Consider the following 115,343-nt stretch of genomic DNA (forward strand, 5'->3'; position numbering starts at 1 on the left):
ACATTATTATAATAATATGTAATAATATTACTAAAATTATAAAGGTGGAATTTATTATGAATGAAAATATCAAAAACACTGGAACACAAGGAGCTATCCAAGATATTGATAAAACAATTGCTGACATGGTAGCTGCAATTCCTTCCGATGGTTTAGCAGTAAATACTTACTGGTGTCGTCCATGTATATCTTGGACAGATGCCATATATTACTCGGGTGTGAACATCGAATCAAGTAATGTCACAAATGTAACACCTTTATTTCTTGGTGAAAATACTTTCAACAATACTACACCTCTAGAACAAACCTACTATACTGCTTCTTTTAGTCAAGAGGTTACGACTTCAAAGTCTACTACCACAGAACATGGTTTCTCATCATCTACAGAAGTTGGAGGAAAGACCGGCATTCCTTTTGTAGCTAGTGGGGAAGTTAAAGAAACTCTTGAATATAATTTTAATCACACAGACACACAAACCACTAGCATTACAACTACCATTGCATCGCCACCACAGCCTGTTACAGTACCAGCGAATAAGATATACAAAGCTCAAGTATATTTTGAAAAAAATACTACGTCAGGAAACGTAGAGTTGTTTGCTGATGTATTAACATGCTTTGGATCGTATGGAGTGATATACCCAATAGGAAAGGCTATAGAAATGACAGATAACACATATGGGTTGATTAAATCTCCTAACGATAGTAAACAAGTTCGAGCAAAGGGTAAAGGGAAATTTAAAGTTGAATACGGTACAAATCTAATAGTTAATATTTATGATGTAACTGCTGAAAAGGCAGACACTGTAGAAGAAAGTAAATTAGTTAAAACAAAGGTTATTCCAATAGATTAACAGAGAATTAAACACAATTTGATTCTAGTCAATAATAAAGCCGCATGAAAACAAGCATACTAATTTTTACTTTATGTGGCTTTATTCCTTTGTTTATTTATTCTAATCACACTTATTACTGCTAGCTATCAATATGCTTACTTAATAGCCCTAGTACCAGAACCAACATAAATATTACGCTTACTTCTTCCTGTTCTAATACGATATTTTGCAATTAAATGATGTTAAGAACCAGTAAAAACCAATATAAATTACTTTAAACAACGAATTGGTCGGCAAAAATGCCACAAAAAAATAGGCTTCTACTCTCGTTAGAGTAAAAGCCTATGATATCAACGTTTATAAGAGAGCTTCCAAGCGGACTTGAACCGCTGACCCCCACCTTACCATGGTGGTGCTCTACCGACTGAGCTATGGAAGCGTTAAATGGCTCCACAGGTAGGATTCGAACCTACGACCGATCGGTTAACAGCCGATTGCTCTACCACTGAGCTACTGTGGAATAATTGAATACATCACGTTTTTATTATACCACATAATGAAAAAGCAAATACAAAAATATGTATAGTAAAAAGCCTGGCGGCGTCCTACTCTTGCAGGGACAAAGTCCCAACTACCATCGGCGCTGGAGAGCTTAACTACTGTGTTCGGCATGGGAACAGGTGTGACCTCTCCGCCATTACTACCAGGCAAAGTTGCTATCTGTTATGTTGTGCTTCAAAGAGGCACAAATCTTATTATAATCGTTTTNCTTCCGTTTCGCTCGCCGCTACTCGGGAAATCGCGTTTGCTTTCTCTTCCTCCGGGTACTGAGATGTTTCAGTTCCCCGGGTATGCCTCTTCTACCCTATGAATTCAGATAGAAGTACTGCTCCATTACGAGCAGCGGGTTCCCCCATTCGGAAATTCCTGGATCGATGTCTACTTACGACTCCCCAGGACATATCGGTGTTAGTCCCGTCCTTCTTCGGCTCCTAGTGCCAAGGCATCCACCGTGCGCCCTTATTCACTTAACTAATCTTACATTTTTATCTATGAATAAGCATATTGCTTTTCAGCTTTTGGTTTTCTAGCTTCAGCTCATAGCGATTAGCATGACTTCCTTCCTCTTCGTACGATAAGTCAACATCAATTCACTTACGTTCATCGTGTTTCCTTTATCTCCTTCGAGTCAGTCCAGTCTGTACATCGCTAAACATTCGCTTCCGCTTTTGGTTTGATGTCGTTGTTACTCTTATTTAGTTTTCAAGGTACAAAAATGGAGCCTAGCGGGATCGAACCGCTGACCTCCTGCGTGCAAGGCAGGCGCTCTCCCAGCTGAGCTAAGGCCCCGTATACTTAATTATTCAGATGGTGGGCCTGAGTGGACTTGAACCACCGACCTCACGCTTATCAGGCGTGCGCTCTAACCAGCTGAGCTACAGGCCCATCCTATAACTATAAAATAGAATGATACAATACTATTCCATCACTCTCTCAAAACTGAACCAAACAACCAAGTATGTTGGGCCTGCATGATGCAGGTCATGCCGACGTCGCCACAGGACGTGGCGAATTTAGTCGGTTTCCGTATAATTCCTTAGAAAGGAGGTGATCCAGCCGCACCTTCCGATACGGCTACCTTGTTACGACTTCACCCCAATCATTGGTCCCACCTTCGGCGGCTGGCTCCAAAAGGTTACCTCACCGACTTCGGGTGTTACCAACTCTCGTGGTGTGACGGGCGGTGTGTACAAGACCCGGGAACGTATTCACCGCGGCATGCTGATCCGCGATTACTAGCGATTCCGGCTTCATGCAGGCGAGTTGCAGCCTGCAATCCGAACTGAGAATGGTTTTATGGGATTTGCTTGGCCTCGCGGCTTCGCTGCCCTTTGTTCCATCCATTGTAGCACGTGTGTAGCCCAGGTCATAAGGGGCATGATGATTTGACGTCATCCCCACCTTCCTCCGGTTTGTCACCGGCAGTCACCTTAGAGTGCCCAACTAAATGCTGGCAACTAAGATCAAGGGTTGCGCTCGTTGCGGGACTTAACCCAACATCTCACGACACGAGCTGACGACAACCATGCACCACCTGTCACTCTGTCCCCGAAGGGAATGCCCTATCTCTAGGGGTGTCAGAGGATGTCAAGACCTGGTAAGGTTCTTCGCGTTGCTTCGAATTAAACCACATGCTCCACCGCTTGTGCGGGTCCCCGTCAATTCTTTTGAGTTTCAGCCTTGCGGCCGTACTCCCCAGGCGGAGTGCTTAATGCGTTAACTTCAGCACTAAGGGGCGGAAACCCCCTAACACCTAGCACTCATCGTTTACGGCGTGGACTACCAGGGTATCTAATCCTGTTCGCTACCCACGCTTTCGCACCTCAGCGTCAGTTACAGACCAGAGAGTCGCCTTCGCCACTGGTGTTCCTCCACATCTCTACGCATTTCACCGCTACACGTGGAATTCCACTCTCCTCTTCTGTACTCAAGTCCTCCAGTTTCCAATGGCCCTCCACGGTTAAGCCGTGGGCTTTCACATCAGACTTAAAGGACCGCCTGCGCGCGCTTTACGCCCAATAATTCCGGACAACGCTTGCCCCCTACGTATTACCGCGGCTGCTGGCACGTAGTTAGCCGGGGCTTTCTGGTTAGGTACCGTCAAGGTGCCAACCTATTCGAATGGCACTTGTTCTTCCCTAACAACAGAGTTTTACGATCCGAAAACCTTCATCACTCACGCGGCGTTGCTCCGTCAGACTTTCGTCCATTGCGGAAGATTCCCTACTGCTGCCTCCCGTAGGAGTCTGGGCCGTGTCTCAGTCCCAGTGTGGCCGATCACCCTCTCAGGTCGGCTACGCATCGTTGCCTTGGTGAGCCTTTACCTCACCAACTAGCTAATGCGCCGCGGGCCCATCTGTAAGTGACAGCATATGCCGCCTTTTAACATTGCGTCATGCGACGCTTTGTTTCATCCGGTATTAGCCCCGGTTTCCCGGAGTTATCCCAGTCTTACAGGTAGGTTGCCCACGTGTTACTCACCCGTCCGCCGCTCGTTCCACAAGCGTCACTCCCGAAGGAGATCTGCTTGCTTCCCGCGCTCGACTTGCATGTATTAGGCACGCCGCCAGCGTTCGTCCTGAGCCAAGATCAAACTCTCCATAAAAGTTTGTGATGATGAACACCGTTCTTCATCATTCTTAGCTTCTTCTGAGATTTCTCTCAGTTTATTTCTTAAGAAAAACAGGGTTTGTTTTTCCTTGACATACTGGTTGTTTTGTTCAGTTTTCAAAGAGCAATTTTTTATCTGTCGTTTTTTGCGACAAGATATAATTTATCATGTTTTCAAGTAGTTGTCAACATTTTTTTCGAAAATATTTTTCTCGTTTTTCTCTGTTGATTTGTCGTTTAATGACAACAGAATTTACTATAGCATATATATTTTAAAATAGCAATAGGAAAAACTAATTTTTTGTTTTTACATATACAAACTCCCCCTAATTCTTACACAGAGTACCATTCTCATACCTCATACAGTGCCTTACTCGTCCATACATTTATAATATAATGAGAATCTCTTCTCTTCATTTACTGCCGATTAGAGACCCTCTATTGATTTAGAAGTGCCTATTTAAATCATACATGCTCTAGCAGAAAAGGAAGCTACTCTATTTAGCGCTTATTAATTATTTAAAGTTTTTTTTGGCATGTATTTCAAACACTCTTTTTCATTAGCTACTCTGCGAAATAACTGAAACAACATTTGGTATCTTTCACGCATAGAATCTTTTACTATTTTATCTATTCGAGAATCCTCTAAATCCATTAATAGCTCTTCCAACTCTCGTCTGATTAAATATTCCAGTTCCCTTTGCTCTATGTTATTAATTAGTAATCCTAACATGTTTGCACCGCCTTCATCGTTATTATAATTCTAGTTGTTTTCTGTTTTTCAGTCTTTCCTACTCCTTTAAAATCATACAAACAGGTATATAAAATTATTCGCAGATCATCCCGAATTATGTCGGTTTTTAATCATTATTTTACTAATTTTTATTAACAGAGATGCTGATTTGAAAGATACATGTTGGATAATCCTGATGGCTAGAAGCTTTAAATGCCCTATTTCATAAGAGACTTAAGTGAATGAAAAGCCTCCCACTTGTTAAAGACTCACTTATTAACTAGGTTAATTCAACAATAAAGCTGATTGGCTACACAAGTTTTGATTCTCAATTATTGTAAACCTTATTACAACTTTATGATGTACTTAGAACTAACTAGTCTCTATCAAGGAATGTTATAGCGTTCCTTTAACAAAAGTTTTCACGCAAGTATCTATTTATTCTATTTTATAAATAAAAATCATGCCTAAAATTAGTTAGCATATCTTACGAATCTACAACCAAGTTAAAATAAATCTCATTTAGTGGAGCTGCTTCTACAACAAACGCATTGAGGTATTTTTTATTAAAGGACGTGGCTAATCGCCAAGTCTTTATGAATTTTTCTCTCGTAATATTATAGGCTCTTTCATTTCTATACTATTGCATAGTTGAAATAAATTAGTTCTTAAATCTCGTATGACTACATACCTTTTAGTAATGTTCTTTTATAACATATAACCTGCATCGTTCTTTTCATTTTACGCGGACAAGCCATGATACAGATTCGTTCACCTGTTTACTTACTTGTAATGCCAAATGGCTTATCGTCGATTTTCATCATAGCCAAGCACGGATATACACCACATGTATGAGGAATTGGAACATTCCTTATTTATGGGAAGCAAAAGTGGAAATAAACAATAAATGGACTAGGCGTGTTATTTCACGCTTCTGAAAAACAAAATGTTAAGAGGGAGGAAAGATTGTGGAACATTTTTATGTATGGCGTTTCAATAAGTGGAAACGGTGGTTAACTGTAGCTGTTGTTGCTCTATTTACAGCAACATTTTTATGGTTAGAGTGGAACGGGGAATTTACGGTTTTCTCCAACAAGGAACCATCAGCTATGTCAAAAGGAAACGCAAACGAAAATAATATTGCCCTAACTTTTAATATTAGCTGGGGAGAAGAACGCGTTCATGACATTCTAAAAGAACTAAAAGAAGAAGGTGTACAAGCAACTTTTTTTATAAGTGGAGAGTGGGCAGAAAGACATCCGGCTATTGTTGAAAAAATCACGGAAAACAAACATGAATTAGGAATGCTTGGTTATCGCTATAAAAGTTATTTGGATAGAGAATTGGACACGGTAAAAAAAGATTTGCGAAAAGCCCAAGAAGTTTTTGGTAAATTAGGGTATGAAGATTTGCGTTTATTACGACCCCCTAACGGTCATTTTAATAAAGAAATTATTGAAACAGCTGAGAATATGGGATATAACGTCATTCACTGGAACGTGAATCCAAACGATTGGAAAAATCCTGGCTCAGATACAATTGTAGATAATGTCATGAAGCAAACCACGAATGGAGATATTGTTTTACTACATGCTTCTGATTCGGTCAAACATACAGCGAAAGCGCTGGAAACGATTCTACCTGGCTTGAAAAACAAAGGGTTTTCGTTTGTTTCTATGACTGAACTAATAAATCAAGCACACGCTAGCACTGAATTCGTTGACTAATTACTAATTCGAGAATTTGGACTAGCATTCTAGCTATTTTTATTAGAAATAACTTGCTATCGCCAAAGTCTTTATGACGATAGAGCGCCGTCGTTTTTCTTATACTATACTATGAAACCCTAAAAATTTAATATCTTCCTAATAGTGTAAACAAAATAAAAATGCGTCGACAAAATGATCGACGCATTTTTATTTTGTTTCACTGTTTTTTTCACAAGTAGACACCTACAACACGAATATTACGAAATTACATTCTGGCTTTTATCTCCACCAAAGTGCATTTATGCCTTCTTTTTTTTCGTAGTTGTTTTAGATACATCCTGCTTTTGAGACTTACTCGGATTAATGCGATGAAGTACCAGCAATTGATATGTGTTACAAGCTAACAACGGAATGATCATTAACCAAGCATAATCCGTACCTTCCGTCCGCAATCCTGGCACCCATTCGACCGTTGTTATCACTACCATTAGAAATAAAGCAGGAATAAATGCTTGCTTATTCGTTTCCTTTGCTTTAATCGTCGCAACAATCCACCCATAGGCTAATATAGCTAAAGCCATAAGAATATACCAATAGATAGCCACCTCACCTTTTGTAGCTTGATATGGAAAATAAATCAGATCAAACAATACAAATGCAATGAGAAGTACTTGTACGGTTGGCCAAAAAGAACGAAATAGTCCTAGCCCAAAGCGATTAATAAACAAGTATGCAAAAAAACCAGTCTGACTGACTACACTAAACACAAGACCTAACCCTATAAAAAAGATAAGTAGCCCTAATAACTCCATCCAATTCATTGGATTAAGAATAGCTGCGTAGTCCTCTGCTTTTACAAAAAAGCTTGTAATAAGCCCTGCTAAACCGCCTATTAGCAATGTTTTAAAAAAGAAATTGACTAATTTTCTCGTGTTCAACGTTCCATCCCCCTATATATGTAACGTTTCTGTCTATATTTTTCACCGTCACGGAAAGTTTTTATAAATAAACATCCTCTCTCCTTATGAAGAACGAAGCACTTTATCTACAACAAAACCTTCCTCCCGTATTCTACCATGAAGTAACCGTTTTTTCCTTACGAAACGAATATTTTTCATGTTATTCACACACATTAAAACAGAGAAGAAAGGAGGGTTTCCAATTGAAGACGAATCGATTCAAAATCCTTGGCATCGTTGCCATTGTTTCTTTCATAGTTATTAGTGGCTGTACCGATGGAAATACCTCGGACAAAGAAGGAGATTATGATACAACAAAGAAAATGGTTGTTGATATATTACAAACGGAAGAGGGTAAAAAGGCAATTCGTGAATTAATGACCGATGAAAAGTTGAAACAGGAACTAGTTCTGGACTCTGACGTTGTTAAAAAATCAATTAACGAGGCACTCGTATCAGAAAAAGGAAAACAGATGTGGACGATCTTATTTCAAGATACCGACTTTGTAAAAGAATATACAAAATCAATGCAAGAAGAACATATGAAGCTTATGAAGCGGCTAATGAATGATGCAGATTACCAAAAACAGATGCTTGAATTATTACAAAACCCAGAAATGACAGATCAAATGCTTCAAGTAGTAAAAAGCCAACAATTTCGAGAGCATCTTGAAGAAACGATTCAACAAACGCTAGAAACACCACTTTTCCAAGAAAAAATGCAAGAGACATTATTAAAAGCAGCTGAGAAGCAAGGAAAGCAACCAAAGGAAGAGGGTAAAGACAAAGAAAGTGAAGGCGGTAGCGATGGAGGTACAGAAGAATCAGGTGGTGGTGGCTAACACTATCCTGCTTCTACCACGAACACTGACATACGGTCATAACAGGTATAAGCGTAAACTTTAAAGCCACGTTTTGATGTCTTATTGTTGATTTTGCGACTTTTCTATTACGTATCCCACTTTTATGACCCAATACAACTCGAATAGCAAACCGTATTAGAAAAACTTGGCTTATTGCGAAATTTTTCTAACAGAAAGACGCTGTCGTTTTTCTTATACTATCAACCTTTAAACTTTTATTAGCGCAAAAAGACGTCTCAGGGACACTCACGCTATTCCCGAGACGTCATTTAACTTTCACGCTTCTAATTGCGCCACTATTTTGGCAGCGATCTTATGATAAGCTTGTCCAATTGGATGGTCTTGCTGATAAATGGATGGAGCAAATACATCCTCTTCTTCATAAGGTTGCTGCAACGGCAACTGGCCAAGTACTTTTGTTTTTAACACTTCTGCCAGCTTCTTGCCACCGCCTTGTCCAAACACGTACTCCTTCTCACCTGTAAGCTGACTTTCGAAATAAGCCATATTCTCAATGACACCTAGAATTTCATGCTCCGTTTTTAACGCCATTTGACCAGCACGAGCGGCAACAAACGCCGCTGTAGGATGAGGTGTTGTAACGACGACTTCCTTACAGGATGGAAGTAATTCATGGACGTCCATCGCGATATCGCCTGTTCCGGGTGGTAAATCAAGCAATAAATAATCAAGATCGCCCCATTCTACTTCCTTAAAGAAGCTGTTTAACATCTTTCCAAGCATCGGCCCACGCCAAATAATTGGTGAATTATCTTCTACAAAAAATCCCATAGAAATAACTTTTACACCAAAACGTTCCACTGGAATAATTTTTTCACCACGAACCTTTGGACGTTCCTCCACGCCCATCATATCGGGAACACTAAATCCATAAATATCGGCATCAATAATGCCTACTTTTTTCCCTAAACGCATGAGCGACATCGCTAAATTAACCGTTACCGTCGATTTACCAACACCGCCTTTTCCACTGGAAACAGCGATAAATTTCGTGCCGCTGTTACCACCCATCAATGTAGCTTCTTGCTCCTTTTCAGCGGCAGGTTGGTATTTCTTAATCACATCATCTGGTAATTGTTCAAATCGTAGACCAACCGTTGTCGCTCCGTTTTTCTTCAAAATCCCAACAATTTCTTGTTGCAGTTGCATCTGTTCAGCAGTGTTTGTTTTTGCGATAGCGACTTTTACACTTACATGTTTCTTTTCTTCTTTAATATTTACTTCCTTTACGCCTTCCGTTTCTTCTAGCGATATATGTAAAAAAGGATCTTTTACAGAGTTAAGCAGTTGAATTACTTCTTCTTTTGTTAGCATTGAATCACCATCCCTTTGTAAATGCATACATCGACAGTATAACATAAAACAGACGATCCTTCAGTTCATGGGCTTGTTCAATTATAACAAGTCCGTATGTACGAAAAAGTGGTGACTCTTATTCGTAATAAAAGTTAATCCTCCCCTTCCTCTGCCTTTATTTCCTCCGTAGCATACCGTAAAATTCCTTTATAAATACTCGCAGCTACTTTCTGTTGGTAATCCGTATCTTTTAATAATTCTCGCTCTTCAACGTTAGATAAAAAACCTATTTCTACAAGTGCACCAGGCGTCTCTGCGTACTTCAGTAAATAGACATTGTTAATGGCTAGAGCTGCACGATTGGTGTTTTCTAAATTACGAATAAACTCTGCCTGAATCATTTCTGCCAAATGCTTATTTTCATCCTTTTGGGGGTTATAAAATGTCTGCGCCCCTCTCCATTTAGTTGAAGGTAGTGCATTTAAGTGCAATGAAATAAATAAATCTGCTTCTTGTTCATTGATGAACGACAATCGATTTCGAATATCCTCTGATTTTCGTTTCGATAACCCTTTTACATTCTCAGAAGCAAGATCCCTATCTGTTTCTCGCGTTAAATACACGATTGCTCCCACTTGCTGTAAATACTTTTGCAACTTCTTAGAAACTTCTAGCGAAATATCCTTTTCCTGTGTATCATCCTTACCAACAGCTCCGCCATCAGGCCCTCCATGTCCCGGATCAATCACAATCGTCTTTCCAGATAAGGGTAAGGAAAAAGAAGATCCTACGTCAAGTGAAAGTTGATTTTTAATTGGTAGTTGAATAAGGTAACCTAATATAAAAACACCCACCAGCCATAATACGATTTTATACCATCGCTTCAAATACTCCCCCCCTTTTTTTCATTCCATTATGTAGCGTCTCCAACTCCCATTCAAAAGAAGAATAGACTCTACTAAGCCTCCCTATAGCTCTATAAGAAAACCAAGCAAAAAGAAAAAGATACTATGCCCATGCTTTTCAACCTTTATTAGTAAATAATTTATGTTATTCTAATCTATGAGACATGCCTTGCATTTATGCCTATGACTAGAAATATTATCTAGGGCTCGTTTACAATTCGATCTTTCGTGGTATATTAAAGAAATACATAAAGCGAAATATCAATGAGTGGCGATTTTCTTTCTACTGATTGTTAGGGGAAAGAAATACCGATTGACACGCTGTGATCTCCCACTTACTTAAACTTGTCCAACTCGGGATTCCAATTCTCGGCAAGAGCCCACAACAGCTTTTATATGAGAGAAATAGAAGAAAGGAGAGAATCATATGGATTGGTTAGGACTTGGAGTTACTATCTTGGGGGTTGCTTTCTTAATCCTTGCTATTCTATTAATGAAACCTTTATTCCACTTAGCAGGAGTGCTTCGTAGCCTACAGACAACAACAGATAAATTACCAGAACAAGTAGAAGAAATTACAAACCAAGCTACCGACACGATAAGCACTGGACATGAGACACTTCATGAACTGAATAAACAAGTGAAGGAGCTAACACCTATTTTCCATCTAGTTGGAGATGCTTCAAAAGCTGCTAAGGCTACTTCATCAACAGTAGTCGATGCTATCATGAAAGTACAAGGTTCATCAACAGAAGGAAACGGCTTTACCAAGAAGCATCATTTAGAAGGTATTTACGGCCTTGCTACGTTAACTTATTATGCGATAAAGCAAAGTAAACCACAACAAGCTAGCAACAATTCGAAATAGCATTACCCTTTCTTAGAGAAACTTAGCTATACCGCCAAATCTTTAAAGACAATCATTTACTTAGAACAAATTGATTGTCTTTTTTTGGGTCCTCTAAAACTTGACTTATTGACAAATTTTTTTGGCGAAAAACACCGTCGTTTCGCTTATACTATACATCAAAAAAGACAACTGCCATGAGGTTTTGTTGTACACTCATTCGTTGCCTTTCTTCTCTGTTTATTTGCTTATATATTTCCATATCGCATCAACTGCTGTTCTTGGGTTTTATTATTGTTTTTGTTGCTTACGATTTTTCATCCAAGAATACACCTTCCCAAACGAACTGGATAACCCTTTAGATTGCATTTCATCTGCGGTATTCTTAGACTTTTCATTGACAGATTCTGTAACTTTGACGAGAGAAGCGGAAAATTTGCGCGTCACGTTCCCCACATCTCCCACTACATAAAATAATGGGCTAAGCTGCTTCATCTTATCATTAATATCCTCTAAGGTATGATTACTTTCTTTAATTAATCCGGTTGTTTCTGTTACCATGGCATTCATCTGCTCAGGTACTTGTTCAACTGTTTTTTCCACGCCACGAAGAACACCTGCTAAATTATTTAGTGCATAAGATACAAATATAGCTGCGATAAAAAACGCAATACCGATTAATAAGACACCTATCTCTAATAACATTATTATCCCTCTTTTCTAGTTTGATCGTCAGACTCTCTCGTCATATATTCTTCTTTCCATTGCTTATATAAATAAGCAGCTACAGCTGTCCAACGTATCCCTTCCACATAAGGTTCAATATCTTCTTCTAACCGGTCTTTCTTCCATATTGGTTTTGTTTTTTGCACGGTTTGGTTCATATTTTGGACGGAACGCCCGACATTATCAGCCGTCGCAAATAATGAATCTGTCGCTTGCAATTTTTCCCCTATGTCATCCACCGTTACATGTGTTTGCTTTAATGTATGATGTAGCTCTGGAATAGTTTGTTGCATATCTGTTTCAACTTGTCCCAATGTACTCCCGGTCGTCTTTAATAACTTCGTAAAACGATGTAACACAATAACAATAAAAACGACTGTCAATGCAAATGCCACAGCTATCATTAATAATGTAAAATATAACACGTCTAACACGCACGAATCCCCCTTTCTTATAATGGATTATACCACTAGCAATATAGATTGAAACACAATATGTTTTTATGCTGTCAACAATCGAAGAACCTGGCTTGTCCCTATTTGTTCATGTCGTAGTTTCCCTTTATTAAAGAATTACTTTCTTATCCTGTTAAAAAGCTAGATTAGTTAGCGCTGATAAAGGGTATTGACAAATAAAGGAGAGCTTGTACCAGAAATACTTGGCTGATCGCTAAGTTTAGCGAAAGTTAACAGTTTTTCTTATACTATAAAGTAAAAAATCATATACTTTCCTATAGTGCAATAAACAACAACCTGGAGGAAAAGTAAATGTCTACGATTAAAAAATATAGTCAATTATTTCTAGAAAAATTTCAAACGGATCAAGTCCCATTATTAGCAGCAGCATTAGCCTATTATTTTCTTTTATCCATTGTTCCCCTTTTTTTAATAGGTTTTACGTTGATTCCCTACTTTCCAATTAGTGCCGAAGAAGCTGTTTCATTTACAAACCAATTGCTACCGAATGAACTTGCCATACTATTAGAAGAAAACATTGTAAGTATTGTCGAAGTACCAAGGGGCGGCCTGCTAACACTAGGGATCATCGGTGCCTTATGGTCCTCATCTGCTGCGATGAATGCTTTTATTAAAGCGACCAATGCAGCTTACGAAGTTGAAGAAACACGGAATATGCTCATTGTTCGCCTTACCGCTCTAATTTTGACGCTAAATATGATTTTCGCTTTTATTATCGCCATTACGCTGCCATTATTTGGTGATCTTATTCTACAATTTATTACCTCTTTTGTCGGACTAACTTCTGCCATGAGTTTATTATTTCAAGTTTTACGGTGGCTATTGAGCATAACTGTTTTAACAGGTTTTTTGCTTCTTTTATACCGTTTTGCTCCGAATAAGCGCCTCCCTTTGAAACATATTCTACCTGGAGCAATAACAGCTAGTGTTCTTTGGCAACTGATATCATTCGGATTCTCTTTCTATATTAGCAATTTTAGTAACTACTCTGCAACTTATGGTAGTCTTGGTGGTATTATTATTTTACTCATCTGGTTTTACTTAACAGGCATGATCTTTTTGAGTGGTGCCATTATTAACGTTCTATATAACGACAAACGATCTAAAGGGGTGGAAAACGAACAGCAAGTATCCTAAGACAAGACTTTCCATAACCATATGAAAACTTTAAATAGCAAGAGCTAGTCTTTTGTTCATGCTAACTAGCTCTATCTATTTATAATCCCCGATATGAAAAATTCCAACCAATTCGTACCTTTGGGCGAAACGGTAGGCTTAAGACCAGCCCCCCATTTTAAAGGCGTTATAAACGATGCATTTGAACGAAATGGTTTTCCTGGTTGCAGAGCGACTTTATCTCCTACCTGTAAATCAGAGATTATTTCCACACGGGAGTCTTCTTTTAATCCAGTACTTATTTTTTGACGTAATAGAGTGCCCATTTCTGTCATTTTCCACACGTGTTGTTGAAAAATGGCATCTTCCATCAATACAGTGGCTCCTTCTGAAGTCTCCGTTATAATATCTATATCCACATGGTACCCTGGTAATAAATTTTGTTCTGTATGACGTTGAAGGGATAAATTGCCTTCTGATTGCCCATCTTCCCGCTCGTCATCATTTTCTACCGCTTCCCCTTGTTCCTCATTGAATTCGTTTAGTTTAATGATAATCGGATAAAGGCTGGATGTTGTTGCAGTAGCTTTTTCCTTGGGCATCTCTCCCACCTTAGTGACGGTTCCCGTTAGAGATTCTTTTAACTCTGTTACCTCTAGGTTTGCAAAAAGATCTGTTTTCACATCTACTCTTTCTGATTCCGTCAATTCGCCTTCTACATGAAGCTCTGTACTAGAAACTGTAATAATGGGATCTGTTAGTTGTTTTGAAAGTTGCGTTATGGTCCCTTCATACGGACTATCGACGGTAATAGTGTCCCCAGTTTCTTGCAGTTCTGTTATTTGACTATCCACACTTTTTAAAGCGATTTGCTTCTCGGCTACTTCTGTTTCTTTTTCCAATAAAAATTGTTGCTTCATTAATCTAGCTTGAACAGGGTCTTGCGGAATGGTAATTGTCAACTCTTCTTCCGTCCATTCTAATCCCGCACTCTCAGTATTTATATCCGGTATTTGCAACGAGGACATTTGCGAGATGACTTTTTCAATAGATGCTATTTCTTCTTCTAACTGCATTTTTTTCTCGAGCAACTCCGCCATCACCGCTTGATAATGGCCAACTTTATAAGTGAATAGCGCATCACCAGCCTTCACCACATCTCCTTCTTTTACTTTAAAAGCCTCGAAACTTCCTGTCGTCGAATCAAAATAAATGGGCTTTTCCTCGGCAGATGTTAATACTCCTGTAGTATGTAGCTTTTTTTCCAAATCAGCTTGAGAAGCATCTGCCCACTCTGAAACATACGCTATACGATCTACCTTCTCCTCATCATCTGTATAAACTAATAAAACATTCGCACCGATGAACAAAGTTGCACCAATTAATTGTAATCGCTTTCTTAACGTTGACATTAATGAAACCACCTATTTAGTAAGTATTGGTCAGCAAATACGAGCACAGAAGCCATCGACCAGAAAAACACATGCAAGCCAATCACCATAAACCATAACCAAAGCTTTCTCATGTCAGTGAAAAACCGTAAATATTTTACTTGAAAGCCGATTATCCAAACTTGGAATAACGAAATCATTCCAAAAAAATAAATCAAATACTCCTGTTCGGTAATATAAGAAGCAATAATACCTAACGACAATGGGGAAAGATACCAATCTAATCCATTCCAAACAGCAAGTGGAATCCATGTTAATCGTTCTATTAGCATGGCAACTAAAACGACTTGCTGCATAATCACTATTTTACGATAAGGTATTCCTGTAACTGCATAATAAAGTAAGGATGGTACAAATAAAATAAATCCAGCAAGTAAAGCAGCATATCCCATTCTTCCAACCATAAACCAAAACTTCTGTTGCTCATATTCCAACGGCGTCACTTTTAGCATATTTGCTGAAAGGATATCCGTTCCCAAGCCTAAATATGCCATGAATCCATATATAAGAACGCTACAAAAAAATAATAGGAAAAGACCACGCCAGAAGTTTCGAATTCTTTCCGCATGTTTAATATGCTCGAAGTGATCTTCCATCGAAAAGAAAAATTTAAACACATTGTTCTGATAAGACATTTTCCACAACCCTTCTTTTAGAAAAACGTGGCTTTTCGCCAAATTTATTAAGTGATAGTTTTCTTATACTATAAACCAAAAATTTTTTATACTTTCTTTTCTATAGTGTTAGGAAAATTTAGCTTATCCTTTGTTGAAAGCTTCTTTTTAAGCTATAAAGCTACATATTATGCTTATTTTTTTAACAAAATTCGCGCATTAAATGTAGAAATATTGCTTCAATTTTAACGCACAATGTGATAAAAATCTATTACTTTTGTTAATTTTTGGCTATGTGCCTATAGAAAATTAGTTTATTTTTTAAAATTACTTGATTGATTGACAATTCTTCTGACAATAAACTGGTCTAAAAAACAAGAGTTGCCTCAAAACTTACTAGAGAACAACTCCCATTTTAAAGAGGAAGTTATCAATTTGGACTACATGAAGCCTCTCTATAGTAAGGCTTGGTGAAACGATCTAGTGAAATTTTGGCGATAGAGCACATTTCATTCCATACTTTTAAAGTGCTTTTAACAACAGCTTCTTCATAAGTGGCGCAAAATGTTCTGGAAGCTCAGCTACATTGGGAACAAGGATCCTTTCTCTCCCATAAATATTTTGCATAAAGTGATCCTCTAGTTCACCGATTTCTCCATTAGCAAGAAATGTTCCAATTACTTCAATTCCTTGCTTCCTAGCCTCCATGACCGCTAAATTTGTATCAACAATGCCATTTTGATTATAGTTCGCAGCAGCTGGCTCCCCATCTGAAAAGACAAGTAAAAACTTATTCTTTTCCCGTCTTACTGCGAGTTCCTCTGTCGCTACACGAATGCTAAAACCATCACGATTATCCTCTTGCGGTTCAAGCTGCATAATTTTAGGACCATTACGTTCATAAAATGAATCAGTAAAAGCATGAATAACATGGAAATAGTTTGGCTGATAATGCTCTTTAACTTCCATTGCATCTTCCCAGAAGCCAATAATAGAATGAGGAATTTGAAAAGCTTTTAATACCTCATGAAACAGCGTAACTCCTCGCTTCGTTTCCTCCATTTTCCCTTGCATCGATGCTGAACAATCAATTAGCAACGTAAAAGCAGCATCAAATTCCTTCGATTTCTCATTCTTTTTGTAGAAAATGAGTGGCCTTTCATCAAGCACAATTGGTAACAGCTTTCTCGATAAGCGGCCAGCCATTATATTCGTCCTCGGTGCATTTTGTTTATGTTCGATGGTCTTTTTTAATATATTCTCTAATTTTCGCTTATACGGCTCCACATCTTTTACATACGCTTCATAAAGCGCCACTTCCGATTTAGTTGGAGCACCCGCTTGTTTTAAAAGCTTAACCGCATCCTTATTCTCTTCCCCATAGACATTTTCTGCACGTTGGCCTTGTTTATTTTCTTGTTTATCTAGTGATTCTAGGTCGGAATAATCCTTATTTTTTGTTTGCCCAGCAGCACCTTGTATTGTCCCCATTGCTTGATCGCCATCTTCGGTCTCACGCGCACCATTCCCTTTCATATTCGTTTTTGTCCCGACTTCTAACTCAAACTGCAGAAAGGTTTGTTTACGATCGCTGTTTTCATTTTCCCTATGCCATGTCGAAAAAGTTTCGTCAATATATTCATTTTTGTCTTCGTCCAATTCCTCCTTATCGTCATTTTCCAGTGGGTCCGTTCGCGTTAATTCATCAAATAACGTATTTTTTGCAAATGTATGAACATGGCGAATGGGGAGGACAAAATAATCATGAATCATGTCGTAATGACTGGTTTCTGATATTACATGTAGCATTTGCTCACATATGCGAGCAATATCAGACGTGCTTTTTGCTTCAAACACTTCGTATAAATTGGCGGCTAGCCTTTTAAGTTGATCCAGTTGCTCTTCGCTTGCCATTGGGAAACTCGGCTCAGCAACGTCTGATTGCAGGCGTAAGTAGATTAGACAAAATAATTCATCAAGCGCAAGCCCTCTCGTTACATGGGCTGCTCGATCTTTGTCAAATTGATGTTTTAAATACACTTTTCTTTGTAAAAATACATTTTTCGTACCAGGGCGTTCCTGTTTAATCTGCTCCTCCAGCCGAATATCTTCTAATAAAGCAAATAAGTTCCTGCCGAATTTAGGTAACGAAAAGCGATTTAAAGCTTCCACGTATTGTTGCACAGCACGTACATCCGTGTAGGATAGCGTTCCAATTGTTCGTAAATATACGTCTGTTTTCAAACCAGCTACTCGGTATTCAAATTTTGCTTTATCCCACATTCTGCTTGCTGTTACTTCCCGATCAACGATATCAATATAAGAACCAAAACGATACGTGAATGTAAGGTCAGAAACTCCAGATAGAACCGTAGACAAATCCTGTAACTGTCGAAATAATTGGGTGTCTACGATGTTATGATGAAATCGATACATCCTCCATACTCCTAACTAAATAATGTTTCTGCGAGGCTCATAATAAATTCTCGTTCGCGATCTTCCTCTAATTTATCAGCAATTGCCCGTTGAATCGCACGTTTAGCAGGTATATGCTTACTTAAATCACATGCATCTAATAAAGCTCGAATAGAAGCTGCATCCTCACTAATTTTACCTTGAGCTACTGCTTCAATCAGATCGCTCGATAGTTTTACAAATAAATCCACCAGCTTTTCATCTTCCAACTTGGTATTTTGCGCTATTAACTGTTTTAATTGTCCACCTTGAATATAAGGAATTTCAATCACGATAAATCTATTTTTTAGCGCCTCGTTTAAAGGCACCGTTCCTACATAGCCTTCATTTATTGCAGCAATGACATTAAACCCTTTACTCGCAGTTACAATTTCATTTGTAAAAGGGTTTGTAATCGAACGTCGATAATCTAATACGCCATTTATAATAGGAAGTGTCTCTGGCTTGGCCATATTAATTTCATCTATATACAAAAAGGTTCCGTGCTCCATCGCATTTATCACAGGACCTGGGATAAATTCAATCACTTGCTTTTCATCCTCATAAGTAAGTGTTTTAAACCCTAGTAAGCTCTCAGCATCTATATCTACAGAAGAGTTAATGCTAAACATCGGCTGCTGAAATAAAAAAGATAGCGTTTCAGCAAACTTTGTTTTCCCAGCCCCTGTAGGACCTTTTAATAAAATGTTTTTCCCTAGTAAAAGTGCTGTAACGGCATCAATAATGATCTCCTTATTAGGAGCCATATAGCCACCTTCACGAATTAATTCTGTATAAGCAGTCGTATTCCTTGCAAAATTTTGCAATTGCTCTTTTATATTTGCTGGTAATTCCTCTTTCATTTCCATAAAGTATACATGCCCCTTTCAAAATCATTGTACCCTGTTTGAACCTTTGACAAAAGTTAGCTGTTTCACATCGCCTGTTTCAACCCTACTTCTTATTATTAAAAAGAGAATACACGGTGTTTTTCACGTGAAACATTTAACATACTCAACTAAGAAGTTTGAAAGGTGCTTTTACCCATTCAAAGCGCACAACTTCAATGCGAATCTGCCGTGAATAACTTAGATAACACAGACGATTTTATATCGACGAAAAAACCCCTAGCAATGCACATCTTTGGCTTAGCAGAATAGGATAAAGTATAACCATCACACCTAAAAAGCTTTCGTATAAAGTTAAATCTTCAAACAGTGGGGGCTTTCTTTTATCTCACACAGATTCTAAAGTACCACAAGTTGTGCCTAAAAGCCTCTGAACAAATCGAGGATTTAAGTACTATTATCTCCCACACGTAGACTTGTTCAGCTCACATCATCCAATTCTTAAATTTGGAGGCTTACAGCACATTATATCCGAGATAAAAGTTGGCTTGTCACAAGTTTTTATGCGAAAGCTACCGTTTTTCTATAAAGCCTAAAATTTTATACTTTCTTATCTTTTAAAATAGAGCAAAGCACAATCAAAATGATTGTGCTCCTCACCCTTAATTATTCTTGTTCTGCGACTTTCACCAATTGCTTGCCAATGTTCTCACCTGTAAACAAGCCGATGAAAGCATCAGGGATCGACTCGAATCCTTCGCGAATTGTCTCCTGGTATTTTAATTCTCCACTCGCTATCGCTTTGCCTAATTCCTCATATGCTTCCTTAAAATGTTCTGTATAGTCACCGACTAAAAAGCCTTGCATTTTTGCTCTAGCTTTGATTAAATACGTCTGTACTCGTACACCAATGTCCCTTTCGCCCTCTTTCAAGTTATACGACGAAATAGCACCACAAACAGGTATACGAGCAAATGCATTCAGTAACGGCCATACCGCATCGCCTATTTCTCCACCTACATTTTCAAAATAAACATCGATACCATTTGGACAAGCTTGCTTCAATTGTTCATGCACATCGCCAAGCTTGTATTGGATTGCAAGGTCATAGCCCAGTGTTTCCGTAATATACGCTGCTTTTTCCTCAGAACCAACAATTCCTATTACACGTGCACCAGCTTTTTTAGCAAGTTGACCTGCTATTTGTCCAACAGCTCCTGCCGCTCCAGAAATAACTACCGTTTCTCCTTGTTTTGGCTCACCAATATGCATCATCCCGAAATACGCCGTCAATCCTGGCATTCCTAAAGGGCCAAGAGCAACACTAGGACGTAAACCAAATGTATTTACCTTACGTACTTGATCCGCATTCACTATATGATATTCTTGAAAATCTAGCATTCCCGTAACAATATCTCCTTGCTGGAATTGATCACTTTCTGAAGTAATCACTTGCCCGACAACTCCACCATTAAGAGGCTCGCCAATTTGAAATGGGGCAATATAGGATGGACCATCTGCCATTCTGCCACGCATATACGGGTCAACAGAAATATAAAGCGTTTTTAATAGTAATTGATCCTGCTTTGGACTCCCCACCTCCACTTCTTTCATGGCAAACGTGCTTGCATTTGGTAGCCCATTAGGTCGTTCATTAAAAATGAGTTGTTGTTGTTTCATTATTCTCCTCCTCAAAATAAAAGATTTATAGTAAACTCTTTTCATATCTAAGCAATAAAGATAATGGTATTAACTTAAAATCACCCTGTTAAAACATTACCCATTTTGATCTATGCTAACACGACGATTTCATTTCTACTACTAATATGAATGGATATTCATCATGCTATTTAATTTTAAGCTTCATATAATACCGCAAATACTTCCGATCGAAAGCGATCGTTCATATAGCTCATTCTTGAAACCGCGCGTTTGGACACTGCTCTTTTTGGTCTCTCAGGGATACTTTCACACTCACAAAAATCGTATATGAAATTTCAATAGCATCTCTTGATGACAATAAGCGATAACCAGAAAAAATAGTTGAAGTAGCGGAGACCTTCGTAATGCTTTCATATGCAATTCGACTTCTAAACGGTCCACCTTTGACAGATAGATAGTCTTGATAAAAGACGTATTTGATGGAAAGTACACACCAAAGAAAAAAACTTGTCACAACAAGGAATACGGATGTCAATAGCATAACTACTGGCAGCTCGGTTCCTCCTTCGAGAAATAGCGGAAAAAAGATACTATAGCAAAAATAATGACCACAATAAAAATGAATTTTAGAAAAACTTGGCTTGCCCGCCAAATCCCTTAGCGGAAGCCTTAGTTTTTCTTATACTATAATCCTTAAAATTTTATACTTTCCTATAGTGTAAAAAAAGAATGCATCTAATTTGGAACGAAAAACCATGTACACTTCACCTCCCTTATATTGCGTTTTTATCAACTTGTTTTAAACCCACGCGACATTTTCACACCAGCTTTGGAACATGATTCAAAGTTGTCTTGGCTGATTTCTTACAGTTAAATAATACGCTTTTAATTTATAAAAAAATTAAAACAATACCTTTGCATAGATTACGTTTCCAGTAGGTAAAAAGTTTCTTTTTCCTCTTTTCTAAAATTTTAAAATAGATGAGTAGTCGAATACTACTATTATCTTTTTCAACACATTTCACCCGCTAATAGCTAGCGATTCAACTTCTTTGTAAATTAGCATGCTAAATAATTCATTCTTTAAAGTTTTGATGTGGAACCGATGAAAGGTGCTATATACATTTAAAACAATTAGTGTATTAAAAATTAGTATCTATGTACAAAATATAGCGTGCAGAAAAGTAAAGAAATATCGTAAAAGGTAATTAAAAGGGAATGTTTGAAGAAAAGGTGATTTCCTCCAAACATTCCCTTGATCGTTTGTACTATAAGTAGCTTAATCTTGGCCGTATGTTCTTAATTGTCCATACGTACCAAATTTATCAACAACTTCAGCTAACTGTTCATGATTTAACAGAACTGGTTTCCCAATACTCCGCGCCCGATAGTACAGTTTCGCAATAAACTCGATGTCCTTCGCAACGGAAAAAGACGCTGGTAAATCCTCGCCAACTGCAATCACACCATGGTTACCAAGCAACAGTCCTTTATCATTGCCAATCGTTTGAAAAACTTCTTCCGCTAGCTCATACGTACCGAACGTTTTATATTCACAGCAGCGAACTTTATTGCCAACCGAACCAATAATATAATGGAGAGGCAAGATTTCTTCATGCAAGCATGCAAAAACAGTTGCATATTCCGAATGTGTATGCACAACGGAATTCACATGCTCTGTACGTTGATAAAAAATACGGTGCATATCATACTCGCTGGAAGGCTTACGATCTCCCTCCAGTACATCTCCATCGAGATTCAATAATACAATATCTTCTTCCTTTATATCTGGATAAGGAATACCACTTGGTGAAATAAGCATCACTTGATCTTCTCTTATAAAGATACTTATATTACCGCCAGTACCTGTCGTTAAGTTCTCTTCTAATAATTTCTTGCCATAATCTACAATCTGTTTCCGTTCTTCAGCATATTTCATGTCTATTATCCTCACTCTTTAAATTTTTCTCACGTGACCACAAACAATTAGATTTTAGAAAGTAAAAAGCTTGTGATCTCGGTCACCAATCCTTTCCAAAAATAATCATGGTAAAAGATATGACACATTACATCCATAAGAATTAATAAAACCGGACTTGCTCCTCTTTGAAGTATGCATCCAAATCATTAGGAGCGTAAACGCCTTTATCTGTCACAATTCCGCTGATACGAGATGGGCTTGTGATATCAAAAGATGGGTAGATAGCTTGAACTCCAGCTAAGGTATTAGGAATTCCTCGATATTCTAATACTTGCTTCGGATCACGTTCTTCAATTACAATATCCGCTTTTGTTTGCTTATCGGTATCTGGAATCCCTGTCACATAATAAGGAACTTCATAATGCTGTCCGACGATAGCGATTTGATTGGTACCAATTTTATTCGCTATATGTCCATCCCTAGCAATGGAATCCGCAGCAGACGTAAACACATCAATCTGTTTGTATTCCATAGCATAAGCTACCATATTATCCGTAATTACTGTTGTTGGAAAGCCCAAATCAATGGCACAGCTAGACGTTAAACGAGCACCTTGCAAATATGGTCGAGTCTCCGCGCAAAAAATTTCTAAATCTTTATTTTCTGCTTTAGCAGCACGTAGGAAAGTTCCCACTATTGTCTCCCCAAAACACTGCGTCAGAATCTTTCCATTATGTGGCATTAATTTAATTAAGTGCTTGCCTACTTTATCCATAATGGAATAACGACGATTTAAAGAATCTACCGTGGAGAGAAAAATCGCTTCAACAGGATCTTCCCCCTTTGCTAGCGCAGCTTTCCCTACTTCTAAACAACTGCTCGTAATTTTCCCCATCCGATTTGCCGTAGTTGGGCGAGCATAAGCAATCGTATGAGCGGCTTTTTCCAAGTACGCTACTTGCTCCGCTTCTTTTTTACCGCGTATTTCATACGCAGCTAATGCCATACCCATTCCAGCCGCTGTATAGGGACCAGCACTTTGTGTGACCATATCTGTAATAGCTTGGGCAACCTCTTGATGTGTCGTACATTCAACAAATCGAACCTCTGTCGGATAAATTCTCCGATCCAATATGCGCACTTTGCCATTCTCATACCAAGCTACATTTTCATAAGTTAATAAAAACGGTAAATCATAATCCGCTCGTTGCATCTTTAACATCCTCCTTATGCAGTCGTTAAGCCATTATTTGGTGACATCGACGAACTAGCTCTTCCCCTGTTGTGATCTCATTTCGTTGCATAATTAACTCCATTCCCATTTTAAGTAACGCACGTTCCATAGCAATACGTTCTTCACCTAGTGGCGCCTCGGATACTTCTTTTACTTTGGAATCACCGATAACACGACGTATGATTTCCGTTCCTGCATACCCTAAAGAATCAGCCATTACTTCACTTAGATAAGTCGTTTTAAAAGATGTATTCTTATAAAGCGGAAGCGTCACGCTTTCGTCATAAACAGTTGCCATTTTTTCCTTCACTTTATCATACACATCACAAATTGTGTTTGCTAACCATACTTGAAATTTTCCGTCTCCATTGTAATAGTGAGCTCTTGCCAATGGAAAGAATAAATTACCGATAACATTTCCAATATCGTAGCCCATCGGACCATAGAAAGCGAACTCTGGATCAATGACTTTAACCCCTGCTTGATTAATAAAAATGGAGCCTGAATGCAAATCTCCATGCACTAATGCTTGGGCTTGATTCATATACTTATTACGTAATGCGGCAACATGACCAATTAGCACATCATTTTGATAAATATGATCTTTTACGAACTGTTCATTCGCTTCAATAATAATATTTTGGTCTTTATAGTTATAATAAGGCTCCGTAAAGACAAGGTCTTCACTAATATCACACATATCTATATTGGTGAAGTTTTTAACAAGCTCTTTTTTCTCATGACGATCCCAACATAAATCCGTAGTAGGTAAAAGTACATTTGCTAAAAATGTACTGATGTCTTCGGCAAAGTTTGGGAAAATTTGTTCATTCATTAATTCATAGCGCAGATTTTTATAAGCAGAAATATCTTCCATTGTTAATGTGCTCATCGCTTCATTATAATTGTAAATTTCCGGAATAAATGCTGGTACAAGCTCATATTGTATTTTTAATATATCAGCTTCAATCTTATTCCTTGAAATATCAAGCGGACGACCAGATGATCGAAGTAGCACATCCGCCTGCTTCACAACGACACTCTTCCCTGATTTATTATCGACAACCTTAAACACATAATTGATATTACCATCACCAATTTCACTTACCTTCAGCTCTGCATCCATTGGAAATAGCTTTAATTCATCCGTCACAAACTGTTTCACGTCTTCATGCGCCATTAAAAAATGCTGTGTGAATTTGGACATCATACTTTCCTCCTGTAATTTAATTAAATCTGTAAGGACTTAACGTTTTCTTAAAAGATATTTATATTCAAGCTCTTTGCATGTTATTTTTTCTAACAAATGTTACTATTAGTATATAAGTTGTTCTTTTATAACTGAATATAAAAGGTTTCACGGAGAATACCGATCTTACCTTCCGCGTGTAAAATATTCAAGGTACAAAAGAATATTCATTTTTTGCTATCGTTCACGAGGAACTTCCCAAAACTGATGATAGACAAGTTGGGCAACTGTCTTCTAGAAGAAGCTCCTACGTATATCGATTGTTATATAATTCACATGATTAGTTAACCTTTACATCTTTCCCTTTTGGAAAGCCAATAGCAATAGATAGTAAACCGATCACTATCATTAGAATGGAGTACCAGTTATAAGGCATGATACTAACAGGTGATACTCCTGCCATGCCGCCAATTACTAATAATTGTCCTGCATATGGTAATAAACCATTGAATGCGGCAGAAAATATATCTAGTAAACTTGCCGTACGCGAACGAGAAATACCGAATTCATCGGAAATATCTTTCGCTAGCGGTCCTGCAGCGATGATGGAAATCGTATTATTGGTAGTTGAAATATCCATTAAACTAACAAGGGCTGCAATGGAAAGTTCCCCACCTCGTGCTGTTTTCGTCTTTCTAGTAAGCGTATGAAGTAGCCAATCAATTCCTCCAAGATATTTCATTAATGCAACAAGCCCACCGACTAAAATAGCAATAATAGCCATATCTTCCATGCCTCTCATACCATCATGGGCAATCTTCATAAACTCAATAATTGTAAAATCTCCATGGAATAAACCAATAAACATACCTGCAAATATCCCTGTAACCATTACTGTAATAACTTGAACACCAACTAATGACAAAACGATAACTAACACATATGGAATGATATTTATTATGTTGTAGTCATAAGATCCAGAGATAGAAACCGTATTAATCGGAACAAAAGCCAATAAGATCATATTAATAACTACTGCTGGTAAAACCATTAAAATATTTGCTCTAAATTTATCTTTCATAGATATTTCTTGTGTACGCGTTGCTGCAATGGTTGTGTCAGATATAAACGATAAATTATCACCAAACATAGCCGCACCAACAACAACACCACATACTAATGCTACATTACATCCTGTTTTATCAGCAATATCAATAGCTAATGGTGCCAAAGCCGCAACCGTCCCCATAGACGTTCCCATAGAGAAACTAAGTACACAACCAATAATAAACAAGCCTGGCAAAATTAAATTGGATGGTAGAACACTAAGACCTAAATTTGTTACGGAATCAACAGCATGCATTCCACTAGCTACACCATGAAATGCTCCTGCTAAAATAAAGATAACAACCATTAAGATCAATGTGTGGTCGCCACCACCTTTACAAAACATCGTCACTCGCTCTTCAAACTTTGTCGGATTGTCTTTATTCGACATCATTAATGCAACGCCTGAAGCAATTAATATACCAATCATCAATGGCATGTTTTCAAAGCTACCTGACACTAAACCTGTTAACATATATAAAGCCAAAAAGATAATTAACGGGACAAGCCCCATAAATCTCCCTTTATTGGAAGTTTTGTTTTTTTCTTCTGTTTTCTGCATTAGGATTTTTCTCCTTTTCTCTATGATAGTTAGAAAACAAAAACCCCCCCAAATCCTTACTCCTTTCTACTATATTCTTTATATGAAACTTTATGTATACGCTCCCAACGACTTAATAGTAATTGAGTTAAAACAGAATGTCAATACATTTCAAAGAAAATCACAATTATTTTGTTTTGATATTTTGGCTTTTGTTTGCAAAAAGTTTGCAATTACGTTCTGAAACATTTACTTTTCGGTTTTTTTATGATAAAGTGCAAGTAGCAAATCGTAAAGGAAAGATTGTTTTGATGAAATATGATCGATTACAAGAAATTTTAAAACAACTCAATAATACCGGCAGTGTAAAAGTGACGGATTTGAGCAAAATGTTAAATGTAACAGAAGAAACAATCCGCAAAGATTTAGCAACCTTAGAGAAGGAAAAGAAGTTAAAACGCGTGCGTGGTGGTGCTTATCAGCCCAAAACACTTGATAAAGAAGTGCCTGTTTTATTAAGAGAAACGATGTTAAAAGAAGAAAAGCAAAATATGGCTGGTAAATGCTTGCAATTCATTGAAGACGGAGAGTCTGTCGCTTTAGACAGCTCCACAACATCATTATCTATAGCAACACTTTTAAGTATGACAACATTAAAAATTACTGTTATATCTAATTCATTAGATATTGCCAACGTCTTAAAGGATCACAAGTCTATTAAACTAATTATTATTGGTGGTAACTTTAGGAATGTAACACATTCCTTTATTGGTGTAAATGCCCAAAATGTAATATCCCGATACTTAATTGATAAAGCGTTTATTAGTAGCTCTGGCATAAGCTTGCATATTGGTCCAACCGATTACAGCGAAGAAGAATCGCTGATTAGAAAACAATTCTTACAACAATCAGAGAAAAATTATTTGGTAGTGGACCATACAAAATTTGATTTTCGCACAATCCATTTAATTGATGACTTTTCGCACATCTCTACCATTATTACAGACCAAAAGCCATCGCCAGAGTGGATGCATTTCTTTCAAAATAATAATATACAGTTGATTTATTAATTTGATTGATTCCTTTATGAATATACGTTTCCCAACAAAACATATATTTTAAAAGGAGTTTAAGATAAATCATGCAAAATTTTAACTACTATAACCCAGCAAACATTTACTTCGGGAAAGGCGAAGAACGTCGTATTGGTGAGCTTATTGACACAGAAAGTCATTCTAAACGTGTTCTTGTACTCTATAGTGGCGACTATATTTTTGATTTAGGTATTTATGATACCATTGAAACAAAGCTTCATGCCAAAAATATAAAGATTTTCAAAAATGGAGATGTGGTTCCTAATCCTGAAATTAGCTTAATCCGCAAGTTGGTGACAATTGTAAAAGAGCAGGAAATTGATTTCATTTTAGCTGTCGGTGGCGGTAGCGTGATTGACACAGCAAAAGCTGTAGCCTTTGGTGCATTATACGACGGGGATGCCTGGGATTTCTTTATTGGTAAGGCTGAAGTAAAGCAAGCACTACCAATTGGCGTGATTTCTACTGTTGCCTCTTCTGGTTCAGAAATGTCGAATGCTACCATTGTTTCTAACGCAGAACACAAATTAGGTGTGGAAACAAACCTGATTATTCCCGCATTTTCGATTCTCAACCCAGAATTCACAGTAAAACTGCCAAGCTATCACACTGGCGTAGGTGTATCCGATATTTTAACACATCTTTTAGAACGTTACTTTACTAAAATAGAGCATGTACAATTAACTGATTTTCTTCTTGAAGGTGCAGTACAATCACTTTTAATTAGCGGGCAACAATTGATGGAACAACTAGAAGATTATGACTTAAGAGCAGAAGTCATGTGGACTGCCGTCATGGCGCATAACAATAGCTTAGAATTAGGACGTGAACCAGACTGGGCCTCACATCGTATGGAGCATGAGCTTAGCGGGCAATATGGCATCGTTCATGGAGAAGGAATGGCCATCGTATTTCCTGCTTGGATGGAATATGTAAGTCAGTTCCACCCAGATATTTTTGTTAAGTACGGCGTTCGCGTATTTAACATTGATCCGTTTGCTCACTCGAAGGAAGAAATCATTCAATTAAGTATCGAAAAGACACGTGATTTCTTCACCCGTATGGGCATGAAGTCACGCTTGAGTGAATTGGAAATTGACGATACACATTTTGAAGAAATGGCAAATCGTGCAACGAAAAATAACACCCAAGCCATTGGACACCTTAAGAAATTAAATGCTACAGATATGGTGGAAATATTGAAATTAGCTTTGTAATAATTACTTGTATAGAACCAATAAAAATCCCCAGAAGTTAGAATTGCTTCATCTAACTCCTGGGGGAACACTCTCCTCTAGTCTATCAAAAACAGCTGTCTTAATAAATCTATATTGACATCCCATTCGAACTTACGTAAATAATCCATCCAATGTGTGCCTGTTATTTCTCCACTAATTACAATGGTTCCTAAGAAAATGCTTAAAATAATAAGAATAACTACATAACATATGATTGTTTCTTTCCACCCTGCTTTTTCTTGTGATGACTTCATTTTCTATTCTCCTTTCATGCTGTCATAATAATTATGAAACATGAAGAGAGAGATAATTGGAGTGGTACTTCATCCATTCCACCATTCGATGCGTATCTGTAGCATATAAACCCTTATCTGGAAAAAAATCCTCTAGGAAATATAATATGACATCTTCCTTAACAAAAGGAGCTTTTGTTAGAAACAGTGCATCCTTTGGCATCGGAACAGTAGGTGAAGTAACTTGTATCGCGTCGTCCTGAGACGCTTGTACAACAGACGTAATCGTTGTATCTTCTGCTATCAAATTAGGCATTTGATTGATTTTCTGTACAGCCTGACTCGATAGTAAACATGCGAATAACAGCAATAAGATGAACGATCGAAATAATCTGTGATGCAACTCACCCACCTCCTCTATTTAACTATACCTAAGTGAAAATAAAGTGCAAGCACTAGATGATCTTATTAATTATGAGTCAACAAATTTTGAAACTATTGTAATAGATTTTGAGTTTGTGTCAGATAATTCAACAGATGCAAATTAAATTAGTTCATTTTTTAAGCAAATGCAATGTTAGAAAAATGAACAACAATGTGAAATAGAGGTGTATCATCAAAAAAGGTGTCCATGTTACCATTATGTCGGATAATAAAAAAATTGGACTTAGTATTTATGAAAATCGTTTAATCCATTATAATAGTGGTTATTACGATGTAATAAATAAACCTATTGATATTGAATGGATTAAGCCCTTTTAATTAGCTACCAAAACCGCATGCTAGCTATTACCGCTTCTTCTAGTTTTATTCCTGCATAAACCTATTTAAGTTCTGTTTTAATTTTTAATAATATTTCTTTCTAAACCATAAGCAAATGAGCTTTATTTTAACAAGCAGAAATCCGTAATGAAAGGAAAAAGCACCCACAGATAGCAGGGCTACTTCTCCATTATTTCTTCGCTTTTTGCGCCCAATATGTTGCCAGTATGGGCCCGGATATGTTATGCCAAAAGCTAAAGATGGCGCTAGGAACTGCTGCAAGCGGACTAAAATGAGCAGCAGCTAATGCCGCACCCAAACCTGAATTTTGCATGCCAACTTCAATAGAAACAGCTTTTTGATCCGTGTTTGTTAGTCTAAATAACTTCGCAATAAAGAAGCCAACTAAATAACCAAACCCATTATGTAATATTACAACTGCAAATATGAGCAAGCCTGATTCGATGATCTTGTCTTTACTACCTGCAACAACAGCAGCAACAATTAAAACAATAGCAACTACAGAGACAAGGGGCATAATATCAACGGTTTTCTTTGCTTGTTCTTTTAAGAAAAGTTGGACAATTAATCCTAAAACAATAGGTAACAAGACAATCTTTACAACCGACATAAACATGCTTGATGCGGATACCTGTAACCACTCTTGCGCTAGAAAATAGATAATGGCAGGTGTTAACAAAGGCGCAAGCAATGTGGATACAGATGTGATAGCAACAGAAAGAGCTGTATTCCCTTTTGCTAAAAATGTCATGACATTAGAGGCTGTACCTCCAGGACAAGCTCCAACTAAAATAACTCCAATGGAAATTTCTGGTGGTAAGTTTAACCCTTTTGCTAAACCATAAGCAATAAGCGGCATGAACAAAAATTGTAAAACAACACCAATAGCTACACTTTTCGGTTGGCGAGCGACTTCCCGAAAATCATGCACCGATAATGTCATCCCCATCCCAAACATGATAATTCCCAACAAAATTGATATGTAATTACCAATCCATAAAAATTGCTCTGGCAACAAGAAAGCTATTACCGCCACCAACAATACCCAAATAGCAAATGTTTTTCCGATAAAGTGACTGAATTTGATAAATGCTTGCATCTTCCTACCTCCTATTCCAAATATTCTACCACAAAGTGAATATTTAATTTAGTAGGAATTTTACGTCGTCATCACTAAAGCGGTAATTTCTAATTCCAGCTAAACCATTTGCCATGTCCATCTATCTGGCCAATAATATGTATATGTTTCTCCCCTTTTATCACATAATCTAGATGAAGATTTGCATCACATATATTGTTATATAAATGGAAAATGTCTCTATTTTCACCCACTTTTTGTATGCTTGTTAGCAATTGTTGCTTTACCTCTTGCAGCATTTGATTTGCTACATGCGTATGAAAAATGCATAAGGACGCATTATGAGATGCTTGCTTAGCAATTTCAGAAAGTAACACCACCCCATCTCCCTCAATTAACTTTACAGGACAGGCTTGCATCTGTTGCACAGCCTTTCTGAACAAACCTAATCTATGCTTATGTCCTGGCCCAATCAAAGCTTCTAACCAATTTACATTCTCAGGATTATTAACTTCACTCACATACAAATCAACGCCAACTCGCCATGCAACTAGTGGACTTTCTTTATACAGAACAGGCATTCCAGTCCTTTCATCTCTGATGTTATATGCACATAAGAATGAGGGGCACCAAAACGATCTGCTTTCTTGTTATATAAATTATAGTAACGCTCCCTTACCTTTTTCTTGTTGCATTCATTTTTTATCATACAATTTAATAAACGGAAGCCAAATTAGAAATGCTAATGAAATAGCCCCCTGTTCGGCAAACGCGTATGACTATTCTGCCTTTTCAGATCGATAACACAATCTCTTAATTAAAAGATGGCGTATTTAATGACCACAGTTGGAACTGTGGTCGTTTTTTTATTAAAGGAGTTTCACGGCATTTTCATTATATCTTTAGTAAATGTGTTGTATTTATAGCGCCCCTACACTAACACAAAGTCATAAACGTGTTTCTTTGCTGGTCAAGACGCAACCATTGTCGGCTTCTACTCCTGTGACACGAACTCATTTTCATATCATTGGTCCCGAGATGAAACGTATGCCGATGAAAAAGTCGGTACTCCATTGAAAAGAATATCTGTAAATAGAATATCACCAAACGCATCTGACAGAACCTCTTAATATGTATAAAAAAGATTCCCCTCCGCATACATACCAATTGTTCGTTTGTAAATATAGCGTTAAATGATTGTAAAATATTCCGATTTCTATTGCAATGCAGACATGCACAATATATTATTTTCAGTGAACTAACAGTTAGTTTATCTTTTATTTCACTAAAACAAAATGGAGGAGTAACTATGAGAAAATTATTGCTCATGCTTGGAATAGTTTCAACCCTTATATTCATTACCGCTTGCAGTGAGGAAGGAAAAGAAGCAACTGAAGCAAAATCAGATAAGAAGTCGGAATTAGTCGTGTATACCAACCAAATTTCTGGTGATCGCGAGGAAGTAGCTAAAAGTTTAGTAGAAGAGCAAAATTTCGATTTTGAAGTTGTATTTGTGCAAGCTGGTGGAGGAGAAATGAAAGACAGACTTATCGCTGAAAAAAATAATCCACTCGCGGATGTTGTTTTGGGAGGCTCTCCATTAGAGCATTTAGCTTTAGCAGAAAATAATATATTAGCACCATTTACTCCTATTTGGGCAGAAGATATCGATTCCAGTTTAGTTGGACCAGAAAACAACTACTGGCCATGGGCCATCGATACCGTTCACTATACGTACAATAAAGATTTAGTTGGTGGGAATAATCAACCACCAGTACCGCAAGATTGGCCTGATTTAACAAAACCCGAATATAAAGATCAATACTATATTTTCGAACCCTCTGGAACGACAGGTGCTGTTCTGTTCGCTTCCATGCTTGTAAGATATCTGGACGATAATGGTGAGCATGGCGTATCAGAAGAAGGATGGAAATTAGTAAAAGATATTTATGCAAATGCCGTAAATCCAACTCCGCAAGATTGGCAAGAAGCACTGAAGGAAGACGTAACGGGAGGATTCATTTGGGGAGGCGGCGTGATTTCCGTTGCTCGTGACAAGAATATCGAACTAGATATTATGGAACCTTCTGTAGGTACACCGTTTTTACCTGCTCTTGTAGGAAAGATTCATACTGGTAACGAGGAGAAAATGGAAAACGCAGAAGAATTTATTAACTGGTGGGGTTCTGCCGACGTCCAAGCAACTTGGGGAGAAAAAACTGGACAAGCCCCAGCAAATAAAGAAGCACTAGAGAAAATTGGTGGAGAGATACAAGCATTGCTTGATCGTTTAGAAGCACAAGAACTTGACTGGAATTATATCTATGAGCATATGGATGCATGGCGTGAAAAAATGGCACTTGAATATGCACAGTAAACTAACATGAAAGTAATGAAGGGGGATATTCTTCCATCCCCCACTATTGGTTAGCATGACAGAATTATGATCTAAAAGCCTTTAACCAAAATTAAGTTACCTTCTATGTTCCAGCAATTTTGCAATCTGCATATACGACAACTTATATTCGCAATAATGAATGACAGGTTGTCTGATAATAAACACCTGTCATTCCACCAATGGGGGATTATGAATGATTGAATTACAAGATATTGAAATTGCCTATGATGATTTTATTGCCATGAATGAACTTAACATCACGATCAATGAAGGCGAATTTTTTACGCTGTTAGGTCCTTCTGGATGTGGAAAAACAAGTTTACTTCGAACCATTACAGGGTTTGTTTCTCCGTCTAAAGGACGAATTATTATTGATGGAAAAGATGTGACGGAGGAATCCGTAGAAAAAAGAGGCGTTGGCATCGTTTTTCAATCATACGCGATTTTTCCAACGATGAATGTATTTGAAAATATTGCCTTCGGGTTACGAGTGAAACGATTATCAAAAAAAGCAATAAAAGAGAAAGTATTGGAAATTGCTCGGATGGTTGATTTAAACGAGGAGCATTTACAGCGAAACGCCTCCGAACTATCTGGCGGACAGCAACAGCGGGTTGCCATTGCCCGTGCATTAGTGCTTCAACCAAAAATCTTATGCTTAGATGAACCCCTCTCCAATTTGGATGCAAAACTACGAAACCAATTGAGAGTAGAGTTAAAAAGACTGCAAAAGCAATTTGGGATTACAACCGTCTATGTCACACATGACCAGGAAGAAGCATTAACAATGTCTGATAAAATTGCTGTCTTCAACAATGGAAAACTGGAACAACTGGGCACGCCAAACGATGTATTTAACAACCCAACATCGGAATTTGTAGCAACATTTATAGGTGATAGCAACGTCTTAGAAACAAAAGAACTGGCTACTTTTTTAAACGCTAAGAACCTTTCTCGTCCAAGCGGGAAAAGCTACCTTCGTCTAAATCATGTACACACAAAGCCTATCAAAGAAGCGATAGAACTGGATGCTGTCGTAACAAACGTGGAATATTTTGGGCTTTATAGCAAATATACATTCAAAACCGTTTTTGGACTGACACTTCGCAATGTCGAGGTAGACCTTTCTAACCATATGAATATTGGCGATAACGTAACATTGTATCTAAAGCAAAGTGATTTCATCCATTTGTAGGGAGGCGATGAAAGACATGAAACAACTTATAAACGTAAAACAATGGAAGAAAAATAGTATGCGTCTACTAATCGGCGCCTTTCTACTATGGTTTGTCATTGCCTTTCTCATATATCCAAACTTCAACATCATTCTAGCAAGTTTTCGAACAGAATCAGGATTTTCCTTTGCTATTGTTCGTAAGCTATTCGAGTCGCCCATTGCCATGGATGGGTTAAAAAACAGCTTCATCTTAGCTATATCCTTAGCAATTACCACGAATATTGTTGGGGTCTTTATTGTACTTGTTTCCGAGTACTTTGAAATAAGAGGAGCTAAACTATTAAAAATTGGATATATGACAACATTTATTTATGGCGGAATCATATTGGTTTCAGGCTACTCGATGATTTACGGCGAAAACGGGATTGTGACAAAGACACTTGCTTCGTTTTTCCCTAATTTTAATGTGCAATGGTTTGGAGGGTTTTGGGCTGTTCTGTTTGTAATGACAGTATCTACGACAACCTCACATATGATGTTCTTAGGAAATGCGATTAAATCCATTGACAACTACACGATTGAAGCTGCTAAAAACATGGGTGCTTCGTCATTTTACATTATAAGAAGAATTGTTTTACCTGTCGTGTTGCCTACCATTTTTGCCATTACTATTTTGCAATTCTTGGGCGGGCTAAGTGCATTTGCTGCTCCCTTAATTATTGGCGGAAAAGACTTTCAAACCATTGCCCCATTAATTTTAGAATTAAATAAAATCCCTGGGTCACAAGGGTTGGCACTTATGCTTTCGTTAGTACTCGGACTGACAACGATTTTGCTATTAATCTTATTCACGAAACTCGAAAAAGGTGGAACTTTTTTCTCTATATCAAAAACAAAAGCAGTATATGTCAAACAGAAGATTAATCATAAAACACTTCATATCTTTGTTCATGCTATAGCTTACCTACTGTTTATCATTTATGTCATGCCAGTGGTTTTAATCATTGCATTCTCTTTTACCAATTCTGCTGCCATTCATGAAGTAAAATTAAGCTTTTCCGCATTTACTCTAGATAACTATCAAACAGTATTTCATGATATAGAAAAGATTACCCCGTTTTTTAATAGTGCTAATTTTTCTATCCAAGCAGCAATTGCAGTTACAATAATTGTTTTGTTAGGTGTAGGCATAAGAAGAAAGCATGACAATTTTTTTACCCAGTTTATTGAATATGCATTTTTAATACCATGGATGCTACCATCTACGTTAATCGCAATTGGATTTTTAACCACTTATGATGAGCCGAAATTAATTATTGGAAACAAGGTGTTAATCGGTACAACCGAAATATTAGTGCTAGCGTATATCATTATTCTCATTCCGATTACTTCCAGACTATTACGAGCTTCCTATCAATCTGTGGATCAGGATTATGAGCGGGCTGCAAAATCGCTCGGCGCGAGTTCATTTTACACGTTTCGTCGAATCGTCTTACCTATGCTCCTGCCAACGGTTCTCGCATTAATTGTCTTAAATTTCAACTCACTACTATCGGACTATAACATCGCAGCATTTTTATCGCATCCTTTAAAGGAGCCGCTCGGTTTATTGATTCGCAGATATACATCTGTGGAAGCGACTGGCGATACACAAGCATTAATCTATGTCTTCTCGACAATTTTGATGGCGATTGCCGCCATCACCGTTTCGATCGTTTATGGCTGGTTATTAAAAGAAAAGAAGAAATAAGGGAGGATGTACAAAATGAAATACACCACTATCTTAAACAATCTATTGGAAAAAAATGATTGCTTAATTGCTTGTCACCAAGGGTCGGCAGGAGGGAATATTTCCTACAACACATATCGGTCCATGCTGAATGCCATTCGTCAAGGTGCTCATATTGTAGAATTTGATATTAGTCGATCAAAAGACGGTATCTTTTATATTTTTCACGAGCATGAAGAGCCCATTCGCTTGAATCAACAAGAAAAATTTCGCGAATTTACCTCTGATGCATTAAGTCGTATGCCTTTACTGAATATGAATATGCAAGCTGTCGATTCCCCACCAACAGTGAAACAATTTATGGCAGCTATGAAAAAGCATCCCCATACATTATTACATGTTGATCATGCCAAGAAATGGGGAAAAGAGCTTTTGGAACATTTCGATCAATTTGAAGATCAACGAGAATCTATTATAATTAAAACAGATGTTGAAGCAACCGATTATTTGGAAGTATTAGCACAGCATGAGGTGAAATATATGACGTTGCCAAAGGTCTGGAGTGAAACTGACTTTAAAACCATTATGTCGTATCGTGATCACATTAATATCATTGGATTTGAAATGATCTTTGATGATCCGCAAGCAACTTATGTATCAAAGGAAACTTTACATACACTTCGAGAAATGGGCTACCACACCATGATTAACGCCATTGTTCTTTGGAATGATCGCCTATCACTTTGCGGTGGATTTGACGACGATATCTCCTTATTGGAAGACCCAGATTTGGGGTGGGGAAAGCTGCTAGAGATGGGTTTTGATATTATTCAAACAGATTGGCCACTACCATTAAAAGTATATCTTGAACAAAAAGGAGTTAATCTCGTCTATGAGCCTTGAACCTACATCGCCACGATATGAATTTGCAATCAACTTAATCGACTCTTGCAAACTTCTATTAGAGCAACATTCCATTGAAAATATAGAAGAAAAAGATCACGATAAAGATTTAGTTACCAATCTAGATAAAGTACTTAATACGCATATTATTCGTGAAATTAGCAACAGATTTAATGATAGCATTGTCGGTGAGGAAGAATCAAAATCAGGAAACAAACAAAATAGCTGGTACATTGATCCTATTGATGGAACGACAAACTTCATTTATCGTCATCGTGAATTTGCTATATCCATCGCCTTCGAAGGAAATGAAGAAAAATTTGGACTCGTTTTTGATGTAAAGGAAGACACACTATATCACGCTCATACCAACTTGGGAGCTTTTATTAATGGTCAACCTTTTACCCGACCAAAAACAGCAGCATATGGAATTATCCATATTAACCCCAGCTACCTAAAGGAAGCAAAATATGAAGCATTTGCCAATCGCTTTAAAGGTGTTCGTTACCTAGAAGTTTGTGCTATCGAAATCATTCGAGTAGCAATTGGAGAAGCGAGCTGCTTTTATAGAAGAGATCAACAAGCATGGGATTATAAAGCCGCGGTTATCTTCGCAGAAATGGTCGGCTTACTTGTAGAGGTGACAGAAAATCAAACCGTTCTAGTAGGTACAAAATGGAACGAGTTTCTTGAAGAAATCAACAAACACGAAAGGAAAAGTGTTTTGGGGGATTTATAAAAAATAACGAGCATAAACCTTGCTCACTAAGACTATTACAGCGCTTCTTATCAACACGAAATGAATAAAGAGCTTAGAAAAACTTGGCTGCTCGTCAAGCTCTCATGGAGAACCTTTCAGGGATATTTAATAAAACCTATTGGAACGAAATGATCATGTAAGGTGCTGGAATCGCCAGCTGATGTGGCATAGCACCTTACATTTTGATTCACAATAAGCCAAAAATTGGAGGTGCTTTTATGGTGAAGTTGGAGGACGTCGCCAAAAAAGCTGGTATTTCTAAAACAACTGTCTCACGCGTATTAAATAACGACAAAACCATTACAGTGACGGATGAAACGAGAGAGAAAATACTGGCGGCCGTTGAAGAATTAGGATATAAGCCCTTACGTAAAAAAAGGACAAAACCAAAGCAATACCATGTGGCAATGATTCATAACAATGAAGCATTTAAAAGCACTGTAGATAGAGCCTTCTACTTTTCCATTCGTAATGGATTAGAGCATATGGCGCTGAAGAAGAATGTGACCATTGTAAGTTTACCACTGGATCATTTAACAACGATCTCTACTACGAATACGACTTTTGATGGCGCCATTATTCTCGGAAATCTTTCCAAAGATGAACATGATTTTATTCGTGAGTATATTCATTCGCAACATGTAGTTGTTATTGGTCTTGCAAATCCTTATGCCGATCAATATGACCATATTTCATTTAATACAAGACAGGCTGTGTATAAGGTACTGGACTATTTAAGAGAACTTGGTCATGAACAAATTGGCTGCTTAGGTGCCGAAGAATCATCTGATCTATTAAACACTGATTCACGCAAATGGCATTTCACCAATTATATGAAAGCACTAGATCTATATCATGAAGATTGGATTATTTTTGGAGACAAGGGAATAGAAGCGGGGCAAGAAATCGCTAAAAAATTACTAGAACTTGAAGAGATACCAACGGCTTTGTTTGTTGCTAACGACCCAACAGCAATTGGTGTAGTGCAAGCATTGCAAGATGCAGGGCTAAAGGTTCCAGAAGACATGTCGGTCATTGGATTTAATGGTGACTATACAACGGAATATATTTACCCCCCATTGTCTACATTAAAAGTAAATACAAATGAAATGGGGCAAGAAGCGATTATTACCGTTCTAGAACGGATCAAAGGATACAGGAAACTAGCTAAAAAAGTAGAAATAGCAACACATATTATTGAACGGAAAAGCTGTGCTTCAATAACAAAATGATATGTAACATCCGTTTTACTGTCATATAAATAGATATAAGCAAAAACGGGCAGAGGTAATTTTGCTTGTTTGTACTATTACAATAGTTAATGTGGCTCTATCGTATAAAAAGGCAAAATGACAAAACATAATTCATTGTGTTCCATAAATTTTTATCCAGCTTGTAAATTTTCATTTCAAAAATTAAAGCCTTCAGAAAACATTTTCTAAAGGCTGCTTTACGTCTCAAAAGGAAGGCTAAGACAACCTAGCCATCTTAGAAAGTTCAGCCAAAATCACCTATGGCATAAGCTTTAGTGTTGCTTATGCCATCAGTCTCGCCTTCCTTTCATAAACCTTATCTGACCTGTCCTTTATACTTCCTCTTTAGACCAGCATTTTTCTATTCCCTCAATAAATCCGCTACGATTTTTTCATTCCGTCTATATAGTTTTTCATTGTGAGAGGATACCATTGCTGTTTTCGTTGCTTCGGGTTCAAGGTAAAGTTTGGCTTGATTGACTGCGTTTGCTGCATCTTGAAAAGCACCAGCAATAAGATGAAGCTTACCGTCATGATGTAAAATATCTCCTGCAGCGAATAAGCCAGGGATAGAGCTTTCACTACTGCTTGATCCAGCTATAAAATAATTATCAAAGATTTGAATATCAAGTGGGCTGTCCTCTAATAATGATTTGTCTCTCTCATAGCCATGGTTCACAATAACCTCGTCAATCGGAATATATTGCTTTACACCTGACTCTCGATTTTTCAGTGCTACTTTTTCTATCCGATCGCCAGAGGCATTTGCCATTAATTCCGATATTTCAGTTTGCGTGAAGCAAACAACAGAATGATTTTGTAAATATGTAATCTGGGATTCATGGCAAGAAAAATCGCTTCTACATGCAATATATACTTCTTTCGCAATACCTGATAATTCTTTAGCCCAATCCGTGGCAGAATTTCCCCCACCAGAAATTAATACACGCTTATTCTTAAAATCTTTCAAATTCTTTATCGTATAATGCAGATTTTTATTTTCAAAGTCGCTCGCATTAGCAAGTGGTAAACGTTTTGGATTTAATATCCCCCCACCAACTGCTACGATTACGGTCTTAGAATAATGCACATTTCCTGAGGACGCTTTCACAACAAAGAAACCAGCTTCATTTTTGTCAATGGATACAACTTCCTCATTGAACACTACCTCAGGGTCAAAGGTAAGCCCTTGCTGCACCATATTTTCGACAACTTGTTGTCCTGGAAGTGGTGGCATCGCTCCTATATCCCAGACAATTTTTTCAGGATATACATTCACTTTTCCACCAAGAAAAGGATGATATTCAATAATTTTCGTCTTCAATTCACGTAGACCACTGTAAAATGCTGAAAAAAGCCCAGCTGGCCCTCCTCCAACAATCGTTACATCATACACGTCTGCCTCAGATATATGAATCATTTGGATGCTCCTCACAATTGAAAATGATTATCAGTTGCATCCATCTTATAATATTTTACAACGTGTTGCAACCCTTTTTGTAGAGTTACTAATAAAGCTTGCTTTTCACCATATTAATTTTAATACTAGCAATTGACAAACAAAAAGATACGGTATATTATTCTGGTATTGATAATCATTTTCAATTAAAGGGTAAATCAATTTTTTGTTATTCAGGGAGTAAACGTTCTCAAAAAATTCCACTGTATGATCAATAAACTTTACCCTTTCGCTATATACATAAAGAAAGGAGGATAAGAAAATGTTTCGTTTAACCGCAAATGACTTAACTGTTGGCTATGACAAAGTGCCCATTATACAAAATTTATCCGTTACTATTCCTGATAAGCAGATCACATCCATCATCGGTAGTAATGGTTGTGGAAAATCCACTTTGTTAAAAGCAATGACAAGAATCATCCCTTATGAAGGTGGTTCAGTCCTGTTAGATGGTTCCCAAATTGCCATGATGAAAACAAAGGACGTTGCTAAGAAAATGGCCATCCTCCCCCAATCACCAGATAGCGCAAGCGGATTAACAGTTGGTGAATTGGTATCTTACGGACGCTTTCCACATCAAAGTGGATTAGGTAAATTAAAACAAGCAGATATCGATGTAATTCATTGGGCAATGGAGGTAACTGCTATAATAGATTTTAAACACCGCACTGTAGATGAATTGTCTGGCGGTCAAAGACAGCGCGTGTGGATTGCCATGGCTTTAGCGCAAGAAACGGACATCATTCTACTTGATGAACCAACAACCTATCTCGATATGGCTCATCAACTAGACATTCTTCAACTGCTAGAGCAACTGAATAAGCAAGAAGGTCGAACCATTATAATGGTTTTACACGATATCAACCAAGCGGCTAGGTTCAGTGATCACTTGCTTGCCATGCGTTCGGGACAAATTATTCAAACTGGGAGTCCCAGAGATGTCCTTACCAAAGAAATGTTACGAAATGTATACGAAATAGACGGAGAAATAGGGAAAGACCCACGTACAGGTAAACCAATCTGCATCACTTACGATCTAATTAAACAAAAGGAGCAACATAACGATGAAAAAACAATTCATTCTGCTATTTAGCATCCTCATTCTTGTACTTAGTGCTTGTAATACGAACGATGAAAAGAAAGAAGATAACGATAAAGCAGCTTCAGAAAATGAAAAAGATATCATTACCTATGAATCTGAAGACGGTCCTGTAGAAGTTCCTGCCGACCCGCAACGTGTCGTTGTGCTTAGCCAATTTGCTGGAGATTTAATCAAACTTGGCGTCCATGTTGTTGGTGCTGACTCATGGGCGAAAGATAACCCGCGTTTTGAAGAATTAAAAGACGCTGCCACCGTTTCTGAAGATAATTTGGAACAAATCATCGAGCTAGAACCAGATCTAATCATCGGCTTATCTTCCACTAAAAATATAGACAAGTTAAAAGAAATTGCACCGACCGTTACATTTACTTACGGAAAAGCTGGTTACCTAGATCAACATATTGAAATTGGCAAGCTCGTAAACAAGGAAGAAGAAGCCCGCAAGTGGGTAGAAAATTTTGAGAAAGAAGCAAAAGATGTCGGTAAACAAATTAAAGATAAAATTGGCAAAGATGCTACGGTATCTGTCATCGAAAAGTTCGATAAACAATGGTATGTGTTTGGCGATAATTGGGGGCGTGGTACCGAAATTCTCTATCAAGCCATGGGACTAAAAATGCCTGAATCAGTGAAAGAACAGGCGTTAAAAGATGGTTATTACGCTCTTTCAGAAGAAGTTATCCCTGATTTTGCAGGTGATTATTTAATTGTTAGTGATCAATCTGGTGCAGAAGATACTTCTTACTTAGAGTCGGATACGTTCCGAAGCATTCCTGCTGTACAAAATGATCAAATATTTGTTGTTAATGGAAAAGAATTTTACTTTAATGATGCGTCAACACTTGAATATCAATTGGAGTTTTTCAAAGAAAAATTTTTAGGGGAATAAACGGTGAAGAAAGTAAAAAGAGAAATCCAACATACGGCTTTTCCAATCAAATTAATCATCGCTATTATAGTATGCTTCTTCACATTCCTTATAGCAACAAAAATGGGTGCAAAAGAAACGAGTTTTGCTGACGTTTTTGTTGCGTTTTTCCAAAAAGGTAGTTCTGAAGGCTATTCCGTTATTCGGGATATTCGTTTACCAAGAGAAGTTGCCGTGATGTTTGTTGGGGCAGCTCTTGCTGTCTCCGGTGCCATTATGCAAGGGATGACACGTAACCCCTTAGCTGATCCTGGGTTACTTGGTTTAACTTCCGGTGCCAATGCTGCATTAGCATTCGCACTGGCCATGTTACCGAGCGTAAGTACTTTTGGAATTATGGTGGCATGTTTTATTGGGGCTGCAGCAGGTGCAGGGCTCGTCTTTGGTATTGGCTCCATGCAAAAAGGTGGCTTTACCCCTGTTAAATTAGTATTAGCAGGCGCTGCCATTTCTATCTTTTTACAAGCAGTTGCGGATGCTATCGGTTTATATTTTAAAATCTCCAAAAACATCTCCCTTTGGACAGCAGGAGGTGCTATTGGTACGACATGGCAACAGCTGTCCATTGTTGTTCCATTTATTTTAATCGGGTTACTATTTGCATTGCTTCTATCTCGTCAAGTAACGATTCTCAGCTTAAATGAAGATGTTGCCACTGGTTTAGGTCAAAATACAAGGCGAATTCGTTGGCTGTTATTTATTGTGATTGTTATATTAGCTGGAGCCGCCGTCTCGTTAGTCGGGAATATGGCATTTATCGGCTTAATGATCCCTCATATTGTACGAGCGATTGTTGGTGTTGATTATCGTCATATCATTCCGATGTCTATCTTTACTGGAGCCATCTTTATGTTGCTTGCAGATTTAGTCGGACGTATGATTAATGCACCAATGGAGACACCAGTTGTATCCATTGTTGCTGTTCTTGGACTCCCGTTCTTTCTATTTGTTGTGCGAAAAGGAGGAAGCGCATTTCAATGATTCCATCCCAACTAATACGCAAACAACGTATCATTATATTCATTTTACTACTACTTATTATCATGACGTCCATCATAGCAATTGGCGTAGGCCCATCTTCTGTGTCTATGGATCGTTTAATTCCGACTATTTTAGGAAACGGAACATTTAAAGAAGACTTCGTGTTTTTCTCTATTCGCTTACCACGACTTATTATTATCGTGTTAGCCGGCATGGCACTCTCACTTTCTGGGGCTATTTTACAGGCATTAACTAGAAACGACTTAGCTGATCCTGGAATCATCGGGATAAACTCGGGAGCTGGTGTAGCTATTGCCGTATTCTTTTTATTTATGCCAATAGAAGTAGGAAATTTTGTATATATGCTACCTGTTGTCGCTTTTATCGGTGCTATGGCTACTGCCATATTGATATATATATTTTCCTACCAAAGAAAAACCGGTCTAAATCCTATCCATCTTGTTCTTGTTGGGGTTGGATTTTCCATGGCATTATCTGGTCTTATGGTCATCCTCACATCCGGTGCTAAAAATGAGAAAGTCGACTTCATCGCTAACTGGTTGGCAGGAAATATATGGGGAACAGACTGGCCATTTATCTTAGCTCTGCTCCCATGGATTTTGATTTTATTTCCATATACATACATAAAATCACACCAGTTAAACATATTTGGGATGAGTGAACCAGTAGGTATTGGGCTTGGTATGCATATAGAAAAAGAAAGAATCGTATTATTAATGGTAGCCGTTGCCTTAGCAGCTGCAACCGTATCTGTGACAGGTGGAATTGCCTTTATTGGATTAATGGCACCACATATCGCAAAAGGGCTCGTCGGGCCAAGACATCAGCTATTCCTGCCAATCACTATTCTGATTGGTGCTTGGTTATTACTAGTAGCCGATACGATTGGCAGGAATATATTGCAGCCAGAAGGCATTGCCACAGGTATTGTCGTGGCAATTATCGGAGCACCGTATTTTATTTATCTACTATTAAGAAGCAAATAACATGAGCGAGTGGGTAGTGCCCACTCGATACCACCAATTTCTTTACCGTTTGTACGAAATTAAGCCCCCCTTCTAACATCAGTAGGCCATTTTCCACATACGCAGCTTTATTTTTTTGTACGAGTTTAATTAATGACTGGTTATCAAAACCGCCAATATAGGCATCATTAATTGTGATGAGGTCGTTTAGCTTATAAACTTTATTTTTCAAGCAATAGTTCTTTATTTCCATAATTTCACTCCGTATTATAGAAAATATTCTCCAGGCATTCACCTATAAGCATTAATTATAACGGCTAATAATGGATAGCTATACAAGATAAAAACAACACTAAATTCAGTAAATTCTTTTATTTTCAAAAGCTGATGATGTGTTGATTCTCAAGAAAACCATCACGCTTATGATACGCCACAACTTAAGCCTCCACATATACTTACTCCTGATCAGATATTTTTGCGTGGACAACAAAGCGCCCCTCATCCGGGTCGAGTGTATAATCACAAGTGGATAGTGTAATAATCGTATCCTTTTCATTCACGTGTACATCAGATTGGAATACTGATTTATCTTTAATTTCATTAACTAATTGTCTGTACTCATCTTGGGTAGAGAAATGTGTTTGAATATAATCAAAGTCTGTTGTCGTGTGATAGACAGAGAATACTTCTGCTTGATAGCTCTCATATTTCGTATCAAAATAAACGCTACGATGGTTTGAAAAAAATTCTTCATCCGTATATTTTCTTAAATTATGAAACATAGACCCATCCTTCATGTTATGCCCATATAAAACAATATTTGAATTGTATGCATTCACATTATTACGATAGTCCATAAAAATACTACCGGCTCTTGATTGTTCTTCTTTGTAATTCCGATATAAATAATGCTCATTATTCTCTGCTTGTAAAATTGGATAATTTATATTTGTCTTATCAATAGCAAGCCAACCAATAATGTCCGGGTTTATTTTGTGTAGCTCTTTAAATTGCTTTCTTATTTCACCTTTTTCAACTTCTGATGAATCTGAAGCCTTTGTTTGTGCTGCATATATATCCTGTACATCAGCCAGTACTTGTCTATTTTGATAGTAATCCAATCCTAATGAAACTAATTCATATGCTGAATAGACAAACACTCCAAGACATATAGTGATCAACAGATTAGAAAGCGATTTTCTGATTTTCTTACCACTCATTTTATCACTCCACATTTGAATCTTAAATTCCAATGGGTATTGTATAAATCCCTGTATCTTTGTTTTCTTTGATTAAAACATTTATTCCGTAAACTTCCTTCATAAGCTCATTAGTAATTACATCTTTGGGCACACCTTTTTTAACTATTTGTCCATGTTTCATAGCAATAATAATGTCACTATATCGGATTGCCTGATTAATATCATGAAGTACCATAACGATCGTTATACCTAAATCTCTATTTAGTTTTTTAATAAATTCTAATAGCTCATATTGATAATAAATATCCAAATAAGTCGTCGGTTCATCTAAAAACAGAAAAGGAGTACGTTGAGCTAAAGTTAGCGCAATCCAAACACGTTGTTGTTCTCCACCGGATAAAGTATATAGGGCATGGTTTCTTTTCTTAGATAAATTTGTTTTTTGGAGTGCCCATTCAATTACTTTAGCATCCTCTTGCTTATTATTAGCTAAAAATGACTTATATGGCAATCTGCCATAACTAATTAATTTTTCTACTGTCATATCAGCTGGTGCGCTGTTTCTTTGATGTACAACGGCTACCTTTCGGGCAAATTCTTTTGATCGAAATTCAACTAATTGTTTTCCGTCTAACCGAACATACCCTTTATGAGGAGTGATTTGATTGGACATTATTCCAAGTAATGTTGATTTTCCACTCCCATTTGGCCCAATAATTGTAGTAATTTTCCCGCGATTAATCTCTCCGTTTACATCAACCAAATGATTGTTTTTAAGGTCATACGAAAAAGTTATATCTTTAAGTTCCATAAACTCGATCACTCTTTCTAAGCAAAAATATTAGAAACGGTCCTCCTATTAACGCCATAATAATAGAAGCAGGAATTTCATTTGGTGCAATAATAATTCTCCCTAATGTATCGGATAATAATATTAACAAAGAACCTAAGAGTGCTGAAAAAGGAATAAGAACTTTATGATCAGTACCGACTAAGATTCGACCAATATGTGGGACAAGCAAACCCACAAATAAAAATAAACCTGCTGTTGCAGTAGCAATACCAGCTAACAAAACAGCAATTGATGAAATAACAAATCGAGCAATATTTACATTTAATCCTAAGCTTTTCACAGTTTTATCTTCTAAGGCTAAATAATTACACCAAGCAAAAACCAAACAGGCAAAAATCAACCCTATTGTACCGTAAACAACGATAATCTCAACATCCGCCCATTTTTTCATAGATAGCGTAGAAGTAGTTACTTCTTGTACCATGGAAGAGGTATAACTACCTCGATAATTAAAGGTTTGACTTAAGCTTGTAAAAATGGCATTAATCGCAACCCCAATTAAAATCATTCTTAAAGGATCTAAACCCGACTTCCAAGAAAATGAATAAACCAAGAAAAATGCAATTGCACCGCCTAAAAAAGCAAATAATGGTGTATAGAAGAATAACGTTGGAAAAATACTTATCATCAACATACTCATAAATCCCGCACCGGAAGATACACCAATAATTCCAGGTTCAGCTAATGGATTTCTCATTACTGCTTGAATAAGTACACCCGAAACAGATAATGCCGCTCCAGCAAAAATAGCGATTATAATCCTTGGTAATCGTAAATCTTTAACTACTTCGACGTCATTATTCGTTCCCGAAATTAAACCTTGAATAAGTTCCATAAAGGTTACACGAATACTTCCTGACATTGCCGAAAACAGGATTACGGAGACGAGTAATATAATAATTGTTACAAAACTAATGATTCGCTTATTCACTGTGGTCACTCTTTTCTATCTCCTTACCTTTATTTTCCTCAGGATACAACATGTTATATAATTCATCTAATGCTTCCGGGGCTGCTAGATTAGCTGTTGTCCCGAAAAGAAGTTCTTCTAAGTCGTATACTCGACCATTTTTCACGGCGTCAAAATGCTTCCAAATATCATTTTCTTTAAATTCCTTATCAAACATCTTAACGACTTCATCAGGCATACCATGTGCTGCTCGTAAAATAATATCTGGATTGGCCTGTTGTAAATGTTCCGTATTAGAAGCTAGGTATTCAACCTTCTCCCCTGAAAACACATTGACACCACCAGCTATTTCAACTAAATCTCCAATGTAGGAGCGGTCCGTTGCTACTAAATAACTACCTGGTACTCCCATTAAAATAAGAACACGTGGTGGTTTCTTACCATGCGTCTTTTTATTAATGTCTGCTACCTTTTCGTCAAAAGTTTGTACGATTTTTTTTGCCTCTGCTTCACGGTCGAATTCTTTGCCAAGATTTATTATTGCTTTATGCATATTTTCTACACTTTGGAGGTTAATATATCTCGTATCTATGCCCGCATCATCAAATACAGATTCTAGATCGTACTTTAGTGTTGTCACAGACAGTATTTTTTTTGGTTTTAGTGACATAATTAGTTCCATATCAGGACTCATTGGATTACCAACTTCTGTTACATCATCATACCTTTCTGGTAAATCTTTATAACTTGTCGGAATTCCGATTAAGTCTAGTTTTAGTGCATTCATTATTTCTGTAACGGCAACTGTAGTTGAAACAATACGATTATTATCAGGGTCACTTACCTCCCCCACAGTAGCTTTTCCTCCATCTGAGCAACCTACTAGCCCAACGACTACTACTACAATCAAAAGAAACATGTAGGCTTTTTTCATAAGTTTGCCCCACCCCTACACTGAAAAAATTGAATAATATTTACTTGCCTGAGAACATTGTTGTTTTCCTTATATACATACTTCAATTATTTTAAATCTGGAAAATAGCATTCTGGAGTCTTGTCAATTGTGACAAGACTCCAATATCAATCTTTTATTAAATAGAACGGAATTTTTTACGTAATTTAAATGCTATAGGAATAAACGAACCAAATAATAAACTAGCAAACAAAATAATTTTAGCTGGATCATTAGTGGTTGGATTATTGGTTTTATTTACATCTTTCTTTGCAGCTAATTCCTGTTTATCGCCTTGGTCTGCATTACGATCAAATTTTGGGCCCTGACCATTATTATTTAGCTTTTTTATTGGTAACTGTATTTCGTCTTCTACTTTTATTTTTGGATACGTTTCTCCACCCTTAAGAAGCTCAATAGAACTAGGATCAAAATGAAATTGCACGTCATATTCATGATGATAACCTATTTCTGGAATATCTACTTTTACCCACGCATTCAATTTCTTATCTAAATTTTCCACAGCAAATTCAATCACACGAGTATCTGCTTTAGGATCATGACTTAAAACTTTGGGTTTTATTAGCTTTCCATTGTGGTATACTTTGAAATCGGTAATCCACGAACTGTTTTTAAAGGTAATGGCAACTCTTTTTTTTCCGTCCTTTACTTTTAAACTAGCAGGACTAATGACATAATCATTCATTACAGATTTCTGATCTGTATCCTGTTTTAACACTCTATAAGCAATAGAATATTCTCCATTCTTCAAGTTCTTTGGATCAATTTTTTGTCTGTCTGAAGAATTTTGATTAAGTTCCTTATTTTTATTTTTATGTTTATTTTTATGTTTATCCTCTGGATCGTTATTTGATTCGTTTTTGTCTTTATTTGCATCTTCTTTCGGACCCACATTTGAATCTGTAGGTTTTTCTTTTTCTACCTTTTTTATACTAGATTCATTAAAAGATAACCTTAATGGTTGATCACCCGTGTGAACGCCTGCTTTGTACTGAACCCGTGCTTTCATTGGAGTAATAAGTTCTCTTAGTGCATATGTGACAATTCTGGAATTACGCTGTTCATTTATTTCCTCTTGTATTGGTTCTTGTCCATCAATTTGAAATCCAGTTACTGTTTGATGATCCTTTAAGGTAAGTTTCACATATGTTTTTCCATCTTTTACATATATAAAAGCCGATTCATCGATATAACGTGCCATTCCTGATGGTTTATTTTCCTTGGCATGTAACGTAGCAACATTAATTGTATAATTCCCATTCTCTAATTCGATAACAGATGGCTTTTCTAACTCTGAATCAGGTTCTTCTGGCTTTGGCGTTTCTGGATTAGTTGGCTCTTCTGCCAATGGGATATTTGACGTATCAAATTTAAAGCGAATATTATATTTGTTATCATATTCAAATCCGGGGATCCCCGTAACAATAATATGCACTTTGGCATTTACAACTTCTTCAATATTGTTAACTTCAAATTGTACTAGACGTGTATTATCTGTTTTATTTTCACTAATGACTGTAACATCAACAAATTCTTGCCCATTGTTAACTTTAAAGTACTGCCACCATGAACTGTTTTTTAAAGTAGCTTGTATTTTGTATTTTCCTTCTTCAATAAACAGTTTGGCTGGCTTCTCCATATAACCATCAGCTACTGATACTTTGTCCTCATTTTCTTTCCAAATTTCAAATGGTAATTCATATTCTCCATTAGCAAATACTTTATCAACTTCCTCAGCTGATAATGGAGATAATGATGAAGTAATGCCCATAACGATTAAGATGGCAACTAAAAACAAAGCCCCTAATTTTTTCATCTTTCTCCTCTTTTCTGTTTATTTTTATTTAACTGATATTTTCCTTAAGATCACGAACCCTGAAGCAAATAACGTTGCTGTCAATAAGAAAACAGGGGTGTTATCTGAAGTTTTTGGATTTTTTTCAGGTTCTGATTTGTTCCCAGTATGTTTCGTTCCATCGGTGGATTGTTTTTCAGCTTCTACGTTATTCTTAGATTCATTATTTGCAGGTGAAGACGTCTTATCTCCCATCTTTAAACTTGAGGTATCAAATTGAAACCGAATATTATATTTGTTGTCATAATCTATATCTGGCACAACCACATGTATATTTGCATCCAGTATCTGATTCAAATCTGCAACATCAAACTGAACAACCCTTGTATCATTACTCTCACTGACAACAGTGACTGGCTTTGATTGAATATGAAAAGACTTCCACCATGAACTATTCTTCAAAGTAAGTTGCACGATATTCTTTCCATTTTTAACAATTAATTTACCTGGGGATTTTAAATAATCATTCGTCATTGATCTCTCATTTGAATCCCCTTTCAATACTGTGAAAGGTAAATTATATTCCCCTTCATCATAATTCGACGCAGCTTCTATAGATGTACTTTCGACAGAGAAGACTGCTATTAACATTAATAAAAATAAAATTATTTTCTTTTTCACTTTGTTCATTCCTCCTTCGAGCTCCTCTTTTTTCTAATTTTATAAAACACTACAGAAAAAACTATTAAAGCAATCAATAAAAGAGTACCGTAGAGCAATGTATTTGATTCCTTTGGTTCCGTTGATTTATTGGAGACCTTTGAATCCTTTTCTTCCATCGCTAAAAAATCTTCATCACTTATATCCATTTTTTCTATCGTTTGTTGATCTAATTTCTTTAAAGTATCTAAGTCAAAATCAAATCGTACTGTATATCGATGATCATAAACAGGATCCATTGTTTCAATAAACACATGCATTTTAAACGCAATGGGTTCAGTTAAATCTCGATCTACCTGAAATTGAACTATTCTTGTATTTTCCTTTTTATTCTCTTGAATTACTTTCACATCAACAAAAGAGTCCCCTAAAGGTGACTGTAACTCCTTGGTCCACTCACTATGATTTAACATAAACCGTATATAATGCTTACCATTATGTACAATGTATGTTGCTGGTTTCTCAAAATAGTCATTGGCAATAGATACTGAATCTGTTTGTGCGTGTAGTATAACGTAATCCAATGAGTATACTCCTTCTTCTACATTTGGTAACTTAGACTTTGCATAACTAGTTTCTACAGGAAACCAAATATGGGAGACAGAGTACAGGAGTACTAAAATAAGTATTAAAATTTCAGACCAACGTTTTTGCATTTATTCCCCCCCTGCTTCCAAAGATATTGATTCTCATTCTCAAATAGAATTAAAATAAAAGAAGTTTTCATAACTTCTAAGTCTTAAAATCTATTTGTAATTAATTACGATCCCCCTTTTATTAATAATGAGAATCATTTTCAATTACCTATCAACTAATACCTTAGCAAAATAAAATGTAATGTCAACCACTATTTCTGTTTTTTTCTTTATTTATGCAATTATCTGCAATTATATTGACAATGATAATCATTATCAATATAATTGCAGATAATTGCGAATGAAAATCAATAATAGGGGTGTATATAGATGCGTAATTATTTATTTATTACTTTACTCTTTTTACTTATATTCCTTGTTGGATGTAATAATCAGGATGACCAATCAGAACAACATGAAACGCAATCAAAAGGGGATACAATTTCCGTTACAGACTCCTCCAAGCGAACAATTGATTTGGAAAAATCACCAGAAAAAATTGTTGCTTTAAGCAATGGCGACGTAGATATTATCTATGCATTAGGACATAAAGTAGTTGGTCGCCCATCAGGAAAAACAATAGTTAGCGAGGCTAAAGACGCTCTGGAAATAGGTTCTAATCATAGCTTAGATTTGGAAAAAATAACTTCCTTAGAACCTGACCTCGTATTAGGGAACCATCCAATGAATATGAAGGACATACAAGCAGTAGAAGATATTGGAGCTGAGATGGTATTAACAAGTGCCAATTCGGTGCAAGACATTCAGAAACAAATTTCTCTATTTGGAGATTTATTAAACAAACAAGATAAAGCAAAACAAATCGTACATAAAATAGATAACAAACGAAAAGAAGTAAAAGAAAACACAGTAGAAAAAAAGCCTAGAACACTATTGATCTATGGTGCACCTGGAACCAACATGGCAGCATTACCTAATTCTCTCAGTGGAAATATTTTAGAATTAGCTGGAGGAATAAATATTGCTAGTGATTATCCAAGTTTAGAAATGTATCCACAGTATGCACAATTAAACACAGAGAGAATTATAGAATCCAATCCAGAAATCATTCTTTTAATGACACATGGCAATCCAGAAAAAGTAAAAGAGAGTTTAATAAAGGAAATGTCGCAAACAGCCGGCTGGGATGAACTGGATGCTGTGAAAAATAATCGCCTGGTTATTCTTCCTTCTAATCTGTTTGGAACAAATCCTGGAACAAAAGTAATTGAATCCATTGATTATCTATATGATGTACTAAAAAACACGAGGGAATAGTGGGATGTCAGTGCAAAAAAGAAGTATGCGTAGGAAATATATAACGATTATTACTCCTCTTCTCTTAATACTTGTCACTCTGTATGGTATTTCTTATGGCCCAATTTCCATTTCTCTCACAGAAATATGGACTGCATTGTTTACAGAGGAAAACACCATGCAGAAAAAAATAATTATGGATATACGCCTACCACGAGTATTAATTGGATTACTCACAGGAGCGTGTTTAGCAGCTTCAGGTGCTATATTACAGGGTGTTATGAAAAATCCATTAGCTGATCCTGGAATCATTGGCGTCTCATCTGGTGCTGGACTTGCAGCAATAATTACGATGGTTTTGTTACCACAGTTCATCAACTTATTACCTATAGCTGCATTTATCGGCGCACTTTTTACATCACTCTTAATTTATTTATTAGCGTGGGATCGTGGCGCTTCTCCTGTAAAAATTATACTTGCCGGTGTCGCTATAAATGCTTTATTGGGAGCAATCATGAGCGGGATCATGGTTTTATATAGTGACCGTGTTCAAGCTGTCTTACCTTGGCTCTCTGGTGGCTTAACTGGCAAAGGGTGGTATCAACTGGAATTTATGGCTCCATATGCTCTTTTTGCGCTTCTTCTATCCGTATTGGCTATTAAACCTGCAAATGTTCTACTGCTTGGTGATGACTCAGCTAAACTTTTAGGAGAACATGTAGAAGTACAACGTTTTTTACTCATCACACTAGCTTCTTTATTAGCAGGTGTAGCTGTTAGTGTAGCTGGACTAGTGGGATTTGTCGGATTAGTTATTCCACATGTGATTCGACTTTTAATTGGTGATGATTATATCTTTTTATTACCTTTAAGTATTATCAGTGGTGCTATACTCGTTGTGTTGGCAGACACTATTGCGCGATCTTGGTTTGATCCGATTGAAATACCCGTTGGCATATTACTTGCTTGCCTCGGAGCACCGTTCTTTTTATATTTACTCAAGAAACGGAGGATATTGTGATGAATGCTATCCAAACCAATTGTATTTCATTAAATGTCCATCATTTTAAATTGGATAACATCTCTTTGACTATTCCGAACCAAAAAATTAGTTCTATCGTAGGGCCAAATGGTTCAGGTAAATCAACGCTTTTAAAAATTATTAGTAATCTACTTAAGGCAGATCAAGGTTCTGTTTATATATATGAAAAAGAAGCCCAGTGTTATAAAAATAAAGAGTTCGCGCAAAAAATTACTATGTTACAGCAGTCAAAAAATCAACTACCTAATTTAACAGTTAAAGAACTCATTTCTTTTGGTAGATCACCATATAAACATTTTTTTAGCAATCAATTATCTATGGAAGATGAACAAATAATTTCTGAGGCGATGCAGATTACAAATATAACAAATTATAAAAATCGTCTGTTTTATAGTTTGTCTGGTGGAGAACAACAGAAAGTACGGATTGCAATGGCTTTAGCCCAAAAAACTAGTATCTTATTGTTGGATGAGCCAACAACTTATTTAGATATTTCACACCAATTTGAAGTTATGGAACTCCTGCAATATATTAACAAGCATTTTAATATAACTATTATTATGGTTTTGCATGATTTACAACAAGCAGCAACATACAGTAATTATATGATTGCATTAAAACAAGGTAAAATAGTACAACGCGGTATCCCCAACGAAGTGTTAACGAAAGAATTTTTACAAAGTGTCTATAATCTACAAGCACGAATTAAATTTGAAGATGGTTATCCACTAATCATACCTAATATAAGGAGGTAACATCGTGTACATTGTTACAAATACGACGAAAATCAAAAAAAATCAAGGACATAAGCTGATAGAGCGTTTTAATAAAGTAGGTCATATTGAATCAATGCAAGGATTTTTGGGACTTGAAGTACTAATAACAGATAAATTAAATGATTACGATGAGGTAAATATCGTAACTCGATGGGACTCAGAAAGTTCTTTTAAAAAATGGATAAAGAGCGATGATTTTAAAAAAGCACATACGCATGATGGCGGAAAACCTGAATACATTATTACCAATACCATCTCTTATTACGAAGTCAAAATCATTCGTAAACCAATCGCTTCTGCGTAAATTAGTATATGAACCTGTATTTATATAACTAAAAGAAATAGGTGTTTGAAAATATTTTCACACCCCGATATGAAATATCAACTGTAGTGAACTTCACCCCTATTTGTTAGAACACAAATAGGGATGATTTTACTACCTTTACCTTTGCATATAAATGCTGTGAGGCTCTCAGAGAAGAGTGCTACGGAACAAGTTATAACACAGGTTATATAGATTGAATATATCATGGCTTGTTTTTCATTGTCTCGCTTTATTCTTAAATTTTGATATCATAAAGTAATTGCTTTTATTTAGTTTAGGTACTATACTAAATAACATGAAGAATAAAAAATACATTACAAATAACGATTTAATCCCTAACAGCCAGCATATCGGTAGATTAATCTTGCAACTTCAACGACTCGAACGAAACCCTCGTACCTTTGGTAAAGCAGGTACGTTGACTCCAAGTGAGATTCATGCAGTAGATGCAATTGGAGAAGACGGAAATGTACTTATGAGCCAGATTGCAGAACGACTCGGAATTACCAAAGGAGCAATCACACAGATTATTAGTCGGTTGGAAAAGAAAGAAATTGTTTTTCGGACTTCACATCCCGAAGATTCAAGAGCAGTGTTAATTTCATTAACTGAAAAGGGAGTAGTAGCTTTTCGAGCACATATGGAACTTCATCAGAACTTTTACCAAAAACTTAGTAAACAGCTAAATGCTGACGAAATTGCTATTTTTGAAAAATGTATAAAGATTTTTTCATCATTACTAGACGAAGTAGATGATTGAAATGCCCCATCTGCAAGTAGTAGATCAGTTTTAATTGCAGATGGGGCATTTTTAAAATTAAATAGTTTAGCACCTAAACTATTTAACGAACAAGATTCCTATTTCGAAAAACATATTTTTATTGAGGAGAGATAATATGGGGATTACTTTTGCAATTTTATCAGCCTGCACGTTTGCTATAAACAACGTGGTTGTAAAGAAAGGTATCATGCGAGATACTCATAACGATAATGGCTTATTTATTACTGTTATCATAAATATAATTCTTTTGGGTTTATTATGCTTCATTGTTATTGGAATAAGAGGATGGAATTTTGAGTTTTCATGGACAGCTATCTTCTTCTTTTCACTTGCTGGATTATGTACAACAGGGATAGGTAGATTTACATTATTTTCAAGCATTTCATATATAGGACCATCAAAAGCATCGGCAATTCGTAACTCAACGCCCATTTTTACAACTTTGTTTGCCCTTATTATTATTAAAGAAAATATTGCGTTTTTACCAGGCGTTGGAATGGTACTCCTACTTGGAGGAATAATTAATGAAGGAATAAGAATTTCCACGTCTAAGACATCGAAACAAGAACATATCCCTAATTCCTTTACAGTTCATTCTAAGAAACATCAGTATCTAGGCGTAGGGTTGGCTTTATTATCAGCTTTAACTTTCGGAGTTGGTCAAGGATTTCGTAAACAAGGCTTAATAGAAACGAATGACGCATTTTTAGGTGCATGGATAGGAGCTTTGGCTTCTTTTATTTTCTTAATTCTTTATAAAACCGTTCGCAAAGAATTTACAGCAGCAAAATTAAAGAAGAGCTTCACTACGATGAACCCTTTCTATTTAACTGCTGGCGTTCTAACAAGTCTTGGTCCACTATTCTTTTTCCTGGCTGCGCAAACGATGGAAGTTTCCTATGTAAGTGTAATTGCAGCTACAGAACCATTAATTACTATTTTAATTAGTGCAGCCATTTTTAAAGGGATTGAATCAATTACTATAGGTACTTGGCTAACCATTTTTATAATGCTCTTTGGAACAATATTGATCGCAATTAATATGTGAGCTAACTAACGATAAATTTTTACTTCTGACTGGTTCCAAAAATACATGTTGACAAATCTATGATCAACTTAAATTTCATCTTCAAAAGTGGGGGATTCTTCCCCCCACTGATTAGCCGTACCCATAACCTAAAAGTACTTTTACGATAGGAAGATCTATTGCTTTTATCTGCATTAGATTTGTCCACATACATTTGCAATTCTTGCAATGAGAGTTTTACAGCTTCTTACATTGGTAAAAATTCAGACATCTGTCGTTCATGCTTGTCGAGCATAATCTGTCCCACCTTAATGCCCTGCTCACGCAACACCTCCATATTCTGCACAATGAATTCGTCGCTACCTACAACATAGAATAGTCCATCCTTGTCTGCAGCAAGATTTTTCACTTCTTCATAATATTCTTTACGATTATCGACAAATTGTGATGTGAACTTCTTGTCCAATGAAGATTCAAAAATATTAGTGAATAAAAAACCTTGCGATGAATCGATGTTCAGAGAATGAATGTGTTTGACGTTGTCCGCACGTTCGAAATACTCAAGCACCAATGGTCTGAAAGTTGCCAAACCGACACCTGATGACAGCAGATAAACATTTTTGTCTTCTCTTTTAAGGGGTACATTTGAATGCGTTTTAAATATTGCAACTTGATTGCCCACTTCAAGATTCCTTAAAATCGTTTTAAACTCCGAACACTGCTCTCTGATGCGTGTCGTAATCCCAATTGAATTTTCGTTCGGTAAAGTTGAGATTGACATGTGGCGAATCAGGGAGCGGTTTGGTTTATCTCCTGCATTAAAACCTTCCAGCGCAAAATGAGTGTGGGAACCTTCTTCCCATGTAAAGCCTTTCGGACAGTCTAGCAGGTACGTTTTAACTTCAGGGGCTTCTTCAATAATCTTATTTATTTTAGTCCAGTATATTTGCATGATATATTCTCCTTATTCCATTATATAGATTTGTTACTATCAAATATACAGCAATTGATAACTATTCTCAATTAATTATATGATTATATCATAAAATCTAGCGACTTAACAAAGCAAAAGCCGCAAACTAAATGATGTATTTACTTTCCTATAGTGAAAAAAGACACCTTGTCAAGATGCCTTTTCGTAATATATATTTTATTGTTCTAGTTTTCCTTTTAAAAATCTTGTATTTAGTTTGCTTCTGAATCAAACTGATCAATTATTTTATCCATTGGAAAATAAACAAAATCATTTTCATCGGTTTCTTGTTCATTTCGATGCATCGATACTTCAGCAAGATCAACAAAATCTATGGTTAGTACTTCCCAGCCTTCATGTTGCAAAAATTCATCACCGGCACTACTATAAGCAATTTGAGCTAACAAAGTTTTATCATTTATCGTGTCGTTATCGCCAATTATAATGGAAGCTTTTATTTCTCCATCGTTCATCGTTAATTTTTGTATTTCATCATTTTCTTCTAATACATGATCCTCTAATAATTGTGTTGCTTTATCCACATTCATACCTTTGTTTTGTTCTTGTTTCTCTTCCGTCTTTTGACTATCTGCCTCTTCTTGTTCCTTATTTTCTTGCTCCGTCTCTTTTTCATTTTCTGCCTTTGCTTCGCTCTCAGTTTCTCCAGAACAAGCAGCCAATGAAAGGCTCAAAATACTAATAACAATTAAAAACAATACTTTTTTCAAATCTGTATCCTCCAAGCAGTAGTATAAAAATATTATGCTGTATGGAGGAAGATTTTGCAAGATAAAAATGGTTTCTAAGCAAGCAAAATATCATGTACGTGCAGTGAAAAAACACACGACATTCATTAGGAATATATTTGCCAATGAACATTTCTACTTTCATATAGTGCATGCCGATGTAAAGCATAAAGCTGTCATAGAAATGCTCCAAATATCTTAGCTTTTGCTTTCAATTATCTCCAAGAACGCAAGAGAACCAAATTTAAATCTTCTCGACTTCTATGTATTTAAAAATCCTTAAAAGAATTTTATCCATAAAAATCGCAGAAAACCCCCTTTGAAAATAAAATTTAAGACTTGAAAACTACTACTATCCTTCTATCAATTAATAATAATTTTATGAAAGTTTATTTTTTTAACCGTTCATTTTATAATAGAATCATCACCCTATACATAGTTTTATTGCTGTGATTAATTGATCAATACGGATTTAATCTATGATAAAAGAAAGGGCTTGTTACTATGGAGCTTCGACAAATTAGATACTTTGTAGCCATTGCAAACTCTAAAAGTTATTCAGAAGCAGCAAATAATTTATTTGTGACGCAACCAACCTTAAGTTGGAACATACAAAAGCTAGAAGAAGAATTAAACGTTCGTTTATTTTATCAAACAAATCAAGGGTTAAAACTAACCGAGGCAGGAAACATATTCTATGAAAAAGGAAAAGACATTCTTATTCATGTAGATGAATTAACAGAAACCATTCAGCAACTCAATCAAAAGGAAAACAAAACACTAAAAGTTGGCCTAACTGTTCTTTTTGCTATTCAATATATGAAAGAAATTGTTCATTTTACTTCTACCCATCCTGAAGTTGAAGTATCCCTTATTCAAACCGGATCTATTAAATTGCAAAAAATGCTCGCCAACAAGGAACTAGATATTGGATTATTATCTTTCCCTATTTATGAGCCTTCCATTACTATTGAAAACTTGAACACTTCTAATCCAGATTACTCAGTCGCTGTTGTCATGCCTTTTAACCATCCATTAGCTGAGAAAAAATCCATACAATTCTCCGATTTAAAGGGTGCTTCCATTTGTTCATTTTCTTCTAATTACGTATTGGGAAAAATACTTCATAAATCCTGTCAGGAAAATGGATTTCAACCAAATATTATTTTTATGAATGACAACTGGGAAGTTTTATTACAGAATACGCTTATTACAGGTGGTGTCACCTTAATGCCAAAAGCACTTGAACGCCTGAGTAACTATAACAATTTAAAATGGATACCGCTTAATGATAAAGCAAATTATTTTAAAATAGGAATTGCAAAAAGAAAAAATGAACACTTAAAAGATATTGCTATACGTTTCATTGATACGATAAAAAAGAATTAACTAAAATTATTTGAAATCCAACTAAATTTTTCGTTTTTTAAAAAATTATGCGAATAACAGATAAAGGTAGGTTATTTTAAAATGATTGTCATAGAACACCTCAAAATTGGGTTTTATGAATTGCTATAATTCCTCGCTACTTATGTTAGGAATCTACAAGATACATTCGCAATCGATTTGACAACGAGCGGGCATCATTCATGACTAAGGAGACAGCATCAAAGAGATATTGGCTCATACTTGTCATGATCATGACCGCTCTTCTATACCCTAAATTACCTTGTTATCTCGTACCCTATAACGAAGAACAAACACTATTCATCCATTATGATTTGTTCCTTAGCGTGTATTAATTGCGTAATGAATGTATTATATGGAGTCTCAAAGCTAAATTCTTTCGACATTCGGGCTACAGCACCATTTAAAAAATCCACTTCTGTTAAACGATGGTTTTGAATGAGATCTTGGTGCATGGAGGGATAGTGACTTCCAACTTTTCTAGAAGACTGTAAAATATATTCAACTATATCATCCTCATCTAGTATTGTTCCCTTTTCCTTGGCTACTTTAACAAACTCCTTCGCGATATGACGAATAATCATTTCGGCTTGATTCGTTGATACGAACTCTGCCAAGTTACAATCAAGTAGTGCACAAATTGCATTCATCGCTCCATTAACACATGCTTTTCTCCAAATAGAATATTTAACATCCTCACTATAGTATGCTTTAAAACCAGCTTGATTGAGCATACCTACAAGTTGTAAGGCCTTTTTCTCTTCACGATCTCCTGGTGTAAAGTTCTGAATTTCAATGGTGCCAGATCCCTCAAAGGTAACGTGGCCAGAACCTTTCAATCCTGAAGTATAAATGGTCACACCCATAAAAATGTTTTTAACAGGAAGGTATTCTTTTAATATATCTTCATGGCCAATTCCATTTAGTAAACTAATCACACTTGTATTTTCCCCTAAAATTGGTTTTATGTCCTCTAGCATATCCTGCAAACCCATTGATTTTGTGAAAACGAAGACAAGATCAACTTCCTCAGCCACTTCATGGGGATAAAAGATAGGAATGTTAACTATTTTTCTGTTATTTCCATCTTGAACGATGAGACCATTTTCCCGAATGGAATCAATATGTTCTTTCCATTTATCAATTAAGATAACATCATTTCCTGCTTCGTAAAGCATGTAGCCAAACCGACTACCCAACGCTCCAGATCCTGCGATTGCTATTTTCATTATCTCACCTACTACTTTTTTTACACAACAATTGCCTTTCTGTCGTGTTCTTTAAAAACTTGCGCTTTTTCTTGACCAACTAAAACACGCCTCGCTCCTTTAGCAAGTGCTACCATTTCTGCTTCCCCTGGAACAAAGAAAACAGGGGCAATAAAAGAGGTTCTATCTTTCACCAGACTGGTAATAAACTCCGAATAAGCAAGTCCACCAGTCATAATAATTCCATCCACTTTTCCGTAAAGAACCGTAGCGAGTTCACCAATTGTCTTTGCTATTTGGTAAGCCATCGCCTCTAAAACAAGTTTTGCTTTTTCATCCCCATTTTTAGCTTTTTCCTCAACAATACGAGCGTCATTTGTACCAAAATAAGAGACAAGTCCACCTTTTTTCCGTGTCAAATCCGTCATTTCTTTTTTCGTACGTTCAAAACACAATGGAATAACTTCTTTTAATGGGAGACCGCCAGAACGTTCTGTTGAAAATAAACCTTCATCATCAGATACAAGATCAATCATACGGCCGTTTTTATGAACACTAGCTGAACTTCCTCCGCCAACATGTGCTACAATAAGATTGCTTTCTTCATAAGGCTTCTGTAACTTTTCTTCTGCAATTTTCATACAGACAGCTCGCATATTTAACACATGACCAATACTTTTACGCTCTATGTCTGCAACCCCTGAAATTCGTGCAACATCATCCATTTGATCAACCGTTACAGGATCATATATATAGGCCTTACAATCCAATGTGCCAAACGCTTGAGCAACCCCTTTTGCCAGCGTAGCTCCCAAATTTGAAGCGTGTTGTAAGACAGGACGATGTTTTAAACAATCTATCATTGCGTCATCAACAATATATGCACCTGCATTAACTGGAGGTAACAATCCTCCACGACCTACAACCGCATCGAAAGAACCATTCGTCATGTTTTGTTCTGTTAACCACATGGTAATCTCTCTAAATCGAAAATCATATTGATCCATGATAGAATCGTATTTAGCAATATCATCATAGGAATAGGTTAATTCTTTACTTAAAATCATTTCATCATTTTCAAAATATGCAAGTTTCGTTGATGTTGCTCCAGGATTTATAGATAGAATACGATCCGCCATCTTCATTTACTCCTTCCTCTTTTTGTGCATGGCTAATTTGTAATGCCAACAGAAGAGAATATCGTTTTTCCAGTGTACTTGAACTTCTAGATGTTAAAACAATTGGAACTTGAGCCCCAAGAATAATGCCAGCCATTGTGCCGTTAGCAAGTAGGAGCATACTTTTGGATAGTGTATTACCGGCTACAACATCAGAAGCAACTAATACATCTGCATCCCCGTTAATTTCTCCTTGGTATCCTTTTTCAGTCGCTATGGAAGGTCTGAGAGCAACATCTAATGAAATAGGTCCTTCTACAACACAATCTTCACTTTCCTTAAATCGTTTCGTTAATTCATCTGCATCTGTTGAAGCTGGAAGCTTAGGCTGAACAACTTCAGCTGCAGATAATACCGCAAATTTTGGATGATGATAGTTTAATGCCCGCATGACTTCTAGCGCATTTTCTATCATCGCCTGTTTTTGATCGACATTTGGCGTTAACAGCATACCGCCATCTGTAACTCCAATCAGTTTTGGATAAGCAGGGACATCGATTAACGCTAGATGAGAAAGGACATCTTTCTCTCGTATTCCTGTTTCCCGATGAACGACTTCTTTTAATAATGTCCCCGTTTGAATATTTCCTTTCATAATAAAATGAACCTTATTTTCCCTTACTAATTCAACACCTTTATACGCTGCCTCTTGATCAGATGACACATCAACGATATGATAAGTAGTGTTTTTCATATCCATTTTTGATATTAAATCTTCTATTTCTGACTGACTATCAATTAGAAATGGTATAACTACTCCTTCATTAGCTAGTTCAAAAATGCTTTCTAACGCATGTTCATTAGCCGCTTTAACGACAGCTACTTTTTTAGGTTCTTTTATGTTGCCTATCTTTTGTTCCAATTCTTGAAAATCATGTAACATGCTATAAGCCTCCCGTTATTCTACGTCGAGTTTGTAATCTTCTGGTGAAATAATTGGCCAGATTTTTGTAAACAGGTAATTAAAAAATATCCCTAAACCTATTGGAGCGACAACAAATACTAATATCGTAATGAATATGTTTCCAACGGACCATCCACCTGCTGCCAAGTTGAGATGGTTAACCGGGCCAACCAGTCCACTAAATCCAAACCCCGCACTCATAGGCGTTCCTTGTATTTTAAATATCGCCGCTAGTATTCCTAATACAGCAGCATTACAAATAACTGGTAGCAATATTTTCGGTTTAGCAAAGACGTTCGGCATTGACATTTTTGGGGAACCAATAAAGTGAGCCAGTGATGTCCCTACTGAGTTTACTCTCCAACCTGCAATCGCAAGCCCAAAGCCTGCAGCAACGACCCCTAAATTTCCAGCGCCAGACCCAATACCCGCTAGGGAAACAGCAAGGGCAATTCCGACTGTAGTAATTGGCGTTGTGATAAGAATAGAGAATAAAATCGCAAGTAAAACACTCATGATAATAGGTTGTAGCGTAAGTAACTGAGATACAAAATGGCCGATAAGTGTTGTAATGTGCCCAACATATGGTAAAAGCGCATAACCTAACCCTCCACCAACAATTAATAGAATTGGCGGTATTAAAATAATACTGTAACTTTTTAAACGTGAACCTAACAATTGAATAATCCCAGCACCAATAGCACCGGTAAACATCATATTAATGACATCGCCCGTTCCTGCCATAGTTAGCGCGTCACCTGAAAAATCAACTGCTCCTCCACCTACCATGACTGCAAGACCGAGGGAAGCTGATTGAATAGGAGTGAATTTAAATTGATAACCAATCAAAACACCAACAATTAATCCTAATATCGAGTTGGACATGGATGTAACATCTAAAACAAACTGACCTTGAGGAAAAATAGGTAATAATGCTTTAAATAATTCTCCTAGTAATGCACCTGGTATTAATGCTAAAACAGTACCTATTGCTAATCCATTTAGTACATTCATTGAAAACTTCTTGGCTGTCATTGTTTCTGTCCCCATGAATATTCTCCTCTGCTGTAAAATTTTTAGTTATCTTAGCCTTCTCTTGTTAAAAAATTCACAAGAAACTAAATCATTGTGTTAGAAATACGTAGCTTATCTCCAATGAGGAAAGCTTCTGTTTTTCCCTCCCTATTATAAAATCTAAAAACTTATAATAGAACCACTTTTAGTTAGAAGGTTTTCTTATTTTTATACGAAGGGCTCTATCAAAGGAGAATTTCTGAATGAACATGTGATAAAGCCCCGCTCTCTTACTCATACATTTAAATATGGATTGGTTGTCCTAATGCTAACTCGGCAGCATCCATCACACTTTCTGCCATGGATGGGTGACTATGAATCGTTAATGTAACATCTTCCGCAGTTAATCCGTTTTCGATAGCTAACCCTATTTCAGCAATCATATCACTTGCGCTAACTCCAGCTAGTTGCGCACCTAATAGCGTACCACTTTCCTTCTCTGTAATGAGACGGACAAATCCTTCTGTTTGATTGAGGGATAATGCACGCCCATTACCTGCAAGTGGGAATTTGCTCTCTTTGACGTCATATCCATGTTCTTTCGCTTCTTTTTTCGTATAACCAACTGTTGCTAGTTCTGGATCTGTGAAACATATAGCAGGCATTGCCAAGTAATCTACTGCTGCACCTTTGCTTCCACTAATTACTTCAGCAGCTACTTTTGCCTCATAGCTTGCTTTATGGGCAAGTGCAGCTCCGGGGACAACGTCACCAATGGCAAAAATATTCTTTTTATTCGTGCGACCTTGTTCATCGACTTCAATAAGACCTTTATCATTTGTTTTAATGCCAGCTAGTTCTAAACCAATATCATCTGTGTTTGGTTTACGTCCTACAGATACTAACACATAGTCAGCATCGATGGCCTCTTCTTGCCCACCTGCATCATATGTGACCGTTGCTTTTTTGTCTGTTTGCTTCACAAATTTAGCCATCGCATTTGTTACAATGGAAACATTTTTAGCTTTGAATGCATCAACAACAAGTTTAACCATATCTTTTTCAAAACTAGGTAAAATCTGTTCTGATCCTTCTAAAATAGTCACTTCTGTACCGAAATTAGCGTAAACACCAGCAAGTTCAACACCAATATATCCTCCGCCTATGACAATCAGTTTCTTAGGTATTTCAGCTAAGTTTAATGCGCCAGTGGAATCTATAACACGTTTACCAAATTTAAATGATTCGATTTCAATAGGACGACTTCCCGTAGCGATAATCGCATGCTTAAAGTTATACGTCTGTCCAGAATCTTCATCATACATAACACGAAGCGTTTCATTATCAATAAAGTGTGCTTCTCCCTTCATTATTTCGACTTTATTTTTCTTGAGAAGCATTTCAACACCCTTTGTTAACGTAGCAACGACTTCTTTATTTTTCCAAGCTTGTGTTTCTTTAAAATTCACGGTCGTTTCTTTCGTATGAATGCCTAAAATTTTGGAATCCAAGGAAGTTTGATATTTATGACTAGCATGAATTAACGCTTTAGATGGAATACAACCAACGTTTAAACAAGCACCACCAATTTCTCCACGCTCTATAATAGCTACCTTTTGACCAAGTTGTGCAGCACGAATGGCAGCAACATACCCTCCTGGTCCTGAACCAATGACTACTGTTTCTAATTCTTCAGCAAAATCCCCTACTACCATGATCATTCATCACCCTTCTACAAAAAGTAATTCTGGATCAGCTAAATAATCTTTTAAATCATTAATTGCTCTTTGTGCCGTTCCACCATCAATTATTCTATGATCAAAACCAAATGATATTTTTAACATCGGTGCAACCATTGGTTGTTTATTTTCATCAGGGATGACTTCATCTTCTATCCTACCTACCCCAAGAATAGCAACTTCTGGCTGATTGATAATTGGAGTTGACCATACACCACTAGTTGCAAGAGCTCCAACATTCGTAATTGTCATTGAGCTATTTTTCATGTCTGCACTTGTTAATGTTCCATTCATTGCTTTTTCTGTATTTTCGGCAAGGTCTTCAGCAATCTTAAATAAACTTTTACGATCTGCCTCATGGATTACCGGAACAAAGAGACCTTTATCTGTATCTGTTGCAATTCCTACGTTCATGTAATTTTTATAAATAATTTCTCCTGCTTTCTCATCTATGGATGCATTTAAGTCAGGGTAACGAGCTAATATAGCCGTCAGTGCTTTTACAAAGTAAGCAGTATACGTTAATTTAATGCCTCGTTTTTTGGCAATAACCTTAAAACGATCCCGATGTTCTACGAGTTTAGAGACATTCACACGATCCAACACCGTTACATGAGGTGAAGTCGCTTTACTATTTACCATGGCATTTGCAATCGCTTTACGAGTAGGAGTCATTTTAACTCTACGCTCTAGTTCAGTGACTGTTGTTTCGGGTGCTGCTTGTTCCTGAACCATTTCTTTTTGAACCACTTCTTCTTGTGCAGCTTGTCCACCTGAAGCTAAGAAATGATCAATATCTTCTTTTGTGACCCGACTATTTTTTCCAGTAGCTGGAACTTGCGTAATATCAACATCTTTTTCACGTGCATATTTTCTAACGGCTGGAATAGCTAACATTCTAATGTCCACGTCTGAAGCTGGCTTTTTAGCGACTGATTTTTGATCTAGTGTTTCCTCAGGCAGTTCATCTGATGGAGTCAAATGACGAACAGCTTCATGTTCAATGGCTACCGTATCCGTACCACGCTCTTTCGTAACATTGCCTTCCTCTTCCTTTGCTACTTTTTCAGCACCTTCATCAGACATCTCAATTTCCATAATTGCGTCTCCAACCTTTGGAACATCACCTTCCTTAAATAATAATTTTTTTACAACACCAGAAACAGGAGAAGGAAGTTCTACAACAGCCTTATCACTTTGAATTTCTACTAGCGTATCGTCTTCTTTTACTTTATCCCCAGGTTGTACAACCCACGAGACAATTTCACTTTCGTGTATCCCTTCACCGCTATCAGGTAATATAAATGAATAAATCATTCAGCATCCTCCTTCATTTATTCTAAAAATCATATACTTCCTTCACTTTTTTAATAATATCTTTCGCATTAGGGAGCCAGTCTGCTTCAGCTGCACCAAACGGGTAAACGGAATCTGGTGCGGTAACTCTTGAAATAGGTGCTTCTAAATACATAAAGGCACGCTCCCCAATTTCTGACATTAATTGTCCCGTGACACCTGCTTGACGTTGTGCTTCTTGTGTAACCACAACACGACCTGTTTTCTTAACGGATGCAAGCACTGTGTCCATATCAATTGGTGCAATCGTTCTTAAATCAATAACTTCTACAGAAATTTCATCTTCTAATTCTTTAGCTGCTTTAAGTGCTTCACTAATCATAAGACCATACCCTATAACGGTTACATCAGATCCTTCACGTGTAACTGCTGCTTTATCTAAAGGTACACGATAATCTTCATCTGGAATGTCCTGTTTAATGGAGCGGTAAAGCTTCAAATGTTCTAAGAAAATAACCGGATCATTACTTTCGATCGCAGAAATAAGTAGCCCTTTGGCATCATATGGGTTACTTGGAATAACAATACGCATCCCCGGCACCTGTGCTAATATACCTTCTAAACTATCGGAGTGAAGTTCTGGTGTATGCACTCCACCGCCATATGGTGCTCTAACTGTAATTGGCATACTTCTTGTGTTTGCCATCCGGTAGCGCATTCGAGAAAATTGGGCTACAACTGGAGACATTGCTTCTAGAATAAATCCTAGAAACTGTATTTCAGGGACAGGTCTAAATCCTTCTGTAGCTAATCCTACAGACATACCTAGAATCCCGGATTCTGCTAATGGTGTATCAAATACACGATCCTCTCCATGTTTAGCTTGAAGCCCATCTGTAACCCTGAAAACACCACCGTTAGGTCCAATATCTTCACCAAACAATAAAACGTTTTCATCTTTATTTAATTTATAGTCCAGTGCATCATTAATAGCCTGTACAATTGTTTTTTTACCCATTTTCCTTCATCTCCCTTGCTTCGTATTCAGCAATTTGTTCTTGAATATTTTGAGGAGAAACTTCATACATGTTCTTCAAGAAATCAGACACTTTTTGTTTGTCAACTTGACCAATTGCTGCAACGGCGTCTTTAATCTCTTGCTTACAAGATTCTTCAACTTCTTTTTCTTGTTCTTCCGTCCATAAGCCTTTATTGCTTAAATACGTTCTCATTCTAACTAGGGGATCTTTTTGCTCCCATTCTCCTAACTCCTCAGCTAAACGATAACGAGTTGGATCGTCAGACATCGTATGTGGTCCAAAACGGTAGGTTAACGCTTCTATAACGACAGGTCCTTTCCCTGCCAAGGCATGTTCACGAGCTGTAGAGACTGCTGCGTACATAGCAAGTGGGTCCATTCCATCTACTCGAATACCCGGAATTCCTGCCGCTACAGCTTTCTGTGCCAATGTTTCAGCGGCCGTTTGTTGTTCGACTGGTACCGAGATACCATATCCATTATTTTGAACAACGGCAACATAAGGAACCTGATAAGCACCAGCAAAGTTAATGCCCTCATAAAAGTCTCCTTGTGACGTTGCCCCATCACCACTTAATGACAATACGATTGATTTTTTATTTCGCTTTTTCATTCCAAATGCAACACCCATTGCGTGTGTAATGTGCCCACCAACAATCACTTGCGGTGCATAAGCTTGGAGATCTTCTGGATACTCATTTCCTTTCATATGCCCTTTATACCAAAGGAAAGCTTTTTCTAAAGGTAAGCCATGTAAAATAAGCGGTGCTAAATCTCGGTAGGTTCCTGCAAAAAAATCCTTCTCACCTAAGGCATATTGTGTAGCAATTTGACTAGCTTCTTGTCCCCCACCTGGAGCATAATTTCCTAAAGCTCCTTGACGGTTTAGTAATGTAACTCTTTTATCATACTTCCGGGCCCATACAAGTCTTTTCATTAATGTACTCAGTTCTTCATCACTTAGCTTAGGTTCTAGGTCAGAATGCACTATTTCTCCTGATGGAGCTAGTACTTGGTAAAAAGGAAACGAATCTTTATATCCTTTTACAAGGCTAACTAAATCTAACTTTGTTGTACTTTTTTTAGACATGCGTTAACATTCCTTTCTGTTTTTACTGGTGAACCTCTTCACAATTCAACCTTAGCATTGATTGAAAGACTTGGATAATTGATAAATTTTATAGCCATATAGAAAACATTTAAGCGCTTACAATACAAGGCTTTGAAGACTTCTGTTCATTATTATTGTCTAAATTATGAATGGTATTATTTGCTAATAAAAAGCAGGGATCAATACTAGAGAAAAAACATCTTCCATTCGAGGAAGTTTTCTATGATTGCTCTCCGATTGTTTAAGTGTTGTTCTTTCCAAAGGAGATGACAAGAACAGAGACGCAAGCGCCCATTTAGCAACGTAGCGAGTGGAACGAATTAACTAAAGTTTTAGCAATCATGCCACTAAAACGGGAGTATGACGACGTTTTGGGCAAGCCAGTTTTAATCGACCTTCCTCTTAGGCACGAACCGATGATGACTTAGCTTAGGGCGATTGTAAAGTACCTAGTTGCTGGGCGATGGAGTCGGACGGGGCTGATTTGGTTATTTGGTTATCTTATAGCATCATAATTTTATACTTTCTTATCTTGCTAAAAAGGCGCACATCGCCCTGTAACGCCATTACTCCATTGCTTTCAGCAGATGCACATTTTTACTGCATTTACTTCATTATATTTTTTACTTTCGTTAGGTATAACCTATCTTCTAAATCAAAACAAACCTTTTTTCGAAATGCTTGGTTATTGCCAAGCTATCTAGCTATAAAATATCATCGTTTTGCTTATTCTCTATAAAAATATTATATTTGCCTATCCTAAAAACTATGTTTCCTTCTTTATTGGGCACCAGTTTTATCATAGGCTAGATTCTTATCCTAGCCACTCTTTCATAATTCCCTTTAACTTTCATTTACGATCAGCCTTTTGCTATACCAAGGGATATGCTCCAACCATTGGCAAAGCGCATTTATTATTTCCTGCTTATTAGATCTAGACTTGCCTTAGGCACTATCACAGGTCTATTATTTGGCTATATAGCTTATGAACTTATAGTGGAAAATGGTAGAATAAGGGGAAATGTTGTCACTTATTCTATGGGGGGATGTAAGTTCGAATGTACACATGTTAAATTTGAAGTATTAATGCTGGAAGATTATATTAATTTTCAAACGAACCTGCTAATATTGCGTCATTACAATGCTATGTTTGAACAAAGGCGCAAGCGTCCGATTAGCAACGTAGCAAGTGGAGCGAATCAATTAAAGTTTTAGGAATCATGCTCCCTGCAACAGGAGTATGCCGGCGCCCTCCGGCAAGCCCGTCTTTAGCCGGCCTTCCTATTTAGTACGAATTGATGATGACTTAGCTTAGTATATTTCGTGAAGTCGCCTAGTTGCTGAGCGCTGAAGCCGGCGGAGCCCGTTCGGTTGTTTGGTTACGTCATAGCATCAAATTTCTTTTTAGAAAAACTTGGTTTTCCGCCAAGTCTCATAGCGGAAGCCTTCGTTTTTCTTAACTATAATCAATAATAATTTTTATACTCCCTATAGTGTAAAGAAAGGAATGTCGGTTACATGAAGAATCAAACAAAGAAGATTTATGGAAGCATTGTACTTACCCTACTTATTTTCTTACTCGCAGGATGTGCAAATAGGATGGAGGAAGAATCAGAAGCGGAGAATTCAGAGAAAGATGTCACTACAGTATCGGAAACAGATAATAAGGAAGATCCTAAAAACAACGACTTAGAAAAAACGCCATCTAGCAACACATCTAATAAAGGGAAAACAGGTGAATCCAAAGATGCTTCTTCAGAAGACAACGCGGAAAAAGATACCTTATCCAATTATTCTACAGAGGAAATTGAATATGCACGTATTTGGCTACAGCTTGGGGCAATCAAAGATGTAGAGGAATTGAATATCCGCCATATTTCCGCTGGAACACCACTTAACCCCGATGATGAAACGAGTGCGAGCTATCCCGAAGACGTCATTCAGTTGTCGGGTAGCCGTTTAGTAGCGGGTTCCGTAACATATAGTAGCAATGGAGATGGAACAATAAATGTATATAACATTCCCTTACGTTGGGACGGCAACTACCCAGCAGGAGAAGATTTTTACAAAGATTTAATTGAAAATACGAAGTTAGAGCGTGTAGATAAAGGAGAAGATACTAAAATTATTGCACTCATTAAAAAAATGAATACTCTGTAAAGACAGTTCTCTAGTTTTGTAGAACCTAACATCATTTGGAATATGGAAGATACAGAAGAAAAACAGGAAGACATTAGTGAATGAAGGAGTTACTTATGAAACTATATAAGGAATTAAACATTCTAGAAGATAAAAAATTATACAATAAAATAAACCTATTTAGTATAGCGATCCTAATAATTACAACGGTTGCTGTGTTGGTAGCTCACACCATTATAATCGGAGAAGTTCGTTTATTCTTTTCTCTATCTACATTGGTGTGGGTACTAGGAGTAACGTTAGTCTCCTTACCAATTCATGAGTTTATTCATGGAATATTTTTCAAAGCCTTTTCTACATCTGGAAAAGTGAAGTATGGGTTTACAAAAGGGATGCTTTATGCGACGAACCCTGGACAAGTTTATACAAAGCGACAGTTTATGATCATTATTTTAGCCCCGTTTGTTATAAATAGTATACTATTTTGTCTTCTATTTATTTTTGGAATGGATAGCACTGCTTTTTGGATTGTATTCATTCTCCATACAGCAGGATGTGCTGGTGACTTTTGGTATATTTATGAAATCATTAAAAATCCAAACATCACCCATTGTGAAGATACGCCAGTTGGCGCTAAATTTTTTGTAGCGTAATGGAAGAAAAACGTTTGGTGTGGGGAAAGGATAGAGGGCTTTTCCTGTATAAAAAATAATATAGCCCTGCTTTATCCTAATAGACGTGCAATTTGTAATCCGAGATTTTCTAAGGCTACAAACAATCAGTGGGCGATGAAAGGAATCTCCCACTGATTTTGCATTCTACTATTCCATCAAATCCCAAAAATCTCGTCCATAACTGTTGTTTTTTAAATCAATATCAAAGCTTTTGTTTGGCATATTATCACCGACTTTAATTTGATATATTTCATTGCGCATGGGAGAACCAAATGAAAACTCCATTGTTTTATCACTAATACAAAATAGTGCTGCATGAACGGTTCCAAAACCTTCTTCATAATTTAGAGACGACACACCTTTTGGATACTCTGCTTTTAATATTGCCTTCATATCACCTTTGGTTACCAATTGTTTATTTGAAAAATATTGATCCATTGCTTCATAACGAACCACAGATTGTTTTAATATGGACATTTCTTGAATTTTTAATTTTTCTAGCAATGCATGGTTTGTAGCTAAACTGTATCTACTTTCTTCTATTGTATGCCCCTTACTTCCATTATACGCTTCTAGAATTGCAACTTTCTGAAATCTATCAGCTATCAACAAATTCATATTAGATGCTATGGGTAGTTCATAAAACAAATCAATAGCTTGTTCAATGGTTTGACAATTTTCCAATATAATTCGGACAACCACCATAAAATTTAAACCATCTACTTTAGCTTTTAACATTTGAAGTGACCCCATAAAGTTAGACAGATAATTTTACTAAGCAGCTATTAAAGTCTGAATTCGGTATTGTACCGGGCTCAGGCCTTTTAGTTTTGCCTTGATTCGTTTGTTGTTATAGTATTCTATATATTTTTCTAGCTCTTGCTTAAAATGCTCTATACTTTCGAATTCATTTAAATAAAGAAATTCTGATTTCATAATGCCAAAGAAGTTTTCAATAACGGCATTATCATAACAGTTGCCTTTACGTGACATACTTTGCGTAATCAATCTTTCTCTCAAGGCGTGCTGATATTGTTTCATTTGATAATGCCAGCCCTGATCCGAATGAATAAGCAGTGCATCTTCCTCTGATAACCGTTTAAATGACTTCTCCAACATTTCCGATACAAGTGAATAAGTAGGTCTAGAGTCGATTGTATAGGCAATGATTTCCCCATTATATAAATCCAGTATAGGTGAAAGATAGAGTTTCTCCCCAAATAATTTAAACTCTGTAATATCCGTTACCCATTTTTGATTTGGCTTTTCGGCATTAAAGTTCCGATCTAAAATATTTGGTGCGATATTGCCAACCTTTCCTTTGTAAGAGCGATATTTTTTCATTCGAACTAGGCTTTTTAAACCTAATTCTTTCATGATGCGTTGGACTTTTTTATGGTTTACCTTATGCCCTCGATTCCATAGCTCGTCCCGGATACGGCGGTATCCATAACGTCCTTGATGCTCATCGTAGATAGCTTGAATCAGCTTTTTCAACTCCACATCTTTATCCGGAAGTCCGAATTTACTTACTATATAGTAGTACGTGCTACGTGGAATCTCTGCCAGCTGCAGAAGTGCCTTCACAGGGAATTCATGCCTTAGTTCATAGACTACTTGCGCTTTGTCCTGTTTGGTAATTTCTCCTTGTTTTGAACTAAGGCATTCAACTTTTTTAAATAGGCATTCTCCATGCGTAAACGATCTATTTCTGCTTGTAATGCTTCCGGAGTCCCTTCATCCGGCTTTTGCTTTTTAGATGTATGATCAGAACTTTTTTTCATGGATGGACGCCCCTTTTTCTTTGGTTCTAGGGCATCTATTCCTTCTGCTTCCAATTGCTTTTTCCATTGTAAAAGCGTGGAATGTGTAGAAATATTAAAGATCGCTGCTGTTTCCCGGATAGATGTCCCTTGTTCGTTCATATAATTAAGTACATCTAGTTTATACTGCAATGTGTAAGATGTATAGCATTTTTCAAAAGCTTTTTCTCCGTGATATTCATATTGTTTAATCCAATTTAAGAGGACTGAATGGTCAACTCCTATGGATTTAGCCATTGACTTTACGCCTTCTGCACCACTTTGATAGCGAATGACTGCTTGTATTTTTTCAACATTGGTGAATTTAGCCATAAAAAACTGCACCTCCATTTATTAGAGTTGTGTCTAAAAATTGGGGTGCAGTTCAATTCCTGGGTGGTTTCCAACTGGTACACCACACGAAGCAAAGGTTACACATAGACCATACTCATTTAAACCATCACTTCTACCGAATGTTGAAACAGAAAAACCTGTATGAGAGTACTTATTATCTGCATTCGTAGAACATAGCCTCATATCAGATATATTCGGGCTTAAATCATACGTTCTAAAAACATACATTTTTTCATCAACTGTCATTTTCGGTGTAATAGCCGCCAAGCTACAACCACCACCCATTAAATAACTATCTTGTATAAATCTTAATTCTTCTACATCCCTATTGAAATAATCAGAAACCCCTTGTAATTCGTCTATCAATTCTGGACAATACATATTAAAATTTTCTAAAGTATCTTCCGCACGAGCTTTACTTTTCTTATGATCTTCAAACAACATTTTTTGTATGTTTGGTATAACACTTAGATCTTTTCCTTGATTGTATCCTATTTCATATGAAGTTCCTTCTAGATAAACAAAGCTTCCTTTTCCCTTCATTGCCATTTCCTCCTTCGCTTTTCTATAAAAATAATAAACCCTCCAGTAACTGGAGGGTAAATACGTAAATTTTTATAATTTCAACATAACTTTGGTCTTAAAATTATTAGGATCTGCATCTTTTAATGGTTTTACACATAACATATCATCCATTTCTTGAGGAACCAAACCCTCCATATATTCTTCAATAAAAAAAGAATCTGTTACAATTAAATCTTTCAATTGGTCATAAGCTACCGTTAAATCAGAATACAAACCAACAAAATCAACACATGCATATTCTCCATTAGGGATAATTTTTACTTCATTCTCTAAAGTATTATTTAATATATCTCCATCTATTTCAAACATGACTTCTGTCTCTTGTGATAATGGATTGTCCCATTCGTGCCATATAGTCATCAAATTCCCTTTTATTTTACAATTGTATGCGTACACTTTTTGAAATAAGCGCTCGACTAACTGATCCATTTGATGTATTTCAATCTTCTCTTTTATACTAATAACTGTTATAGACGAACGATATTCAAAATAAACTGAACTGATATGATATTTTTTTTCAAAATAAGGCTTAGAATAATTTAATATATCATCTATTTCACTAATAATGCTTTCTAATTGACTTTTTCTAACAATGACATCGTTTCGTTTCTCTATCAATTTTTGATTTAAATCCTTTTTTATGCTTCCATTTATTATTTCCTTTATTTCATTTAAAGAAAAACCGAGACTCTTTAAAGCTTTTATGCGCTCCACCTGAGAAAACTTTTGGTAGTCATAATACCTATACCCTGTTGTTTTATCAACAACAGAAGGCTTTAACAAGTCGATGCTATCATAATATTGGAGTGTTTTGATCGGCACATTGCTAATATTAGAAAACTTCCCAATAGAATAAATAACTATCACCACAATTTTCAATTAATATATCCATTATAACAAAATTTAATTTAGTGTAGATATTATATTTGCTGAAGTACCTTTCAGAAGAATTTTTGCTGCACAAAATTATAGGGAAGTTTTAAATAGTTTTCGTCCCGCTTTTACTAATTTTAAAGCGTACGGCGGACAACTTTAATCATTTGTACAACCTTTTATACCACCTTTATCGGAAAAGTGTATCAATCATTGTGACGTGCTTACCACGTATGGGAAGAATGTGTTTATGTGTTGACCCAAAAAAAAGGAAGTTATTTTTATTAATTTACATACTTTACAACATCCATTGGCGAGCCATACATGTTTATTTTGTAAAGAAAATGAGGTATAACTATATATAGAAGATTATACGATAATAAAAGACCGCCCATGCTAGTACACGGAACAGTCTGATGTGTAACAGTCCTTCAAAAGGGTAGCTTACATTGTAGAATTAAAAAGTAACCACCCAAATGCTTGTTAGGCGTTCAATGGGGGTTACTTTTTTTGTTGTGAAAGTATGGTAACAATTGAGGTTGAGAAAGAGATCATCACTGTTTTATCAATACCTTTTCATAAAAAAAGCATGAATTTAAAATTGTTGTATTTCCCTATATACATGTATTCAAAGCATAAATGTATCCTCCCCGTTCCATCAAATTATTAAAGGGCAATTGTATGGGTTAAATAATAGTTATTAGAAGCGCTGCTCCACATGCAATCATTAAAGCTATTGAACGTCCTATTTGGCTCTTACTTGTATTTCGTTTTTGTTTCATTGCCACAAAAAGCATAATAAGACCATGCAATATTCCAACTACAAAAATAAATTGTAATATTGGTGAGTACATTATAAATATCTCCTTCTGTGTAAGTGAAATGTTCAACAAAATGCTCCGATGGTTGACCATCTTTAACTTTATATTTTTCTAACGCTATTTAATGAAAAAATATATATTTCATCATATATCTTTCCAAGTTGAACCTTTAATTTATCTTTAAGATCTTTATTTTCCTGCATTCTACACTCTTCAATATCCCAATGAGACCAGCCTTCTTGTTGTTTTGAAGTATTTCTATTGTTAAGCTTAGCTTGTGATTAGACTAGAAAGATTGATTCAGAAATAAATATTTATTACAAAAATTGTATTAATTTAAACATGCTTAAATAGTTAACTCAACTTTTGCCTACCAAATTAGGCATGTAACCCTTGATATATCTAGGTAAACCTGCTCTCCATTGCCGTACTTGACCTTTAATTAATTTCTGAAGGCTCTTGTTGGTATGTTTGATGGCATCATCAAGAATCTCGATTAATTGCTGTAAAGCCTCAGCCCAATCCAGTGAATTTAATAAAGAAAAGTCAACAAGGCATAAAAGTTGCGCCATCTGACAATCCCAAGGCCAACATACGAAACCAATTCTTATGTTCAAAGATGAGACGAAAGATTAATTGGAAAATAAAAGCACTGGAAAAGCCAAAAGACTTAGTAATACCAGCATGGCGCAAGTGTTTTAGTACACCTAATTCTTTAAATAACGAATTCACTTCAGTTGGTAGTTGCTTATTTGGGTCATTATTTACTATCATAGTAGGAGACACACTTCTTGGTAGTGTAGTTTTGATTAATTCCACTATACCATATGTTGCGGTGTTTTTTCTTGCCTAAAATATCTTGTCAAGGGATGTATTACAGTAACTCCAAGCACCTGAGCTCATTAAATGTAGTGATTTTTTTAGGTGCGAAAGTTGAGTAATTAATGTTTTGTTCTATAATATTCAGCTTGTATCTCAGACATTAGATACAAGTTTCTAATCCTTTATAGTAAATAATAATGTGCCAGAAATTCACGGTCATTTAAAACCAAATCATAAGGCGCTTTTATGTTTGACCATGTTGCGGACTTTTCATCCCAACCGCCTCTTTCTTCTGTTCCATTTATACATGTGCAAAACTCTATTAACACCACTTCCCATAATAGCTTCTCTTATCTATTCGTATAATAACGTTAAGCATTTTTCTTCATCCCTAGTGTCGCGTTCTTCATATTAGAGGTAGTAAGTTATGACTAACAGCGACTTGATACTTAAATGACAACACAGGAGCATAATTAACTCGCTTCCTTATTTCTGCATCATAGTTTGCTTCAAAAAATAAATCAGTTGCATCTATTTCATCTTTGAAAATATTTGGCTGTGCAGGGGATATTAGTTTGGAACCAACAACTCCTGTTTTTAACTTTTTTTGGAGAAGCAATATAAAAGTATTGCGTCATTCTTTTCCTCCTAATATTTATTCATTTTAGATGATATTTTCTGTATATAAAAGGAATAATGTTCAAAAATGATGTACAAAGTGATAAAATATGGAAAAGAGGTGTTGCAATTGAAGATGCTAAGATTACCTTTTGTTCGTACACTTATATTTTGTATTTTAGTTCTCTTTTTACTAGTTACAAATAAATTAACCGTTTTGAATTTTTTCGTTTTAGGGGGTTTATACTCTCTTATTGAATCACTTATGGCAAAAAAGGAACTTGATGTAGAGACAGGAAATAAATGGATGGATATTGGATGGGTATTTATTTTACTAACGACCATGATTTTAGTTATCATTCATACCTTTTAAGCAAAGCCGATCCATGTACAATACAGACTTTCACTAAAAGCAAGCTTTAAAATAATATAAACACCACTATTTAACTAAATGGTTAAAATATACTTTCTTGTAAGGATATTGTTACCCAGATCATTTTTAAGTTAATTAAACAGTCAAATAAATATTGCATTATAAACATCCATTGGTGCGTCATACATGTTTATTTTGTAACGAAAATGAGGTATACTATATATAGAAGATCATATGATAATAAAAGACCGCCCATGCTGGTACATGGAACGGTCTAATGTGTAATAGCCCTTCAAGGGGGTAGCTCACATGTTTTGTGGTTAAAAAGTAACCAACCAAAATGCGGCTAGGCATTCATCGGGTGGTTACTTTTTTTGTTGTGACAGTATAGCTACAACTAAGGTTGAGAAAGAGATCATCAACACCAATGTTTCAAATACTGTCATACTATCTCACCCCCTTTCTTCAAAAAGGGGTGAACTACCACCCATGAAAGCCCTATTACACTTACAGCAAGTATAACAAACTATTCAATCTTTTCACATCATTTTTAAATCATCTGCTTTTATCGTATTCTTTTGTTGTTTTACTTTTAACTCATCATGTATATCTGTTTAGGTTAAAGTTACACATAGCTTATAAAGCATCATTTGGTGCTTTTCCTAAACTGAAAATAACTACTTTTCCACTAGTTCTTTCCTCATTTAGTTTTAGCACTTGTTCTTTTATGAATATTATCTCTTTACAGCATGAACGAAATGAATGGTCTCAAAAGCTGATAAATAATCCGTTCTATTTTTAAAATAAAGCTCATTTATCGAATCTGATGTCAAATGCTCATAAATTAGCAAGCCCGATTTTTCCAACATACTCTCTATTTCATTATAAGTGAATGCTGATTTCATTGGCTCTCCGCTTGCCGAAGCCATTTTCACCATGTTTTCAACTCGATTAGACACGCCCTTTTCTTGAAAAAGTGTTTCATCAGCAAAATCAAAAACAATAGAACTACCTTCCGGGATGCCCGCAAATAAGTCTTTTATCAAATTTTCGTTACTCTCTTTAGTGAGATAATAGGAAACCCCCAAAAAGCTAAAGAAAGTTTTTTTATGATCAAACCCTTTTTCTGTTAAGCCTTGCTTCGAAAAATGATTCGTAAAGTCCATAGAAACAAAATGAAGATTTCTTGGTATATTAATTTTAACATTCTGCAACTTTTTCTTTTTTAACTCTTGAGTAGCTGGATGATCTATTTCAAATATCTTTAATCTATTGTTCAGCTCTGGATATCGGAGACTAAAAGTATCTAATCCTGCTCCCAGTATGACATATTGCTCAATCCCTAAATCAACTTCATTCAGTAATACTTTTTCACAATAAGCAGAACGTGATAATGAAATCGGGGAAAGTTGAACTTGTGTAATCCATTTCAAGATTTCCTCTAGATTATCTTTATATTTCTGTCCAATATCTGTGTTAAAAAACTGGATTCCATCAACCATATTCTTGCTAATAGCGTGAAATTCTTCTTCAGAAATTAATTCTTTCGCCATAAAATCATCAAATATTTTTGGTGTGTCATATTTACTGTGATATGCTCGACCGAAAGCGGATACTAAGGAAGTCATGCTGGACTGATTTTTTTTCATACCATTTTCCTCCCATATTAAAAAACTAGACTGGCTTATCCCAAATCTTTATGGTGAAAAACCCCCTGTTTCACTTGTGTTATAAATCTGAAACTTCATACTTCTGGTAGCATAAAAGTAAGATCCTCCTGGCCAGGAGAACCTCATTATACACAATAAATATGTAAAAGTAAATTTTAGCACAAAAAGTTCTTTTTGTCAATAAATAACCCCTCATTAAATAAGTGTTCCTTTTTTGAAATCTATGCAAAGATAACCTCTTGACTCTAACGTCACGTTAAACTTTATGCTTAAAATAAGGAGGTATTTCAAGTGAGCATCGATTATAAAATAGTTAACTCATTAGAACAATATGAAAGATTACTTCAAATTACCATTCGGAAGAGAGGAAAGATTTCTTTCGCTATACGATGATGCAGCCATTTAAAAAAATGTGGAAATTAATTAATGTCCCTATAAAAGCGAAGAAAGAAAATGGTTATGACGTTTTAATGGCTACGAAAATGCTTGGTTATGCAGACATTTCTGATGATAAAACCATTAAAGAAGCACTCACTATTTTAAAAGGTAGCAATGCTTATGCAGTAGCAGAAAATACGATTAAAACATGTATAGATAAAGCGGTTCATGCAGGTTTGAAAATAAATGCTAAGGAAATAAAATTAGGACTGTATATTTCTGATCCTGAAAAATTAAAACTATCAAATGGCTATACAGGGTTTGGAGGAATACCTGGATTTATTACGGTAAATATATATCCAAATCATTATAATTTGCCGAGAATCCCAGCGGTAATAGCTCATGAATTTCATCATAATATACGTTTTTCTTATTTTGATTGGGATTACGGAAATGTTACAGTAGCTGATTATCTCGTTATAGAGGGGTTAGCTGAATCATTTGCAAGAGAGTTATATGGAGCAGAGCAATTAGGCCCTTGGGTTACAAGTATGAATAAAGAAGAAGTAGAGTATTCCACCAATGTTATTAGAGAAGCGCTTGAGTTAAAGGGGTTTGCAGAGGTAAGCAGCTATATGTTTGGCGATGAAATTGCTGCGCAAGAAGGGTATCAACCTGTTGGTCTTCCTTTCTGCGCTGGTTATGCAGTAGGATATAAAGCTGTTCAAGCTTATATGAAAAAGTATAACAAAACCATATACGAAGCAACCTTAGCTTCAACAGATGACATAATTAATGGTTGTGAATTGTTTGCCACATAAATTTCTTTGTAAAATAGCTTATCACATAAAAGCACAGATATCGTTCTGTGCTTTTTATCCTTGGATATTTATAGCTGAAAATTTTATAGGTAATGGTCTGCCTAACGCGTATAGAGCAAATTCTACAAGCTAGGTCAGGGATTATAGTTATTCCAAAAAGCCGCTCAACCTCTGCAATTGGGTCAAAATTGGTTCGCATAAATTTTTAAGGTCCTCTCCAAAAGATAAAAAAAGATTGGGACGTTTTTGGAGCTTCGTAGTGGTTAAACAGGAATTACAGCTGTTTTAAAGGGCAATTATAACTTTGTTATGTCACAATCGCGCCCGTTAGCAAAGCGAAAAAAATTAGTCATTTGCCGATGAGGAAGTGATCCTTAAATAATATCCATCTGGATCCATTATTCTGAAACCCTCCAATCCCAAGGTCTTTTGGTTATTTCATTCTGTATTGGATATTCTTTAGAGACTACGTTGTTATGTGCTTCCTGTAAATCTTCAACTTCCAAAACTATTTCTATTCCTAAACCAACTTGTTGACCATGAAGGTCACTAAGTGAATGATTTTGAGACAAATTTCCCATTTTCTCCAAACCTAAAACTACATCATCATTCCTAACAGATATGTAGCCTTTATTAGCATCCATATCTTTAGGAAGCTGAAAGCCTAACACATCATATAAAACTTGATGGACTTTTCTATATCTGCCACGAACAATTCTAGTCTTAATTTCATTTTATCTCCGTTTCCCCATATTTTGTTACGTTTAAAATTACCGGTATGTTTGAATCAACTCAAGTATTTGATAATAGTAGATTCGTCATCCTAATTTATATTTTTTATAAACAACTCATTATAGTATTACCGAAAGACCTGATATCAGATAAATAATCATATCCTTCTGGTGAACCAAAACTATTAAACATGCGAACAGCAACCAAGTTTTCACGGGGAATTACTAATAAATTAACACCTGTATAACCCAGTATTTGATATGAATCTTTTGGAACTTTTTCACCTATTTCTGATTTCTTTGTAGGTAAATCTTTTACAAACCATAAGAAACCATTTTGCGGTAGACTTTTATCTATACTTCTTAGGCTTTGTACAGATGTAGCCAATTGTATAATTTCTTTTGGTACAGTTTGGCTTCCGTCTATATTTCCTTGTTTAAGGTGCAAATAACCCCAAAAAGCCAATTCACGTGCCGACACATACATATTCATCTTGTCGCCTTCTGTGCTTTCAGGAGTTTTCCAATTTGCATCTTTCTTATCACGAAGTATTACATCAACAAGTTTTTCGTGTTTGTGCGCATACCAATTTGATTCAGAGAATGCTAACGGCGTAAACACATTTTCGTTAACTATTTCGGACACCGTTTTCCCTGTAGTCCTCTTAACAATTTGAGTTAAAGCATGAACTCCAACCTGTCTATATGCCCAGTTTCGCCCAACAGGATACTCGCGAAAAACAGTTTCTTCCTTTTGATTCAAACCGTGAGTATGTGTTAATAAATGTCTGATTTTAGTATTTTTCCAAATGGCATCTTCCAATTCTGGCAGGTATGTTAATACCGGATCATCTATACTTTGTATGTAACCGTAATAATTGGCATATGCAACAGCAAAACCAATATAGCTTTTTCGTACAGAGGCTACGTGAAATTGAGTATCTTCTTGAACATCACTTGCATTTGGTTTGTTTGATTTTTTCCCAATATATTCTTCTAAAACAATGGCATCATTATGAATAACAAATACAGCAGCTCCAGAACAAATCAATTGGTTAAATGTATTAATAACGTGGTCTAATATGAAAGAAAAATTATTATTACCTTTATACTTAGGAAATAATTAAAGCACCTCCAATCCCTTGCAAATACTCGTAAAGACTTGTTAGCTGATATCTTCATTAATGAAAGTAAGTCTTACAGCACTTTAGTAGATCTGTTTTTTAATTGTTATTTAAACTTCCTGTACCTCTAATAAATTCTACAAAAAAGAGTCCTTATCCTTCTTTAAGAATAATACTCACTAATAAATATGGAATTATTACAACTTATTATGCTAATTGTTTGCATGTACATAAACACCCCCCCTCTATATTAGGATAGATGTCGTTCACAGTTTAATTTACATATTATAACAGATTTAAGATCCTTTTTTCAATTGCCCTTTATCATCACAATAATATTGATTTTTATAAAAAACTTCAATTTTATTAAAATAAACTTTAGTTTTGTTTATTTTTATGTTAAAGTTTTCTTAAACATTATAAAGGGGTGTGTAAATGGGTATAAAAGATGTTCCTGGTTGGATATTGTCATTGGATGAAGAAGATCTGGAATTCATTAAGAAATTTGTTATGCAATCAGGTTCCTTAAAAAAAATTGCGAAAATTTATGATGTATCTTATCCAACAGTGAGGATTAAGTTGGATAGGTTAATTGAGAAAATAAAATTAAATGATAATACGGATAATGAGGAATTTATTCAGTTTATTAAAAAACTATCAATAGATGACCGGATTAACTTAGAAGAAGCAAAACTAATTATTGAAAAATATAAACAGGAAAAAGGTGACAGATAATGTTTGGTTTTGGTTTTTTTGATGCTTTTATTGCTGCTGGAGTATTTGGTTTGCAATACTTTTTATCAAGCAGAAATAGTGTTTACTTGGGAGGAATAATTCCATTATTATTCGTGGTTTGGCGTACTTGGACATTCGTTAATGAAAATGAAAAGTTGCTCCATTATGTCTTAATTCTTTCAGTTGGTCTAGCCTTTCTTATTGGGGGATGGTATGAGGGAAGAAATGTTGTTCGTGAAAAGAGGAAACAGGAATTGAATAAAATGAAATCCTATGACATGAAGTAAATAACTAAAAAAAGTGTGGATAAGGTTCTGCATAAACTGCAACAATTACGTTGTTATGCCAGTTTTTTACTTTCTAATTCGATTATGAGTTGCTCAACAAGGACAATGGATTACTCGTCATTAAGAGAGCAAAATACATGTAAATTTTCTACATTTTAGACCAACGTATAAAATAAGAAATCCCTCAACCGCAGACGATTGAGGGATTCCAAAAACTTGTATAATTCGTTTTGAGAACTGTGGTTGATTGTAAAATAAGGGATTTAACGTGATTTTGCTGTATATTACGTGTGTTTATCCACAGAATTTCAGACAAATGTGTATAACTATTTTAAATACGGTTTTAAGTTTTCTTGTATTTAAATATATCTTTTAATATCCACCCAAGGGGTTGAAATACAATAGGAGCTTTTTAGAACTAACAATTAAAATAATCCTTTAAGAACTCAAAAAATGTGCCTTTCGCTGATTAAAATGAAATAAGGTTGGACATACTGAAAACTATCAAAATAAAGTGTTAGGTAGTTTTCATATGTTAATAGTTAATTTATTATTTGTAATCCCCTTAAAACTTCTGTCCGCAAATCACCCTCAATATTCCTATTCTTATACTCATCCAATAAAAGAACTATTCTCTGAATATAAGTATCTGAATCCTCTATACATTTCGCAAAGCAATCCATAAAATGATCTACTAATGTATCATCAACTAAAGCAATTGGTTCTGGATAATATTTGACGCCTTCTCTTTCAAATGCTTTTCTACTAGTATAAGCAACAGCATCAATAACACAGTTCCAAGCTAAGACATCTGTTTCATTATCAGATATCTCTTGGATTATTGTTATACCATTTTCCTCATTAACTAATAATTCATAAAGAATATCCCCTATATTTTCTTTACCTTTTAGCCATCCCCAACATTTATATATAACTTCCTGTGCTAAAATTTGATCTTCCTTTTGAGAAAATACCGACAAAACTTTTTCTGAAAGTCCAAGAAAAAATATTACTTTACCATCTTCTGTTAAACTACTAAAGTTAGTATTAACCATAATTAACCTCCAACTAATCAATGTAATTTCCATTTTTAATCATTAGATTAAGCCTACCAGTTACTTTAATGCTTTCATCAATTTCCGATGTTACTATAATTTTTAGATTAGGGTATTTTAAACTTAATTGCTTTAACACACCAGGCGGAACTTTATCGTTTGCTAATCCTTGATAACACTTTCTACATACACCTGAAGGATTCGATTGATGAAGTTTTAATGTTCCTGTTACATCTTCTGGTTTTATACCTGCATTTATTACTGCTGAATCAAATTCATTCAGAACCCCTTCCTCTGCATGCCTAGTGAACAAAGGGTTAGACCCTGGGGCTTTAATATTTCTGTCAGGCATTACTTCATCTAAATCGGGTAATCCAGCTTCTTTTCGTACTTTCGGCGATCCTCCTTCAAAATTCGAATCTTCTAATCCTTTTACATCAGTTTTTCCAACTGCCACTGTTTCAGTTTCTGGAACGTTCCATTTTTTCCTTAGAGCATTTATTTCAGCTTTACCAATATCAATCTTACTTTCTTTACCCGTACCCTTACTCTCTATCCTTTCCCCTCCGCCATTATTCATATTAACCATCTGCGGATTGACGTGACTTTCAAGATCTTTATCTCTAAGTATAAAGTTTGCGCCACCAGTTGAAAGGGCATAGTCTTTACCAAAAGTGAACTTCTCTCTCACTTTAGCCATTCCAGCTTTAGCTGCATCTACCTTTTTCCGATAATAATTACCACTAAAAGGCTTACTATCCAATAACTTCGGAGCTCTTCTTGCTGCGCCTGCGCCTAGTTTTGCAACGCCTGATGCTCCTTTGACAGCCAAACTACTTGGTATCAAGGCAGGCAGTGCAGCACCAGTAACGTACATAACTCCTTCACTTTCCACAGTATCTGTGAAGGCTTGGGCAGTTGATTCTACTGCACGCATAGGGTCTTGTAAAAATTGTATCGCAGCTCGTGTGTAGGCATCAACTGTTTCATCTGCACTTTCTTTTAACCAAGATGGCTCCACAGGATCAGGTACAACGCCAGATACGGCAACAACACCTGCATCTTTAACAACGGTTAGCAGTCCCGTAACCATGCCCGCAATGCTGTTTACTATCCCTTTTTCAAAATCATCGACAGCTTTGTTTACACTACTGACAACATCCATGACACCTTCAAAGAAATTCGTATATTTCCTTTTTACGTTTCCGGCCAAGTTATTGTATTCATCATCCGCATTTTCAAATTTTTTTACCTTAGAATTATATAAATCCCATAACTCGTCCATATTACGTTCCAGCTTTTTTCTCGTTGCTTCAATACTCGTTTGGATACGCTCCATATGGCGTCGGTTGATCTCACTTGCTTCTTTTTCCGCATCCGTTGGGTCATCAAACATACCGAAAAATGAAGCAGGTTGCTGATAGCTTTTGTTTAATGCCTTAAACAGATTATTCGTTATACCGCCCTCTATTTGCTTTAAATTCGCCCAAATATCATTACGATCCACACGCATCATCGTATTCCTTGAAATCGGTGAGATATATCTCGTCGTGTCTGTTACATAATTTTCAAACAGGGATAAAAGGTCATTGATCTGTGTTTCATAATTAGCAATTTTTTCTTTCGAGCTGCTAATGTTCTGATCCCATGCTTCAACACTTTTTCCCTCATTTGTTTGCACAAAGGTACTCACTTTATCAAGTGAATCGTCCATTTTTCCTAAAGCACTTTTATATTTCCGAAGTTCGCCAATAATATCATCTAAAACCCCATAATTAATTTGTAAGTCACGCTTCACAAACTGTCCCCCTTCTCCCTCTCCTTTTAAATCCCCTTGTTATTAAGACATTTCAGTTTTCTTCCTCTATATAAATTCTAATGGCAAAATAATCCATACACCATGCGTCTTTTTTCCTTGTTTTTATATAGGTTGTTTTTACTACTTAAACATTTTTGGTCTATATTTGAGTAAATAAAAGCACCATCTCTTGTAACTAATTTCATTTTTAGTTACAGAAGATGGTAAAGTTAATGAGAAAACGTAAGGGATGTGCTCGTTCATTTTATCCGTACATTAATCATGCACTCAATAGGCAAACGTTGCCCAACAATGTTTATGTATTTATTTTGCTTATTGATACTGGTTATCTTACCTTTTACTTTATAAAAATCATGTTTATCAAAATACTTTAATTCGACAGTTAAATCATTTGCTACAGCCATCAGTAATTTTGTGTTTATTTCCTCTTGCTGCTGTTCATCCAAAATCGGCTTCTCTTTATAGTCCTGTTCCTTCCACATTTCTTGAAGCATTTCAATATGTTCAGGCATCATGATAGATGTCCATTTTATTGTACCTCGATTATTAACCATTATGAAACAACCTTCTTTCTTACTTTTCCAGCGGATAAAATATTTTCAATGTTAAATGTTCGCACTTGTTTACGATAAAAGCAATAGGCTAAAATACTATTTTCTTTTATCTCCAATACACGTACGTAGCGTTCAGTTACTTGATTATTGCTATCCATATAAAAGATGATGATCTTTTGCTTGTTATCTAATGAATTTTTAAATAAGCCTAACATGATTACACCACCTTAGAACGTTTGTTCTTAGCATACCATAAAAACGAACAAATGTACGTGTTATTTTATGGAAAACAAAAAATACCACCTCCCCGTAACTTATTTCGATAATAGTTACTGGAGGTGGTTTAAAACATAACATTAATATACTGTTTTCAACTAATGCTTCCTAGATTTATTTTTATCAAATAAGTGCACAATGAATAATACGCCAAAAACTACAATAAGCCCCACAGTTAATAAATAAAGCCAATCTTTTTCAATTTCAAATATATTAACTAAGTATAATACCAAAAACACATAAATAATTGTAGTCAATAATTTCATGATAGCAACTCCCAAAACGCAATATCTATCCATCCATTATTAGGATATTTATCCCTTTTGTCAATTTGTTTAGCAATCGCTAACGCCGCTCCTGCTGCCCAAGCTAATTTATGAGCTCCCAAAGCTTTTAATCGGCTTACGACTGTTTTCGTGAAAACTCTTTGAGCTTCTTTTTTACCTTTACTTAGACGAATGAAAAAATAAATGCGTGGTTACGAACTAACAACTCCCAAAACAGATGGATCCATCCGCTTAATAAGCATGGAACAATCCGTTATGGACATGCTACGAAAAGTCGTTCAAGAAAACGATAAACATAAAATGCAATATAGAACTTTAATTGAAGACTATCACGCCAAAGATTTTGCATCCGCAAGAGCAAACGGATTTCCTTTTGTTACAAAGACAATTTTCACCAGAATGAATCGTCTCATGCGAAAAACAAGTATAAAAAAGTATGCTACACCTCACATTTTAGACATACTCATATTAGTATGCTAGCCGAAGCTGGTGTTGATATTACTACAATCATGAAGCGCGTTGGCCATGAAGATATTGATACTACTAAGCGGATTTACACACATGTTACGGATAAAATGAAAAGGGATGGAACCGAAAAGATATCTAATCTTTACGGAAACATCCTTGAAAAAACAACTTTTTAAAAAATGTGAGGTTTTTGTGAGATTTTCTCCAAATATCACCTAACCAACACTTATAACCCTTGATGCATCAGAGGTTACGGGCGATGATTTGATTTACATCATGCCGCCATAATTGACACCATTTCTTCAAATTACTTCTCACTTCTTTTCACCTAAAAAATGCAGCTTATAAAATAAAAACAAGATTATTTTTTCCTCGGATTTCACTCTGTTATTTTTTTCAGTTATTTTTATGTTATTTTTTAAAAAATAACATCTTTAAATACTAAGAGTTATTTTGTTCAACTTCTCCATATAAACTATTCAGGAATTCGTCAATGTTATTAGCTAAAAAATACATATTACTCATATCATCAGGATTTTCTGGTTCCTGCTCATGATCCCAGAAATAAATTTTTTCATAATACGGTTGCTTAGTGCCTAAGCATATAGCATTACCTGCTGGGTCATCTCCAATTGGAATAAATCCTGCCGGTAACCTTCCGTCCATTATATCTATAAAATCAGCCAGATTATCATACATATTACCGATTCCGTAAAATACATTTAATACACTTCTGCCTTGTTCGTCCGATATAGTAAATAAGTTAGGAGCTACTTTTCCACCATTCCATTTTAATAAAAACTTCTTATATAATTTGGTAAGTTTAATTATATTCAATTTCAAATCTCTCTATTTGTTCTAACGAAAGATTTTTATGTGAACCAAAAATTTCCACCATATATACCCTCCTAATTATTTTCTATTAACGACGCTAATTCCACCGGCATGAGTAAATTCCCTATGAATTTTTTTGTCAACAAGAATCATTGTTCTTCCGTCTTGATGGTGATGCCAAGTATAACCTTCAGGCGTTTCGTATAAAGAAGCGACCGGTGGATCAGAATCTTTGCTTAATCCCGCTTTTATATTAGAGTTTTTATAATCTTCTTCATCTATTTTTACAGTTCCACCCTAATCAATAATTACGCTTTGTTGCTGAAAAGTGGAAAATAAGGTAGAGCTATAAAAACGGACCAAAAATTTAGTATTTATATCCTTATGTACTGCTGTCATTTTTAATATAATTTGGCGTAGTTAGCAAGTTTTTTGTCGTCATTTACTAGTTACAAAGCATCGTTGGAGAGCTACTATTAAACTGTACTGTTAGAAAAGCAGAACACACTTAAACTTATAATGTAAATAGGTAAAGGAGGACCATATGTATGACGTTACATACCTTTGACCGTATAAAAATTCCTGCAGGATTTTGGATAGGATTACGTCAATTGGGAATAGCCGCGCATGACGTAGTTCAAAAAGCACAATTGCCAATCTCCATTGTTTCTGATCCAGTTGTCACCACAGCCCAATATTTTGCGATCTGGCAAGCTTATTCCGACCTCATTGATAACACTGCTACAGGAATCATCAAGCTTGCAACATCCTTTGAAACAAATCATTTCCCTCCGACTGTCTTAGCAACTTACCACGCTCATGACTACCGTGATGCTTTAAAGCGAATGGCCAGGTACAAGCAACTTTGTCCGCCTGAAAGCTTACATATCAACGAGGAAGGTGAACACTGTACAATAGAAATAAAAACATTGCATAGTGAACAACCCGGTCTTCCCCTACTAATTGGTATTACGTTGGCATTTCTTCTCGAACTTGGGCGTCGTGGCACAGGTCAACCTTTGACAGCAAAGTGCGTAGAATTTTCTACCCATTCCATTGGCGACCTACAGATACTTGAAGATTACTTCGGCTGCCAAATTAAGATGGGCGCCAATTGTAACAGGTTGACTATACATCGAACAGATCTAGATCGTCCCTTTGTCTCTTACAATGCAGAATTGTTAGAGATACTGACTCCCGTACTGGAACAGTCGTTGAATGAGCACCCACGCAGCTCTTCAATTACCGAGACGGTCAAGTGGATCATGAAACGTAGCCTAACAGGTGGTCGCCCTGAAATTCAAACTATAGCGAGGGAGTTAGGGATAAGTGATCGTACCTTGCAGCGTCGGCTTACTGAAGAAGGCACAAGCTTCAAGCATTTGTTAGTAAAAGTTCGACATGAACAGGCAAGAGAGTATCTGGCAGACCCGTCGCTTAATATTAAAGAGGTCGCATTTTTGATTGGATATGAAGACCAAAGCTCATTCTACCGCGCCTTTCACCTATGGGAAGGTGCTACGCCTTTAAAGTGGCGTACGGAACATCTCTGTGCAAACTTAATAAATTGACTAGTTTGCTTTTCGACACTGCTGTATCAGTAGCATAACTTAATAAGAACTGTAAAAGAAAAGGAATATTTTTCAAACCAAAAGGAGCAATATATTATGGATATGGAATTAAAAAATAAAACAGCTTTAGTCACTGGTTCAACAAGAGGGATTGGTAAAGCAATTGCCATTGAACTTGCAAAAGAAGGTGTTCATGTACTAATTAATGGACGAAATTACGAAGAGGTAGAACGAACCGTAAGTGAAATGAAGTTAGAGTTCCCTGATAGCTTCCCTCAAAATGCTACTGCCGATATTGGAGATAATCAACAAAGGGAAGCATTATTTAAAAAATATCCCCAAATTGATATTTTAGTCAACAATGTGGGTATTTATGAAATTATGAAATATGAAGACGTTGACGATAAAGTATGGGAAAAGTATATCCGTACTAATGTGCTTGCCGCAAATGGATTATCTAAATTTTACTTACCTAAAATGATAAAAAATAATTTTGGCCGAATTATCTTTATTGCGAGTGAAGAAGCAATTATGCCATCAGGACAAATGCCTCAATATTGTATGACAAAATCAATGCTATTATCATTGTCAAAAAGCCTATCTAAATTAACAATAGAAAAAGAAGTTACAGTCAATACGATCTTGCCGGGACCATCGCTCTCTGAAAATGTGCATCAAATAATTGAGGAGATGTACCCAAATGAAGAAATGACTTTTTCAGCAAAAGAGAAAGAATTTATGACTACAAATCTACCTCAATCAGAAATTCAACGATTTATCAAGCCAACTGAGATAGGTAGATTAACTACCTTTATATGTAGCCCTTATGCTTCCGCTTTTAAAGGTTCTCCGATTCGTATGGATGGAGGCATGGTACCTACTATTTTCTAGCACTTTTTCTTTCAATAAACAAATCTTCATTTAAGAGCGGGCGCTTTCTTTTTACAAAATGCTGATTGCTGAGAATCACTTTTTCCTATTTAAGCGAACTGCACACTATTAATTATTATAAAACTACTATTTTTACTCATGGTTTTGTATGTTCTATTTATAAAAAGAGTTGAAACTAATGAAAGTGTCCAAGTTGAATTAAAAATACCAAACCTAGCTAAAATGTCTTATGTTGCTTTCTCATAAGCCCCCAAATGAAGTTGGACAATAAGAGTACAAGTTATTATAATAAAAAATGTCAGCGAGGCAACCAACATGAAGGTCAAAAAAGTGGAGAAGAGTATATTTATGATTCAACAGAATTAAATGCTTCGGTTTTGCCAGTGGTTCCTGTAGTGGTAGCTTTTATTGCAAGATTAGGTGTTAAGCAGGCTATTAAATATTTTGGGAAAAGGACCTTAAGAAATGTTGCACTTAATATGGCTAAATACTAGAGTCCTATATGGAAGAAATTGAGACCATACAAAGATAAAACTAAAACTTCCGAATCTGAAAAAAAGAAACGGTATTATTAGTGGGATCATCATAATGATATTAAATGATATTGAAATATACGATAGAATTATAAACACTTAGGAAGCAAGGCCCCTTTGACTGGTGAAATGTATAACGGTCCAGTAAAGGGGAGAAGGCTCAAGTTTTAAAATAGGAGATAGTAACGATGCAGATAAAAAAAATTAGAGGTTGGAAAAGAAGGGTAAAACAGCTTGGGGAATGGAAAAAAGATAGTATTACTCTTGATATTAACTTTTTAAACAAGTATGGCGTTGAATATAGAAAAATATTTAACTTTGACGAACGATATTTTACCCCGAATTGGTTTAAACACAAAATTGTTTCAAGTTTTATTGATGTTTTTAAACATTGGGAAGCCCAAGCAAAAGATGAGTTTGAAAGCTTCTACATACGCTTAGATATAAATCAAACTGATATTTTTGACTCTGAAATTATGATTGTTATTGGAGACGCAATTAAAGAATATAAAAGCAAATGGGAAAAAGTTGAAAAACACATTCCAAAGCCAGATTGGGTAATTGAATTTTGTAAAAAAGAGTGGATCCCTTGCTACCAATGCTCAGTCTGGTTAGAAGATGAAATAAACTCACTATCTGACACAGATAAAAGCAAATTAATGGAGCAATTAGTAAAAGTAAATAAAATTAATGATATTTCTGAGGAAGAAATACAAGAGTATACTATTATAGATTCTATAGTATGGTGTATAGAGTACGAAAACAAACCATCTATAATGCTTTGAACTCAAAGTAATTTTCAAATCGATACATTACCTTATAAGAAACCACCTTTCCGTAACTCATTTCAATTATAGTTACAGGAGGTGGTTTTGTTGTGAAAAGAATAATACCAGGACATTTGGTTGGGGTTAAATCATGAGGAGAGGCTATTATGTTATATAACGTCTTTTTACTTCTAAATATTTGTTGTAATTTTCCAATTAAAATGATAGATTGTTGATAATAGAATTAATTGGAAGAAAAAATATTTTTTTGTCCTTTTTTTTTTATTGCTGAGTATTTTTAACGTAACCGTCTATGCTGATGAAATTGGTAGTGAAGAAGAAAAAGATTTCCTTTACGAGGGTTTAAAACCCGGTGAAACAGTTGTGGATTTTTATTCTGAACCAGTATCAGAAGATGAATTAATTTACGAAAATGAAGTACTTCCAAAAGAAGCGCTTACTGAGAATGAATCTATTGAAGGTGAATCTGTGTCACCAATGAGCAGGAGAAAAAAATGGTACCTTAAAGGTGGTAAGAAATATGTTGGTCTGAGTTACGGATCATGGAGATACGCAGGAGCTTCAACAATCAGTGGTGGGGTGTTACATGCATCTCACTCATCAACTGTTGCTAATTCATATTCTGGATCATTAAATGTTACGAAGAGGGATTTAAATGCTTATATAGGATTCAACACTACTAAGTCTTGGTCGAAAACAGTTAGTTATTCAAGCCCCTCATATCCATCTGGTAGGTACAGATTACAATACAGACACGTTTACAAAAAGTATAAAGTAAAACAAGTTCAAGCTTATCATCCTAGAGGTAGGGTGTATGCAACTAAGTATGTATATCCTAAAAGATGGATTGAACGAAATTATAGAGTAGTGAAATTTTAATGCTAGGAGAATTTTATGAACAAAAAAATTATAGGGTCCATTTTCATTCTAATTTCTACAATTCTATATTGTACTCGATACATTAGCGCAGCAATTTCAGGAGCAAACGCTAAAAGTTGGTCTAAAGAAGAATTTATGGCGCATTTATCATATGTACCAAGTAGTTTAATGATACTAAGTATTATTGCTATGATTATAGGGTTAATTTACTTTATTACGGGGCTAATAGATTTAAAGAAACAGTATAATGCAACTAATAGGAATGTAGAAAACTAGATAAATTTATATTCATAATCGAGTAGGAGGGGGCGGCTAACCCCCGACCTCTCACACCACCGTACGTACGGTTCCGTATACGGCGGTTTCATTTAAGTCCAACGCATAGTTTGATATCGTTTATGTAGACTCTTTAAGCCTAGGTTTGACCAGTATCGATCACCTAATGCTCTATATAAGATCGGACTTTTAGCTATACGCCAGTAAGCCTTTCTCGCGTTTGCCCACTCCCATGCTTTTCCTTTACTAATTCCAAATTTTATTAAATTCTTGTATTTTGTTTTGACTTTCTTCCATTCTTTCCAGCGTATCATTCGCATCCTTCTTCGAATCCAGCTATCCAGAACTTCAAATATAGAGGGCGTCTCTGCTAGCTGATAGTAGCCTAGCCAACCTACTAAATATCGATTTAGCTTTGCGATTCTATCCTGCATATTCATAGACTTCTTTCTTGAAGTTAGTTATCTGACACGCTGTTTAAAGCGTTTGATACTTTCTTTAGAAACCCGAATCTTTGGGTTTTCTTTATGGAATGTGAAAGAAAATCCTAGGAATTTACGCTTCCATGGGCCAACAATTAAAGACTGCCTTATGACAGCCTTTATAACTATTTATGGTATTCTTACAGTTTATGATAAACTTACACGGGCAATATTTATTCCTACGTTAACCTTTTTTAACTTATTTTTGACTACCCATCCAACTACCCCGGCTGTTGAAGCGGTGATGACTGCAGCAAATGCGCCAGCTACTATAGCATTCATTGCTCTAACTTTTGGCCCTAACTTCAAGTAAAAGCCTACAAAGCCTTGAATTTGTTGCTCTTGTTTTTCTTCGTTAAAAGATAAATCATCTGAATTAATTGAAGCCATTAATTCAGCATCATTTTCTGAAATTCCAATATCCATAAGAGTTTCTTTAACGGCATTAAAATCAACAGTGCCATCTGTATTTTCTTCAAAATAAGTAGACAATTGTTCTGCCATTTGGACCTGATTCTTATCTACAATAACATCTGTGCCATATTTCCAATCAATTGGTTTTTCATTTTCACCATAATTAACTTCGCTAGCATGACTACTTATTGGAAAAGAAAGACCTAAAACAACAGCAACAACGCATAATACAGGAAAGAATTTTTTAAGCACATGAACCCTCCTAATTAATTTTTAACACAGAAGTATGTACATGGTGTTATAATTATGATATTATTAAGAATTTTAAAAAAGGAGAATGGTAAAAATGTTTTTACTTTTATTTACCATAATTTATTGTGTTATAACACAGACTTTGAATATTTCTTATGAATATGCTATGGGAATTTATATAATAGGTTTAAGCCTTGTAAAAGGATTTTTTAGCGAGGAAATAAGGGATATTTTTAATTTCCAAAAAGCAAAGAAATTATACGAAAAGAACGGATTTAATAATTCTTTAATGGAACTTTTATCTTTAATATTAATATTTGTTAATTCTTATTTAATTGATTATAAGCCCTTCCATCTTTTCGAATTTGTTTATATATTTTTTCTTATTGCAATTTTATATCGTTTTTTATTTTGGGGTACAACACAAACACTTAAGAAGTTAACTTATGTGAGCTTAAAATGAGAAAGTATAAATGCTACTCTAAGAATGGCTCTTACGCATATTTGGTGAGAGTATTTTTTTGATAAACGGGAATATAACCAATAAAAGGGGTGATTCATATGCGTGAAACTCTAAAACAATTGGATTCTCGTCTGAATGTTGTTTATATTATTCATCACTCCCAATTATTGGAACTTGTTGTCTTTCTTGAGTCAAAATCGTCTAAATGTCCAGAATGTAATGATTATACAAGTAAACGACATAGCGCATATATGCGGAAAATATTTGATCTACCTTTTCAAAATAAAGCAGTAATTCTTCATGTGAAATCCTATAAATGGTTTTGTGAAAACGATACTTGTAAAAGAAAAATATTCACCGAACGTTTACCATGGATAGACTGTCATCGTCGCACGAAAAGGTTGGAAGAAGCTCTTCGTACCATTGTTTTTTCTACAAGCGCGGTGCAGGCAGAACATGTTTGCCGCTCTTTAAAAATGCCTGTAAGTCATGATACACTATTACGCTTAGTTTATAGAACTTCTCTTTTACGAAGGGAAAGCCCCTTTCATAGGTATCGATGATTTTGCTTTCAAACGAAGACAGACATACGGTGTCATTATTTGCGATGCTAAAACATCTAAACCAATTGACTTATTACCAGATCGTAATGTTGAGACATTGAAATCTTGGTTAGAAAATTATATTCCTATTAAAAGAGTTACTAGAGGCCGATTTCCACGATTCAAACAAGTTCTTAATGAAACCTGTCCCGATGCTATTCAGATTAATGATCGTTTCCACTTGATACAAAATTTATGGAACCTTCATGATCAAGTGATTAAAAAAACCCTACCTTCAAAAATCCCTAAAGAAAGTGATGGAACAAATAGAAAATCACAACCAATTCCCCTTACAAAACAGGAAAAATGTAAACAGGAGAATGTAAATAAAAAATGGGAAAGGGCTCTTCGTGTTAAACAACTAAAGAGTAAAGGATTCTCAAATCAAGATATTGCATCAATGCTAAATATCGATCGGCGAACAGTTGCAGCTGACTTATTAAAAAAAGAACCCGGAACAGGATGTCGACGTAAGCGGCCAAAACCAATTAATAAGTGGAAAAATAAAGTTATAGAATTAGAAAAGAAAGGCTTTACTGTTCAAAACATCTACAACGCCATTTCAAAAGAAGGGTATGACGGTCCATACAGTTCAGTTAGAGTTTTAGTGGCTGATATTCGTAAACAACGAAAAAAAGGATTAAATCCAGAAACAACTATATATTATTCTAGAAGAGAAATACGAAGAGTTTTATGGCAATGGTCACTTTTTAAGGACAATAATAAGGATGATGAAAAATTGGTTAACAAAATATTAAGGGATTAACCACAAATGGGTCCTTATTTTGCCTTTATCAATGGGTTTCGCGAAGCCATTTCTAATCAAGACAAAGAGGAATTACGACAGTTGATTTTGTATGAGAAAAAACGCAATGATCCGATAACAAAAGGATTCGTTACTAAATTACTATCTGATTTCACCTCTAATCTTCATGCTTGTATTTATAAGGAAAGTAATGGATTCGTAGAAGGTAACGTGAATCGATTGAAAACAATCAAAAGAATGATGTATGGACGTGCAAGTTTCGAGTTATTAAGAATTCGAGTACTCTATCCATATCAATAATTTTTTAAGACTAATCATTATTAATTGGTAAATGGTGATTTATACACCAAATATGCGTAAGAGCCATTTTATCATTGACATTTATAAGAAAGGGAAGTTTCCACATACTCTTGCCAAAAAAGGGATCTCTGGTTGCTAGATGCCACTCTACAATTACGAATTCAGACCTTAATAGCTGCTTAGTAGAATTATCTGTCTAACTTTATGGGGTCACTTCAAAGCAGGTGGATTTAGACATAAATGTCGACGACTAAAGTCGTTTCTCAGGCTAAAGTCCTGCTCAAAGGCCTTAGCTAAAGCATCCTCAAAGCTAGGCTAAACTCATTCTTCTATCCTAAATATTTCGTCCTTACCTTCATTGAATTGATTTTCTATATAATTTCTTATTATTTCTTCCGTTACCGTTCCTACGGTGGCACAAAAATATCCTCATGCCCACAAGTGCTGCCCCCAATATCTTTTTTTGAGTTCTGGAAACTCATCCTGCAATAATTTCGATGATCTTCCTTTTAGATACTGCAATATTTTACTTGGAGCAATACTTGGAGGACAAGATAATAATAAAATGAATGTGGACTTTCCCAACACTTCCTTGCACTATGTTAATTCCTCTGGCTTCACAACCTTGGCTTATCAAATCACGTACTCTCACCGCTATATGCCCGCCCAAAACCTTATATCTATACTTTGCCACCCATATGACATGATATTTGATATCATAACAGCACGACTATTTTGACTATCTCCATATTATGTTAAGCCCCCTTTTTACAAATTATTGTTTCTCTCTGCCCATCGTAGAAGAATATCATCATCTGTTTTATTTCTAGTGGGATCCTCAGAAAAACAAAAACTTATTGTAGTGTCATCCATCAGTTTCTTAAATAATTCTGGTCTCTGTAGTGCTGCTTTTTGGTTATTTTCAGGACTCCTTTGTCCTAGTGTACCATCCTTTTTGATTCCATTTCTCTTCACGCCAATACAGTAGATACCTCTAGAAGATTCAGAATCTGTCTTATTTAAGTACTCTATTATAAAATTCTTTAAAGGTGCCTGTTTATTTGTCATTAATTGATCTGGAATAAAAGTAGAAAAATATTGTGTAAATTGTTGAATAACATCTCCTAGATTTTCTTTATACTCAATCTCGAAAAATTCTCTAAATGATTTCATATCAGGAATATGTATTTTAAACAAATCTGCATAGGTACGAAAGGTTTCGTTTCTTTGCCCCTTTTTAATAAACTCAAGCTTAACAATCGCATACTTACTATCTTTCTTTTCTCTATCTGAGTAAACCTTTACTAGGACAATATATTCTTGCTTTTTATGCTGGAATAGAAAAGCGTCTACAGCCCAATTTCTTTCCTTTAATTCATCTCTGATAACTTTTAAGTTTTCTAAAGGCGCTTTTTGTTTAATCATAATATAACTCTCCCTACATAATTTTCGAAAATTATTTTCCTTGTGATTAATATGTAACATAATAAAAAAATCTGTGCCTTAAATGTTCTTCCATTAACCTGTCCTGTTAATTGAACAAGCTTTGAGAATTTTGTTGAATAAAAAGCACCTTAATATGCAATGATTCTATATTTTAGTAATACATAAACTTTAATAACCACACTACCAAAACCTACAATTATTAAATGACAAATACAATATATGTCTTGAAGAAAAAGGGAGCTATTTCTCCCATTTAAATATAACCTCTTGTTTTCAAGCTAGTAAAACTGTTGTCACTATTTATTACTAAGTAATCGAGCACATCGTTGCCTAGTGATCTTCCAGCCCCGACTAATCAATCTTCTTGTAACGTTAATAACTTCCATAGATGGTGTTATCCGACATTTATTAAATGCTATAACATTATTCTTCTTTTTTAAATACCTAAAGATATTTCAAAGCCAACCCGACAAAATCGTTTATTTTTCTGAATATAAAACTTGGAAAAATGGCAGCGGTAAGATTTAGGAGCAAAAATCCAAAAGAATCCTGTACATCAATAATAAAGCAATTCGAAACAAAACTTGATTTGATGAAAGTAAAATACAATAGTTTAATAATTGTACTTTATATTATTTCAGCATAATATTGATTATTTATAACACCAAACTTTACTTTTGAAGGAAATATATTCATACTCATATTTGCAAGACTTACACAATAAATAGTCCAATTTAATAATTCTAAAGGCAATAGATAGCACTCTATTTGATCATTATTTTCTACTGTTATATTAGGTTGCTCCATATTACCAAAAAAACCCACAGATAGAACATTATACACTTTTCCGGATTCCGTACTAGGTATTTCCAAATAATCATGTTTAGTCCAATCCAGATAGCATATTGCCCCTCTTTGATTATAATAAATTCCATCATCTTCAGTTATTGGATTTATTGGCAGCTTAGAACTCATATTAAAAAAGTAATGTTCTAAATTAGTACATACTAATGTATTGTATCGCTCGGGATGCATTTCTAAACCAATCTCTCTATAATCTTGAAAGTTCTCGTAGCTGTCGAAATAATTCAACAAGGATACAAATTGTATAAAGTTGTCTGCATATATCCCTGAGTAAGACTTAAACCAAGAATTATTCAATTGGGTTATTATTTTATGCATTTTTTTATATAGAACCAATTGATCTTTATTTATACAAAACCACTCTGTTGGCAATAAATTCTTAGATGTAGCTTCTTTTATATTTTTATACACTAAACCATCGTCTAGCTTCTTAATAAACTTGGAGATAATACCAACTAGCATATCAGCTATTTGTATACCAACGTGATTTTTTGAATCATCCTCACAGACATTCTTAATATTCATTTTCCGTGCGGAAACTAAGGTTTTGCTATCTTCATTTTCATTTCCTTCTTTATCTAAAATAAGTTGATATTTTATAATTCCGTTCTCATCTAGATATTTCTTAAAACCATCAAAAGAAATTCTATATTCCCAATCAACCTTAAAATCTTTATTGCAATCGTCTAATATAACTATCAAATCATTGAACATGCTATTTTCTTTTTCTTTAAGAATAATATTTGAGTTATTTGCTTTTATTCGCTCTTTATAAAACTTTTTTAGCTCTCCTACAATATCTCCATCATTATAAATTGCTTCAATTACATTTTGGGGTTTATAAAGGGAAACTGATTTAGAAATCGAATATCTCAAGTTGTCCATATCTATCAATAAATTACTCTCATAATCCTTAAAAATTTGATTAGTTACATATTCAATCTTATTAAGTACAGAAAAATAAAGTAAAATATCTTCATCTATCAAATCTAAGAAATCATTTAAAAACGAAATGTTGTGCTTGTTAATTGAAGCAAAGCCATTTTTCATTTTCATAGATGTACTTTTAAATTCATTATTAACTAACCTTGATTGGAATTTATCCTTGAAATTGTTAAACCCTTGCTCAATATCGTTTTTTCGCTCATTCGCATAACCAATAATTACAGATATAAAATTATTTGAGTAGTTACCAGCTTGGATCGTTTTTTGATTTATTTTCCTACTATGTTCAGATTCATCATAATAAAATATGTAAACTTTCTGATTTGCATTTCCAGTAATGTTCATTCACTTCTCCCCTTTATACCTGTAACTGATAAAACGTACTAGATTGTGACTCAATACTGTTATTAGTAAAAACCCACTAGAAAAATAAGTGGTCTTTAGACTCAGTATAGCATATTAAAGATTGATTTTTTTTACTACAATCACTAATACCTTCTCTTCTGTAATGATATCTTCATCGTTTTATTTAGAAAGTACTGGTCCTTGAATATCCTGTCTTCAATAATTATAAACGCGTCTCGTTTTCTCCTTACAAAATGGGCATTTTTGTTGTTTTTGTTTTGTGTATAGTTTCACAATAAAGCTACTAGACACTTCAGTTACATCCCACGCATCTACATGCTTGTCTTTAATCCCCAATAATTTTATGATAAAATGACGTTGCACTTCTATCCCCTCTCTTTTTCTATTGTCTTAACAACTTTAGGGTAACAAAAAGAGGGGGAATGGTGCCGCACCCCAAAAGTTAGAGTGAAAATCTGACTTTTGGGGTGTTTTTATATGGCTAAATATAGTTATGAATTTAAATTGATGATTGTAAAAGAATATCTTGAAAATTCCTTGGGCTATGGATTGCTAGCGAAAAAACATGGTATTCCAAGCCAATCACCAATTGAGAGGTGGGTTCGTGCTTATAAAGAATTTGGTGAGGACGGGCTACGCAGGAAGCATTCTAAACAAGTTTATCCTGTTCAATTTAAGTTAGATGTATTAAACTTTATGAAAAGGACAGGCGCTTCTTATCAAGATACCGCGATTGTTTTTAAGATGAACAATCCCACATTAATTGCGAACTGGTACAGAATTTTCTGGAATGAAGGTATAGAGGGCCTGCAAGATAAATCGAAAGGACGGCCTCCTATGTCTAAAAATCATAAAGCTAAACCAGCGAAACAAGAAAAAGAGTTATCTCGTGAAGAACTGTTAGAACGCGAAAATGAACTTCTGCGCTTAGAGAATGCCTATTTAAAAAAGTTAAAAGCTTTTCAGGAGAATCCGAACGCCTTCCTCGAAAAGCACAAGCAGCGTTGGCGTTCGAACTCAAAGAAGAAGGATTCAAATTAAAAGATGTGTTAGAAATTGTGGGTATTCCAGAGGCGACTTATCATTACCATATGAAGCAATTACAGAAAGAAGATCCAGATAAAGAGTGGAAAGAAATCATCCTTGAGCTTTTTCAAAAGCACGAGGGTAAATACGGATATCGTCGTATTTATTTAGAGTTAAAAAGCCAAGGTTATGTAATAAATCATAAAAAAGTCCAGCGAATTATGAATGAAATGGGTTTAAGGTGCGTGAAATTCACACGTAAATCTCGCTATAAATCGTATAAAGGTAAGGTTGGAAAAGTGGCTAAAAATCGCTTGAACCGTAGATTTAATACATCCATTCGCCTTCAAAAACTAGTGACAGACGTGACTGAGTTTAAATGTACCGAAGATCAAAAACTGTATTTAAGTCCAATAATGGATTTATATAATGGTGAAATTATATCCTATGGTATTTCTAACAGTCCAACATTAGATTTCGTTATAGCACCGTTAAATCAAGCACTAAAAATTATTAAAAATGAAGCTGAATATCGAACAACGATTCATTCTGATCAAGGTTGGCACTATCAACATAACAAGTGGATGAAAACATTAAAGAAAAACAAAATCTTTCAAAGTATGTCTAGAAAAGCAACATGTGCGGATAATGCGGCAATGGAAAATTTTTTTGGCGTTCTAAAGCAAGAAATGTATTATGGGGAAAAAATAGTGTCTTATGAAGAGCTAAAGCGAAAAATTGAGGATTACATTGATTACTACAATAATGAACGTATAAAGTTAAAATTGGCTGGTTTAAGTCCAGTACAATACCGAACTCAAACCAGCCAAACAGCTGCATAATAAAAACTCTAACTTTGTGGGGTCACCACCAATGAGTGTGTTTTTTTGCACACTGAAAAATCCCATTGCGATAGAGGACACCACCACAATCAGTATAGAGCCTTATTATCTGGAATTAATGCCAGAAAAAAAGCACCAGCAAGATGCCGATGCTTTAAATCTGTTAAGTGCTTTATAAGCTTAACGTTAATTTGAACCAACTTGAACCAAAAAACCTTGGTAAGCGTTGGTATATCAACAATCCTATTAACGTTTTGAGAACTGAGGGAGGTAGTAAAATCAAGGCTTGCAGGCACTTTTGTATGCTACTTGTATGTTACATGAACTTATCCACAGGTTTATAAAGCAAGCAAAATGAAATTGGACATACTTTTTATCTTTCGGTTCGCACTTGAAGTTCGAGTTGTTATAGTAAACTCGCTCATTCAATAATCATTTCCATAAATCAGTTAATAAAACAGTATCACTCTGGGGTCTTAAGTTAATGTTATCAATAAAATCTACAGAAACAGTTACAGGCATTGTTAAAGCTGTGCCGGATATGATACATACTCCTTGTGCAAGGACAGGTAACATAGATTTAGAAACCTTGTCTAATGTTGATATGGAATTATCTATGATCTGTAGGTCCCTCTCATTCACCAATTTATGTAGAAAGAAATTATGCACTTGTGAAAGGATTGTAGGTGATATATCGGCAGGACGTTGACTCGCCAAGGTTAAGAAAAAACCGAATTTCCTGCCCTCTTTTATTATTTCTTCAAACAATTCTAATCTGTAATCCATCCAACCATCCTGCTCACGTAAAGATTGATTTGATAAAATATTGTGGGCTTCATCAATGATAAGATGGAAACTTTCTTTCGCTTGTTTCATTTTATGACTATCAAAATACATCTTTGATATAATGAGGGACAGGAACTTTTTAGACTCTGTATTTAAATCTCTAAGCGAAATAATTTGTAAGAATGGCTGTTCTGGTAATTCCTCTACTATCTCGATATAATTATAAATTTTACTAAGTCGTGTTTCTATCCTTCTCAGTAATGGAAGAATATGTTCCTGTGCAACATTTCCATATAACAAATCATGTACAAGCTGTAGATGGCACCTAATTTCAAATTCTTGTAATACATCCAAAGGTGTATTAATTATATGGTTTCTAATTTCCTCTAATAATAATACCTCGTGTGATTCCTGACTAAAATCACCTTCGAATCTAAACCATCTTCTATCTCCATACCAATCTTTATGAAAAAAATATTGGCTTTCCCCGTTATAAACTTTAGTGTTCTTGATATTAATTAAGTATTGGTCTATACCTTGTATATGTTTTTCAAGAACTTCTACCATTATATCTCTAATGTTCTGATTAGGAATCCCAGTATAAATATACCTAATTAGCGCTAATACCCAATTAGAAAGTGAATCACTCCCAAAATTATATTTTTTTGATCTTTTTAATAATCTAGTAATAAAAGGTTTTTGTGTTTGTTGGGTAGCCGAGAACAATACTGAAAGCATTTCATCATCAAAGAAAACATCAAATTCAATTGGAAATTTATCTCCAAAGGTATTTCCAGATGTTAAATTATAAATTTTTTTCTTTTCCTCATCGTTAATGCCAAAAGACTTTTCATGTACATATTCACCATTAAAGTCTAATACTATAAAAGAACTCTTGGTTGTGAGGTTTGGTAACTCATTTCTGGTAAACAATTCATAATATAATTTATGTAATGTATTCGACTTACCGCTTCCTGTATTTCCAAAAACACCAATATGTGAAGCAAAAAATGAATTTATCGGCAACGAAATGCCATTGTTTTCATTTAAACTCTTCCCAATTGAGATAGTAAAACTATTATCTTCAGAGATATAATTATTAATAAATATTTGATTTATCTCTTCATTTGTAGGTATATTGCAAAAGTTACCAATCATAGGTAGGAATGAAGCTCCACTTATAAACTCTCCATTTTTAATATAACCAATCGTTTGGATTTCAATAAGTCTTTTAATGCTATTTTTTGAAAATCTATTATCCAAATTGTATCCTTTTGCGCTATTTAAATTATCCCAAAAGGATTCCGAATTCACTTTTGCAATAATTTTAATAAACCCTTGGGAAATAATAACAAAACTGTTGACGCTAACGTTTTTTATTAACTCTCCATTATGTATAAATGTTGCGTGATTAGCATCATCAAAAGTAGCAACTTTTGATACAAAGCCATTTACTTCAACAACTACCCCAATTTCTAGACTATTCATTCTGTATCCCCTGTTTCTGTTTCCTTTTCTGTTTCTTTACCCACTATAGGTATATATTTATTTGCGATATCCATTTCCAATATTGAATTAAATGACGAAAAATTCAGTACAGGAATAACAGAATTTCCAGCTTCATTTTCAAGTTTTGATACTACATTTGAATATATAGATACTCTACCTTCATTTGTTATTACAGTAAAATTTTTGTCGTCTTGGTTTTCTTCCTCTTCCATATAATCTTCTTCATCCATTTCTTTTACCAAAAAATCTTTGGGTTCAATGAACTTTATATTAATTGGGACATTTCCAATTGAAAAATTAAATTGTGATATGATATTACTTTTTTCATTATCAGTAAAACAAAAGATAATAACTAAAAGAGCTGGATTATTTAACGACCTCTGTACAATTTCTAATATATGTTCATCCTGAAATGAAAAACCAAATACAACCAGTAGAGATTGTTTTTTTTCAAGTTCATAACTAAGAAGTCTAAGCATGCTAAAATAATGTTCTTTTATCAAGGTAGTTTGGAATTTATCTTTAGTCGGTAAGACAATCTGTAGTGCTTCAACTTTTTCGATGAGTTTCGATAAACTTTCGCCTGCATGTTCACCAATAAAATTTAACTCTTTAATCAAACCTTCATTAACTAATTCGATATTATTCATATTTTCAATAAGATTCTCTAGGGAGTCAGTATTCATGATAAATGGAAACTCTTTAAAGTATTGATTAATCTCTTGTATAACAATTTCTAAATCATTGTTTATTGGAGAAATTAAATTCTCCTCAATTGCTACCTGTATTTTTGAACGGTTATTATTTTTCGCATATTCCTTCCAATTTATGGAGCCATGGCATTTAATTAAATTCACGGCCGGCATCTCATTTGAATAATTATCGAATACCCCCGAATAAAGTAATGTTTTATTAAAATTATCCGTACTTATAACCCTTTTTCCATACCCGTTTGTCCCGTCATTAAAGAATATTCGGGGATTCATTTCGAGTAGCCGGTCAATTGAAGACTCTATAAATAGATCATAATTGGTAGTAATCACATTAAGTCTTTTAGGTGAAATCCTACTATTTCTTACCTTTAAATATTCTATCCCATTGTGAATAAATCTAGAATATTCATCTATGATAGAAAGCATTAAGTCTTTTTTATCATTGCAACAGCATTTATCAAACATAAAATGATGTAAATATATGTTATCTCTTATAGATTGATAATAAAAAAGTGCTTTCACTAAATTCTTACCACGATAATCTATATTCTCATTTGATAGTATTTCCTCAAAGTTACCCAAAGATGAAAAATACGGTGCTGATGCCCCCGCACCGAGAAGAAAAGTTACATTTTTCTCTATTAAGCTCTCTTTTAATACTTCAACAACCGAGCTATTCAAACTTTATCGCCCCCAATTTTATAACTTAGAAATCTATAAACTTTATCCTAACCAATGATTTAGGCTAGACCCTTCAATTTCCTATAGAAATCATTTTCCTCAAGGGCTACCCCATCTGAATTTTTATTTCCACTTTGATTTGCTATAAGCAATTCGATATCTTTAATGCATTTCTTTATATCTGAAGGCTTTGTTGTCAGATGAATATCAATTTCTTTATCCAAATTCACCTTTTGCTTAAGCAGCGAGAGCGACTCTGAAATCACTTCGATTATCTTCTTATCTTGATAAAAGGCAATATCTTTAAAGTCTTGAAAATCCTCTGGGTAAATACGGACAGATTTATAATATTGACGACTTTTTGCGCTCATCGATTACACCTCAAACCTACTTTTTATTCGCTCCTTAATTCCTTGTAAATCTCTTTTGCAACCGCCATCATAATTGTATTATAATACGATTTATCTTCAAATAGTTTCGAATAAGAATCCATTTGTTCCATATATAAGTCTTGAGAAGCTTTTTCGAAAACCCCAGGAAACAGGCTTTTTTCAAACATTTCCTCATCATTATTTCTTGCAAGGCTTTTTAATCGATCATTGGATTCTTTCGCTTTACGTGTAACCCCCTCAATAATGACACGATCAGATTCAGATATTTTACCATCGTATTTTTCATTTACTCGTCTCACGATATTTTCTAGTAAGTCATCGTCTTCTGGTGGTTTAATTCCAGTCTCTACGTTATCTGGGTTACTTAATTGGTAGCCATTAGTATTTTTTTCTAATGCGATATCCCCGTTAAAAGTTTGTTCCAGCTTGTAATACTCCAGTTTCACTTTGTCTTTAATATCAATTTTTCCAGTACTATTCTTGGGAATGAATTTAATCAAATAGGAATTGAAGATAAATTCCTCATGCAACTCTTTATCAAACATCCTTGTTAATTGTGTAATGTAGGAATACCATTTATTAAAATTACGAACTGTCACTCGAAACTCATATTGCTGCTGGTCGTCTAGTTCCTCATATCTTTTAATAATTGGTACCAAGTGACTCGCTATTCTTCCCAAATCCTTATCTGATTGGCTGCCATTTTTCAAATAAATTTTAGTGAGTTTTTTAATGTCTTGATCATTATAAATTTTATAATTTCTCAGTTTTGTTTTCGTATCATAAATAAGGTTAACATCAATTTCCTTGTCTAGTTCTGTTACTTCATAAAACGGCTGAAAAGCCTTCTGAATATCTTCTGCTTCATTCACAAAATCCAATATAAAAGTATTGTTTTTACCTGTATGCGTACGATTCAATCGGGAAAGAGTTTGGACAGCCTTCACACCAGAAAGTTTTTTATCAACAAACATGGTATGCAGTAACGGTTCGTCAAATCCAGTTTGATATTTCTCGGCAACTACTAGAACATTGAATTCATCGGTATGAAACGTTTCTTTTAGCTGACTTTCCTTCACACGTTTGCCGTCTTTTGTTTTATTTAATTGCTCTTCAGTGTGCTCTTCATTTTTATCCTGGACTGTTCCGGAAAATGCGACGAGCACATCCATATCGTCATACCCTTTATTCTCAATATAACGCTTAAATTCAAAGAAATAACGAACAGCATGCAAACGTGAAGCTGTGACCACCATCGCTTTGGCTCTGCCGGCAATTTCATGTTGTGTTACATTTCGAAAATGCTCAATCATAATAGCTGTTTTCTGTTGTAAATTATGAGGGTGCAAGGACTGATATCGTCTAATAGCTTTTACACCTTGAGTTGTTGATAATTCCGGGTTATCCGGTGTATTCTTCGCAATTTTATAAGACATTTGATAGGTCATATAGTTTTGCAGCACATCTAAAATAAATCCTTCTTCAATTGCTTGCCTCATGCTATAAATATGAAACGGTCGAAACGAATCATCAGTTTGTTTTGTTCCAAACATTTCAAGTGTTTTTTCTTTAGGGGTTGCTGTAAAAGCAAAGAAACTTAAGTTGTCATGGCTTCCATGTGATAAAAGCTCTTGTACAAGTTTATCTTCTTGATCTGGCGCATTTTCCTCAATTTCAGCTTCCAGCTCAGCATACTCTCTTAAAGCTTCGTCTGTATCCGCAAGTGCCGCCTTTAACTTTTTAGCACTTGTTCCTGTTTGTGAGGAATGTGCTTCATCTACAAGAACCGCAAATCGATTTCCTTGATTAACATCCACCTCCTCATAAATAACTGGAAACTTTTGCAGTGTTGTAATGATAATGCGTTTGCCATCATTAATAGCATTTTTTAGATCCCTTGATGTTTTTCTTTCTCCAATTGTTTCCACTAACCCATCCGTGTGATCAAAGCCAGAGATTGTGTCTTGTAATTGACGATCTAAAACAGTCCGGTCTGTCACAACGATAACCGAATTAAATATACTTTTATCATCATCGCCATGTAAGCTAGCGAGATGATACGCTAACCATGCGATACTATTAGATTTTCCAGACCCTGCACTATGTTGAATTAAATAATTATCCCCGCTACCTTTTAACCGAACAGTGTGAACCAGTTTTCGAACGACATCTAGCTGGTGGAAACGAGGGAAAATTAATTTTGAACTCACTTTATTTAGCTCGCGTCCTTTTTTTACTACCTTTTGTTTTTTCACTTCCAAGTGCATAAAACGATGAATAATGTTCATTAGGCTATCTTTTTGAAGTACTTTTTCCCATAGATAGGACGTAATATAACCATCTGGATTTTGAGGGTTTCCTGCACCGCCAACATCTCCAGCACCGTTCGACCCTTGATTAAAAGGTAAAAAGAAGGTGTCTTTTCCATCTAGCTTTGTTGTCATCCATACTTCATTTAAATCAGCTACAAAATAAACGAGAACACGTTTATTAAACTGAAATAATTTCTCTCTTGGATCACGGTCATACATAAATTGCTTCTTACCATGTTCCACTGATTGTCCTTTGATTTGGTTCTTTAATTCCATTGCGACAATCGGAATCCCATTAAGTGATAAGACCATATCCAAAGAATTATGATTTGCTGTTGAATAAGCAAACTGACGCGTAACCGCTAATTTATTGGATTGATAATTTTGTATTGTCTTTTCATTTAAAGAGGATTCCGGGCGAAAGAAGGCAATCTTTAATTTAACCCCACGGTCTGTTATGCCATTTCGTAGTACATGCAAAACGCCATTGGAATCGATCTCATCATTCAAGCGCTTATATAGCTGCTTGGATGCTTGTTCTCCATATATTTTGTTATATCGAACCCATGCTTTCTCTTGTGTTTCTTGTATAAATTCTATTAATTGGTGGATATCAATAGCTTTTTCCTTATCATAGTTTGCTTGATTGCCTTTCACATACCTACCTTCCGTTAATAGGTATGTTTCAATATCCTCTTCAAAGCGTTTTTCTGTATCTTCAAAAGCCAATTACATAACCTCCTTCTTGCCTGTGACGTATTCGTAGATGAGAGACTTTTTGTAGGATTCTATTTCAGATATTAACTTTTCCTTATTTATAATTAATGTATCAATATTTTCACTTCTTTCATTTAGATAATTAACAATGTGTTTTTGTTCACTCAAACTTGGTAAGAACACCGGCAACTCCTTAATAAAATCCCAATTAGCTCTTGGCATTTTTGTACCATAAGTAGATGAGTTAACAACATTTATAAATCGATTTGAGAGCAAATAATATAACAAAAATTGGTTATAACCTTCAAAATTCTTGAATATTAATAACTCACCTGAGCTATAGCCATTAAATTTCGCAATAAATCCTTTAGTTAGGTATGGTCTTAGTTTATTAAATAACACATCCCCTGTATGAAAAACGTTTGTCAAAACCTCTTCATAATCTTTATTTAAAGAAATAATTTTCCCACTAAAACCTTCAATGTTTTCTAATCCAATATAGTTACTTCCCTTGGAGTAAATTTCTTTTTCCGACCTTAGATTAACTGCATATTTCAATTTCTGTTCTCTCCAACCAATCGGAAATTCATTGAACCATTCACTATTGCTTTTAACCATCTCAACATTCGGATTTAGCCCTTTTGTTACGATTTCAGTAATTAACGATTGTTTATACTTTTTTAGTTCTTCAATTGACTGTTTTGTTTTTTTAACAATCAAATCAATTTGAAAGACTTTTCTATCGAGGAAGTTAGCAATTTTGTGTTGTTCTTCTGTACTTGGGATGGGTATTAGGATTTTTTTCATTCTGCTATAATTAGTCGACCATAAATCTTCAACAATTCCAGTCCCCCATCGGTAGAATTCTTCCGCAAATCCGTAATTTTTCAACAGATAATTCACATAAGACGGGTCCATATCTGTACTATGCAATACGATGTTGATTAAAGATACAGACCCTTCTAATGGGGACACCCCTGAAGACATTTTTCGATCAGAACGTGAGTTTATAACAAAATCGTTTAAGCAAACTTTTTTTCTATTAGTATGGTCATTTGATTTTGCTGCTGTTGCTAATTGTTTAACTATACCGTTTTTGGTAACAGAAAGTGGTTCGTATTCAATATCAGAAACTTTTTCACTACGCTGTTCAAATAAGTTTCCAATTCTTCTTAATTTCCAGTTAGCCGGCATCTTACCAATCCACTCCACACCGCTATCTACTAGCCCTCTACTCATTCACTCTTACCTCCTCACCTGACAAGGCTTCAAAGGATTTTACAATCTCTTTTTCTATTTCTCTAATACGGGCTGCAATATCATCGGCTTTTTCTGGTTGTTCAAATTTATAGAAAAGACGTGTGAATGGTATTTCGTATCCAATTTTAGTTTTCTTCTCATCAAGCCAAGCATCAGGATTAAATGGCTTTATTTCTTTTTCCATATATGCATGAATTTCCTCTTTTAATGGAATTTCCTCTGTGTCTCTTTTATCTTTATCTGCTACAGGTTTATTCTGTTTTAGTAGGATATTTTCTTGTTCGTCATACTGAGGTGTTTCTACTGTGACTTTATAAAAACCAAATTCTTCATTATCTAATATTTTTGATTCAACCGTTCTATCACCTAGTGAGTATTCTTTATTTAAAAATTCACCATATGCTTTTACAATTACTTCTCGGCATGCTTTATCAATATCAACTCGTTTACTACCTATATTTTTTCTCCGCTTTTCATACATATTGGATGCATCAAGTAACTGTACTTTTCCAATACGATGTTTCGGTTTATCTTTCGTTAACACCCATACATATGTAGCAATACCCGTATTGTAAAAGGAATCATTAGGCAGCTGGACAATAGCTTCTAAGTAATCATTCTCAATGACATGACGACGGATTTCACTTTCTCCACCCCCGGCATTTCCACTAAATAAAGCTGAACCATTATGTATAATTGCCATTCGTCCAGTGTCTTTTAGTTTACTTAAACCATTTAATAAAAAGAGAAGTTGACCATCATTCTTCTTGGGTAGCCCAACACTAAATCGACCTGCTTCTCCATGGTCATGTTCTTCTTTTACTTTTTTATACTCTGATTTCCAATCTGTCCCAAACGGAGGATTGGAAATACAATAGTCAAAGGTGTAACCCTCGAATTGATCTTCCGTTAGTGTGTTTCCTAATCTCATATTATTTGAATCACCATTTCGAATCATCGTATCTGCCTTGGCAATCGCAAAAGTTTGTTCATTAATTTCCTGTCCAAAAGTCGTAACATCTGCCTCGGCATCTAATGCTTGTAATCGTTCTTCCATTGCACTCAGCATCTGGGAAGTACCCATTGTCTGGTCATATACTGTTTTTGCAACACCTTCATCAATTAATACATCTTTCTCTTCTGCAATTAATAGATCTGTCATAAGGTAAATTATGTCACGACTGGTAAAGTGGGAACCTGCTTCCTCATCATAGCTCTCCGAAAACTTTTTGATAAGTTCTTCAAATATGTACCCCATATCGGTGCTTGTAATTCTGTCTGGCCCCATGTATGCCTTTTCCGAATTAAACTCTTGGATGATAAAGAATAATTTATCATTATTGGCAAGCTTCCTTATCTCTCGTTCAAATTCAAAGTTCTTTAAAACGTCTTGGACATTTTCAGAAAAGCCATTTAAATAGGCTAGAAAATTTTCTTCGATATTATCTGGTTCAGCAAGAAGACGTTCAAAAGTAAAATTGCTTACATTATAAAACCCATATCCAGAAGCTTTTTGTAGGAATCCTTCTTTTACTTCTAAATGCTTTACTTTTTGATAGGTTTCTTGTACTTTGTCTCTAGTTGGTAATAACGTATCATGAAAGCGTTTTATAACAGTCATTGGAAGTACAACTTCTCCATACTGATGTGGTTTATATAATCCTCGAATTGAATCTGCTATACTCCAGATTAAATTTGCTTTTTCTTGAATATTTAAGCCTGTTTGTTGGTGAAACATACTTTCATTCATTCATACAACCCCACTTTTAAAATTCTATTAAAATATGTATTGTTTTCTTTAAAGATAACACAAAAGACACATAAATAACACAAACCCACTTTATAATCAGGTTCTCAAAAGCCTTTAGTTTAAAAGTCGACATATTTTTTGCCTTAAATTCTTTATAATCATACAATGATGATTCATACATGTTTATTTAACGGTGAAAATGAGGTATACTATATATAGAAACTCATACAATAATAAAAGACCGCCCATGCTGGCACATGGAACGGTCCAGTGTGTAAAAGCCCTTCAAGGGGGCAGCTCACATATTTAGGTCAGAAAAGTAACCAACCAAAATGCGGCTAGGCATTCATCGGGGGGTTACTTTTTTTGTTCTGACAGTATAGCTACAACTAATGTTGCGAATGCGATCATTAGAAACAATGCTTCGAATACTGTCATCGTATCACCCCCTTTCAAAAAAGGGGTGAGCTACCACCCATGAAAGCCCTATTACACTAATAGCAAGTATATCAAACTATTAAGATTTTCACATCATATCCATGTCTACTGTTTGTAGTTTTTTCTTCTCATTTTTGTCTTTCAACCAAGCATTAATATCAAGTCTCTCATTTTCAAACAAAAGACCATAAACCGCCCCATCAAGTATCATTTTCTGTTCGTCAGTAAGATTACCTTCCTTTCTAGCCTGATGATGAGGATTTAAAAATTCGCCATCACCAACATCTAGCCGCTCCATATTAATAACTTCCATCTTTGAATTCTTGCTCTTAGGAAAAACAATGCTATACCGTGTTTTATAGTATCTATTATCATCCTGATATCTTTCCTCCAGCTTCTCCATAAATGCATTACCTTTTGCAAAATCCATCATCGAATCAGAGTCTAATTCTGGTGCTTCTGACCATTCAATGAATATTTGTGGGAGCTCAACATCCAAATCATATCTCTTTAACCATGCCTTGCACTTTACGACATGATCAAATTCTTCCGTCCAAGCGTCATTTGTGGAATTATCCACTCCTACAACTACATCACCATCCACACAAAAATACAATCCTTTTGTGTACTCTTCTTCCTTATAATCAATTACATACTCCATTGCTGCTTGATTAATTTCTGTTAGAGCGTATAAGTCTTTCCTGTCTTTAACAGCTTGTAAGAACACATCTTTTCCATTTTCCATGCTTTTCTCCTGTTCTTTCATCAATTCAGGTTCCATGGTTTCCATAAACTCAACAGCTGCCCCCCTTACTTCTTCAAGTAATTGCGCTTTATCCTTTAATTCCTTTCCTTGTGTCCAGTTGGCAAGATAGCCTAAAGAATAATCACTTGTATCAATATCAAAGTACGAGGCTACTGCATAAGCTGTCATTTCCGCTTGGAATTCTTTTTCTTCTGAAGTTAGATTGAAATGCTTACCGGGTGTACCATGCAACTTGGCATGGGCCAATTCATGGATTAATGTTTTCACGTTTTGCAATTCGCCATTGCGAGGATTTAAACCAATATGATTCTTTCTACCATCTATTCCTTGGTAAAATGCACCTTTAGCAGCACCTAGTTCCTCCATAGGCTCGCCAATCGTCACATCCAGTTTATCTCCCACTTTTTGCAGGGCCTCTAACATATTTTGATAGTTTGCAATGCCCCCCTCCAGCCATCTATTCGGAAAAATATCTGGAAGATCACTAGCTTTTGCATCAGTTTGCGAAACATCGAAAACGC

The 115,343-nt window shown here is 35.5% G+C and carries 112 protein-coding genes, 4 tRNA genes, 2 rRNA genes, 6 pseudogenes and 1 other annotated feature (1 of these 125 only partly in view); of the genes and pseudogenes, 46 read left to right on the forward strand and 78 right to left on the reverse strand.

The window, feature by feature from the left end; all coding sequences use genetic code 11:
• The first annotated feature begins 56 nt into the window (after window positions 1–56).
• Window positions 57–854 (forward strand): ETX/MTX2 family pore-forming toxin, encoded by a 798-nt coding sequence (locus tag B2C77_RS19860; RefSeq protein ID WP_077706612.1) that lies wholly within the window; start codon window positions 57–59, stop codon window positions 852–854.
• A gap of 348 nt (window positions 855–1,202) precedes the next feature.
• Here B2C77_RS19860 and B2C77_RS19865 read toward each other — a convergent pair.
• From B2C77_RS19865 to B2C77_RS19895, 7 genes are all read right to left on the reverse strand, one after another.
• A tRNA-Thr gene (locus tag B2C77_RS19865) sits at window positions 1,203–1,275 on the reverse strand.
• Window positions 1,276–1,281: 6 nt separating this feature from the next.
• Window positions 1,282–1,356: transfer RNA gene (locus tag B2C77_RS19870), tRNA-Asn, on the reverse strand.
• Between the two features lie 72 nt (window positions 1,357–1,428).
• Window positions 1,429–1,544 (reverse strand): 5S ribosomal RNA (gene rrf / locus B2C77_RS19875).
• A 55-nt stretch (window positions 1,545–1,599) separates the two neighbouring features.
• Window positions 1,600–1,826: a sequence feature (23S ribosomal RNA rRNA prediction is too short), on the reverse strand.
• Window positions 1,827–2,113: 287 nt separating this feature from the next.
• A tRNA-Ala gene (locus tag B2C77_RS19880) sits at window positions 2,114–2,186 on the reverse strand.
• Window positions 2,187–2,205: 19 nt separating this feature from the next.
• Window positions 2,206–2,282, reverse strand: a tRNA-Ile gene (locus B2C77_RS19885).
• A gap of 155 nt (window positions 2,283–2,437) precedes the next feature.
• Window positions 2,438–4,002, reverse strand: a 16S ribosomal RNA gene (locus B2C77_RS19890).
• Window positions 4,003–4,518: 516 nt separating this feature from the next.
• The gene (locus B2C77_RS19895) at window positions 4,519–4,740 is read right to left on the reverse strand and encodes a hypothetical protein (protein WP_073012091.1); all 222 of its coding nucleotides are present in this window, start codon (window positions 4,738–4,740) and stop codon (window positions 4,519–4,521) included.
• A 968-nt stretch (window positions 4,741–5,708) separates the two neighbouring features.
• Here B2C77_RS19895 and pdaB point away from each other — a divergent pair.
• Window positions 5,709–6,467, forward strand: a complete 759-nt coding sequence (gene pdaB / locus B2C77_RS19900; RefSeq protein ID WP_077706613.1) for a polysaccharide deacetylase family sporulation protein PdaB — start codon at window positions 5,709–5,711, stop codon at window positions 6,465–6,467.
• 281 nt (window positions 6,468–6,748) lie between these two features.
• On the opposite strand, the gene B2C77_RS19905 is transcribed toward pdaB, so the two are convergent.
• The gene (locus B2C77_RS19905) at window positions 6,749–7,387 is read right to left on the reverse strand and encodes a KinB-signaling pathway activation protein (RefSeq protein WP_077706614.1); all 639 of its coding nucleotides are present in this window, start codon (window positions 7,385–7,387) and stop codon (window positions 6,749–6,751) included.
• Window positions 7,388–7,611: 224 nt separating this feature from the next.
• Here B2C77_RS19905 and gerD point away from each other — a divergent pair, with 224 nt between their 5' ends.
• Complete coding sequence (gene gerD / locus B2C77_RS19910) at window positions 7,612–8,250, forward strand: spore germination lipoprotein GerD (RefSeq protein ID WP_077706615.1); 639 nt, start codon at window positions 7,612–7,614, stop codon at window positions 8,248–8,250.
• A 297-nt stretch (window positions 8,251–8,547) separates the two neighbouring features.
• On the opposite strand, the gene salA is transcribed toward gerD, so the two are convergent.
• Both salA and cwlD read right to left on the reverse strand, forming a co-directional pair.
• Window positions 8,548–9,606 (reverse strand): iron-sulfur carrier protein/transcriptional regulator SalA, encoded by a 1,059-nt coding sequence (gene salA, locus B2C77_RS19915; RefSeq protein ID WP_077706616.1) that lies wholly within the window; start codon window positions 9,604–9,606, stop codon window positions 8,548–8,550.
• 134 nt (window positions 9,607–9,740) lie between these two features.
• On the reverse strand, window positions 9,741–10,475 hold the full coding sequence (gene cwlD / locus B2C77_RS19920; RefSeq protein ID WP_077706617.1) for an N-acetylmuramoyl-L-alanine amidase CwlD: 735 nt from the start codon (window positions 10,473–10,475) through the stop codon (window positions 9,741–9,743).
• Between the two features lie 445 nt (window positions 10,476–10,920).
• On the opposite strand from cwlD, the gene B2C77_RS19925 reads away from it, so the two are divergent.
• A complete protein-coding gene (locus B2C77_RS19925; protein ID WP_077706618.1) occupies window positions 10,921–11,361 on the forward strand; it encodes a DUF948 domain-containing protein in 441 nt (146 codons plus the stop codon).
• 270 nt (window positions 11,362–11,631) lie between these two features.
• On the opposite strand, the gene B2C77_RS19930 is transcribed toward B2C77_RS19925, so the two are convergent.
• Both B2C77_RS19930 and B2C77_RS19935 read right to left on the reverse strand, forming a co-directional pair.
• Window positions 11,632–12,045, reverse strand: a complete 414-nt coding sequence (locus tag B2C77_RS19930) for a DUF948 domain-containing protein (protein WP_237342808.1) — start codon at window positions 12,043–12,045, stop codon at window positions 11,632–11,634.
• A gap of 2 nt (window positions 12,046–12,047) precedes the next feature.
• Window positions 12,048–12,500, reverse strand: a complete 453-nt coding sequence (locus B2C77_RS19935; RefSeq protein ID WP_077706620.1) for a DUF948 domain-containing protein — start codon at window positions 12,498–12,500, stop codon at window positions 12,048–12,050.
• Between the two features lie 333 nt (window positions 12,501–12,833).
• Between B2C77_RS19935 and B2C77_RS19940 the strand changes: the two genes are divergently transcribed.
• Window positions 12,834–13,679: a YihY/virulence factor BrkB family protein gene (locus B2C77_RS19940; protein ID WP_077706621.1), complete on the forward strand. Its 846-nt coding sequence runs from the start codon at window positions 12,834–12,836 to the stop codon at window positions 13,677–13,679.
• A 71-nt stretch (window positions 13,680–13,750) separates the two neighbouring features.
• On the opposite strand, the gene B2C77_RS19945 is transcribed toward B2C77_RS19940, so the two are convergent.
• The 10 genes from B2C77_RS19945 to B2C77_RS19990 all read right to left on the reverse strand — a co-directional run bounded on the left by B2C77_RS19945 (window position 13,751) and on the right by B2C77_RS19990 (window position 26,700).
• Complete coding sequence (locus B2C77_RS19945; protein WP_077706622.1) at window positions 13,751–15,070, reverse strand: efflux RND transporter periplasmic adaptor subunit; 1,320 nt, start codon at window positions 15,068–15,070, stop codon at window positions 13,751–13,753.
• Window positions 15,070–15,744 carry a hypothetical protein gene (locus B2C77_RS19950; protein WP_077706623.1) on the reverse strand — a complete coding sequence of 225 codons (675 nt, stop codon included), beginning with the start codon at window positions 15,742–15,744 and terminating at the stop codon, window positions 15,070–15,072. Before B2C77_RS19950 ends, B2C77_RS19945 begins: the two co-directional genes overlap by 1 nt.
• A 501-nt stretch (window positions 15,745–16,245) precedes the next feature.
• A complete protein-coding gene (locus B2C77_RS19955; protein WP_077706624.1) occupies window positions 16,246–18,159 on the reverse strand; it encodes a vWA domain-containing protein in 1,914 nt (637 codons plus the stop codon).
• An 11-nt stretch (window positions 18,160–18,170) separates the two neighbouring features.
• On the reverse strand, window positions 18,171–19,046 hold the full coding sequence (locus B2C77_RS19960) for an AAA family ATPase (RefSeq protein ID WP_077706625.1): 876 nt from the start codon (window positions 19,044–19,046) through the stop codon (window positions 18,171–18,173).
• A gap of 645 nt (window positions 19,047–19,691) precedes the next feature.
• Window positions 19,692–20,705: an NADP-dependent oxidoreductase gene (locus B2C77_RS19965; RefSeq protein ID WP_077706626.1), complete on the reverse strand. Its 1,014-nt coding sequence runs from the start codon at window positions 20,703–20,705 to the stop codon at window positions 19,692–19,694.
• Window positions 20,706–20,937: 232 nt separating this feature from the next.
• Window positions 20,938–21,228 (reverse strand): PH domain-containing protein, encoded by a 291-nt coding sequence (locus tag B2C77_RS19970; protein ID WP_077706627.1) that lies wholly within the window; start codon window positions 21,226–21,228, stop codon window positions 20,938–20,940.
• Window positions 21,229–21,966: 738 nt separating this feature from the next.
• A complete protein-coding gene (locus tag B2C77_RS19975) occupies window positions 21,967–22,626 on the reverse strand; it encodes an L-fuculose-phosphate aldolase (protein WP_077706628.1) in 660 nt (219 codons plus the stop codon).
• 142 nt (window positions 22,627–22,768) lie between these two features.
• A complete protein-coding gene (locus tag B2C77_RS19980; protein WP_077706629.1) occupies window positions 22,769–23,821 on the reverse strand; it encodes an S-methyl-5-thioribose-1-phosphate isomerase in 1,053 nt (350 codons plus the stop codon).
• A gap of 25 nt (window positions 23,822–23,846) precedes the next feature.
• Window positions 23,847–25,049, reverse strand: a complete 1,203-nt coding sequence (mtnK, locus tag B2C77_RS19985) for an S-methyl-5-thioribose kinase (RefSeq protein ID WP_077706630.1) — start codon at window positions 25,047–25,049, stop codon at window positions 23,847–23,849.
• 322 nt (window positions 25,050–25,371) lie between these two features.
• Window positions 25,372–26,700, reverse strand: coding sequence for a Na+/H+ antiporter NhaC family protein (locus B2C77_RS19990; protein ID WP_077706631.1), 1,329 nt, complete (start codon window positions 26,698–26,700; stop codon window positions 25,372–25,374).
• A gap of 191 nt (window positions 26,701–26,891) precedes the next feature.
• Between B2C77_RS19990 and B2C77_RS19995 the strand changes: the two genes are divergently transcribed.
• Both B2C77_RS19995 and B2C77_RS20000 read left to right on the forward strand, forming a co-directional pair.
• Window positions 26,892–27,749 carry a DeoR/GlpR family DNA-binding transcription regulator gene (locus B2C77_RS19995; protein ID WP_176087378.1) on the forward strand — a complete coding sequence of 286 codons (858 nt, stop codon included), beginning with the start codon at window positions 26,892–26,894 and terminating at the stop codon, window positions 27,747–27,749.
• A gap of 71 nt (window positions 27,750–27,820) precedes the next feature.
• A complete protein-coding gene (locus B2C77_RS20000; RefSeq protein ID WP_077706633.1) occupies window positions 27,821–28,990 on the forward strand; it encodes an iron-containing alcohol dehydrogenase in 1,170 nt (389 codons plus the stop codon).
• A 77-nt stretch (window positions 28,991–29,067) separates the two neighbouring features.
• On the opposite strand, the gene B2C77_RS20005 is transcribed toward B2C77_RS20000, so the two are convergent.
• From B2C77_RS20005 to B2C77_RS20020, 4 genes are all read right to left on the reverse strand, one after another.
• Entirely contained in the window at window positions 29,068–29,265 is a 198-nt protein-coding gene (locus B2C77_RS20005; RefSeq protein ID WP_077706634.1) for a hypothetical protein, read from the reverse strand.
• Between the two features lie 31 nt (window positions 29,266–29,296).
• Window positions 29,297–29,647 carry a hypothetical protein gene (locus B2C77_RS20010; protein ID WP_077706635.1) on the reverse strand — a complete coding sequence of 117 codons (351 nt, stop codon included), beginning with the start codon at window positions 29,645–29,647 and terminating at the stop codon, window positions 29,297–29,299.
• 549 nt (window positions 29,648–30,196) lie between these two features.
• Window positions 30,197–31,126, reverse strand: coding sequence for a bile acid:sodium symporter family protein (locus B2C77_RS20015; RefSeq protein WP_077706636.1), 930 nt, complete (start codon window positions 31,124–31,126; stop codon window positions 30,197–30,199).
• An 89-nt stretch (window positions 31,127–31,215) separates the two neighbouring features.
• Window positions 31,216–31,707 (reverse strand): DUF2332 family protein, encoded by a 492-nt coding sequence (locus B2C77_RS20020; RefSeq protein WP_303046198.1) that lies wholly within the window; start codon window positions 31,705–31,707, stop codon window positions 31,216–31,218.
• Between the two features lie 707 nt (window positions 31,708–32,414).
• Between B2C77_RS20020 and B2C77_RS20025 the strand changes: the two genes are divergently transcribed.
• The 6 genes from B2C77_RS20025 to B2C77_RS20050 all read left to right on the forward strand — a co-directional run bounded on the left by B2C77_RS20025 (window position 32,415) and on the right by B2C77_RS20050 (window position 39,304).
• Window positions 32,415–33,482, forward strand: a complete 1,068-nt coding sequence (locus B2C77_RS20025) for an extracellular solute-binding protein (protein WP_077706638.1) — start codon at window positions 32,415–32,417, stop codon at window positions 33,480–33,482.
• A 214-nt stretch (window positions 33,483–33,696) separates the two neighbouring features.
• Window positions 33,697–34,698: an ABC transporter ATP-binding protein gene (locus B2C77_RS20030; RefSeq protein ID WP_077706639.1), complete on the forward strand. Its 1,002-nt coding sequence runs from the start codon at window positions 33,697–33,699 to the stop codon at window positions 34,696–34,698.
• Between the two features lie 16 nt (window positions 34,699–34,714).
• Window positions 34,715–36,430 carry an ABC transporter permease gene (locus tag B2C77_RS20035; RefSeq protein ID WP_077706640.1) on the forward strand — a complete coding sequence of 572 codons (1,716 nt, stop codon included), beginning with the start codon at window positions 34,715–34,717 and terminating at the stop codon, window positions 36,428–36,430.
• A gap of 15 nt (window positions 36,431–36,445) precedes the next feature.
• Window positions 36,446–37,312 (forward strand): glycerophosphodiester phosphodiesterase family protein, encoded by an 867-nt coding sequence (locus B2C77_RS20040; protein ID WP_176087379.1) that lies wholly within the window; start codon window positions 36,446–36,448, stop codon window positions 37,310–37,312.
• Window positions 37,302–38,051 (forward strand): inositol monophosphatase family protein, encoded by a 750-nt coding sequence (locus B2C77_RS20045; RefSeq protein ID WP_077706642.1) that lies wholly within the window; start codon window positions 37,302–37,304, stop codon window positions 38,049–38,051. Before B2C77_RS20040 ends, B2C77_RS20045 begins: the two co-directional genes overlap by 11 nt.
• A gap of 239 nt (window positions 38,052–38,290) precedes the next feature.
• Window positions 38,291–39,304 carry a LacI family DNA-binding transcriptional regulator gene (locus B2C77_RS20050; RefSeq protein ID WP_077706643.1) on the forward strand — a complete coding sequence of 338 codons (1,014 nt, stop codon included), beginning with the start codon at window positions 38,291–38,293 and terminating at the stop codon, window positions 39,302–39,304.
• A 382-nt stretch (window positions 39,305–39,686) separates the two neighbouring features.
• Here B2C77_RS20050 and B2C77_RS20055 read toward each other — a convergent pair whose 3' ends face one another.
• The gene (locus B2C77_RS20055; protein ID WP_141130803.1) at window positions 39,687–40,736 is read right to left on the reverse strand and encodes an NAD(P)/FAD-dependent oxidoreductase; all 1,050 of its coding nucleotides are present in this window, start codon (window positions 40,734–40,736) and stop codon (window positions 39,687–39,689) included.
• 310 nt (window positions 40,737–41,046) lie between these two features.
• On the opposite strand from B2C77_RS20055, the gene B2C77_RS20060 reads away from it, so the two are divergent.
• The 4 genes from B2C77_RS20060 to B2C77_RS20075 are packed head-to-tail and all read left to right on the forward strand — an operon-like array spanning window position 41,047 to window position 44,802.
• On the forward strand, window positions 41,047–41,877 hold the full coding sequence (locus tag B2C77_RS20060) for an ABC transporter ATP-binding protein (protein WP_077706645.1): 831 nt from the start codon (window positions 41,047–41,049) through the stop codon (window positions 41,875–41,877).
• On the forward strand, window positions 41,849–42,775 hold the full coding sequence (locus B2C77_RS20065; RefSeq protein WP_077706646.1) for an iron-hydroxamate ABC transporter substrate-binding protein: 927 nt from the start codon (window positions 41,849–41,851) through the stop codon (window positions 42,773–42,775). The genes B2C77_RS20060 and B2C77_RS20065 overlap by 29 nt, the downstream gene beginning before the upstream one ends.
• Before the next feature lie 3 nt (window positions 42,776–42,778).
• On the forward strand, window positions 42,779–43,795 hold the full coding sequence (locus tag B2C77_RS20070) for a FecCD family ABC transporter permease (RefSeq protein ID WP_077706647.1): 1,017 nt from the start codon (window positions 42,779–42,781) through the stop codon (window positions 43,793–43,795).
• Window positions 43,792–44,802, forward strand: coding sequence for a FecCD family ABC transporter permease (locus tag B2C77_RS20075; protein ID WP_077706648.1), 1,011 nt, complete (start codon window positions 43,792–43,794; stop codon window positions 44,800–44,802). The genes B2C77_RS20070 and B2C77_RS20075 overlap by 4 nt, the downstream gene beginning before the upstream one ends.
• On the opposite strand, the gene B2C77_RS20080 is transcribed toward B2C77_RS20075, so the two are convergent.
• The 8 genes from B2C77_RS20080 to B2C77_RS20115 all read right to left on the reverse strand — a co-directional run bounded on the left by B2C77_RS20080 (window position 44,774) and on the right by B2C77_RS20115 (window position 51,890).
• Window positions 44,774–45,034 (reverse strand): hypothetical protein, encoded by a 261-nt coding sequence (locus B2C77_RS20080; protein WP_077706649.1) that lies wholly within the window; start codon window positions 45,032–45,034, stop codon window positions 44,774–44,776. The two genes, B2C77_RS20075 and B2C77_RS20080, sit on opposite strands and share 29 nt — an antisense overlap.
• A gap of 202 nt (window positions 45,035–45,236) precedes the next feature.
• Window positions 45,237–46,001: a class B sortase gene (gene srtB, locus B2C77_RS20085; protein WP_077706650.1), complete on the reverse strand. Its 765-nt coding sequence runs from the start codon at window positions 45,999–46,001 to the stop codon at window positions 45,237–45,239.
• Window positions 46,002–46,023: 22 nt separating this feature from the next.
• On the reverse strand, window positions 46,024–46,794 hold the full coding sequence (locus B2C77_RS20090; protein WP_077706651.1) for an ABC transporter ATP-binding protein: 771 nt from the start codon (window positions 46,792–46,794) through the stop codon (window positions 46,024–46,026).
• Window positions 46,784–47,767 (reverse strand): FecCD family ABC transporter permease, encoded by a 984-nt coding sequence (locus tag B2C77_RS20095; protein ID WP_077706992.1) that lies wholly within the window; start codon window positions 47,765–47,767, stop codon window positions 46,784–46,786. Before B2C77_RS20095 ends, B2C77_RS20090 begins: the two co-directional genes overlap by 11 nt.
• Window positions 47,760–48,680 carry a heme ABC transporter substrate-binding protein IsdE gene (gene isdE / locus B2C77_RS20100; RefSeq protein ID WP_077706652.1) on the reverse strand — a complete coding sequence of 307 codons (921 nt, stop codon included), beginning with the start codon at window positions 48,678–48,680 and terminating at the stop codon, window positions 47,760–47,762. The genes B2C77_RS20095 and isdE overlap by 8 nt, the downstream gene beginning before the upstream one ends.
• Before the next feature lie 157 nt (window positions 48,681–48,837).
• Window positions 48,838–50,535: an NEAT domain-containing protein gene (locus tag B2C77_RS20105; RefSeq protein ID WP_077706653.1), complete on the reverse strand. Its 1,698-nt coding sequence runs from the start codon at window positions 50,533–50,535 to the stop codon at window positions 48,838–48,840.
• A 24-nt stretch (window positions 50,536–50,559) separates the two neighbouring features.
• Complete coding sequence (isdC, locus tag B2C77_RS20110; protein ID WP_176087380.1) at window positions 50,560–51,195, reverse strand: heme uptake protein IsdC; 636 nt, start codon at window positions 51,193–51,195, stop codon at window positions 50,560–50,562.
• A gap of 5 nt (window positions 51,196–51,200) precedes the next feature.
• Complete coding sequence (locus B2C77_RS20115; protein WP_077706655.1) at window positions 51,201–51,890, reverse strand: NEAT domain-containing protein; 690 nt, start codon at window positions 51,888–51,890, stop codon at window positions 51,201–51,203.
• A 309-nt stretch (window positions 51,891–52,199) separates the two neighbouring features.
• On the opposite strand from B2C77_RS20115, the gene B2C77_RS20120 reads away from it, so the two are divergent.
• From B2C77_RS20120 to B2C77_RS20145, 6 genes are all read left to right on the forward strand, one after another.
• Entirely contained in the window at window positions 52,200–53,147 is a 948-nt protein-coding gene (locus B2C77_RS20120) for an ABC transporter substrate-binding protein (RefSeq protein WP_077706656.1), read from the forward strand.
• A gap of 4 nt (window positions 53,148–53,151) precedes the next feature.
• Window positions 53,152–54,147, forward strand: a complete 996-nt coding sequence (locus tag B2C77_RS20125) for a FecCD family ABC transporter permease (protein WP_077706657.1) — start codon at window positions 53,152–53,154, stop codon at window positions 54,145–54,147.
• Complete coding sequence (locus B2C77_RS20130) at window positions 54,147–54,923, forward strand: ABC transporter ATP-binding protein (protein WP_077706658.1); 777 nt, start codon at window positions 54,147–54,149, stop codon at window positions 54,921–54,923. Before B2C77_RS20125 ends, B2C77_RS20130 begins: the two co-directional genes overlap by 1 nt.
• A 4-nt stretch (window positions 54,924–54,927) precedes the next feature.
• On the forward strand, window positions 54,928–55,248 hold the full coding sequence (isdG, locus tag B2C77_RS20135) for a heme oxygenase (protein ID WP_077706659.1): 321 nt from the start codon (window positions 54,928–54,930) through the stop codon (window positions 55,246–55,248).
• A 316-nt stretch (window positions 55,249–55,564) separates the two neighbouring features.
• Complete coding sequence (locus tag B2C77_RS20140; protein ID WP_077706660.1) at window positions 55,565–56,029, forward strand: MarR family winged helix-turn-helix transcriptional regulator; 465 nt, start codon at window positions 55,565–55,567, stop codon at window positions 56,027–56,029.
• 136 nt (window positions 56,030–56,165) lie between these two features.
• Entirely contained in the window at window positions 56,166–57,098 is a 933-nt protein-coding gene (locus B2C77_RS20145) for an EamA family transporter (RefSeq protein WP_077706661.1), read from the forward strand.
• A 226-nt stretch (window positions 57,099–57,324) separates the two neighbouring features.
• Here B2C77_RS20145 and B2C77_RS20150 read toward each other — a convergent pair whose 3' ends face one another.
• On the reverse strand, window positions 57,325–58,029 hold the full coding sequence (locus B2C77_RS20150; protein WP_077706662.1) for a ferredoxin reductase domain-containing protein: 705 nt from the start codon (window positions 58,027–58,029) through the stop codon (window positions 57,325–57,327).
• A 233-nt stretch (window positions 58,030–58,262) separates the two neighbouring features.
• A complete protein-coding gene (locus B2C77_RS20155; protein ID WP_077706663.1) occupies window positions 58,263–58,778 on the reverse strand; it encodes an acid shock protein in 516 nt (171 codons plus the stop codon).
• Between the two features lie 522 nt (window positions 58,779–59,300).
• On the opposite strand from B2C77_RS20155, the gene B2C77_RS20160 reads away from it, so the two are divergent.
• Complete coding sequence (locus B2C77_RS20160; RefSeq protein WP_077706664.1) at window positions 59,301–60,185, forward strand: LysR family transcriptional regulator; 885 nt, start codon at window positions 59,301–59,303, stop codon at window positions 60,183–60,185.
• Between the two features lie 314 nt (window positions 60,186–60,499).
• Here B2C77_RS20160 and B2C77_RS20165 read toward each other — a convergent pair whose 3' ends face one another.
• From B2C77_RS20165 to pdhA, 8 genes are all read right to left on the reverse strand, one after another.
• A complete protein-coding gene (locus B2C77_RS20165; RefSeq protein WP_077706665.1) occupies window positions 60,500–61,432 on the reverse strand; it encodes a 2-dehydropantoate 2-reductase in 933 nt (310 codons plus the stop codon).
• Window positions 61,433–61,452: 20 nt separating this feature from the next.
• A complete protein-coding gene (gene buk / locus B2C77_RS20170; RefSeq protein WP_077706666.1) occupies window positions 61,453–62,550 on the reverse strand; it encodes a butyrate kinase in 1,098 nt (365 codons plus the stop codon).
• Window positions 62,489–63,472 carry a phosphate acyltransferase gene (locus B2C77_RS20175; RefSeq protein ID WP_077706667.1) on the reverse strand — a complete coding sequence of 328 codons (984 nt, stop codon included), beginning with the start codon at window positions 63,470–63,472 and terminating at the stop codon, window positions 62,489–62,491. Before B2C77_RS20175 ends, buk begins: the two co-directional genes overlap by 62 nt.
• Before the next feature lie 15 nt (window positions 63,473–63,487).
• A complete protein-coding gene (locus B2C77_RS20180) occupies window positions 63,488–64,543 on the reverse strand; it encodes a PTS sugar transporter subunit IIC (RefSeq protein ID WP_073011977.1) in 1,056 nt (351 codons plus the stop codon).
• A gap of 266 nt (window positions 64,544–64,809) precedes the next feature.
• Complete coding sequence (gene lpdA, locus B2C77_RS20185) at window positions 64,810–66,222, reverse strand: dihydrolipoyl dehydrogenase (protein ID WP_077706993.1); 1,413 nt, start codon at window positions 66,220–66,222, stop codon at window positions 64,810–64,812.
• 9 nt (window positions 66,223–66,231) lie between these two features.
• Entirely contained in the window at window positions 66,232–67,563 is a 1,332-nt protein-coding gene (locus tag B2C77_RS20190; RefSeq protein WP_077706668.1) for a dihydrolipoamide acetyltransferase family protein, read from the reverse strand.
• Between the two features lie 22 nt (window positions 67,564–67,585).
• Window positions 67,586–68,560 (reverse strand): alpha-ketoacid dehydrogenase subunit beta, encoded by a 975-nt coding sequence (locus tag B2C77_RS20195; RefSeq protein WP_077706669.1) that lies wholly within the window; start codon window positions 68,558–68,560, stop codon window positions 67,586–67,588.
• On the reverse strand, window positions 68,553–69,671 hold the full coding sequence (gene pdhA / locus B2C77_RS20200; RefSeq protein WP_077706670.1) for a pyruvate dehydrogenase (acetyl-transferring) E1 component subunit alpha: 1,119 nt from the start codon (window positions 69,669–69,671) through the stop codon (window positions 68,553–68,555). The genes B2C77_RS20195 and pdhA overlap by 8 nt, the downstream gene beginning before the upstream one ends.
• Before the next feature lie 918 nt (window positions 69,672–70,589).
• Here pdhA and B2C77_RS20205 point away from each other — a divergent pair.
• From B2C77_RS20205 to B2C77_RS20215, 3 genes are all read left to right on the forward strand, one after another.
• Window positions 70,590–70,907, forward strand: a complete 318-nt coding sequence (locus B2C77_RS20205; protein WP_141130777.1) for a hypothetical protein — start codon at window positions 70,590–70,592, stop codon at window positions 70,905–70,907.
• Between the two features lie 303 nt (window positions 70,908–71,210).
• Window positions 71,211–71,852, forward strand: a complete 642-nt coding sequence (locus B2C77_RS20210) for a YdeJ family lipoprotein (RefSeq protein ID WP_077706672.1) — start codon at window positions 71,211–71,213, stop codon at window positions 71,850–71,852.
• 80 nt (window positions 71,853–71,932) lie between these two features.
• The gene (locus B2C77_RS20215; protein ID WP_077706673.1) at window positions 71,933–72,484 is read left to right on the forward strand and encodes a DUF3267 domain-containing protein; all 552 of its coding nucleotides are present in this window, start codon (window positions 71,933–71,935) and stop codon (window positions 72,482–72,484) included.
• Window positions 72,485–72,652: 168 nt separating this feature from the next.
• On the opposite strand, the gene B2C77_RS20220 is transcribed toward B2C77_RS20215, so the two are convergent.
• From B2C77_RS20220 to B2C77_RS20250, 8 genes and pseudogenes are all read right to left on the reverse strand, one after another.
• Window positions 72,653–73,243, reverse strand: a complete 591-nt coding sequence (locus B2C77_RS20220; protein ID WP_176087381.1) for a C45 family autoproteolytic acyltransferase/hydrolase — start codon at window positions 73,241–73,243, stop codon at window positions 72,653–72,655.
• 36 nt (window positions 73,244–73,279) lie between these two features.
• A protein-coding gene (locus tag B2C77_RS20225) for an IS3 family transposase (RefSeq protein WP_101933566.1) occupies window positions 73,280–74,640 on the reverse strand; the annotation gives its coding sequence in 2 pieces (ribosomal slippage) (window positions 73,280–74,184 and window positions 74,184–74,640; 1,362 coding nt in all).
• 33 nt (window positions 74,641–74,673) lie between these two features.
• Window positions 74,674–75,204 (reverse strand): C45 family autoproteolytic acyltransferase/hydrolase, encoded by a 531-nt coding sequence (locus tag B2C77_RS20230; protein ID WP_254844013.1) that lies wholly within the window; start codon window positions 75,202–75,204, stop codon window positions 74,674–74,676.
• Between the two features lie 72 nt (window positions 75,205–75,276).
• Window positions 75,277–76,116: a MerR family transcriptional regulator gene (locus tag B2C77_RS20235; protein WP_176087382.1), complete on the reverse strand. Its 840-nt coding sequence runs from the start codon at window positions 76,114–76,116 to the stop codon at window positions 75,277–75,279.
• A gap of 689 nt (window positions 76,117–76,805) precedes the next feature.
• Window positions 76,806–76,973, reverse strand: coding sequence for a hypothetical protein (locus B2C77_RS21820; protein WP_176087383.1), 168 nt, complete (start codon window positions 76,971–76,973; stop codon window positions 76,806–76,808).
• A 326-nt stretch (window positions 76,974–77,299) separates the two neighbouring features.
• Complete coding sequence (locus B2C77_RS20240; RefSeq protein WP_077706676.1) at window positions 77,300–77,512, reverse strand: hypothetical protein; 213 nt, start codon at window positions 77,510–77,512, stop codon at window positions 77,300–77,302.
• Between the two features lie 16 nt (window positions 77,513–77,528).
• Window positions 77,529–77,714 (reverse strand): annotated as a pseudogene (locus B2C77_RS20245) (IS4 family transposase); the annotation flags it as partial.
• 454 nt (window positions 77,715–78,168) lie between these two features.
• Window positions 78,169–78,381: a hypothetical protein gene (locus B2C77_RS20250; RefSeq protein ID WP_077706677.1), complete on the reverse strand. Its 213-nt coding sequence runs from the start codon at window positions 78,379–78,381 to the stop codon at window positions 78,169–78,171.
• 87 nt (window positions 78,382–78,468) lie between these two features.
• Between B2C77_RS20250 and B2C77_RS20255 the strand changes: the two genes are divergently transcribed.
• The gene (locus B2C77_RS20255) at window positions 78,469–78,753 is read left to right on the forward strand and encodes a hypothetical protein (RefSeq protein WP_254844015.1); all 285 of its coding nucleotides are present in this window, start codon (window positions 78,469–78,471) and stop codon (window positions 78,751–78,753) included.
• A gap of 365 nt (window positions 78,754–79,118) precedes the next feature.
• Here B2C77_RS20255 and B2C77_RS22610 read toward each other — a convergent pair whose 3' ends face one another.
• Window positions 79,119–79,199, reverse strand: a complete 81-nt coding sequence (locus B2C77_RS22610; RefSeq protein ID WP_367946665.1) for a putative holin-like toxin — start codon at window positions 79,197–79,199, stop codon at window positions 79,119–79,121.
• A gap of 288 nt (window positions 79,200–79,487) precedes the next feature.
• Complete coding sequence (locus B2C77_RS20260; protein ID WP_077706678.1) at window positions 79,488–80,402, reverse strand: class I SAM-dependent methyltransferase; 915 nt, start codon at window positions 80,400–80,402, stop codon at window positions 79,488–79,490.
• A gap of 330 nt (window positions 80,403–80,732) precedes the next feature.
• Here B2C77_RS20260 and B2C77_RS20265 point away from each other — a divergent pair.
• Window positions 80,733–81,622: pseudogene (locus B2C77_RS20265) on the forward strand (DUF2268 domain-containing putative Zn-dependent protease).
• 398 nt (window positions 81,623–82,020) lie between these two features.
• On the opposite strand, the gene B2C77_RS20270 reads toward B2C77_RS20265, so the two are convergent.
• Entirely contained in the window at window positions 82,021–82,266 is a 246-nt protein-coding gene (locus B2C77_RS20270; protein WP_176087384.1) for a VOC family protein, read from the reverse strand.
• A gap of 193 nt (window positions 82,267–82,459) precedes the next feature.
• Window positions 82,460–83,404, reverse strand: coding sequence for a serine hydrolase domain-containing protein (locus tag B2C77_RS20275; protein WP_254844016.1), 945 nt, complete (start codon window positions 83,402–83,404; stop codon window positions 82,460–82,462).
• A 508-nt stretch (window positions 83,405–83,912) separates the two neighbouring features.
• Here B2C77_RS20275 and B2C77_RS20280 point away from each other — a divergent pair.
• Entirely contained in the window at window positions 83,913–84,212 is a 300-nt protein-coding gene (locus tag B2C77_RS20280) for a DUF2089 family protein (RefSeq protein ID WP_077706681.1), read from the forward strand.
• Window positions 84,212–84,499 (forward strand): hypothetical protein, encoded by a 288-nt coding sequence (locus B2C77_RS20285; RefSeq protein WP_077706682.1) that lies wholly within the window; start codon window positions 84,212–84,214, stop codon window positions 84,497–84,499. The genes B2C77_RS20280 and B2C77_RS20285 overlap by 1 nt, the downstream gene beginning before the upstream one ends.
• A 542-nt stretch (window positions 84,500–85,041) precedes the next feature.
• Here B2C77_RS20285 and B2C77_RS20290 read toward each other — a convergent pair.
• From B2C77_RS20290 to B2C77_RS22410, 6 genes are all read right to left on the reverse strand, one after another.
• Window positions 85,042–85,554, reverse strand: a complete 513-nt coding sequence (locus B2C77_RS20290) for an Imm6 family immunity protein (RefSeq protein ID WP_077706683.1) — start codon at window positions 85,552–85,554, stop codon at window positions 85,042–85,044.
• 13 nt (window positions 85,555–85,567) lie between these two features.
• Window positions 85,568–87,352, reverse strand: a complete 1,785-nt coding sequence (locus tag B2C77_RS22235) for a hypothetical protein (protein ID WP_254844017.1) — start codon at window positions 87,350–87,352, stop codon at window positions 85,568–85,570.
• Window positions 87,353–87,612: 260 nt separating this feature from the next.
• Window positions 87,613–87,927 carry a YolD-like family protein gene (locus B2C77_RS20300; RefSeq protein WP_077706684.1) on the reverse strand — a complete coding sequence of 105 codons (315 nt, stop codon included), beginning with the start codon at window positions 87,925–87,927 and terminating at the stop codon, window positions 87,613–87,615.
• Window positions 87,927–88,142: a WYL domain-containing protein gene (locus B2C77_RS20305; RefSeq protein ID WP_073011928.1), complete on the reverse strand. Its 216-nt coding sequence runs from the start codon at window positions 88,140–88,142 to the stop codon at window positions 87,927–87,929. Before B2C77_RS20305 ends, B2C77_RS20300 begins: the two co-directional genes overlap by 1 nt.
• 159 nt (window positions 88,143–88,301) lie before the next feature.
• Entirely contained in the window at window positions 88,302–88,469 is a 168-nt protein-coding gene (locus B2C77_RS21825) for a hypothetical protein (protein ID WP_176087385.1), read from the reverse strand.
• Window positions 88,466–88,591 carry a hypothetical protein gene (locus tag B2C77_RS22410; RefSeq protein WP_303046190.1) on the reverse strand — a complete coding sequence of 42 codons (126 nt, stop codon included), beginning with the start codon at window positions 88,589–88,591 and terminating at the stop codon, window positions 88,466–88,468. The genes B2C77_RS21825 and B2C77_RS22410 overlap by 4 nt, the downstream gene beginning before the upstream one ends.
• A gap of 139 nt (window positions 88,592–88,730) precedes the next feature.
• Here B2C77_RS22410 and B2C77_RS22240 point away from each other — a divergent pair, with 139 nt between their 5' ends.
• A complete protein-coding gene (locus B2C77_RS22240) occupies window positions 88,731–88,970 on the forward strand; it encodes a hypothetical protein (protein ID WP_254844018.1) in 240 nt (79 codons plus the stop codon).
• Window positions 88,964–89,134, forward strand: a complete 171-nt coding sequence (locus tag B2C77_RS22245; protein WP_367946657.1) for a tyrosine-type recombinase/integrase — start codon at window positions 88,964–88,966, stop codon at window positions 89,132–89,134. The genes B2C77_RS22240 and B2C77_RS22245 overlap by 7 nt, the downstream gene beginning before the upstream one ends.
• A gap of 265 nt (window positions 89,135–89,399) precedes the next feature.
• Here the strand turns inward: B2C77_RS22245 and B2C77_RS20315 are convergent, their stop codons facing one another.
• Together B2C77_RS20315 and B2C77_RS20320 are read right to left on the reverse strand one after the other, a co-directional pair.
• Window positions 89,400–89,795: an SMI1/KNR4 family protein gene (locus B2C77_RS20315; RefSeq protein ID WP_342068365.1), complete on the reverse strand. Its 396-nt coding sequence runs from the start codon at window positions 89,793–89,795 to the stop codon at window positions 89,400–89,402.
• Between the two features lie 75 nt (window positions 89,796–89,870).
• Window positions 89,871–90,074 (reverse strand): HNH endonuclease, encoded by a 204-nt coding sequence (locus B2C77_RS20320; protein WP_077706996.1) that lies wholly within the window; start codon window positions 90,072–90,074, stop codon window positions 89,871–89,873.
• A 266-nt stretch (window positions 90,075–90,340) separates the two neighbouring features.
• Between B2C77_RS20320 and B2C77_RS20325 the strand changes: the two genes are divergently transcribed.
• From B2C77_RS20325 to B2C77_RS20350, 6 genes and pseudogenes are all read left to right on the forward strand, one after another.
• Window positions 90,341–91,363 carry an AraC family transcriptional regulator gene (locus B2C77_RS20325; protein WP_077706686.1) on the forward strand — a complete coding sequence of 341 codons (1,023 nt, stop codon included), beginning with the start codon at window positions 90,341–90,343 and terminating at the stop codon, window positions 91,361–91,363.
• A 96-nt stretch (window positions 91,364–91,459) separates the two neighbouring features.
• On the forward strand, window positions 91,460–92,254 hold the full coding sequence (locus B2C77_RS20330; protein WP_077706687.1) for an SDR family NAD(P)-dependent oxidoreductase: 795 nt from the start codon (window positions 91,460–91,462) through the stop codon (window positions 92,252–92,254).
• A 323-nt stretch (window positions 92,255–92,577) separates the two neighbouring features.
• A pseudogene (locus B2C77_RS22250) lies at window positions 92,578–92,958 on the forward strand (SAR2788 family putative toxin); the annotation flags it as partial.
• A 17-nt stretch (window positions 92,959–92,975) separates the two neighbouring features.
• Window positions 92,976–93,572 (forward strand): hypothetical protein, encoded by a 597-nt coding sequence (locus tag B2C77_RS20340; protein ID WP_077706689.1) that lies wholly within the window; start codon window positions 92,976–92,978, stop codon window positions 93,570–93,572.
• 267 nt (window positions 93,573–93,839) lie between these two features.
• Window positions 93,840–94,454, forward strand: coding sequence for a hypothetical protein (locus B2C77_RS20345; RefSeq protein WP_077706690.1), 615 nt, complete (start codon window positions 93,840–93,842; stop codon window positions 94,452–94,454).
• Between the two features lie 15 nt (window positions 94,455–94,469).
• The gene (locus B2C77_RS20350; RefSeq protein ID WP_077706691.1) at window positions 94,470–94,730 is read left to right on the forward strand and encodes a hypothetical protein; all 261 of its coding nucleotides are present in this window, start codon (window positions 94,470–94,472) and stop codon (window positions 94,728–94,730) included.
• 92 nt (window positions 94,731–94,822) lie between these two features.
• Here B2C77_RS20350 and B2C77_RS20355 read toward each other — a convergent pair.
• Window positions 94,823–95,179 (reverse strand): annotated as a pseudogene (locus B2C77_RS20355) (group II intron maturase-specific domain-containing protein); the annotation flags it as partial.
• Between the two features lie 180 nt (window positions 95,180–95,359).
• Window positions 95,360–95,878, reverse strand: coding sequence for a hypothetical protein (locus tag B2C77_RS20360; RefSeq protein ID WP_077706693.1), 519 nt, complete (start codon window positions 95,876–95,878; stop codon window positions 95,360–95,362).
• 94 nt (window positions 95,879–95,972) lie between these two features.
• Here B2C77_RS20360 and B2C77_RS20365 point away from each other — a divergent pair, with 94 nt between their 5' ends.
• From B2C77_RS20365 to B2C77_RS20380, 4 genes are all read left to right on the forward strand, one after another.
• Complete coding sequence (locus B2C77_RS20365; RefSeq protein ID WP_077706694.1) at window positions 95,973–96,341, forward strand: hypothetical protein; 369 nt, start codon at window positions 95,973–95,975, stop codon at window positions 96,339–96,341.
• A gap of 98 nt (window positions 96,342–96,439) precedes the next feature.
• Entirely contained in the window at window positions 96,440–96,904 is a 465-nt protein-coding gene (locus B2C77_RS20370; RefSeq protein ID WP_077706695.1) for a transposase family protein, read from the forward strand.
• A 37-nt stretch (window positions 96,905–96,941) separates the two neighbouring features.
• Window positions 96,942–97,709 carry a transposase gene (locus tag B2C77_RS20375; protein WP_254844061.1) on the forward strand — a complete coding sequence of 256 codons (768 nt, stop codon included), beginning with the start codon at window positions 96,942–96,944 and terminating at the stop codon, window positions 97,707–97,709.
• A gap of 6 nt (window positions 97,710–97,715) precedes the next feature.
• Complete coding sequence (locus tag B2C77_RS20380) at window positions 97,716–98,009, forward strand: transposase (protein ID WP_077706697.1); 294 nt, start codon at window positions 97,716–97,718, stop codon at window positions 98,007–98,009.
• 321 nt (window positions 98,010–98,330) lie between these two features.
• Here the strand turns inward: B2C77_RS20380 and tnpA are convergent.
• The 3 genes and pseudogenes from tnpA to B2C77_RS20400 form a co-directional block, all read right to left on the reverse strand.
• Window positions 98,331–98,724 (reverse strand): annotated as a pseudogene (tnpA, locus tag B2C77_RS20385) (IS200/IS605 family transposase).
• Window positions 98,725–98,777: 53 nt separating this feature from the next.
• Complete coding sequence (locus B2C77_RS20390; RefSeq protein ID WP_077706698.1) at window positions 98,778–99,434, reverse strand: DUF6037 family protein; 657 nt, start codon at window positions 99,432–99,434, stop codon at window positions 98,778–98,780.
• A 648-nt stretch (window positions 99,435–100,082) separates the two neighbouring features.
• A complete protein-coding gene (locus B2C77_RS20400) occupies window positions 100,083–101,609 on the reverse strand; it encodes a DUF3800 domain-containing protein (protein WP_077706699.1) in 1,527 nt (508 codons plus the stop codon).
• Window positions 101,610–102,107: 498 nt separating this feature from the next.
• Between B2C77_RS20400 and B2C77_RS20410 the strand changes: the two genes are divergently transcribed.
• The 3 genes and pseudogenes from B2C77_RS20410 to B2C77_RS21905 all read left to right on the forward strand — a co-directional run bounded on the left by B2C77_RS20410 (window position 102,108) and on the right by B2C77_RS21905 (window position 103,676).
• The gene (locus B2C77_RS20410; protein WP_077701823.1) at window positions 102,108–102,671 is read left to right on the forward strand and encodes a helix-turn-helix domain-containing protein; all 564 of its coding nucleotides are present in this window, start codon (window positions 102,108–102,110) and stop codon (window positions 102,669–102,671) included.
• Window positions 102,632–103,498: pseudogene (locus B2C77_RS20415) on the forward strand (IS3 family transposase); the annotation flags it as partial. The gene B2C77_RS20410 and the pseudogene B2C77_RS20415, both read left to right, overlap by 40 nt.
• 31 nt (window positions 103,499–103,529) lie before the next feature.
• On the forward strand, window positions 103,530–103,676 hold the full coding sequence (locus B2C77_RS21905) for a hypothetical protein (RefSeq protein WP_217697403.1): 147 nt from the start codon (window positions 103,530–103,532) through the stop codon (window positions 103,674–103,676).
• A gap of 254 nt (window positions 103,677–103,930) precedes the next feature.
• Here the strand turns inward: B2C77_RS21905 and B2C77_RS20420 are convergent, their stop codons facing one another.
• From B2C77_RS20420 to B2C77_RS20450, 8 genes are all read right to left on the reverse strand, one after another.
• A complete protein-coding gene (locus B2C77_RS20420) occupies window positions 103,931–105,772 on the reverse strand; it encodes an ATP-binding protein (protein ID WP_077706700.1) in 1,842 nt (613 codons plus the stop codon).
• The gene (locus B2C77_RS20425; RefSeq protein ID WP_077706701.1) at window positions 105,769–107,187 is read right to left on the reverse strand and encodes an SIR2 family protein; all 1,419 of its coding nucleotides are present in this window, start codon (window positions 107,185–107,187) and stop codon (window positions 105,769–105,771) included. The genes B2C77_RS20420 and B2C77_RS20425 overlap by 4 nt, the downstream gene beginning before the upstream one ends.
• A gap of 59 nt (window positions 107,188–107,246) precedes the next feature.
• Window positions 107,247–107,558: a hypothetical protein gene (locus tag B2C77_RS20430; RefSeq protein ID WP_077706702.1), complete on the reverse strand. Its 312-nt coding sequence runs from the start codon at window positions 107,556–107,558 to the stop codon at window positions 107,247–107,249.
• Window positions 107,559–107,581: 23 nt separating this feature from the next.
• Window positions 107,582–110,620, reverse strand: coding sequence for a type I restriction endonuclease subunit R (locus tag B2C77_RS20435; RefSeq protein WP_077706703.1), 3,039 nt, complete (start codon window positions 110,618–110,620; stop codon window positions 107,582–107,584).
• Complete coding sequence (locus B2C77_RS20440; protein WP_077706704.1) at window positions 110,621–111,847, reverse strand: restriction endonuclease subunit S; 1,227 nt, start codon at window positions 111,845–111,847, stop codon at window positions 110,621–110,623.
• A complete protein-coding gene (locus tag B2C77_RS20445) occupies window positions 111,840–113,618 on the reverse strand; it encodes a type I restriction-modification system subunit M (protein ID WP_077706705.1) in 1,779 nt (592 codons plus the stop codon). The genes B2C77_RS20440 and B2C77_RS20445 overlap by 8 nt, the downstream gene beginning before the upstream one ends.
• 357 nt (window positions 113,619–113,975) lie before the next feature.
• A complete protein-coding gene (locus tag B2C77_RS22615) occupies window positions 113,976–114,056 on the reverse strand; it encodes a putative holin-like toxin (RefSeq protein WP_367946666.1) in 81 nt (26 codons plus the stop codon).
• Window positions 114,057–114,144: 88 nt separating this feature from the next.
• Window positions 114,145–115,343, reverse strand: the 3' portion of a protein-coding gene (locus B2C77_RS20450) for an LPD25 domain-containing protein (protein ID WP_077706706.1). It continues 406 nt past the right edge of the window; 1,199 of the gene's 1,605 nt are visible here — the last part of the coding sequence; its start codon lies off the right edge, out of view; its stop codon occupies window positions 114,145–114,147.

Origin of the sequence: Virgibacillus dokdonensis, from assembly GCF_900166595.1 — a bacterium.
GTDB lineage: Bacteria > Bacillota > Bacilli > Bacillales > Amphibacillaceae > Virgibacillus > Virgibacillus dokdonensis.

What these genes read in the sequence shown, in the direction of transcription:
- B2C77_RS19860 (WP_077706612.1), top strand. Translation starts at nt 57, where the DNA reads ATGAATGAAAATATCAAAAACACTGGAACACAAGGAGCTATCCAAGAT.
- B2C77_RS19895 (WP_073012091.1), bottom strand. Translation starts at nt 4,740, where the DNA reads ATGTTAGGATTACTAATTAATAACATAGAGCAAAGGGAACTGGAATAT.
- salA (WP_077706616.1), bottom strand. Translation starts at nt 9,606, where the DNA reads ATGCTAACAAAAGAAGAAGTAATTCAACTGCTTAACTCTGTAAAAGAT.
- B2C77_RS19925 (WP_077706618.1), top strand. Translation starts at nt 10,921, where the DNA reads ATGGATTGGTTAGGACTTGGAGTTACTATCTTGGGGGTTGCTTTCTTA.
- B2C77_RS19930 (WP_237342808.1), bottom strand. Translation starts at nt 12,045, where the DNA reads ATGTTATTAGAGATAGGTGTCTTATTAATCGGTATTGCGTTTTTTATC.
- B2C77_RS19940 (WP_077706621.1), top strand. Translation starts at nt 12,834, where the DNA reads ATGTCTACGATTAAAAAATATAGTCAATTATTTCTAGAAAAATTTCAA.
- B2C77_RS19945 (WP_077706622.1), bottom strand. Translation starts at nt 15,070, where the DNA reads ATGTCAACGTTAAGAAAGCGATTACAATTAATTGGTGCAACTTTGTTC.
- B2C77_RS19950 (WP_077706623.1), bottom strand. Translation starts at nt 15,744, where the DNA reads ATGTCTTATCAGAACAATGTGTTTAAATTTTTCTTTTCGATGGAAGAT.
- B2C77_RS19955 (WP_077706624.1), bottom strand. Translation starts at nt 18,159, where the DNA reads ATGTATCGATTTCATCATAACATCGTAGACACCCAATTATTTCGACAG.
- B2C77_RS19960 (WP_077706625.1), bottom strand. Translation starts at nt 19,046, where the DNA reads ATGGAAATGAAAGAGGAATTACCAGCAAATATAAAAGAGCAATTGCAA.
- B2C77_RS19965 (WP_077706626.1), bottom strand. Translation starts at nt 20,705, where the DNA reads ATGAAACAACAACAACTCATTTTTAATGAACGACCTAATGGGCTACCA.
- B2C77_RS19970 (WP_077706627.1), bottom strand. Translation starts at nt 21,228, where the DNA reads ATGCTATTGACATCCGTATTCCTTGTTGTGACAAGTTTTTTTCTTTGG.
- B2C77_RS19975 (WP_077706628.1), bottom strand. Translation starts at nt 22,626, where the DNA reads ATGAAATATGCTGAAGAACGGAAACAGATTGTAGATTATGGCAAGAAA.
- B2C77_RS19980 (WP_077706629.1), bottom strand. Translation starts at nt 23,821, where the DNA reads ATGCAACGAGCGGATTATGATTTACCGTTTTTATTAACTTATGAAAAT.
- mtnK (WP_077706630.1), bottom strand. Translation starts at nt 25,049, where the DNA reads ATGTCCAAATTCACACAGCATTTTTTAATGGCGCATGAAGACGTGAAA.
- B2C77_RS19990 (WP_077706631.1), bottom strand. Translation starts at nt 26,700, where the DNA reads ATGCAGAAAACAGAAGAAAAAAACAAAACTTCCAATAAAGGGAGATTT.
- B2C77_RS20000 (WP_077706633.1), top strand. Translation starts at nt 27,821, where the DNA reads ATGCAAAATTTTAACTACTATAACCCAGCAAACATTTACTTCGGGAAA.
- B2C77_RS20005 (WP_077706634.1), bottom strand. Translation starts at nt 29,265, where the DNA reads ATGAAGTCATCACAAGAAAAAGCAGGGTGGAAAGAAACAATCATATGT.
- B2C77_RS20015 (WP_077706636.1), bottom strand. Translation starts at nt 31,126, where the DNA reads ATGCAAGCATTTATCAAATTCAGTCACTTTATCGGAAAAACATTTGCT.
- B2C77_RS20025 (WP_077706638.1), top strand. Translation starts at nt 32,415, where the DNA reads ATGAGAAAATTATTGCTCATGCTTGGAATAGTTTCAACCCTTATATTC.
- B2C77_RS20030 (WP_077706639.1), top strand. Translation starts at nt 33,697, where the DNA reads ATGATTGAATTACAAGATATTGAAATTGCCTATGATGATTTTATTGCC.
- B2C77_RS20035 (WP_077706640.1), top strand. Translation starts at nt 34,715, where the DNA reads ATGAAACAACTTATAAACGTAAAACAATGGAAGAAAAATAGTATGCGT.
- B2C77_RS20040 (WP_176087379.1), top strand. Translation starts at nt 36,446, where the DNA reads ATGAAATACACCACTATCTTAAACAATCTATTGGAAAAAAATGATTGC.
- B2C77_RS20045 (WP_077706642.1), top strand. Translation starts at nt 37,302, where the DNA reads ATGAGCCTTGAACCTACATCGCCACGATATGAATTTGCAATCAACTTA.
- B2C77_RS20050 (WP_077706643.1), top strand. Translation starts at nt 38,291, where the DNA reads ATGGTGAAGTTGGAGGACGTCGCCAAAAAAGCTGGTATTTCTAAAACA.
- B2C77_RS20060 (WP_077706645.1), top strand. Translation starts at nt 41,047, where the DNA reads ATGTTTCGTTTAACCGCAAATGACTTAACTGTTGGCTATGACAAAGTG.
- B2C77_RS20065 (WP_077706646.1), top strand. Translation starts at nt 41,849, where the DNA reads ATGAAAAAACAATTCATTCTGCTATTTAGCATCCTCATTCTTGTACTT.
- B2C77_RS20075 (WP_077706648.1), top strand. Translation starts at nt 43,792, where the DNA reads ATGATTCCATCCCAACTAATACGCAAACAACGTATCATTATATTCATT.
- B2C77_RS20080 (WP_077706649.1), bottom strand. Translation starts at nt 45,034, where the DNA reads ATGGAAATAAAGAACTATTGCTTGAAAAATAAAGTTTATAAGCTAAAC.
- srtB (WP_077706650.1), bottom strand. Translation starts at nt 46,001, where the DNA reads ATGAGTGGTAAGAAAATCAGAAAATCGCTTTCTAATCTGTTGATCACT.
- B2C77_RS20090 (WP_077706651.1), bottom strand. Translation starts at nt 46,794, where the DNA reads ATGGAACTTAAAGATATAACTTTTTCGTATGACCTTAAAAACAATCAT.
- isdE (WP_077706652.1), bottom strand. Translation starts at nt 48,680, where the DNA reads ATGAAAAAAGCCTACATGTTTCTTTTGATTGTAGTAGTAGTCGTTGGG.
- B2C77_RS20105 (WP_077706653.1), bottom strand. Translation starts at nt 50,535, where the DNA reads ATGAAAAAATTAGGGGCTTTGTTTTTAGTTGCCATCTTAATCGTTATG.
- B2C77_RS20115 (WP_077706655.1), bottom strand. Translation starts at nt 51,890, where the DNA reads ATGCAAAAACGTTGGTCTGAAATTTTAATACTTATTTTAGTACTCCTG.
- B2C77_RS20120 (WP_077706656.1), top strand. Translation starts at nt 52,200, where the DNA reads ATGCGTAATTATTTATTTATTACTTTACTCTTTTTACTTATATTCCTT.
- B2C77_RS20125 (WP_077706657.1), top strand. Translation starts at nt 53,152, where the DNA reads ATGTCAGTGCAAAAAAGAAGTATGCGTAGGAAATATATAACGATTATT.
- B2C77_RS20130 (WP_077706658.1), top strand. Translation starts at nt 54,147, where the DNA reads ATGAATGCTATCCAAACCAATTGTATTTCATTAAATGTCCATCATTTT.
- B2C77_RS20140 (WP_077706660.1), top strand. Translation starts at nt 55,565, where the DNA reads ATGAAGAATAAAAAATACATTACAAATAACGATTTAATCCCTAACAGC.
- B2C77_RS20145 (WP_077706661.1), top strand. Translation starts at nt 56,166, where the DNA reads ATGGGGATTACTTTTGCAATTTTATCAGCCTGCACGTTTGCTATAAAC.
- B2C77_RS20150 (WP_077706662.1), bottom strand. Translation starts at nt 58,029, where the DNA reads ATGCAAATATACTGGACTAAAATAAATAAGATTATTGAAGAAGCCCCT.
- B2C77_RS20160 (WP_077706664.1), top strand. Translation starts at nt 59,301, where the DNA reads ATGGAGCTTCGACAAATTAGATACTTTGTAGCCATTGCAAACTCTAAA.
- B2C77_RS20165 (WP_077706665.1), bottom strand. Translation starts at nt 61,432, where the DNA reads ATGAAAATAGCAATCGCAGGATCTGGAGCGTTGGGTAGTCGGTTTGGC.
- buk (WP_077706666.1), bottom strand. Translation starts at nt 62,550, where the DNA reads ATGGCGGATCGTATTCTATCTATAAATCCTGGAGCAACATCAACGAAA.
- B2C77_RS20175 (WP_077706667.1), bottom strand. Translation starts at nt 63,472, where the DNA reads ATGTTACATGATTTTCAAGAATTGGAACAAAAGATAGGCAACATAAAA.
- B2C77_RS20180 (WP_073011977.1), bottom strand. Translation starts at nt 64,543, where the DNA reads ATGGGGACAGAAACAATGACAGCCAAGAAGTTTTCAATGAATGTACTA.
- lpdA (WP_077706993.1), bottom strand. Translation starts at nt 66,222, where the DNA reads ATGGTAGTAGGGGATTTTGCTGAAGAATTAGAAACAGTAGTCATTGGT.
- B2C77_RS20190 (WP_077706668.1), bottom strand. Translation starts at nt 67,563, where the DNA reads ATGATTTATTCATTTATATTACCTGATAGCGGTGAAGGGATACACGAA.
- B2C77_RS20195 (WP_077706669.1), bottom strand. Translation starts at nt 68,560, where the DNA reads ATGGGTAAAAAAACAATTGTACAGGCTATTAATGATGCACTGGACTAT.
- pdhA (WP_077706670.1), bottom strand. Translation starts at nt 69,671, where the DNA reads ATGTCTAAAAAAAGTACAACAAAGTTAGATTTAGTTAGCCTTGTAAAA.
- B2C77_RS20210 (WP_077706672.1), top strand. Translation starts at nt 71,211, where the DNA reads ATGAAGAATCAAACAAAGAAGATTTATGGAAGCATTGTACTTACCCTA.
- B2C77_RS20215 (WP_077706673.1), top strand. Translation starts at nt 71,933, where the DNA reads ATGAAGGAGTTACTTATGAAACTATATAAGGAATTAAACATTCTAGAA.
- B2C77_RS20220 (WP_176087381.1), bottom strand. Translation starts at nt 73,243, where the DNA reads ATGTTAAAAGCTAAAGTAGATGGTTTAAATTTTATGGTGGTTGTCCGA.
- B2C77_RS20230 (WP_254844013.1), bottom strand. Translation starts at nt 75,204, where the DNA reads ATGAAGGGAAAAGGAAGCTTTGTTTATCTAGAAGGAACTTCATATGAA.
- B2C77_RS21820 (WP_176087383.1), bottom strand. Translation starts at nt 76,973, where the DNA reads ATGTACTCACCAATATTACAATTTATTTTTGTAGTTGGAATATTGCAT.
- B2C77_RS20240 (WP_077706676.1), bottom strand. Translation starts at nt 77,512, where the DNA reads ATGGCGCAACTTTTATGCCTTGTTGACTTTTCTTTATTAAATTCACTG.
- B2C77_RS20255 (WP_254844015.1), top strand. Translation starts at nt 78,469, where the DNA reads ATGATGTACAAAGTGATAAAATATGGAAAAGAGGTGTTGCAATTGAAG.
- B2C77_RS22610 (WP_367946665.1), bottom strand. Translation starts at nt 79,199, where the DNA reads ATGACAGTATTTGAAACATTGGTGTTGATGATCTCTTTCTCAACCTTA.
- B2C77_RS20260 (WP_077706678.1), bottom strand. Translation starts at nt 80,402, where the DNA reads ATGAAAAAAAATCAGTCCAGCATGACTTCCTTAGTATCCGCTTTCGGT.
- B2C77_RS20270 (WP_176087384.1), bottom strand. Translation starts at nt 82,266, where the DNA reads ATGGATGCTAATAAAGGCTACATATCTGTTAGGAATGATGATGTAGTT.
- B2C77_RS20280 (WP_077706681.1), top strand. Translation starts at nt 83,913, where the DNA reads ATGGGTATAAAAGATGTTCCTGGTTGGATATTGTCATTGGATGAAGAA.
- B2C77_RS20285 (WP_077706682.1), top strand. Translation starts at nt 84,212, where the DNA reads ATGTTTGGTTTTGGTTTTTTTGATGCTTTTATTGCTGCTGGAGTATTT.
- B2C77_RS20290 (WP_077706683.1), bottom strand. Translation starts at nt 85,554, where the DNA reads ATGGTTAATACTAACTTTAGTAGTTTAACAGAAGATGGTAAAGTAATA.
- B2C77_RS20300 (WP_077706684.1), bottom strand. Translation starts at nt 87,927, where the DNA reads ATGGTTAATAATCGAGGTACAATAAAATGGACATCTATCATGATGCCT.
- B2C77_RS20305 (WP_073011928.1), bottom strand. Translation starts at nt 88,142, where the DNA reads ATGTTAGGCTTATTTAAAAATTCATTAGATAACAAGCAAAAGATCATC.
- B2C77_RS21825 (WP_176087385.1), bottom strand. Translation starts at nt 88,469, where the DNA reads ATGAAATTATTGACTACAATTATTTATGTGTTTTTGGTATTATACTTA.
- B2C77_RS22240 (WP_254844018.1), top strand. Translation starts at nt 88,731, where the DNA reads ATGGAACAATCCGTTATGGACATGCTACGAAAAGTCGTTCAAGAAAAC.
- B2C77_RS22245 (WP_367946657.1), top strand. Translation starts at nt 88,964, where the DNA reads ATGCTAGCCGAAGCTGGTGTTGATATTACTACAATCATGAAGCGCGTT.
- B2C77_RS20325 (WP_077706686.1), top strand. Translation starts at nt 90,341, where the DNA reads ATGACGTTACATACCTTTGACCGTATAAAAATTCCTGCAGGATTTTGG.
- B2C77_RS20330 (WP_077706687.1), top strand. Translation starts at nt 91,460, where the DNA reads ATGGATATGGAATTAAAAAATAAAACAGCTTTAGTCACTGGTTCAACA.
- B2C77_RS20340 (WP_077706689.1), top strand. Translation starts at nt 92,976, where the DNA reads ATGCAGATAAAAAAAATTAGAGGTTGGAAAAGAAGGGTAAAACAGCTT.
- B2C77_RS20350 (WP_077706691.1), top strand. Translation starts at nt 94,470, where the DNA reads ATGAACAAAAAAATTATAGGGTCCATTTTCATTCTAATTTCTACAATT.
- B2C77_RS20365 (WP_077706694.1), top strand. Translation starts at nt 95,973, where the DNA reads ATGTTTTTACTTTTATTTACCATAATTTATTGTGTTATAACACAGACT.
- B2C77_RS20370 (WP_077706695.1), top strand. Translation starts at nt 96,440, where the DNA reads ATGCGTGAAACTCTAAAACAATTGGATTCTCGTCTGAATGTTGTTTAT.
- B2C77_RS20380 (WP_077706697.1), top strand. Translation starts at nt 97,716, where the DNA reads ATGGGTCCTTATTTTGCCTTTATCAATGGGTTTCGCGAAGCCATTTCT.
- B2C77_RS20390 (WP_077706698.1), bottom strand. Translation starts at nt 99,434, where the DNA reads ATGATTAAACAAAAAGCGCCTTTAGAAAACTTAAAAGTTATCAGAGAT.
- B2C77_RS20400 (WP_077706699.1), bottom strand. Translation starts at nt 101,609, where the DNA reads ATGAACATTACTGGAAATGCAAATCAGAAAGTTTACATATTTTATTAT.
- B2C77_RS20410 (WP_077701823.1), top strand. Translation starts at nt 102,108, where the DNA reads ATGGCTAAATATAGTTATGAATTTAAATTGATGATTGTAAAAGAATAT.
- B2C77_RS21905 (WP_217697403.1), top strand. Translation starts at nt 103,530, where the DNA reads ATGAGTGTGTTTTTTTGCACACTGAAAAATCCCATTGCGATAGAGGAC.
- B2C77_RS20420 (WP_077706700.1), bottom strand. Translation starts at nt 105,772, where the DNA reads ATGAATAGTCTAGAAATTGGGGTAGTTGTTGAAGTAAATGGCTTTGTA.
- B2C77_RS20430 (WP_077706702.1), bottom strand. Translation starts at nt 107,558, where the DNA reads ATGAGCGCAAAAAGTCGTCAATATTATAAATCTGTCCGTATTTACCCA.
- B2C77_RS20440 (WP_077706704.1), bottom strand. Translation starts at nt 111,847, where the DNA reads ATGAGTAGAGGGCTAGTAGATAGCGGTGTGGAGTGGATTGGTAAGATG.
- B2C77_RS20445 (WP_077706705.1), bottom strand. Translation starts at nt 113,618, where the DNA reads ATGAATGAAAGTATGTTTCACCAACAAACAGGCTTAAATATTCAAGAA.
- B2C77_RS22615 (WP_367946666.1), bottom strand. Translation starts at nt 114,056, where the DNA reads ATGACAGTATTCGAAGCATTGTTTCTAATGATCGCATTCGCAACATTA.